This window comes from Lysinibacillus capsici (assembly GCF_020217405.1).
Classification (GTDB): domain Bacteria; phylum Bacillota; class Bacilli; order Bacillales_A; family Planococcaceae; genus Lysinibacillus; species Lysinibacillus capsici.
Genome location: NZ_CP084108.1, coordinates 3,460,293 through 3,575,635 on the forward strand (window position 1 = coordinate 3,460,293; position 115,343 = coordinate 3,575,635).

The 115,343-nt window shown below is 37.6% G+C and carries 101 protein-coding genes, 1 riboswitch and 1 other annotated feature; of the genes, 23 read left to right on the forward strand and 78 right to left on the reverse strand.

Annotated features, from left to right (window positions below; all coding sequences use genetic code 11):
• Positions 1-79: 79 nt before the first annotated feature.
• Complete coding sequence (locus LCP48_RS17045; protein ID WP_004226340.1) at positions 80-1,168, reverse strand: M42 family metallopeptidase; 1,089 nt, start codon at positions 1,166-1,168, stop codon at positions 80-82.
• 94 nt (positions 1,169-1,262) lie between these two features.
• The gene (locus LCP48_RS17050) at positions 1,263-1,748 is read right to left on the reverse strand and encodes a dUTP diphosphatase (protein ID WP_004226337.1); all 486 of its coding nucleotides are present in this window, start codon (positions 1,746-1,748) and stop codon (positions 1,263-1,265) included.
• A 105-nt stretch (positions 1,749-1,853) separates the two neighbouring features.
• On the opposite strand from LCP48_RS17050, the gene LCP48_RS17055 reads away from it, so the two are divergent.
• Positions 1,854-2,249, forward strand: coding sequence for a hypothetical protein (locus LCP48_RS17055; RefSeq protein ID WP_004226335.1), 396 nt, complete (start codon positions 1,854-1,856; stop codon positions 2,247-2,249).
• A gap of 23 nt (positions 2,250-2,272) precedes the next feature.
• Here LCP48_RS17055 and LCP48_RS17060 read toward each other — a convergent pair whose 3' ends face one another.
• The 24 genes from LCP48_RS17060 to citZ form a co-directional block, all read right to left on the reverse strand.
• A complete protein-coding gene (locus LCP48_RS17060) occupies positions 2,273-2,536 on the reverse strand; it encodes a DUF1294 domain-containing protein (RefSeq protein WP_004226333.1) in 264 nt (87 codons plus the stop codon).
• Between the two features lie 431 nt (positions 2,537-2,967).
• Positions 2,968-3,327 carry a 50S ribosomal protein L20 gene (gene rplT, locus LCP48_RS17065; RefSeq protein WP_004226314.1) on the reverse strand — a complete coding sequence of 120 codons (360 nt, stop codon included), beginning with the start codon at positions 3,325-3,327 and terminating at the stop codon, positions 2,968-2,970.
• 57 nt (positions 3,328-3,384) lie between these two features.
• A complete protein-coding gene (rpmI, locus tag LCP48_RS17070) occupies positions 3,385-3,585 on the reverse strand; it encodes a 50S ribosomal protein L35 (RefSeq protein WP_004226312.1) in 201 nt (66 codons plus the stop codon).
• A gap of 31 nt (positions 3,586-3,616) precedes the next feature.
• Positions 3,617-4,120 carry a translation initiation factor IF-3 gene (gene infC / locus LCP48_RS17075; protein ID WP_004226290.1) on the reverse strand — a complete coding sequence of 168 codons (504 nt, stop codon included), beginning with the start codon at positions 4,118-4,120 and terminating at the stop codon, positions 3,617-3,619.
• Positions 4,121-4,535: 415 nt separating this feature from the next.
• The gene (gene thrS / locus LCP48_RS17080; protein WP_216486103.1) at positions 4,536-6,467 is read right to left on the reverse strand and encodes a threonine--tRNA ligase; all 1,932 of its coding nucleotides are present in this window, start codon (positions 6,465-6,467) and stop codon (positions 4,536-4,538) included.
• Positions 6,468-7,020: 553 nt separating this feature from the next.
• Positions 7,021-7,926: a primosomal protein DnaI gene (dnaI, locus tag LCP48_RS17085; protein ID WP_232735597.1), complete on the reverse strand. Its 906-nt coding sequence runs from the start codon at positions 7,924-7,926 to the stop codon at positions 7,021-7,023.
• A 51-nt stretch (positions 7,927-7,977) separates the two neighbouring features.
• Positions 7,978-9,342 carry a replication initiation and membrane attachment family protein gene (locus tag LCP48_RS17090; RefSeq protein WP_036219198.1) on the reverse strand — a complete coding sequence of 455 codons (1,365 nt, stop codon included), beginning with the start codon at positions 9,340-9,342 and terminating at the stop codon, positions 7,978-7,980.
• Between the two features lie 16 nt (positions 9,343-9,358).
• Positions 9,359-9,829 carry a transcriptional regulator NrdR gene (gene nrdR, locus LCP48_RS17095; RefSeq protein WP_004226277.1) on the reverse strand — a complete coding sequence of 157 codons (471 nt, stop codon included), beginning with the start codon at positions 9,827-9,829 and terminating at the stop codon, positions 9,359-9,361.
• A 187-nt stretch (positions 9,830-10,016) separates the two neighbouring features.
• A complete protein-coding gene (locus tag LCP48_RS17100) occupies positions 10,017-11,039 on the reverse strand; it encodes a glyceraldehyde-3-phosphate dehydrogenase (protein WP_004226274.1) in 1,023 nt (340 codons plus the stop codon).
• 206 nt (positions 11,040-11,245) lie between these two features.
• Positions 11,246-11,839: a dephospho-CoA kinase gene (coaE, locus tag LCP48_RS17105; RefSeq protein WP_004226271.1), complete on the reverse strand. Its 594-nt coding sequence runs from the start codon at positions 11,837-11,839 to the stop codon at positions 11,246-11,248.
• Between the two features lie 13 nt (positions 11,840-11,852).
• Positions 11,853-12,725 carry a bifunctional DNA-formamidopyrimidine glycosylase/DNA-(apurinic or apyrimidinic site) lyase gene (gene mutM, locus LCP48_RS17110; RefSeq protein WP_004226269.1) on the reverse strand — a complete coding sequence of 291 codons (873 nt, stop codon included), beginning with the start codon at positions 12,723-12,725 and terminating at the stop codon, positions 11,853-11,855.
• 12 nt (positions 12,726-12,737) lie between these two features.
• A complete protein-coding gene (gene polA, locus LCP48_RS17115) occupies positions 12,738-15,365 on the reverse strand; it encodes a DNA polymerase I (RefSeq protein WP_009371387.1) in 2,628 nt (875 codons plus the stop codon).
• A 214-nt stretch (positions 15,366-15,579) separates the two neighbouring features.
• Positions 15,580-15,963 (reverse strand): hypothetical protein, encoded by a 384-nt coding sequence (locus tag LCP48_RS17120; protein WP_004226262.1) that lies wholly within the window; start codon positions 15,961-15,963, stop codon positions 15,580-15,582.
• A 264-nt stretch (positions 15,964-16,227) separates the two neighbouring features.
• Positions 16,228-16,644: a hypothetical protein gene (locus LCP48_RS17125; RefSeq protein WP_004226260.1), complete on the reverse strand. Its 417-nt coding sequence runs from the start codon at positions 16,642-16,644 to the stop codon at positions 16,228-16,230.
• A 185-nt stretch (positions 16,645-16,829) separates the two neighbouring features.
• Entirely contained in the window at positions 16,830-17,840 is a 1,011-nt protein-coding gene (gene hflC / locus LCP48_RS17130; protein ID WP_004226258.1) for a protease modulator HflC, read from the reverse strand.
• Complete coding sequence (gene hflK, locus LCP48_RS17135) at positions 17,840-18,802, reverse strand: FtsH protease activity modulator HflK (protein WP_004226256.1); 963 nt, start codon at positions 18,800-18,802, stop codon at positions 17,840-17,842. The genes hflC and hflK overlap by 1 nt, the downstream gene beginning before the upstream one ends.
• Before the next feature lie 151 nt (positions 18,803-18,953).
• Complete coding sequence (locus LCP48_RS17140; RefSeq protein ID WP_004226253.1) at positions 18,954-19,667, reverse strand: LrgB family protein; 714 nt, start codon at positions 19,665-19,667, stop codon at positions 18,954-18,956.
• Positions 19,664-20,032, reverse strand: coding sequence for a CidA/LrgA family holin-like protein (locus tag LCP48_RS17145; RefSeq protein ID WP_004226251.1), 369 nt, complete (start codon positions 20,030-20,032; stop codon positions 19,664-19,666). The genes LCP48_RS17140 and LCP48_RS17145 overlap by 4 nt, the downstream gene beginning before the upstream one ends.
• Before the next feature lie 350 nt (positions 20,033-20,382).
• Positions 20,383-21,918 (reverse strand): two-component system histidine kinase PnpS, encoded by a 1,536-nt coding sequence (gene pnpS, locus LCP48_RS17150; protein WP_004226249.1) that lies wholly within the window; start codon positions 21,916-21,918, stop codon positions 20,383-20,385.
• Complete coding sequence (locus tag LCP48_RS17155) at positions 21,915-22,631, reverse strand: response regulator transcription factor (protein WP_004226247.1); 717 nt, start codon at positions 22,629-22,631, stop codon at positions 21,915-21,917. Before LCP48_RS17155 ends, pnpS begins: the two co-directional genes overlap by 4 nt.
• Positions 22,632-22,683: 52 nt before the next feature.
• Positions 22,684-23,124, reverse strand: coding sequence for a MaoC/PaaZ C-terminal domain-containing protein (locus LCP48_RS17160; protein WP_004226245.1), 441 nt, complete (start codon positions 23,122-23,124; stop codon positions 22,684-22,686).
• 158 nt (positions 23,125-23,282) lie between these two features.
• Positions 23,283-24,221, reverse strand: a complete 939-nt coding sequence (mdh, locus tag LCP48_RS17165) for a malate dehydrogenase (protein ID WP_004226243.1) — start codon at positions 24,219-24,221, stop codon at positions 23,283-23,285.
• Positions 24,222-24,399: 178 nt separating this feature from the next.
• Positions 24,400-25,662: an NADP-dependent isocitrate dehydrogenase gene (gene icd / locus LCP48_RS17170; RefSeq protein WP_004226242.1), complete on the reverse strand. Its 1,263-nt coding sequence runs from the start codon at positions 25,660-25,662 to the stop codon at positions 24,400-24,402.
• Between the two features lie 79 nt (positions 25,663-25,741).
• A complete protein-coding gene (citZ, locus tag LCP48_RS17175; RefSeq protein WP_004226238.1) occupies positions 25,742-26,857 on the reverse strand; it encodes a citrate synthase in 1,116 nt (371 codons plus the stop codon).
• A 250-nt stretch (positions 26,858-27,107) separates the two neighbouring features.
• Between citZ and LCP48_RS17180 the strand changes: the two genes are divergently transcribed.
• The gene (locus LCP48_RS17180) at positions 27,108-28,073 is read left to right on the forward strand and encodes an AI-2E family transporter (RefSeq protein ID WP_192807135.1); all 966 of its coding nucleotides are present in this window, start codon (positions 27,108-27,110) and stop codon (positions 28,071-28,073) included.
• On the opposite strand, the gene LCP48_RS17185 is transcribed toward LCP48_RS17180, so the two are convergent.
• The 8 genes from LCP48_RS17185 to LCP48_RS17220 all read right to left on the reverse strand — a co-directional run bounded on the left by LCP48_RS17185 (position 28,057) and on the right by LCP48_RS17220 (position 38,372).
• Complete coding sequence (locus tag LCP48_RS17185) at positions 28,057-28,446, reverse strand: FxsA family protein (protein WP_004226232.1); 390 nt, start codon at positions 28,444-28,446, stop codon at positions 28,057-28,059. The two genes, LCP48_RS17180 and LCP48_RS17185, sit on opposite strands and share 17 nt — an antisense overlap.
• A gap of 202 nt (positions 28,447-28,648) precedes the next feature.
• A complete protein-coding gene (gene pyk, locus LCP48_RS17190; protein ID WP_004226229.1) occupies positions 28,649-30,409 on the reverse strand; it encodes a pyruvate kinase in 1,761 nt (586 codons plus the stop codon).
• Positions 30,410-30,435: 26 nt separating this feature from the next.
• Positions 30,436-31,395 carry a 6-phosphofructokinase gene (gene pfkA / locus LCP48_RS17195; protein WP_004226228.1) on the reverse strand — a complete coding sequence of 320 codons (960 nt, stop codon included), beginning with the start codon at positions 31,393-31,395 and terminating at the stop codon, positions 30,436-30,438.
• A gap of 321 nt (positions 31,396-31,716) precedes the next feature.
• Positions 31,717-32,673 (reverse strand): acetyl-CoA carboxylase carboxyltransferase subunit alpha, encoded by a 957-nt coding sequence (locus tag LCP48_RS17200; protein WP_004226227.1) that lies wholly within the window; start codon positions 32,671-32,673, stop codon positions 31,717-31,719.
• Positions 32,666-33,523 (reverse strand): acetyl-CoA carboxylase, carboxyltransferase subunit beta, encoded by an 858-nt coding sequence (gene accD, locus LCP48_RS17205; protein WP_225340394.1) that lies wholly within the window; start codon positions 33,521-33,523, stop codon positions 32,666-32,668. Before accD ends, LCP48_RS17200 begins: the two co-directional genes overlap by 8 nt.
• A gap of 24 nt (positions 33,524-33,547) precedes the next feature.
• Positions 33,548-34,189 carry a FadR/GntR family transcriptional regulator gene (locus LCP48_RS17210; protein WP_004226221.1) on the reverse strand — a complete coding sequence of 214 codons (642 nt, stop codon included), beginning with the start codon at positions 34,187-34,189 and terminating at the stop codon, positions 33,548-33,550.
• Positions 34,190-34,321: 132 nt separating this feature from the next.
• Complete coding sequence (dnaE, locus tag LCP48_RS17215; RefSeq protein WP_225340395.1) at positions 34,322-37,405, reverse strand: DNA polymerase III subunit alpha; 3,084 nt, start codon at positions 37,403-37,405, stop codon at positions 34,322-34,324.
• A 22-nt stretch (positions 37,406-37,427) separates the two neighbouring features.
• Entirely contained in the window at positions 37,428-38,372 is a 945-nt protein-coding gene (locus tag LCP48_RS17220; protein WP_004226214.1) for a DHH family phosphoesterase, read from the reverse strand.
• 90 nt (positions 38,373-38,462) lie between these two features.
• Here LCP48_RS17220 and LCP48_RS17225 point away from each other — a divergent pair, with 90 nt between their 5' ends.
• Positions 38,463-38,768 (forward strand): YtpI family protein, encoded by a 306-nt coding sequence (locus LCP48_RS17225; protein WP_004226211.1) that lies wholly within the window; start codon positions 38,463-38,465, stop codon positions 38,766-38,768.
• A 55-nt stretch (positions 38,769-38,823) separates the two neighbouring features.
• On the opposite strand, the gene LCP48_RS17230 is transcribed toward LCP48_RS17225, so the two are convergent.
• On the reverse strand, positions 38,824-40,131 hold the full coding sequence (locus LCP48_RS17230; RefSeq protein ID WP_009371401.1) for a DRTGG domain-containing protein: 1,308 nt from the start codon (positions 40,129-40,131) through the stop codon (positions 38,824-38,826).
• 152 nt (positions 40,132-40,283) lie between these two features.
• Complete coding sequence (locus tag LCP48_RS17235) at positions 40,284-40,967, reverse strand: metal-dependent hydrolase (RefSeq protein ID WP_004226201.1); 684 nt, start codon at positions 40,965-40,967, stop codon at positions 40,284-40,286.
• A gap of 232 nt (positions 40,968-41,199) precedes the next feature.
• On the opposite strand from LCP48_RS17235, the gene LCP48_RS17240 reads away from it, so the two are divergent.
• Positions 41,200-42,288: a M24 family metallopeptidase gene (locus tag LCP48_RS17240; RefSeq protein WP_004226198.1), complete on the forward strand. Its 1,089-nt coding sequence runs from the start codon at positions 41,200-41,202 to the stop codon at positions 42,286-42,288.
• A gap of 51 nt (positions 42,289-42,339) precedes the next feature.
• On the opposite strand, the gene ald is transcribed toward LCP48_RS17240, so the two are convergent.
• On the reverse strand, positions 42,340-43,455 hold the full coding sequence (gene ald / locus LCP48_RS17245; protein ID WP_004226195.1) for an alanine dehydrogenase: 1,116 nt from the start codon (positions 43,453-43,455) through the stop codon (positions 42,340-42,342).
• Between the two features lie 421 nt (positions 43,456-43,876).
• Between ald and LCP48_RS17250 the strand changes: the two genes are divergently transcribed.
• Positions 43,877-44,326 carry a universal stress protein gene (locus tag LCP48_RS17250; RefSeq protein ID WP_004226191.1) on the forward strand — a complete coding sequence of 150 codons (450 nt, stop codon included), beginning with the start codon at positions 43,877-43,879 and terminating at the stop codon, positions 44,324-44,326.
• A 61-nt stretch (positions 44,327-44,387) separates the two neighbouring features.
• Here LCP48_RS17250 and LCP48_RS17255 read toward each other — a convergent pair whose 3' ends face one another.
• From LCP48_RS17255 to mbcS, 5 genes are all read right to left on the reverse strand, one after another.
• Positions 44,388-45,317, reverse strand: a complete 930-nt coding sequence (locus tag LCP48_RS17255) for a class I SAM-dependent methyltransferase (protein ID WP_004226189.1) — start codon at positions 45,315-45,317, stop codon at positions 44,388-44,390.
• Positions 45,318-45,406: 89 nt separating this feature from the next.
• Positions 45,407-45,910 (reverse strand): thiol peroxidase, encoded by a 504-nt coding sequence (tpx, locus tag LCP48_RS17260; protein WP_004226187.1) that lies wholly within the window; start codon positions 45,908-45,910, stop codon positions 45,407-45,409.
• Between the two features lie 124 nt (positions 45,911-46,034).
• Positions 46,035-46,661 (reverse strand): RDD family protein, encoded by a 627-nt coding sequence (locus tag LCP48_RS17265; RefSeq protein ID WP_004226185.1) that lies wholly within the window; start codon positions 46,659-46,661, stop codon positions 46,035-46,037.
• Between the two features lie 13 nt (positions 46,662-46,674).
• Entirely contained in the window at positions 46,675-47,688 is a 1,014-nt protein-coding gene (gene sppA / locus LCP48_RS17270; RefSeq protein ID WP_004226182.1) for a signal peptide peptidase SppA, read from the reverse strand.
• A 185-nt stretch (positions 47,689-47,873) separates the two neighbouring features.
• Positions 47,874-49,457, reverse strand: coding sequence for an acyl-CoA synthetase MbcS (gene mbcS, locus LCP48_RS17275; protein WP_004226180.1), 1,584 nt, complete (start codon positions 49,455-49,457; stop codon positions 47,874-47,876).
• A gap of 190 nt (positions 49,458-49,647) precedes the next feature.
• Positions 49,648-49,745, forward strand: a riboswitch (TPP riboswitch).
• An 84-nt stretch (positions 49,746-49,829) separates the two neighbouring features.
• Here mbcS and thiM point away from each other — a divergent pair.
• Genes thiM through thiE form a run of 3 tightly spaced genes read left to right on the forward strand, consistent with a single transcriptional unit; the run spans position 49,830 to position 52,043 of the window.
• Positions 49,830-50,597: a hydroxyethylthiazole kinase gene (thiM, locus tag LCP48_RS17280; protein WP_225340396.1), complete on the forward strand. Its 768-nt coding sequence runs from the start codon at positions 49,830-49,832 to the stop codon at positions 50,595-50,597.
• Positions 50,585-51,409: a bifunctional hydroxymethylpyrimidine kinase/phosphomethylpyrimidine kinase gene (gene thiD, locus LCP48_RS17285; protein WP_009371404.1), complete on the forward strand. Its 825-nt coding sequence runs from the start codon at positions 50,585-50,587 to the stop codon at positions 51,407-51,409. The genes thiM and thiD overlap by 13 nt, the downstream gene beginning before the upstream one ends.
• Entirely contained in the window at positions 51,399-52,043 is a 645-nt protein-coding gene (gene thiE / locus LCP48_RS17290) for a thiamine phosphate synthase (RefSeq protein ID WP_004226167.1), read from the forward strand. Before thiD ends, thiE begins: the two co-directional genes overlap by 11 nt.
• A gap of 71 nt (positions 52,044-52,114) precedes the next feature.
• Here the strand turns inward: thiE and LCP48_RS17295 are convergent, their stop codons facing one another.
• From LCP48_RS17295 to ezrA, 5 genes are all read right to left on the reverse strand, one after another.
• Positions 52,115-52,333 (reverse strand): alpha/beta-type small acid-soluble spore protein, encoded by a 219-nt coding sequence (locus LCP48_RS17295; RefSeq protein ID WP_004226165.1) that lies wholly within the window; start codon positions 52,331-52,333, stop codon positions 52,115-52,117.
• 145 nt (positions 52,334-52,478) lie between these two features.
• On the reverse strand, positions 52,479-53,687 hold the full coding sequence (thiI, locus tag LCP48_RS17300; protein ID WP_004226153.1) for a tRNA uracil 4-sulfurtransferase ThiI: 1,209 nt from the start codon (positions 53,685-53,687) through the stop codon (positions 52,479-52,481).
• A complete protein-coding gene (locus LCP48_RS17305) occupies positions 53,688-54,839 on the reverse strand; it encodes a cysteine desulfurase family protein (RefSeq protein ID WP_004226151.1) in 1,152 nt (383 codons plus the stop codon).
• Positions 54,840-54,945: 106 nt separating this feature from the next.
• Positions 54,946-55,413 (reverse strand): GNAT family N-acetyltransferase, encoded by a 468-nt coding sequence (locus tag LCP48_RS17310; RefSeq protein WP_004226149.1) that lies wholly within the window; start codon positions 55,411-55,413, stop codon positions 54,946-54,948.
• An 89-nt stretch (positions 55,414-55,502) separates the two neighbouring features.
• Entirely contained in the window at positions 55,503-57,203 is a 1,701-nt protein-coding gene (ezrA, locus tag LCP48_RS17315) for a septation ring formation regulator EzrA (RefSeq protein WP_004226147.1), read from the reverse strand.
• Between the two features lie 163 nt (positions 57,204-57,366).
• On the opposite strand from ezrA, the gene hisJ reads away from it, so the two are divergent.
• Positions 57,367-58,161, forward strand: coding sequence for a histidinol-phosphatase HisJ (hisJ, locus tag LCP48_RS17320; protein ID WP_009371408.1), 795 nt, complete (start codon positions 57,367-57,369; stop codon positions 58,159-58,161).
• A 25-nt stretch (positions 58,162-58,186) separates the two neighbouring features.
• Positions 58,187-58,666: a GAF domain-containing protein gene (locus LCP48_RS17325; RefSeq protein ID WP_004226144.1), complete on the forward strand. Its 480-nt coding sequence runs from the start codon at positions 58,187-58,189 to the stop codon at positions 58,664-58,666.
• A gap of 89 nt (positions 58,667-58,755) precedes the next feature.
• On the opposite strand, the gene LCP48_RS17330 is transcribed toward LCP48_RS17325, so the two are convergent.
• Positions 58,756-60,639 (reverse strand): sensor domain-containing diguanylate cyclase, encoded by a 1,884-nt coding sequence (locus LCP48_RS17330; RefSeq protein ID WP_004226143.1) that lies wholly within the window; start codon positions 60,637-60,639, stop codon positions 58,756-58,758.
• A 468-nt stretch (positions 60,640-61,107) separates the two neighbouring features.
• Between LCP48_RS17330 and rpsD the strand changes: the two genes are divergently transcribed.
• From rpsD to LCP48_RS17345, 3 genes are all read left to right on the forward strand, one after another.
• The gene (gene rpsD, locus LCP48_RS17335) at positions 61,108-61,710 is read left to right on the forward strand and encodes a 30S ribosomal protein S4 (RefSeq protein WP_004226141.1); all 603 of its coding nucleotides are present in this window, start codon (positions 61,108-61,110) and stop codon (positions 61,708-61,710) included.
• A gap of 890 nt (positions 61,711-62,600) precedes the next feature.
• Positions 62,601-63,806 (forward strand): iron-containing alcohol dehydrogenase, encoded by a 1,206-nt coding sequence (locus LCP48_RS17340; protein WP_004226138.1) that lies wholly within the window; start codon positions 62,601-62,603, stop codon positions 63,804-63,806.
• 139 nt (positions 63,807-63,945) lie between these two features.
• Complete coding sequence (locus LCP48_RS17345) at positions 63,946-64,749, forward strand: cobalamin-binding protein (protein ID WP_004226135.1); 804 nt, start codon at positions 63,946-63,948, stop codon at positions 64,747-64,749.
• Positions 64,750-64,799: 50 nt separating this feature from the next.
• Here the strand turns inward: LCP48_RS17345 and tyrS are convergent, their stop codons facing one another.
• Positions 64,800-66,068, reverse strand: a complete 1,269-nt coding sequence (tyrS, locus tag LCP48_RS17350) for a tyrosine--tRNA ligase (protein WP_004226134.1) — start codon at positions 66,066-66,068, stop codon at positions 64,800-64,802.
• Between the two features lie 83 nt (positions 66,069-66,151).
• Positions 66,152-66,360 (reverse strand) — a binding site (T-box leader).
• 102 nt (positions 66,361-66,462) lie between these two features.
• Between tyrS and LCP48_RS17355 the strand changes: the two genes are divergently transcribed.
• Entirely contained in the window at positions 66,463-69,495 is a 3,033-nt protein-coding gene (locus LCP48_RS17355) for a transglycosylase domain-containing protein (protein ID WP_225340397.1), read from the forward strand.
• A gap of 133 nt (positions 69,496-69,628) precedes the next feature.
• Positions 69,629-70,510: an NAD-dependent epimerase/dehydratase family protein gene (locus tag LCP48_RS17360; RefSeq protein ID WP_004226130.1), complete on the forward strand. Its 882-nt coding sequence runs from the start codon at positions 69,629-69,631 to the stop codon at positions 70,508-70,510.
• Positions 70,511-70,615: 105 nt separating this feature from the next.
• Here LCP48_RS17360 and LCP48_RS17365 read toward each other — a convergent pair whose 3' ends face one another.
• The 5 genes from LCP48_RS17365 to acsA form a co-directional block, all read right to left on the reverse strand.
• Positions 70,616-71,746: an acetylornithine transaminase gene (locus tag LCP48_RS17365; RefSeq protein ID WP_009371412.1), complete on the reverse strand. Its 1,131-nt coding sequence runs from the start codon at positions 71,744-71,746 to the stop codon at positions 70,616-70,618.
• 73 nt (positions 71,747-71,819) lie between these two features.
• On the reverse strand, positions 71,820-72,605 hold the full coding sequence (gene argB, locus LCP48_RS17370; RefSeq protein ID WP_004226126.1) for an acetylglutamate kinase: 786 nt from the start codon (positions 72,603-72,605) through the stop codon (positions 71,820-71,822).
• Complete coding sequence (gene argJ / locus LCP48_RS17375; RefSeq protein WP_004226124.1) at positions 72,568-73,800, reverse strand: bifunctional glutamate N-acetyltransferase/amino-acid acetyltransferase ArgJ; 1,233 nt, start codon at positions 73,798-73,800, stop codon at positions 72,568-72,570. Before argJ ends, argB begins: the two co-directional genes overlap by 38 nt.
• Positions 73,801-73,856: 56 nt before the next feature.
• Positions 73,857-74,891 (reverse strand): N-acetyl-gamma-glutamyl-phosphate reductase, encoded by a 1,035-nt coding sequence (gene argC / locus LCP48_RS17380; RefSeq protein ID WP_004226121.1) that lies wholly within the window; start codon positions 74,889-74,891, stop codon positions 73,857-73,859.
• Between the two features lie 236 nt (positions 74,892-75,127).
• Positions 75,128-76,855, reverse strand: coding sequence for an acetate--CoA ligase (gene acsA, locus LCP48_RS17385; protein WP_004226119.1), 1,728 nt, complete (start codon positions 76,853-76,855; stop codon positions 75,128-75,130).
• A 322-nt stretch (positions 76,856-77,177) separates the two neighbouring features.
• On the opposite strand from acsA, the gene LCP48_RS17390 reads away from it, so the two are divergent.
• The 3 genes from LCP48_RS17390 to LCP48_RS17400 are packed head-to-tail and all read left to right on the forward strand — an operon-like array spanning position 77,178 to position 79,642.
• Entirely contained in the window at positions 77,178-77,810 is a 633-nt protein-coding gene (locus tag LCP48_RS17390) for a GNAT family N-acetyltransferase (protein WP_004226116.1), read from the forward strand.
• A 24-nt stretch (positions 77,811-77,834) separates the two neighbouring features.
• Positions 77,835-78,482 (forward strand): acetoin utilization AcuB family protein, encoded by a 648-nt coding sequence (locus tag LCP48_RS17395; protein ID WP_004226115.1) that lies wholly within the window; start codon positions 77,835-77,837, stop codon positions 78,480-78,482.
• Complete coding sequence (locus tag LCP48_RS17400; protein ID WP_004226112.1) at positions 78,482-79,642, forward strand: acetoin utilization protein AcuC; 1,161 nt, start codon at positions 78,482-78,484, stop codon at positions 79,640-79,642. Before LCP48_RS17395 ends, LCP48_RS17400 begins: the two co-directional genes overlap by 1 nt.
• Positions 79,643-79,783: 141 nt before the next feature.
• Here LCP48_RS17400 and ccpA read toward each other — a convergent pair whose 3' ends face one another.
• Positions 79,784-80,788: a catabolite control protein A gene (gene ccpA / locus LCP48_RS17405; RefSeq protein ID WP_004226110.1), complete on the reverse strand. Its 1,005-nt coding sequence runs from the start codon at positions 80,786-80,788 to the stop codon at positions 79,784-79,786.
• A 174-nt stretch (positions 80,789-80,962) separates the two neighbouring features.
• A complete protein-coding gene (locus LCP48_RS17410) occupies positions 80,963-82,048 on the reverse strand; it encodes a bifunctional 3-deoxy-7-phosphoheptulonate synthase/chorismate mutase (RefSeq protein WP_004226108.1) in 1,086 nt (361 codons plus the stop codon).
• A gap of 173 nt (positions 82,049-82,221) precedes the next feature.
• Between LCP48_RS17410 and pilM the strand changes: the two genes are divergently transcribed.
• Positions 82,222-84,375, forward strand: a complete 2,154-nt coding sequence (gene pilM, locus LCP48_RS17415) for a pilus assembly protein PilM (RefSeq protein WP_004226106.1) — start codon at positions 82,222-82,224, stop codon at positions 84,373-84,375.
• A 53-nt stretch (positions 84,376-84,428) separates the two neighbouring features.
• Here pilM and LCP48_RS17420 read toward each other — a convergent pair whose 3' ends face one another.
• From LCP48_RS17420 to LCP48_RS17460, 9 genes are all read right to left on the reverse strand, one after another.
• On the reverse strand, positions 84,429-84,929 hold the full coding sequence (locus LCP48_RS17420; RefSeq protein ID WP_004226105.1) for a YtxH domain-containing protein: 501 nt from the start codon (positions 84,927-84,929) through the stop codon (positions 84,429-84,431).
• A 135-nt stretch (positions 84,930-85,064) separates the two neighbouring features.
• Positions 85,065-85,568, reverse strand: a complete 504-nt coding sequence (locus LCP48_RS17425; RefSeq protein ID WP_004226103.1) for a DUF948 domain-containing protein — start codon at positions 85,566-85,568, stop codon at positions 85,065-85,067.
• A 109-nt stretch (positions 85,569-85,677) separates the two neighbouring features.
• Positions 85,678-86,991, reverse strand: coding sequence for a UDP-N-acetylmuramate--L-alanine ligase (murC, locus tag LCP48_RS17430; RefSeq protein WP_004226102.1), 1,314 nt, complete (start codon positions 86,989-86,991; stop codon positions 85,678-85,680).
• Positions 86,992-87,220: 229 nt separating this feature from the next.
• A complete protein-coding gene (locus LCP48_RS17435) occupies positions 87,221-90,352 on the reverse strand; it encodes a DNA translocase FtsK (protein ID WP_004226100.1) in 3,132 nt (1,043 codons plus the stop codon).
• Positions 90,353-90,614: 262 nt separating this feature from the next.
• Positions 90,615-91,229: a YtpR family tRNA-binding protein gene (gene ytpR / locus LCP48_RS17440; protein WP_004226099.1), complete on the reverse strand. Its 615-nt coding sequence runs from the start codon at positions 91,227-91,229 to the stop codon at positions 90,615-90,617.
• 2 nt (positions 91,230-91,231) lie between these two features.
• Positions 91,232-92,050, reverse strand: a complete 819-nt coding sequence (locus tag LCP48_RS17445; RefSeq protein ID WP_009371417.1) for a DUF1444 domain-containing protein — start codon at positions 92,048-92,050, stop codon at positions 91,232-91,234.
• Positions 92,051-92,120: 70 nt separating this feature from the next.
• Positions 92,121-92,639, reverse strand: coding sequence for a hypothetical protein (locus LCP48_RS17450; protein ID WP_004226095.1), 519 nt, complete (start codon positions 92,637-92,639; stop codon positions 92,121-92,123).
• A gap of 94 nt (positions 92,640-92,733) precedes the next feature.
• Entirely contained in the window at positions 92,734-93,255 is a 522-nt protein-coding gene (locus LCP48_RS17455; protein WP_004226093.1) for a DUF84 family protein, read from the reverse strand.
• A 59-nt stretch (positions 93,256-93,314) separates the two neighbouring features.
• Positions 93,315-94,391: a M42 family metallopeptidase gene (locus LCP48_RS17460; protein ID WP_004226091.1), complete on the reverse strand. Its 1,077-nt coding sequence runs from the start codon at positions 94,389-94,391 to the stop codon at positions 93,315-93,317.
• 164 nt (positions 94,392-94,555) lie between these two features.
• Between LCP48_RS17460 and LCP48_RS17465 the strand changes: the two genes are divergently transcribed.
• Entirely contained in the window at positions 94,556-94,870 is a 315-nt protein-coding gene (locus tag LCP48_RS17465) for a hypothetical protein (RefSeq protein ID WP_004226089.1), read from the forward strand.
• 52 nt (positions 94,871-94,922) lie between these two features.
• Here LCP48_RS17465 and LCP48_RS17470 read toward each other — a convergent pair whose 3' ends face one another.
• The 7 genes from LCP48_RS17470 to pepV all read right to left on the reverse strand — a co-directional run bounded on the left by LCP48_RS17470 (position 94,923) and on the right by pepV (position 102,351).
• Entirely contained in the window at positions 94,923-96,149 is a 1,227-nt protein-coding gene (locus LCP48_RS17470) for a carboxylate--amine ligase (protein ID WP_004226087.1), read from the reverse strand.
• A gap of 128 nt (positions 96,150-96,277) precedes the next feature.
• The gene (locus tag LCP48_RS17475; protein ID WP_004226085.1) at positions 96,278-97,141 is read right to left on the reverse strand and encodes a YtnP family quorum-quenching lactonase; all 864 of its coding nucleotides are present in this window, start codon (positions 97,139-97,141) and stop codon (positions 96,278-96,280) included.
• Between the two features lie 11 nt (positions 97,142-97,152).
• A complete protein-coding gene (gene trmB / locus LCP48_RS17480; protein ID WP_016991781.1) occupies positions 97,153-97,803 on the reverse strand; it encodes a tRNA (guanosine(46)-N7)-methyltransferase TrmB in 651 nt (216 codons plus the stop codon).
• Positions 97,804-97,899: 96 nt separating this feature from the next.
• The gene (locus LCP48_RS17485) at positions 97,900-98,829 is read right to left on the reverse strand and encodes a diacylglycerol/lipid kinase family protein (RefSeq protein WP_004226082.1); all 930 of its coding nucleotides are present in this window, start codon (positions 98,827-98,829) and stop codon (positions 97,900-97,902) included.
• A 3-nt stretch (positions 98,830-98,832) separates the two neighbouring features.
• Entirely contained in the window at positions 98,833-99,837 is a 1,005-nt protein-coding gene (locus LCP48_RS17490; protein WP_216485360.1) for an NERD domain-containing protein, read from the reverse strand.
• Between the two features lie 225 nt (positions 99,838-100,062).
• On the reverse strand, positions 100,063-100,917 hold the full coding sequence (gene dat, locus LCP48_RS17495; protein ID WP_004226078.1) for a D-amino-acid transaminase: 855 nt from the start codon (positions 100,915-100,917) through the stop codon (positions 100,063-100,065).
• Positions 100,918-100,944: 27 nt separating this feature from the next.
• Positions 100,945-102,351 carry a dipeptidase PepV gene (gene pepV, locus LCP48_RS17500; protein ID WP_004226076.1) on the reverse strand — a complete coding sequence of 469 codons (1,407 nt, stop codon included), beginning with the start codon at positions 102,349-102,351 and terminating at the stop codon, positions 100,945-100,947.
• 357 nt (positions 102,352-102,708) lie between these two features.
• On the opposite strand from pepV, the gene LCP48_RS17505 reads away from it, so the two are divergent.
• Both LCP48_RS17505 and LCP48_RS17510 read left to right on the forward strand, forming a co-directional pair.
• The gene (locus LCP48_RS17505) at positions 102,709-102,930 is read left to right on the forward strand and encodes a DeoR family transcriptional regulator (RefSeq protein ID WP_004226074.1); all 222 of its coding nucleotides are present in this window, start codon (positions 102,709-102,711) and stop codon (positions 102,928-102,930) included.
• 372 nt (positions 102,931-103,302) lie between these two features.
• Positions 103,303-104,472: an MDR family MFS transporter gene (locus LCP48_RS17510; protein ID WP_004226066.1), complete on the forward strand. Its 1,170-nt coding sequence runs from the start codon at positions 103,303-103,305 to the stop codon at positions 104,470-104,472.
• A gap of 59 nt (positions 104,473-104,531) precedes the next feature.
• Here the strand turns inward: LCP48_RS17510 and LCP48_RS17515 are convergent, their stop codons facing one another.
• The 4 genes from LCP48_RS17515 to asnB form a co-directional block, all read right to left on the reverse strand.
• A complete protein-coding gene (locus tag LCP48_RS17515) occupies positions 104,532-106,049 on the reverse strand; it encodes a GGDEF domain-containing protein (RefSeq protein WP_004226064.1) in 1,518 nt (505 codons plus the stop codon).
• A gap of 166 nt (positions 106,050-106,215) precedes the next feature.
• The gene (locus LCP48_RS17520) at positions 106,216-106,929 is read right to left on the reverse strand and encodes a pseudouridine synthase (RefSeq protein WP_004226062.1); all 714 of its coding nucleotides are present in this window, start codon (positions 106,927-106,929) and stop codon (positions 106,216-106,218) included.
• Between the two features lie 10 nt (positions 106,930-106,939).
• Positions 106,940-108,553 (reverse strand): putative polysaccharide biosynthesis protein, encoded by a 1,614-nt coding sequence (locus tag LCP48_RS17525; RefSeq protein WP_004226060.1) that lies wholly within the window; start codon positions 108,551-108,553, stop codon positions 106,940-106,942.
• A gap of 262 nt (positions 108,554-108,815) precedes the next feature.
• Positions 108,816-110,666, reverse strand: coding sequence for an asparagine synthase (glutamine-hydrolyzing) (gene asnB, locus LCP48_RS17530; RefSeq protein WP_004226058.1), 1,851 nt, complete (start codon positions 110,664-110,666; stop codon positions 108,816-108,818).
• 287 nt (positions 110,667-110,953) lie between these two features.
• Here asnB and LCP48_RS17535 point away from each other — a divergent pair, with 287 nt between their 5' ends.
• Positions 110,954-112,204, forward strand: a complete 1,251-nt coding sequence (locus tag LCP48_RS17535) for a BaiN/RdsA family NAD(P)/FAD-dependent oxidoreductase (RefSeq protein ID WP_004226057.1) — start codon at positions 110,954-110,956, stop codon at positions 112,202-112,204.
• Positions 112,205-112,244: 40 nt separating this feature from the next.
• Here the strand turns inward: LCP48_RS17535 and LCP48_RS17540 are convergent, their stop codons facing one another.
• Positions 112,245-112,937, reverse strand: a complete 693-nt coding sequence (locus LCP48_RS17540) for an AIM24 family protein (RefSeq protein ID WP_004226055.1) — start codon at positions 112,935-112,937, stop codon at positions 112,245-112,247.
• A 269-nt stretch (positions 112,938-113,206) separates the two neighbouring features.
• Positions 113,207-114,475 carry an L-lactate MFS transporter gene (locus LCP48_RS17545; RefSeq protein ID WP_004226054.1) on the reverse strand — a complete coding sequence of 423 codons (1,269 nt, stop codon included), beginning with the start codon at positions 114,473-114,475 and terminating at the stop codon, positions 113,207-113,209.
• Positions 114,476-115,343: the final 868 nt, after the last annotated feature.

A 115,343-nucleotide genomic window follows, 5' to 3' on the forward strand; every position in this document is an offset into this window, starting at 1 on the left:
AGAGGGGTAAAATTCAATACTAAAAATAATGAAAAGCCCCCTAACAATATTTGTTAGAGGGCAAGTCCATTTCTTCTAATTAGTCAAAAGTAATTTTATTGACTGCATCACGATCTAATTTTTTAATGACTTCTACCATTAATTTAACGGCATTCTCATAATCATCACGATGTAGGATACCTGCATGTGAATGGATATAGCGTGTCGCAATACCGATTGATAGTGCTGGTACACCATTTGCTGTTACGTGGATGGAGCCAGCATCTGTACCACCGCCAGCCATCGCTTCAAATTGATATGGAATATTGTGCTCATCTGCTACATCTAATACGAATTCACGTAAGCCACGATGTGAAACCATAGATGCATCATACACAACGATTTGAGGGCCTGCACCCATCTTACTCGTTGATTCTTTTGCTGTAACTCCTGGAGTATCTCCTGCTACACCTACGTCTACTGCAAATCCAATATCTGGTTGGATTTTATGTGTAGCAGTTTTAGCACCGCGAAGTCCAACTTCTTCTTGTACATTCCCTACAGAATAGAGAATATTAGGGTGCTTTTCATTTTGTAACGCTTTCATAACATCAATCGCAATTGCACAGCCGATACGGTTATCCCAAGCTTTAGCTAATAGATACTTATCATTTTTCATTACATTAAACTCAAAGTACGGTGTTACCATATCGCCAGGACGAACGCCCCACTCAAGAACTTCATCTTTAGAAGCTGCACCAATGTCGATAAACATATCTTTAATGTCTACTACTTTATTACGTACATCAGCAGGTAAAATATGAGGTGGCTTTGAACCAATAACCCCAATCACTTCATCGCCCTTACGTGTAGTAATCGTTACACGCTGTGCAAGCATAACTTGGCTCCACCAGCCACCTACTGTTTGGAATTTGATAAAGCCTTTGTCATCAATTTGTGTAACCATGAAGCCTACTTCATCTAAATGTCCTGCTACAACAATTTTAGGACCGTTTTCATCGCCAATTTTTTTAGCAATGACACTACCTAAGTTATCTGTTTCTACAGTATCTGCATATGGTGCAATGTATTTTTTCATGACTTCACGCGGTGCACGTTCATTACCTGCGATACCATTCGCATCTGTTAAATCTTTAAACATTTGTAATGTTGGATCTAGTTGTGTCATCCTTTTGCCTCCTACTTCTTGTATCTATTTTATTATACTTCGTTTACCGAAATATTCCTAGCTTAATCGTCTGAAAATTGGTGTATTTCTTAATTTAATAACCTGAGCGCTGCCGATGATAATTTTCTTGATTTTTTTCAAGATAAGCACTAACCACATCCTCAAATGTAAAACCGAGATTATACGCTAGTAACCCATAGTATTGCCAAATAGCTAAATAACGCTCCTCTGTAGGTTGATGAATAAATGCTAAAATCACACTTTGTGTTTCTAAAAAAGTAGCCGTTAAATCTTTGTTCTCTTCTACGAAAGGCCACATTTCAATCGATGTATAGCCCTTTAATAAGCCAAGAGATAAGATAAAATGAATCGAATCTACATATTCTTCTAAAATGACTTCACGTGCTGATGGTCCCTTTGTGCTCCAAAATTTAAAGCAACGTGTTTCATTAGCAAGCTCAGCTAGCTCCACTAATAAGGCTAAGCCCTTTTCCTGAAACACATCTTGCTGGATATTTTGTGTTTGCTCGATAAAATCGTCAAGCTCTTTTTGCATGGTAAACAATTGTTGTAAATTCATTTTTTTCTCCTAAATTTCTAAAAAATTTTTTATAAAAAGTGAAACTATTTGACCCTTCTAATCGTATAGGAAAGAATAACCTTTCTTCAAGGGGGAAATTTAAACATGTTGCCGTTACTAATTCGACTTGCTGTAATAGCGCTTATTATTTATGTATTTTACAAAGCGATTCGTTATATAACCGATCCTAAACGCAAACTTGATGAAGCCTATGAAAAAGGCCAGTATTATTTCTATGATGACGTTAAAAATGTCCGAAAAAATTTCTTTATTTCCTATAAGGGTGCTCTATTTGAAGGTGAAAAATACCTAGGCACAACAGAGGATGCATTTGAGGTTGTAACCATTTTCGTCGGTGCGCGTGATGCTGCAACATTACAAGGCTTCAGCAAAAGCGACTTTGAATATTTGCAGCAAGAAATATTATTGAACTATCCAAGTGCCAAAATCAATTGGAAGCAACCCATTGAACAGCTTATGCGAAACACATCCCCATCATGAGGATGTGTTTTAATTATTCTCATTTATGTCCACAGCTGCACAATGATAAAAATTTGTATGGCTGCAAGTAGGGGAAAACCAAATGCAAAGCGGTTATGACGTGTTTTGTGGCGGAATAAATACATACCCAATACACCCCCAACTGCCCCTCCTGCTATGGCTAGTGTAAATAATGTACGCTCTGCTATACGCCATTCATGATTCTTTGCGCGCGATTTATCCATCCCCATTAAAATGAGCAATACAATTGATACAATGCTCATATAAGCTAATAATGCTTGTCCCATTTCTTACTCCTTTAAAACCGTGATACTATTAATCTAACACAAAAAAGACTGATGGAAAAACCCATCAGTCTTTTTATCGCACTTGTGTCATTTTGCACCTGTCGCTGCGCTTTCGGTGCAGAAAATTCCTCTTTTGCACCTGTCGCTGCGCTTTCGGTGCAGAAAATTCCTCTTTTGCACCTGTCGCTACGCTTTCAGTGCAGAAAATTCCTCTTTTGCACCTGTCGCTACGCTTTCAGTGCAGAAAATTCCTCTTTTGCACCTGTCGCTACGCTTTCAGTGCAGAAAATTCCTCTTTTGCACCTGTCGCTACGCTTTCAGTGCAGAAAATTCCTCTTTTGCACCTGTCGCTACGCTTTCAGTGCAGAAAATTCCTCTTTTGCACCTGTCGCTACGCTTTCGGTGCAGAAATAAGTTAATGTTGTCAGCTATTATTTAGCTACTGCTTTTTTAGCAGCGTCTGCTAATTGAGTGAATGCTGCAGCATCAGTTACTGCAAGGTCAGCTAACATTTTACGGTTAACTTCGATACCTGCAACTTTTAAACCGTGCATTAAACGGCTATAAGAAAGACCGTTCATACGAGCAGCTGCGTTGATACGCGTGATCCATAATTTACGGAAATCACGTTTTTTCTGACGACGGTCACGGTATGCATATTGACCTGATTTCATTACTGCTTGGTTAGCAACTTTGTATAATGTATGTTTTGAACCATAGTAACCTTTAGCTAATTTCAATACTTTTTTACGACGTTTGCGCGTCACTGTTCCGCCTTTTACGCGTGGCATATGAATTACCTCCTGCTTTTCATTTAAAAATGAATGTTAGTATTTTTTTGTAGTCAATTATTTCATGTATACAAGTAAAGATTTGATGCGTTTGAAGTCACCAGATGATACGATGTTCGCTTTACGTAGGTGACGTTTTTGTTTCGTAGATTTGTTTGCGAATAAGTGGCTTCCATAAGCACGGTCGTATTTTAATTTACCTGAACCCGTTTTTTTGAAACGTTTCGCAGCTCCACGGTGAGTTTTCATTTTTGGCATGTCGAATTCCTCCTAAACTGTTCGTCTAATATTATTTCTCGTTCTTTGGTTGAAGAACTAAGAACATGCTTCGGCCTTCCATCTTCGGTTTTTGTTCTACCGTTGATACTTCAGCACAAGCTTCAGCAAAACGATCTAACACACGTTGACCAATCTCTTTGTGTGTGATCGCACGACCTTTGAAACGTAGGCTACATTTTACTTTATCGCCTTTTTCAAGGAATTTAATCGCATTACGTAACTTCGTTTGGAAATCATGCTCATCGATTGTTGGGCTCAAACGAACCTCTTTCATTACGATGACCTTTTGATTTTTACGAATTTCACGGTCTTTCTTTTGCTGTTCAAACTTAAATTTACCATAGTCCATGATACGAGCGACTGGCGGCTTGGCTTGAGGGGCCACAAGGACAAGATCCAAGTTTACACGAGTGGCGATTTCTAGCGCTTCATTACGTGTCTTTACACCAAGCTGGTCACCATTGTGATCGATTAATCGAAGTTCACGTGCGCGAATGCCTTCGTTTACATACATGTCTTTGCTAATAGTAATCCACCTCCAAGTAGTTGTCGCGAATACATGGTTTGGGCAAAGCCTTGCCCGGTTGAACGGTACATCCTCTTGTCATGTCCATAAAAAAAGGACGGACATTTTTGAAGATGTCCGCCCGCTATATGTGCATGCGCAAGTCTACGCAAAACAATTCAACGTGTCATACCTGTTCACAGCCTTTAAAGCGTTGTATCAGGTGAGAAGCGGGCAGCCTCTACTTCAACCACAAACTTTGTATTCATTAACCTTAATTATATTAGCATGTATATGATAAGCTGTCAAATATTTATTTTCTTATCAGTGCTAACATAACCAAAATGAAACTATTCTATACAAATGCAAGATTTATTTTATACAGAAACCCTCACTTTGGCAAGCAAGGGTTTCTAGTTAAAGCTTATTTTGTAATTTCTGTTTTAATAGTTGATAGGAAATCCTCAAAGCTAATTGTTTCGGAATCTTTCGAGCCATAACGTCGAACATTTACGCCATTAGCCTCAACCTCTTTATCCCCGATAACAAGCATATAAGGAATCTTTTTCATTTGTGCCTCACGGATTTTATAGCCTAATTTCTCTTCACGATCATCCATTTCCACACGTAGACCAGCCGCTGTAAGTTGCTCTTCAATTTGCTTTGCATAGTCGAAGTGAGCTTCATTCGATACTGGAATAACTTCAACTTGTACTGGTGCTAACCAAGTTGGGAATGCGCCTTTGTATTCTTCAATTAAGAAGGCAACAAAACGTTCCATTGTTGATACAACACCACGGTGGATAACAACTGGACGATGAGGCTTACCATCTTCCCCAACATAAGTTAGGTCGAAGCGTTCTGGTAATAAGAAGTCTAATTGAACTGTAGATAAAGTCTCTTCTTTACCAATTGCTGTTTTTACTTGAACGTCAAGTTTAGGACCATAGAATGCAGCCTCACCTTCCGCTTCAAAGTAGTCTAAGCCAAGTTCATCCATTGCTTCTTTTAGCATGCTTTGTGCTTTTTCCCACATTGCATCATCATCGAAGTATTTCTCAGTATCTGCTGGGTCGCGATAAGATAAACGGAATGAATAATCATGAAGATCGAAATCTTTATAAACCTCTAAAATTAACTGTACTACTTTTTGGAATTCCGCTTTAATTTGATCTGGGCGAACAAAAATATGGGCATCATTTAATGTCATCCCACGAACACGTTGTAAGCCTGAAACAGCCCCTGACATTTCGTAACGGTGCATTGTGCCAAGTTCTGCAATACGCAATGGTAGGTTACGATAAGAATGCATGCTGTTTTTGTACACCATCATATGGTGAGGACAGTTCATTGGACGCATAATTAATGTTTCATTATCCATTTCCATTGGTGGAAAAATTGAATCTTGATAATGATCCCAGTGACCAGAAGTTTGATAAAGCTCTTTAGAACCTAATACTGGTGTATAAACGTGCTTATAGCCAAGTGATAATTCTTTATCGACAATATAACGTTCAATAACACGACGAATTGTTGCACCATTTGGTAACCAAAGTGGTAAACCTTGGCCAACTTTTTGAGAAGTTGTGAACAGTTCTAACTCTTTTCCGATTTTACGGTGATCACGTTCTTTTGCTTCTTCTAGCATTTGGAGGTGGTGTTTTAATTCCTCTTTTTTGAAGAACGCTGTACCATAAATACGTTGTAACATTTTGTTATCAGAGTTCCCTCTCCAGTAAGCACCCGCTAATGATAAAAGCTTGAATTCACGAAGTTTACCAGTAGATGGTACGTGGATACCACGGCAAAGATCAAAAAACTCGCCTTGATAATAAATAGATACTTGCTCATCTGCAGGAATGGCTTCAAGTAACTCTAATTTATACTCATCACCAATTTCTTCATAAAGGGCTAGTGCTTCTGCACGGCTTACATTTTTGCGTTCTACCTCAAGGTTTTCAGCAATAATTTTTTTCATTTCTTTTTCAATGGCTGGTAGATCTTCAGCTGTGATTGGTGTTGGTGAGTCGATATCATAGTAGAAACCACCTTCAATTACCGGACCAATACCAAGCTTTGCATCTGGGAATAGACGTTTAATAGCTTGCGCTGTTAAATGGGCAGTTGAATGACGTAAAATTTCAAGTGCTTCCTCATCATCTTGTGTAATGATTGCAATTGTTGCATCCTCTTCAATTGGTGTTTTTAAATCCACTAACACACCGTTAATTTTACCTGCATACGCTTTTTTACGTAAGCCAGGGCTAATAGATAATGCTACGTCATCAGTTGATGTGCCTTTTGCAAATTCCTTTACAGCGCCATCTGGGAAAGTTAATTTAATCATTTCTGACATATTCTTTGCACTCCTTTGTTTTTGATAAATACATAATGTTTGATGATTGGCTGGAGCAATGTTTGTGTACTCTACGGCTTGGTTTGAGCGGAGTCATTGCTTTTTTGAGCATTTCTCAGTGCAATGGGAGCGGCATCTTCATGTTTCTGAGCGGTTTCTTACTCTCTATGAGCGAATTTACCACTTTTGCGAGCGACTTATCTCCCTATATGAGCGGAGCCACCACTATTTCAATGAAATCTGAGAAAAATAAAAAAAGCTCCATCCCTCACAAAAGGGACGAAGCGTATGCTCGTGGTTCCACCCTTCTTCCTTCCGACTTACATAAAGTCAGACGAAGCTCAAGGCTAGCTAACGGGCTAGGGACCGGCGAAAGATTATCCCTTTCGCTGCTCAGTAGGTAGTAAATAATGTGCCCATACTAGGAAGTTTTCAGCCAATGACTTCCCTCTCTAAAAGCTGATACACAAAATTCATGTCCTCATCAATGCATATTGATATTAAGTATATGAGTCAGTATACGCTCGATTGTCGAAAAATGCAACTATCAATGTTACATCCGACGATTTTTGCCTCGCATTTCGATCGGCACTGTTAGGGCTTTAATACGCTCCATAATTCTTCCTGCTTTGACAACCTCAATATCACCTTTTTGTGACTGTGCTAAGTGATGCTCTAATTCTTCATAGTTAAAATTAGACGTAATAAAAGTTGGCAGTTGCTCTGCCATCCGATAATGGAAAATAGTCCCCAAAATTTCATCACGTGTCCAAGCAGTCATCGTCTCCGCACCTAAATCATCTAGCATTAAAACAGGAGCCTTTTTAATATAATCAATTTTCTCATTCAATGTATTATCACCAATGGCATTTTTCATTTCTCGTAAAAACTCTGGAACGAAAACTACCACAGAGCGGATTTTAATAGATGCTAATTCATTGGCCAATGCACCAAGTACAAAGGATTTCCCTACACCAAACTTACCATATAGGTAAAATCCTTTTGCAGGTAATTGACCCGTTTCTTTTGTTATTTTAACAAATTGAGCTGCTTTTTGTGCAATCGCTACACGTGATTCATCATCAATACTTAAATCATGAATTGTTGCTTGTAGCACATCTTTTGGCATATGCATACTTGCAATCATATTCGCAACATCTCGACGTTCTTCTTCCCTAATCTTTTGCTCACAGCGCACATAATCCATTTCAATAGAATTACGAACAACTCTTAATGTAGGGAGGAATCCTTTTAAATAGTTTGTACAATGTTCTGTATTATCACACCCACAGCACTCAGTAGATTGACTAATAAACTCATGCAGTTTAGGTAAATTTCGCTCAACATTGTCATAGCTTAATTCATCTGCATGCTGTGCTAAAAATTCCTGCACATGCGGATGCTCTAAAATTTCACGTCGCATGGCTTCATAGCGTTCTTGAAACGAGGGTACATTAATTGCTCGCTTTAGTGGTCCATTTATAGGTTCGATTACTGCTCACCTTCTTTACTATTCGCTTTTTCCTAGCATCTCTAATATTTTTTGTCGCTCTTTTTCAAAATCTATAGTACTAGAGGTAGATTCCTCTTGATTTTCATTTCGTTTATAGAACCATTCAGGCACTTTTTCTTCACGTTGATATCTTGAACGTCCCTTAGTCTGTTGACTCGTTTTATTGGACGTTTGTGGCTTGTTTTTCCAGGCTGTATATTTATCATGCTCTTGGCGTGCAAGTTCCATTGCTTCCTTAGCTGTTTGGACATTTTTTCGTACCCAATGATCGGCAATCGTTTCCACATATTTTTTAGGGAGCTTCATATCTGTTGTTAGCATAACGTATTCTAACAATGCATTGACCACTCCAATTGGCATGCCATGTTGAACAATTAAATTTTCTGCAAGCTGGACAGAGGTTTGTAATGGTTCTTTACCATTATTTATATCTCTTAAAACTTGGACAGGTGCCGTTGTTTCTAAATAGTGTTGAAGCTCCTGATCCTTGGTTTTTTGTCCCGCTTCTGCTACTGGTAAAGGCTCGGTGACACGCGCAAGTTTTGGCGGCTCCTTGGATACGGTTAATTTATAAAAATCAGCAGCAGCCTTTCGTAAACGTTCTTGAGAAATTCCTAAATCGTCATCTAAAGCAAGTATGACTACTTTTTGCATATCAAGAGCTGTTAAATGATATAAAAATGCCAACTTGGCTATAGCTTCACGCACTTCAAATGTCAATAAATTGGAAGGTACCAATTGCTCAGACAAACCCGCTTGCAATAAATCAAAATCGAATTGCTCCAAATAAAAAGGATATACTTTTTGCTGTTTATCCTTATGACTCGTATCCACTTGTAAATCTGATGGAATATTGGCATGAACAGGCTTATAGACATCAATAAAAGCACGAGATACATCCTTAAACGCCGAGTCCTTTACAGGTGACATAAAGCGCTGACGTAAGTTGCGATAAGCCTGCTCTCCAATCTTACTAAACAAAAACATCGACAGCAGCGGGTCTTTCATAAAGCTATCAGCATCTAATGGGCGCTGTAGCTCATATAAAAAACTACGCTCACCAGCATTTTCTTTTTTCCATGTACGCAGCAAACCAATAGCTTCTAATGCAATACGAGCCTCAAACACTTTACCAATTGGTAGCCCTAGCACATTCATTAAATAATAATGTGTCATTTGCTGCTTTGGCATTTGCTCTGCTTCTGCCCACAATGTTAAATAGAGGCTAACTGGCTCTGATCCCGTTAATGGTTGATAAAATAATGTAACTAATTGACGCTCTTGTGTAGAAAATGCATGAGGTAGACAAATGTCGAAAGGATCGCCAGGCTGCAATTCCTTATATAAATGAATCAACGTCATTCATCCTCTCTGTTTGCTATGATTTCTTCTCCGTTTGACGTTGAATAATGTCCTTTATTTCCTCAATAAAGACATTGATATCTTTAAACTGACGGTAGACCGACGCAAAACGCACATAGGCAACCTCATCAATTTTGGCTAAGCGGTCCATGACCATTTCGCCAACATCTTCTGAGCGTACTTCCGAATTCCCAATACGACGAAGATCTTTTTCAATGGACAGAACAAGTTCCTCCAGCACATCAAGTGCCACTGGACGTTTTTCACAAGCACGAATAAGCCCACGAAGTACCTTCTCACGGCTAAACTCTTCTCGTGAACCTTCCTTTTTCACAACGACTAATGGCGTCTCTTCAATTTTTTCAAACGTTGTAAAACGGAAGCCACATGACTCACATTCACGACGTCTACGTATTTCTTTATTATCATCTACTGGCCTCGAATCCACAACACGCGTTCCGTTAAATTGGCAAGATGGACATCTCATATAATTACTCTCCTGGTTTACAACAATTTAATATATCTATTATAACAAATTTCCTACATGTAAGAAAAGTGCATTCACGTTTGTGGTCTCATGATAAATCTAAAGCACCTGAAGTACAAGATCAGTTTCTGTAAAAAAAGAGCACATTGAAACCTTATCGATTTCAATGTGCTCTCTATAGAAATTATTACGCGTTTACCGTTTCTAAAGCATTTGCCACTTTTTTCACAAGGTCAACAACGCGTGCAGAGTAGCCCCACTCGTTATCATACCAAGCAAGTACTTTTACTTTGCGGTTGCCTAACACCATTGTAGAAAGCCCATCAACTGTTGAAGAATAAGTTGTTGTATTGTAATCAGAAGATACTAATGGCTCAACAGAGAAATTAAGGATCCCCTTCATTGGACCTTCTGTTGCCGCTTTTACAAATGCTGCATTGACTGCATCAACTGTTACATCCGTATTTAAATCTACTACAAGGTCAACTAAAGATACGTTTGGTGTAGGAACACGAAGTGCCATACCATGAATTTTACCTTCTAATTCAGGTAAAACTAATTTTAATGCTTTCGCTGCACCTGTAGATGTCGGGATAATGGATTGGGCGCATCCACGTGCCCGACGTAAATCTTTATGCGGATTGTCTAAGTTCTTTTGGTCATTTGTATAAGCATGAACTGTTGTCATTAAACCATTCTCAATACCAAATGTGTCATTCAATACTTTTGCTACTGGCGCTAAGCAGTTTGTTGTACAAGAAGCATTTGAAATAACATCATGTTTCGCAATATCCAATTTGTCATCATTTACACCTAAAACAATTGTTACATCCTCGTTTTTACCTGGTGCTGTTAAGATTACTTTTTTCGCGCCAGCTGCTAAGTGCATGGCTGCTTTATCACGTTCATTAAATTTTCCTGTAGCTTCAATCACGATATCTACACCCATTGTAGACCAAGGTAATTTTAATGGATCACGTTCACTAATAATTTGAACACGTTTACCATTTACAACTAAAGCATCGCCTGCTGGTTCTACCGTACCTTCAAAAGTTCCGTGATTTGTGTCATACTTAATCAAATGTGCTAACGTTTCTGCAGGATAGCTTGCGTTAATCGCAACGATGTTTAAATCTTGTTGTACGATAGCCTGGCGGAAAACCATACGTCCGATACGCCCGAAACCATTAATAGCAATTGATACTGTCATTTATAATATCCTCCTGTGAGTACATACTCAGATTAATTAATTATATACTTTATGGTGATTAGTATAACACAATTTTAAAAAAGATGAACATTATATATTGAGAATATAAAAGTTCTTATTTTCTGAAAAATTTATTCTTTATTATGGCGTTTCCCCATAAAAAAATGCGTAGCAAGGTGCCTTGCTACGCATCATAAAAGAACGCATTAAATAACATCCCAATAATGCAGGATTTTTTTTAATTGTTCTTCAGTACTTTCTATATTTTCATTATTATAAATAACCGCATGTGCACCCTTTTCTTTGACAGACATCGGCAGTTGAGAGTGCATACGTGCCAAGGCATCTTCTTTAGATAAATTATTTCGTTCCATTAGACGTCGAAGCTGAACTTCTTCACTGACCGATACCACAATGATACGTTCCACAAAATGTTGAAGCTTACTCTCAAATAACAAAGGAATGTCCATCACAACATGTTCATGTCCTGCTTCTAAATAGGCATCACGCTGACGTAACATTTCTTTTCTGATTGCTGGATGCATGATATCATTTAACGTTTTGCGTTTTGCAGGCTCATGGAATATGATATCTCCCAGCATAGTTCGATTTAAATTGCCGTCCTCAAGCAAGATAACTTGTCCGAAGCTTTCAGCAATCAATGCTAATGTCTCTGTTCCAGGTTCTACGACATCTCGTGCTACAACATCTGCATCAACAATCGGTAAACCCAGTTTGCTCATCATTTTAGCTACTGTACTTTTTCCACTTGCAATACTTCCTGTAAGTCCGATAATCATTGCTAAATCCCCTTTAATGTTGACAATTTGGGCAATAGACAGAGGTACGCCCTCCAATTGTCATTTGACTTGTAGCCGTTTCACATGCTGGACATACCTTTTTACCATACATTTTTAATCGATTCTGCATACTCCCGGCTTCCCCATTAATATTCCGATAATCAGAAATAGTTGAACCACCCGCTTCAATGCTTTGACGTAGGACAGCAACAATCTCCTCAAATAATGCTCGCTTCCGCTTTTCACTAAGGCGGCTCATTTTGCGTGCAGGGTGAATTTTCTGAGCAAACAATGCCTCTGTTGCATAAATATTGCCACAACCCGAAATGACTTGCCCATCCATAATTACTTCTTTTACGGCTTTATTTTCATATTTCGGTAGCTTAGATTTTGTTATAAAAAAATCACATGCATGCTCATCAAATGGCTCTGGTGCCATTTTTGTCAATGGCGCATGTTCTTCAATTGTTGTCAGAAAACGTAGTTCACCGAAGCGGCGAATATCTGAATAAATCAAGTATCCCCCATCTGCCATTTCAAATGTCGCATGGATATGCTTTTGAAATTTCGCCTCATTGATTTCTTCGGGTGAATTCACAACAAACCAAGCACCTGTCATACCTAAGTGACTAACAAGTACGTATGGAACATCATCCTTCAGCAAATGAAAGAAAATATATTTGGCTCTTCGTTCAATTCTGGTAATGGTCATCTGGGACAAAGTACTTTCAAAAGCATCAGGCTCTGCTTGTTTGACAATACATTGTTTACCCTCACTAAAAGAGAAATGCACTCGTTCAGAAAGCTTAACCTGTTGAATGGTACGTCCTTCAACTGTTGGCTTCAATGCCTGGACGACACCCTCTACCTCTGGTAATTCAGGCATTTGAATCCCTCCTTATTTTGCCTCGTACCATGTTGAGCCATGATTAAAATCTACTTTAAGCGGTACAGCAAGCTCAATAGCGTTTTCCATGACTTCTGGTACAATTTTTTCTAGTAAGGCAATCTCTTCCTTTGGTGCCTCAAAGATCAGCTCATCATGCACTTGAAGCAGCAGTTTTGCCTGCATCTTTTCTTTTTTCAATCGAGCATCCATATCAATCATTGCCTTTTTAATGATATCAGCTGCACTACCTTGAATTGGCGTATTCATCGCCGTACGCTCAGCAAAGCTTCTTAAATTAAAATTTGAGCTTGTAATGTCCGGTAAATAACGGCGTCTATTTAATATTGTTGTAACATAACCATTAAATTTCGCATTTTGTACAATGTCATCCATGTACTGTTTTACACCAGGGAAACTCGCGAAATACTTTTCAATAAAATTAGCCGCTTCCTTACGCGTAATATCTAAGTTTTGTGATAGACCATAATCACTAATACCGTAAACTATGCCAAAGTTAACAGCTTTCGCTGCGCGACGCATATTACTATCAACCTCATCTTCTGACACATGAAATACATCCATAGCTGTACGTGTATGAACGTCCATTCCTTCACGGAAAGCCTCAACAAGGTTTTGATCTTCTGACATATGCGCAAGAACGCGTAATTCAATTTGCGAATAGTCAGCAGAAAATAATATCCAATCCTCTTTTGAAGGTACAAAGGCTTGACGAATTTTGCGGCCCTCCTCTAAACGAATTGGGATGTTTTGTAAATTCGGGTCTGTTGAGCTTAAACGCCCTGTTGCAGTTAAAGCTTGCTGGAAGCGTGTATGCACTTTACTATCTGATTCATGAATCTCCTTTAGTAAGCCTTCAATATATGTGGATTGTAATTTTCCAAGTTGGCGATACAACAGAATATGTTCGATGATAGCATGCTCTGACTGTAATTTTTCTAGGACATCTGCAGCAGTTGAATAGCCTGTCTTCGTCTTTTTAATCACAGGTAGCCCTAGCTTATCGAATAGAATCACACCTAATTGTTTTGGCGAATTAATATTAAAGGTTTCTCCAGCTTCTGCATAAATTTCTTGCTCAATTACCACAAGCTTATCATTAAGCTCTTGCCCCATTTTCTCTAACGTAGCACGGTTAACCGTAATCCCTTCACTTTCCATTTCACCTAAAATCCCTGCTAATGGTAGCTCTAGGTTTTTATAAAGATCGAATTGTTCATTGTCCTTTAATAAGGCTTCCAGTTTCGGCTGTAATGACCATACTGCAAAAGCTTTACGGCTAACATGCTGTGCAAGTTGATCCAAATCAGGAATTGCACGCTTAGCACCTTTTCCATAAACCGCTTCATCTGCTTGGACATCATAGTAGCCTAATTCCCTTGCAAGTGTTGCGATATCATCGCCACTTAATGCTGGATTATTAATATAAGAGGCAAGTAGCAAATCAAAGTCAACACCAGCTAATTGAATCCCAGCTCGCTTTAATGATGCTTGAGCTGCCTTAGAATCGGACATATATTTTATTTTTGTGGCATCTTCTAGCCAACGACGGAGAGTATCTGATTTTGCTGCATTATCAAATGGAATATATTGCGTCTTTATGCCATCTGATAATGCAATTCCTAGCTGCTGACAAGTATGATAGTGCTCGTTTTCAAGCTCTACATGCACAGCCATCACATCTTGTAAATCCTCAGGTCGAACTTCCTGAACAAGGTCATAATCGAAAGGAGCTTGCTCTTTTTCCTGCACTGTAAAGTCACTTTTATCAAGCAGCGATTTAAAGCCAAGCTCACGCCACACATTGATTAATTCATCTTCTTTTGGCCCATTATAGGCAAGATCAGCCAGTGAAATGGTGATTGGAGCATCCGTATAAATCGTTGCCAGCTTCTTACTCATGATGGCCTGCTCTTCATTAGCTACAAGCTTTTCCTTCATTTTAGAAGCTTTCAACGTATCCATTGCTTCATAAAGTGCTTCAACGGAGCCATGCTCTTTTAATAATTTTACAGCCGTTTTTTCCCCGACGCCTGGTACACCAGGAATATTATCGGAGGAATCCCCCATCAAGCCTTTCATATCAATAATTTGGAGCGGCGTTAACCCGTACTTTTCCGCAATAAAAGCTGGTGTATTTTTCTCTATTTCCGTAATACCCTTTTTCGTTATATAAACGGTTACTTGCTCTGTCGCCAGCTGTGTTAAATCACGGTCTCCAGAAACGATGATAACATCCATATCCTGCGATGAAGCCTCTTTTGCAAGCGTTCCGATAATATCATCTGCTTCATATAATTCCTGCTCATATCGCTTAATGCCATACGCATCAATGAGCTTTCGTAAATATGGAAATTGCTCTGATAATTCTGGTGGTGTCTTTTGACGTCCTCCTTTATATTCTGTAAAGGTTTCATGGCGGAATGTTGTTTTCCCCGCATCAAAAGCAACCAATATTTTCGTTGGCTGTTCTTCCTCTAATATTCTTTGTAGCATTGTTGTAAAGCCGTATACAGCATTAGTATGAATGCCACTATCATTTGTTAGCAATGGCAACGCAAAAAACGCGCGATACGCTAAACTATTACCGTCCAATAATAGTAATTTTTCCTTGGTCATGATTTTATCCTCCTGCGTTGTCTTCTACTTCTACTTTATCATAACAATACATTTCAAGTAAAAAAAGCAGGCGTCCATCCTCAAGGTTATCCATTATTTTTAATGGTTTATCGACCACTTTTAAGGCTCTATCCGCTACTTTAGCATTCCTATTTCATTCAAAAAAGCCAACCGCGCGCACAGCGGTTGACTTGCTTAAAATATTTTAACATCCTTAACGCATATTACCTATAATAGACGAACGACTATCCTGCATTTTTTTCACAAAATTAGTCATTAAATCAAAAGCCTCATTCCGTTTACTATTCATGCTTTGTAAACGGAGCATATCCATTTGCTGAGAATTACTTAAATCCATTTGACCTTGCTGTGCATTCAAATCAGCTAGCTGCTGATTTCGTTGTTGAACACCTTCTAGTTGATCCTTAATCTGATTTTCTAACAGCTGTGCTCGCTGCGATTGAACTGCCTGTAATGCCGATTCTAGATCCATGCCTTGAATATCAATTGGTTGAATTTGGCTATTAGCAGAGGATTGCCCTGCCCCACTAAATAATAATCCCACTGCTAAAGCACTTCCAAACAATACCTTCTTCATCTTGAACCTCCTCCTATTGAAATGAATCTTTGCTTATCATACATACTAAAGGTTAAAACTAGGTTAAAAAATAATTTTCAATATGGTATGTTTGTATCCGCCTATCAAGTTTAGTCATTGACTATTTCCAATATTTTGACTGCCCTACCGATTAAATAAGGGCAATACTGACAAATGTTAATAATTTACGTGTTAACAAGGCATAAAAAGCAAAAACTTTCATTCAAGGACAAGTCTCCTGCGAATGAAAGTTCCTAATAGTTGTTATTGATTTGAAGTACGATAAAAAACTTCTTCATAGATGACAGTTAGTATAAATGCATTCATAAAAGCAATCACAAGGAATAACGGCATGCCGCCTAATTGTAGATGTGTTAGCTCTTGATTAAATACCATTACTGTACTAATTTGTGCTAAAAAGAAGATTAAGCCAATTCCAACCTGCCAAATAGGACGCTTGACCTTTCTTTTTTCATACCAAAATAACTTCTTAAAAAGGTTTCTTACATCATCTGCAATAATGATACTGACTAAAAAGATAAAAACAAAAAATACTGGTATATGATAAACACTCTTCGTCACCCAAGAAAAATCGGATAGACGGAAGATAAGTGTTAATATCGAAGCTATACTACAAGCAATTCCTAAATTTTGGAGCCATTTGCTAATTTGTAATTTCAAAGCCCTTACCCCCAACTATTCTTTTTTAAACATTATCATTCTATCAAATTATAGTTGATTGGGGAATACAAACTTATAAATTTCTATTATTTTCATACTATAATAATTTGATTTCACGGATAGTTATAATTCTAGTGCAACAAAAAAGTCGTCTCCTTCAAGACAGAGACGACTATAAACTGCGTTTATTTTATATAACCAGACAAGATGTTGGCATATGGTGAAGTAGCTGGCAAGATAATAACCGTATCTTCACCAACCGTTTTCTTATAGGATTCTAGTGTGCGGTATAAAGAATAAAATTCAGGATCTTGTGAGAAAGATTTATTGTAAATCTTTGCAGCCTCTGCTTCTCCTTCAGCTTGAATTAAAGCAGCTTCTTTACTTGCTTTAGCAAGCATTTCTTGTACTTGTTGATCCGTTTGTGCCTCAATACGACGTTTCTGTGCATCTCCCTCTGAAAGATACTTTTGTGCAATTGATTCACGATCTGAAATCATATTCGTAAAAACGGATTGTTCATTTTCAGTTGGTAAATCAATGCGACGAATACGTACATCTACTACTTCAATACCGTAGTTATCGTTGGAAAGAAGTTCATTAACACGTTCAGTTACTTGATCGTTGATGCTGCCTCGCGAAGAATCCTCATCATTTATAATCTCAGTATAGTTAATTCGGCCAAGTTCAGAGCGAATAACAGAATAAATGAACTCTTCCATACGTGATTCAACTTTTTCTATCGTACCAGCATTCGAAATTAATAACTTAGGGTCTGTAATACGCCATACAGCATAATTATCAATAATAATTCGTTTTTTATCCTTTGTATTAATCTCTTCTTCCGAAATCTCATATGTCATTTGGTTTTTTGGTAACTTCGTGACACTTTGAATAAAAGGAATTTTCATATTTAAACCTGGTTCACGCTCAAACTTAACAACCTCTCCAAACTGCCGAACAACTGCATACTCTGATTCTTTAACTATATAAATATTCGCTAATAAAGTAATCACTAGAGCGAATATGACCGTTAAGGTTACAGCTAGAGAGATATATTTTTTAGGATTATTCGGTCCTTTCTTCGACATTTTCACTACATTGTCTCCCGAATCACCTTCTGAAGGAGCAGCTTTTTTACTTTTGCCAGATAAGAAATTGAGGAATTTTTCTAGATCCTTATTTTTTTGGTCCATTAGTTACCGCTCCCCTCTTTTTTCTCTGTTTGTGTCTGTTGAGGCTGTAGTTGCTGAAGTGGTAAATACTTCATCGTACTACCATCATCATTCATAATGTAAATTTGGGCTTTTGGTAAGACATTTTCAAGCGTCTCTAATATTAATCGCTCTCTTGTAATTTGCTGATTTCCCTTGTATTGTTCATACATTTTATTAAAGACGGCTACATCTCCTTGAGCTTGCTCGATACGGGCTGTTTTAGTACCTTTAGCCTTGGACATAATAGCATCGCGTTCACCCTGAGCCTCATTAATGCGTTGGTTTTCATATTTTTCAGCTTCATTTATTTTTGTATTTTTCATTTCACGTGCATCTGTTACAGCAGTGAATGCTGCACGCACATCTTTATTTGGCAATTCTACATCTTGCAATTTCACACCTAAAACGCTTATTCCAATATCGTATTTTTCAATAAGAGAAACTAATAATTGGCGAGTATTTGCTTCGATGTCAGCTTTACCTTCCGTTAACGCTGCATCAATAGAAGAGCTTCCGATGATAGAACGAATGGCACTCGATGTCGCGCTATGTAATATTCTTTCTGGATCTTGCGAATTAAATAAAAACTTATTAGGCTCTGTAATTTTCCATTGAACAACAAGGTCTGTTAAGACAATATTTTCATCCCCTGTAATCATTTTTGTTTCGGCGTCGTATGCCTCTAACTCACCTGCTTTATTTTGCTTATAACCAAATTGCAGACTAAATGTTTCTTTTGACAAAATTTCTACGGATTGGACGGGCCAAGGTAATTTAAAATGAAGACCTGGATTTGTTACTGTATCATCGGCACGACCAAATGTAATAACCACAGCTTGCTCTGATTCATCTACCGTGTACCATGAAGTAAAAACTGTAATAAGTGCAATAATTCCAAATATTCCAAGTCCAACAATCATTAGTGTCCTTTTCACACTCATGTCTGTTCCTCCTTTTGCTTAGTACTATTGTTTACGGTGAAGCTTTATAAAAAGTTTCAAAATATTTTCATATAATGCTTGTAAAGGAGAGAAACCTCTGTATCTCATGCTTAACAAAAGCTTATTATTGCAAAAAAAATCCTGTTACCTTTTATGGCAACAGGATATTGATAACCAGATGTTCAAATACTGGGAAAATGGTTGTGGATAATACAATACTAATTAATGCAGCAACGATCATCGCTAGACTAGCAAATGTGCCTTCTAACTCTCCAAATTCAAATGCTTTTGATGTACCCGTTCCATGAGCACCCATACCAAGCATTAATCCTCTAGATGAAGGTCTGTGAAAACGACATACTTTGATAACGATTGGCGCTAACAAGCTCCCTAAAATACCAGTCGTCATAACGAAAACAGCTGTAAGGGTAGGAGAACCACCAATCATATTAGAAATATCCATCGCAATAGGAGTTGTTACAGAACGTGGCACTAAACTATGCACCAACTCATCATTTAAGCCCACCAATAGAGCCATCATAAAGGATGACACAATAGCAACCGCAGAACCAACAGCAATGCTGATGAAAATTTCAAATGCGTGTTTTTTTAATAGGTTGACATTTTTATATATAGGAACGGCAAACGCAACGGTTGCTGGTCCTAGCAAATTTGTTAAGACACTAGCTCCAGAATTGTAGGATTTATAAGAAATTCCTGTCAATAGTAAAATACCTATAATGACTAAAGGTGTAATCAGCATAGGTGTCAGCCATTCTTTTTTATATTTCTTATAAAACATTTTACAAATATAAAAAATAGCAACTGTCCCTAGTAAACTGACAATGGCGATTAATAAAGTCATACCGCATCACCCTTCTTTCGCTGCTCAAGCCATTGTGCTGTATACCCCGTTACAAACATTACCACAATAGCACTCGCAACAATGACCAGCACAACCTTCATTCCTTGCACACCGAATAAGGCATGATAATCAATAACACCGATGGCAGATGGAATAAAGAATAATAAGAGTTCACTTAATAGTACGGCTGCTCCTAATTCAATCCATTCAAGCTTGATTATATGAAACTGTAACAGCAAAAATAATAGGACAAGTCCTATTATACTCCCTGGAATCGGCAAATGAAGTAGGCGTGCAATAGTATTTCCAATTAATAATAGGATATAAAGATAGCCGATTTGCACGATACTTTTGACGATTTTCATGGTCATCCTTCTCTCATTTTTTTCTCTGCCTCAACAGTCAGGAAAACACGATTCGAATGATAAGAAGGTTGATTCACTGACTGTCAAAGCGTTCGTCTAACAGACAATCGCGGATAAGATGGTTGTTAAACTTTATGCTACTATACTTTACACCTATTTACGTTCCCTGTAAAACAGAAAAAGAACCTAGTGTTTAAAAAACACTAAATTCTTTCTGGGCGAATATAAAGCAGTTAAAAATCTTCTATTAGATTTTTATGGTCATCGTCTTAACAATCATATTGGGGGTTTCTAGAGATAAGTATAGTGCCCAAATATGAATGTAACGTGTTGTTCATGTAAAGGATTTGTTAATTTTTCGGAATCATGACAATCATTTTAGTTCCTATGCCGACTTCACTCTCTACTTGAATTCGGCCATGATGCGCCTCTACTAAATGCTTAACAATCGCTAACCCTAAGCCTGTTCCACCAGAATTACGACTTCTCGCTCGATCCACTCGATAAAATCTTTCAAAAACGCGGGCGATTTCATGTTTTTCAATGCCAATCCCTTGATCCTCTATTTCGATAATGCCATGTGTTTCATTTTCCTTTAATCGAATAGAAACAGTCGTGTTTTCAGGAGAATATGTAATCGCATTGGTAATTAAATTCGTCACGATCTGAATGATACGATTGGCATCCCCCATAACCTGGACATCTCGTTCGATATCCACCTGGAAGCTCATATTTTTTTCATCCAATCGTGGAGCTGTCAATTCTGCTCCACGAATTAGAACATCCTGTAGGCCCATTGGCATAATATTGACAGTAAAACCATGCTGCTCAATCTTTGAGAGCTCTAGTAAATCTTGAATCAGCATTTGAAGTCGATTACTTTCTTTATATATAATCTCCAAAAAGGAAATCAGCATTTTTTCGTCTTTATAGGCCCCATCCAATAAAGTTTCTGAAAAGCCTTTAATAGATGTAATAGGTGTGCGTAATTCATGTGATACATTCGCAACAAAGTCTTTCCGAATTTGTTCTAATCGAACTAGTTCCGTGATATCATGCATAACGATAACAACGCCTAGCCATCGTCCATGATCTCCGATGACTGGTGCCCCATAAACTTCTTTGTTATAAAGCTCTTGCTGTACTTCCATTTTAATTTGTTGTCGATAAGGCATTTCTGTCAGAAAGACATGATCGATAAATTGTTCTAATGATTTAGGTAAGCCTATTGTACGAAAAACCTTTCCTTGGACATCATCAAGCTGCATTCCAAAGCGCTCTAGAAATACTCGATTTACAATCGAAATATTTCCCTCACGACCAATCATCATAAGGGAGCTCCCCATATTTTCAATTAAGGTTTTCAGTCTTTCTTCCTCTACTTCACGTATCGTTGTAATATCTTGCAAATTCCGTGCCAATATGTTTATAGAATGACTCAGTGGGATCATCCGTTCATGTTCATTTTCTTGAGCACGCGCACGATAGTTACCCTTTGCAAGCTCAAGGGCAGTGTCTGTCACATTATCAATCGGTGCAGTAAAGTTACGTATCATATAACGACTTATAATTCCTATTAATATCAACGTGATGGTAAAGAGAATAGCCAGTACTCCATAAAGGCGAGCACGCACATAGTTCAATAAGGATTCGTCTCGTTCCATAGCCTGAGCTGCGTACAAGGCTTCCTGATCTTCCTTCGTTAAATCCATTTTGCGTTCATCGATTACTTGGTCCATTGATGTCCTTATCTCAGTGGTTGCTTGCTCGTTATATTGCTTGATATAAACAGGAAAAAGCTGACCTATAACAATCATTAGGACAGCTAGTATCGTTCCAAGTAAAAGCATGAATGTCAAGAATAAGCGGTTGCTCATCGATTTCATGTCGTTTTCGGCTCCTCAAATTTATAACCAAGGCCTCTAATTGTTTTAATAAACATCGGCTTACGGCTATTTTCTTCAATTTTATCGCGAAGGTGGCTAATGTGTACATCCACAATTCGAGTATCGCCAGCAAAATCATATTTCCATACAGCACTTAATAGCTGATCACGTGTTAATACACGATTTTTATTTTCAAGTAAATAGATGAGTAGCTCAAACTCTTTTGGCGTAAATTCCAGTGCCTCATCCTGTAAAAATACTTCAAATCGCTCTGGGTACACGCGCAGTTGTCCAAACTCATACATTTTTTCCTGCGCAACATCCTTATCATCTGCCACAACGTTTTGCGTGAAACGTCTTAATACAGCCTTGACACGCGCTAAAACTTCACGAGGACTAAAAGGCTTTGTCATGTAGTCATCTGCTCCCAACTCAAGACCAAGAACTTTATCAAATTCGTCATCCTTAGCAGTTAGCATAATAATTGGCGTATTCATACGTTGCTGTCGTATTTGTTTACAGACCTCCATGCCATCTAGTTTTGGAAGCATCAAATCTAAAAGAATTAAATTTGGCTGTAAGTCGATTGCTTTTTCAAGCCCTTCCTGACCATCAGCAGCAGTTTCCACTACATAGCCTGCCTGTTCTAAATTATATTTCAATAATGTTGCAATCGAAAATTCATCTTCAATTACTAAAATCGTTTTTGTCATGTCTAATGCCTCCGTTCGTGATTTGAAACCCCCATTTCAAATCTCAAGACGTCTATAGCGCAAGTGGTGGAGTCACAAGCAATAAACCTTCAATTACAAGCTGCTTCTGCTCATTATATGAGTGTACAGATACAGTGATGGTATTGTCATATTTATTGATTGCTGTAACCTCTAATAGCGTATCGAACAATTCATAATGATAGAGAGGTCCTAAATATTTTAAATGTTGCTCAATAATTCGTGCACCTGGTCCCGGAATATACTTTGACACAGCTGATGTAATAATACCATTTAACATAATTGTCGGCACAATTGGCTTTTGAAAAGGTGTCATAGCCGCATAATCATGTTGAATATAAAGCGGATTACTATCGTTTGTCAGCCCTAAATAAAGCAATAAATCCCTATCTTCAATTTTTTCAGTGATATGGATTTTTTCGCCAACTGTAATTTCATCGATTGTGAGACCAAGTTTACTATTTTTTTGAAGCAAAGATACGCCAACCCCTTTTCTATCATACTACCTTCATAGTATCAATTTTATGCTAAAAGTACAATAAAAAGCAGAAGATTCTTACCTTTCTCGACCCTGGAAACATAAAAAAACGAGCAGGAACATTCCCTACTCGTTTTAAGATTTAGACTGATATTTTACACTAAAATTTTCATCACATTACGAACTGCTTCTGCCGATTGATCTAAAGCTGCTTTTTCTTTGTCAGTTAATTCTAGCTCAAAGATTTTTTCAATACCGTTTTCGCCAAGTAATGTTGGAACACCTAAGTATAAATCATGATAGCCGTACTCGCCTTCTAAATAAGCAATAGATGGTAAAATACGTTTTTGATCTTTTACAATAGCTTCAGCCATCTCTATTAGTGCCGCAGCAGGCGCATAATAGGCAGAGCCGTTACCAAGTAAGTTGACAATTTCTGCTCCACCATTACGCGTTCGGTCAACAATTTCTTCTAAACGTTCAGCAGAAATAAGTGTTTCTAACGGAATACCACCAGCAAATGAATAACGTGTTAACGGTACCATTGTGTCACCATGACCACCTAATACAAAACCAGTAATATCTTTCACTGAAATCTTAAGTTCTTCTGCCACAAATGCACAGAAACGGGCCGTATCAAGAACACCCGATTGACCAATAACACGGTTTTTAGGGAAGCCAGTTTCTTTGTATACTGTGTATGTCATGGCATCAACTGGGTTTGTCAGTACAAGGATTGTAGCATTTGGTGAATGCGTAGCAATCTCTTTTGAAACAGTTTTCATAACACTCTGATTGATTTGAACAAGGTCATCACGGCTCATACCTGGTTTACGTGCAACACCAGCGGTAATGATCACTACGTCAGAATTCGCCGTATCTGCATAATTGGAAGTACCTTGCACATAAGAGTCAAACCCTTGTATTGGTGCTGCCTCCCACATATCTAGCGCCTTACCCTTTGTCGGGTTTTCTGCTTGTGGAATATCCACTAATACGACGTCACCAAGTTCTTTCTGAGCTGCTAAAAATGCTGCAGTAGCGCCTGTAAAACCGCCACCGATAACTGAGATTTTTTTTCGTTTCAGAGACATTTGAATACGCTCCTTTAAAATTAGGTTATATATTTTAAAAGAGGGAGGAGACATCCATCTCACTCCCTCAGTTAAACAAGTTTATCGTAAATATTCAATTAAAATTTACTGTCACCCTAATTATATCGGCAGAAAAAAGCATCCGCTTTAGCGATAAATTCTATTGTAGAATAGAAAATTATAGGTTTTTGATTAACTCATTAGCGAATTCTGAACATTTCACTTCTGTAGCGCCGTCCATTAAACGTGCGAAGTCATAAGTAACAACTTTAGAAGAAATTGTTTTCTCAACAGATTGAGTGATCATGTCAGCAGCTTCTTGCCATCCTAAGTGCTCAAGCATTAATACACCTGAAAGTAATACTGAAGATGGGTTTACTTTATCTAAACCAGCATATTTTGGAGCTGTACCGTGAGTAGCTTCGAAGATCGCATGGCCAGTAACATAGTTAATGTTAGCTCCTGGAGCGATACCGATACCACCAACTTGTGCAGCTAAAGCATCAGAAATATAGTCACCATTTAAGTTCATTGTAGCTACTACATCGAACTCAGTTGGACGAGTTAAGATTTGTTGTAAGAAGATATCAGCGATAGAATCTTTCACTAAGATTTTGCCAGCTGCTAAAGCATCAGATTGAGCTTTGTTTGCTGCTTCTTCACCTTGCTCTTCTTTGATTGCATCGTATTGGTTCCAAGTGAAAGTTTGATCAGCAAATTCTTTTTCTGCTAATTCGTAACCCCATTTTTTGAATCCACCTTCAGTGAATTTCATGATGTTACCTTTATGAACTAAAGTAACAGATGGGCGTTTATGTTTAATTGCGTATTCGATAGCAGAACGTACTAAACGCTCAGTACCTTCTTTAGATACAGGTTTAACACCGATACCAGAAGTTTCTGGGAAGCGGATTTGATTTACACCAAATTCAGATTGTAGGAAGTTGATGATTTTTTGAGCTTGTTCTGAACCAGATTCGAATTCAATACCAGCGTAGATGTCTTCTGTGTTCTCGCGGAAGATAACCATATCAACGTCTTCTGGGCGTTTAACTGGAGAAGGCACTCCATCAAAGTGACGTACTGGGCGTAAGCATACATATAAGTCAAGTTGTTGACGTAATGCTACGTTTAGAGAGCGGATACCACCACCGATTGGAGTAGTAAGAGGACCTTTGATTGCAATTAAGTATTCGTTAATTTTGTCTAAAGTTTCTTGTGGTAACCATTCACCAGTTTGGTTAAATGCTTTTTCACCAGCTAAAACTTCTAACCATTCAATTTTCTTTTCACCGTTGTAAGCTTTTTCTACTGCTGCGTCGATTACGCGTGATGCTGCAGCCCAGATATCTGGACCAATTCCATCACCTTCGATAAAAGGAATTACTGGATTGTTTGGTACATTAAGTACGCCATTTTCAACTACAATTTTGTTTGACATTCTGTTGCCTCCTAAATTCATAATCATAGGACTGTGTTAGTGATAACACAGTCCCAAACATTCTAGCATATTTTCCAAATTAGCGCTCGCTGATTGGAACATATTTTTGCATGCCTGGTCCAACATACTCAGCACGTGGACGGATTAGGCGGTTATTAGCATATTGCTCAAGGATATGTGCCACCCAACCTGAAGTACGTGATACTGCGAAAATTGGTGTGAACAGGTCATGATCAATACCTAAAGAATCATACACTGACGCAGAGAAGAAATCTACGTTTGCAGGTAATTTCTTTTGTTCTACGATCATGTCATGGATTTTAACTGACATTTCGTAAAGCTCTGGTTTACCAGTTAGCTCAGTTAATTTTTTAGACATTACGCGTAAATGCGGAGCACGAGGGTCGCCTTTACGATATACACGGTGACCGAAGCCCATGATTTTTTCTTTGTTGTCTAATTTATTTTGAATATAAGATTCAACATTTTCAAGAGAGCCGATTTCAGTTAACATCTTCATAACTTGCTCATTTGCTCCACCATGAAGTGGTCCTTTTAAAGCGCCGATTGCCGCAGTTACACCTGAATAAACGTCAGATAATGTAGCTACACATACACGTGCTGTAAATGTAGATGCATTTAATTCATGGTCAGCGTGTAACACTAATGCTTTGTCAAATGCTTCAATTTCAATAGCTTCTGGCTCTTCACCTTTTAGCATGTATAAGAAGTTTGCCGCATATCCTAATTCTGGTTTTGGCGCAACTGGCTCTAAACCTTTACGAACACGTGCAAATGCAGTTACTACTGTAGCAATTTTAGCTTGTAGACGAATTGCTTTACGGTAGTTTGCTTCTGGATCCATAACATCCGCTTCTTCATCGAATACACCAAGTAAAGATACTGCAGTACGCAACGCAGCCATTGGATGTACAGTTGAAAGTGGGTATGTTTTAAATTGGTCGACAATCGCTTGCGGAATTGACATGTTGTCTGCCAATTGTTGTTTTAGTTCAGCTAGCTCGTCCTCTTTTGGTAAACGAGTATGCCATAACAGGTAAATTACCTCTTCGAATGACGCATTTTCTGCTAAATCATCAATGTTGTAACCAACATATGTAAGTGTGTCATCGATAATTGAACTGATTTTAGATTCCGCTGCTACGATACCTTCTAAACCTTTAGTTGCTGACATAAATTATCGCTCCCTCATACTTATTTTTTTGTTGCAAATGCGTTTTTTATGTTGCATTTACGAATTTTGCTCATATGAACCATTAAGTAAATCGCTTACATTGCTATTATAATCATTTTTGACAGCTTTGTGAATGAAAATCCTCCGAATAAAGAAAAAGACGTCCGAACGACTATATAATTGCCCTAAAGAGATTTTTTTGTATATTTTGACATTAATTTATCAATTGGTTTGGGGTGAATTTGTAAAAATGAGGAATTTAAAGTATTTTTCATACGAAAGAACTACGAGTGTTTTGCTATTTATTTTTTATTTAGTCATACTTTGGTTTGTATTACCTGTGTCACTCGCAATTTTTTTATCATTTTCAACGTATCCTATCATAAATTTTTTACACAGATATTGTAGGATTGCGTATTGGATTGCAGCAATTATTGTGGAGGTTTTAATATTAACCTGTATTTTTCTACTTGTTGTCATATCTATTAACAGTATTATCGTCATTTTCCCAGAAATTCGAGAGACATTACAAAATTTCCCGCTTTTCAGTGAATATGAATCCATATTTGTACAAGTTTTAAAAGAAAAATCACTGTCCATTTTCGATTCCATCATCGTATATACAGCAGATCTTTTCCAATTATTAATGAAGCATGTCATTGAGGTTTTCATCTTTTTGGTTGCTTATTACTTTGCGCTACTAGAAACACGTAAATCACGCTATTGGTTCTTTCAATATGTGCCTAAAAAATATCGTCAAGAATGGCAATCTCATTTTGCAAAAATCATGCAACTTTTTCATTATTTCTTATTTGTGGAGTTTCAATTATTTACGATTACCCTACTCATTCTTTGTGCTGGCTTTATGATCCTTCAATTTGAACAAGCCATTATTAAAGCATTTATTGTAGCATTTGCAGATGTACTACCGTTTTTCGGTATCGGGGTTTTTCTTGTGCCAATGAGCATTTATTTTTATTTCAATGGCAATACCTTTTTATGTGTGGCCATTTTACTACTCTATTTATTTGTACAATTAACAAGGCAGCTAGCCGATTCGATGCTTTGGTCCAATACGCTTCAGCTTCGCACTTTCCATACATTCTTTATCAGCGCTGCCTCTATTCTATTATTTGGCTTTTATGGTATATTACTGAGCCCTATCTTTTTATTTCTAGCTGTAAAACTAAAAGAAAACTCTATCTTTGAACGATGATGAATTGACCATTTTTCATTTTTTTACGCATCCAGTAATAGACAATGGGTTGGAACATTTTTCGAGAAAATGGCATGAGTAGGAATAAGCCTAGGACATCTGTTAAAAATCCAGGTAATGCTAAAAGCAAACCACCACCAAAAGTTAAGAAAGTATCCACTAATGCAGCTCCTGGCGCTTCTCCGCGTGCCAATGTATTTTTCACATTTTGAACAGAGTTCATACCTTTATTTTTCATGACATAAATCCCAATCACACTCGTAGCAATAATGAGCAATAATGTACTTAAAACACCAATATTTTGTCCAATGACTATTAATAACGTCAATTCGGCTAATGTGTAGATAATGAAACCAAGAAAAATTTTTCGCATATTTTTCTCCTTTCTACTTGAAAAGCTATACCTTTTATACGTTATTATAGCCCGTTTAGTTTCATAAAAAAATGAATATACCTATTCTAAGAGAAAGAAACTTCTGTTAAAGGAAGAAATGAATAGTTTCCATAAAGAGTGTGTACAACCTTTATGAAAAAGCTCTAGTACAACAAACCGCACTAGAGCTTTTTGTTAATTATTAAAGAACGCTTGCATGTCCTTTGTAAATTACACCTGTTTCAGCGTCCATTGTAATTTCTTGACCATGACGAATTAATGTAGTTGCTTCTTTTACACCAACGATTACTGGAATACCTAGGCTTAACCCTACAACTGCTGCATGGCTAGTAAGCCCACCTTCTTCAGTAATTAGGCCAATACAATTTTCTAAAGCAGGCATCATATCACGATCTGAACCGACTGTAACAAGGATGCATCCGTCTGTATCGTAGGCAAGTGCCTCAGCAGCATTTTTAGCAACCACTGTTTTACCAACAACTGATGCTTTTCCGATCCCTTGTCCGCGTGCAAGTAAATCTCCAATAATGTGAACTTTCATTAAGTTTGTTGTACCCGCTTCACCTACAGGTACACCTGCTGTAATAACAACAGCGTCTCCATGTGTAACAAAACCATGCTTCAAGCTTTCATCCACAGCTAGTTCTAAAATTTCATCTGTTGTTGTCACGCGTTGACACACAATTGGGTATACGCCCCATACTAGTGTTAATGTATGAGCTGTATTTGTAGAGCCTGTTACGGCAACAATTGGCACTCCTGGTCGATATTTTGCAATCATTCTCGCTGTATTACCACTTTCAGTTGGTGCTAATACGGCTTTCACCCCTAAATTGATAGAAGTATAAGCTACAGCTTGTGAAATTGCCTCCGTCATATTTGCTTCTTTCTCACGACTACGTGTAGAAACAATTGATCGATAATCTAATGAATTTTCAGTGCGTTGTGCAATTTTATTCATCGTTTGTACCGATTCAACTGGATAAAGACCTGCGGCAGTTTCACCAGATAACATGATAGCATCTGTTCCATCAATAATTGCGTTGGCTACATCACTTGCTTCTGCACGTGTTGGTCGTGGGTTACGCTGCATGGAATCTAACATTTGAGTTGCCGTAATGACCGGTTTACCAACTTGGTTACATTTTAGAATTAATTTCTTTTGTACAAGTGGCACTTCTTCTGCTGGAATTTCAACACCAAGATCTCCACGAGCAACCATTAAACCGTCAGATACTAGGATGATTTCATCGATGTTATCGACACCTTCTTGGTTTTCAATTTTTGGGATGATTTGAATATGACTACCACCATTTTGTTCCAGCAATTCTCGAATTTCAAGAACATCTTTTGCACGACGAACGAATGAAGCAGCAATAAAATCAACACCTTGTTCGATACCAAATAAAATATCTTGTGCGTCTTTTTCTGTGATACCTGGTAATTGTACAGAAACACCTGGTACGTTAACACCCTTTTTATTTTTTAGAACGCCAGCATTTTCAACAATTGTATGAATTAATCCTTTTTCCATATCCGTTGCTAATACACGTAGTTGAATTAGACCATCATCAAGTAAAATAATTGAATTTTGCTCAACGTCTTCAATTAAGCGCTCATATGTGACAGAAAAGCTCGTCTCAGTACCTTCTACTTCTGTCATTGAAATATCAATAACTTGACCTGCCGACAAATGAAGCTCGCCATTTTTCATGTTGTGTGTTCGAATTTCTGGTCCCTTTGTATCAAGTAAAACTCCTACTGGTTTATTTAATTTTTGTGCCACTTCACGAATTAAATGAATACGCCCTGCATGTTCCTCATGTGATCCGTGTGAAAAATTCAAGCGGGCTACATTCATACCTGCTTCGATTAATTTTTCTAAAATTTCTGGTGACTCACTTGCAGGTCCAATTGTACATACGATTTTTGTTTTTCTCATTTTTGCCCACTCCGTTTTATAACAAATTATATTGATAGTTCTTTCATTAGTGTATATAGGCTTACATCGGCCTCATGATTCTTTTCAAAAGCCTCTGGCATGTCATAATCAATGACTTGATGATTGCGAATACCTACTGCTCGACCAGCCTTGCCTTCCATAAGTAATTCAACTGCATGTGCGCCAAACTGACTCGCTAATACACGATCTCTTGCTGTAGGTGAGCCACCACGTTGGATATGACCTAATACTGAAACACGCGTTTCTTTTCCTGTTTTTTCTTTTAACAGTTTTGCCAGCTCACTTCCTGACATAACACCCTCTGCAACAATAATAATACTATGCTTTTTACCACGTGCAGCACCACGATCTAAGCGTGCGACAATATCGTCTAAATTATAATCTTCTTCTGGAATTAAAACTGTTTCAGCACCAGCAGCAAGACCTGCCCATAAAGCAATATCTCCTGCATCACGTCCCATGACCTCTACAATGAAAGAATTTTCATGGGATGTAGCAGTATCTCGGATTTTATCAATGGATTCTACAACTGTATTTAGGGCTGTATCAAAGCCGATCGTATATTCAGTTCCTGGAATATCATTGTCAATTGTCCCAGGTACCCCTACAACAGGGAAGCCTTTTTTCACCAAATCCATGGCACCTCGATAAGACCCATCACCACCAATGACAACAAGTCCTTCAATACCAGCAGATTGTAAATTCTCAATACCTCGTTGCTGAACAGCATCCTCTTTAAATTCTGGGCATCTTGCCGAATTCAAATGCGTTCCACCGCGTTGGATAATACCACCAACTGCACCTAAATCAAGTTCTTCCATAAATCCTTTTACTAAGCCTTCATAACCATGCTTAATTCCGACAACATCAATTCCATGGAATGCTGCCTTACGAACGACCGCTCGAATAGCAGCGTTCATTCCAGGCGCATCTCCACCACTAGTTAATACAGCAATTTTTTTCATTGTCGAACCTCCTGCAGTTACTATTATTATTCACATTAACATGAAAAAACAAACTATGTAAGGGTTCTGGGGATACAAAAACATAACTTTTACATAAAAAATGAAAAGAATGCGCTTTCACACACTCTTTCCACCTAAAAACATCCTAAATCTAACATTTTTTCAAGAAGTCTGGCGTTTATTATGCGCTATTATCTTCTTTAATTTTTATAGCTTTTTAATATGTTAAGCTACAAATTGTGTCTCTAAACGAGCAAATTTATAGCTTTTAAATTTTATACCCTGTTAAGCTATACAACATTCATCTTTTTACAAACAGATTTACACTTCTGTATACTGTCCAATTTTTTTAAATTTTTCATAGCGATCTTCTACTAATTGTTCTCCATTTAAAGAATTTAATGCATGAAGTGTGTCACTAATGCATTCTTTAATAGAAAGGGCCTGTTTTGCTACATTGCGATGTGCTCCACCAATAATTTCAGGGATAATGCCATCAATTACACCAAGTTCTTTCAAATCGGGTGCTGTGATACGCATTGCTTCTGCTGCCTGCTTAGCCAGACTACCATCACGCCATAAAATAGATGCCGCTCCTTCTGGCGAAATAACAGAGTAAGTCGAGTTCTCGAGCATAAAGACACGGTTTGCTACACCTAACGCTAGTGCACCACCACTTCCTCCTTCACCAATAACGATACTAATTACAGGCACAGTTAAGCCAGCCATTTCTACAAGATTCCTAGCAATTGCTTCACTTTGACCACGTTCTTCAGCAGCTTTCCCCGGGTAAGCGCCTTTTGTATCAATAAAACAAATAATCGGTCTTTTGAATTTTTCAGCTTGCTTCATCAAACGTAGTGCTTTTCGATAACCCTCTGGATGAGGCATACCAAAATTCCGACGTATATTTTCCTTAGTAGACTTACCACGTTGATGTCCAATAATTGTGACTGGTTGCCCTTCGAAAATGGCAATCCCACCAAGAATAGCTGCATCATCACCAAATGTACGATCACCATGTAATTCAATAAAATCTTCACACATTGCTTCAATATATTGAAGCGTTGTAGGTCTTTCTGGATGTCTTGCCACTTGCACACGATCCCACGGCTTCATATTGGCATAAATCGATTGCTCTAATTGTGATAAACGTGTTTCAAGCTTTTCGATTTCACCCGACATATCAACTTCTGCTTCAGCAGCGATTGTTTTTAATTCATCAATTTTCTCACGTAATTGTACGACTGGTTCTTCAAATGCTAAATTTTTAGACATGTTGTATGCCGCCTTTCGTATGCATTTTTACAAGTAAAGAAACTTGTTTACGTAAATCTTTGCGATGGAAAATGGCATCAAGCTGACCATGCTCTAATAAAAATTCTGCTGTTTGGAAATCACTAGGCAGTTTTTCTCGTACAGTTTCTTCAATTACACGTCGCCCTGCAAAGCCAATCAATGCCTGTGGCTCTGCAATATTTATATCACCAACAGAAGCAAAGCTTGCCGAAACTCCACCTGTTGTTGGATGCGTTAAGATAGATATGAACAATAAGCCTTGATCACTGTGGCGTTTTAATGCGACACTAGTTTTCGCCATTTGCATTAACGATAATACGCCCTCTTGCATACGAGCACCACCACTAGCGGTAAAGATAATAAATGGTACACCTAGTTCTGTTGCCTTCTCTACTGCTCTCGTAATTTTTTCACCGACTACAGAGCCCATAGACCCCATACGGAAGTGCGAATCCATAATCGCTACGACAATTTCCTCACCATCTATTGTACCAACGCCTGTTAGGACAGCCTCATTCAAGCCTGTTTTCTCTTGGTCTGCTGATATTTTTTCAACATATGCTGGGAAATTAAGGGGATTACTTGTTTGTAAATGATCATCCATGGATTCGAATGAACCTTCATCTAAGAAATATTCCACACGCTCTTGTGCTGTCATTTTGAAATGATGACTACATTTTGTACATACTTTATGATTTTTTTCTAATTCTTTTGTTAATTGAATGTGACGACATTCAGGACATTTTGTCATTAACCCTTCTGGAAATGCCTTTTCTTGCCCGTCCTCTTTCTTTTTTCGATTACCACTAAATAAGCTACGTATTGTCATGTTCGACTCCCCCTTTGTTGTTGTCTAAATGCTCTGTACAGTACTCATCCACTGCTCATAAGCTTTTAATGCTTCTTTTTCGTAACCCAGCTGCATCGATTTCAACATCGTTTGAATGATTAATTTTTCATTTTCTGTTGAGTTTCGATTTAAACGGTCGCCATCATAAGCTGCTAATTGAAACCAGATTTTTAATGAAAGACGATTACCTGTCGTAATTAATAGTTCTCTTAAAATATCTCGACAATTAATTGTACCTTCTATTTCTAGTTTCACAAAAAAACTATCCCACACAGGTAGTGTGCGAAGAATCTCTGTACAACTTATTACGCGGATTGCTTCCATTTCATGAATTTGTCGCGTTAATTCGACATCTTTTTTTGATTTTTCATCTTCTAATATAAACATCGACAGTATTTCTACGAGCTGATGCTTATGTGTGGACGCAAGAAAAGTACCACCACCATGTCTTGTTTCAATAAGCCCTAGCAACTCTAAGCTTCGCAAAGCCTCTCTCACAGAGGATCGCCCGACACCTAGACGCTCTGATAGAACTCGTTCAGAAGGTAGCTTCTCACCTGCTTGAATTTTTTCCATTTTAATGAGTTGGCGTAGTTGTTGGACGATTTCTAAAAACACTTTTTTTTGTTCGGTTTTTTTATCCATACGACTAACTCCCCTTATCAAAAAAGTGGTCTGACCACTTTTTAACGTTGACTCTAGCTTACAAAATAACTGTGCAAAAGTAAAGAAAAAACTGCATAAAATTTAATGCAGTTTCTAATTTCTTGTTTCATTTTATATCTTTTTCGTCGTTTGCGCATGTTTTACTTTGATTTGCGGCTTGCCAAAACGTCTTTCTAAAACACCTTCAATCCACAACATTTCCTCCTCTACCAGCAGGTCTTGGACCAATTGGAAGGTTTGTGGGAAAAATGTAATGGAAACTGTTCCAAACTCATCCTGTAGCTGAACAAAAGCCATTTGCTCACCTTTTTTTGTACGGATCTTCTTCACTTCTTCAATCAGACCAATCATTTTTATGGAGGTACCATCACGCTTCTGCCTTAACTCTCGACAGGTACTATTGATATCCGTCCATAAGAGTCTTTCCTGTGCAACAGGATGTGTAGAAATATAAAAGCCCAAGCTCTCTTTTTCATGCATCAATTTTTCCTTCTGGGACATTGCTCCTGCCTGCATATATTTTGGTTTACCAAAACTAAATGCCATTGCTGATGCCAAATCAATATCTTCAGTAGGCCTTAAAAGTTCCGCCTGTTTCAAAGCAGCCTCTACTGTCATGATGAGGACTGCTCTATCTCTTTCTAAATAATCAAGCGCCCCGGCATATATCAATGATTCCAACACTTTTGGCTTAAAATGCTGCGCACTTAAGGCAACAGCTAGATCAAATAGGTTATTTAATACCTCTGGATTTGTTTGACGGAGTCCATGTATTTTTTCTATAAATGTATGAGGCACACCCTTAATTCCTGATAAGCTGTAGCGAATGCCTTCATTTTCCACCGTAAAATATTTCGTACTATTTTTTAATGAAGGTGGATAAAATGGGATGCCCTTATCTTTCGCCTCATGGACAAATTGTTGAATCTTTTCTACATTTCCAGTGGCATTTGATAATAACGCTGCATAAAAGCTTTGAGGGAAGTGCGCTTTTAAATAAGCCATTTGATAGGAAATAACACTATAGGCCACAGCATGACTTTTCGGGAAACCATAATCCGCAAAGCGTACAATCAGTTCGTATACTTCTTCAGCTAAATGCTGTTCAAAGCCTTGGCGTAGCGCCCCCTGAACAAATGCTGTGCGTTGTTCCTCTAAAACTTGTCGATTTTTTTTACTCACTGCGCGGCGAAGCAAATCTGCCTGCCCCATTGTAAAGCCGGCCAGTACGGATGCAATTTTAATAATTTGCTCTTGATAGACGATCACACCAAAGGTCTCTTGTAGAATAGGCTCTAGCACTGGATGTGGCATCGTTACCATTTCTCTACCAGCTTTCCGTTTTGCATAGATAGGAATAAAATCCATTGGACCTGGGCGATAAAGTGCATTTACAGCCACAATATCTAAAAAACTTGTAGGACCGATATCACGCAAGGCTTGCTTCATACCGTCTGATTCTAATTGAAAGATCCCCAGCGTATCCCCTCTTTGTAATAGTTGAAACGTCTTGTCATCATGCATTGGGATTCGCTCGAATTCTATCCAAGGACCACCAGCTTTATAAATTGACCAACGTATTTGCTCTAAAATAGTGAGATTGCGCAAGCCTAAAAAATCCATTTTGACGAGACCACATGCTTCAATATCTCCCATTGGCCATTGCGTACTATAAATACCATCATGCCCTTCTTCAATCGGTACAGTATTCACTAAAGGCGATGGAGCGATGACAATACCAGCTGCATGTATAGACGAGTTTCTTGGTAGTCCCTCCAATTTTAATGCCACCTCGTACCAACGCAAATGCTTATCATTCTCCGCTAGCCAGCCTTGAAAGTCCTGTGACTCAGCTACAGCTCTTTGTAATGTAATTCCTGGCTTATTTGGAATCATCTTCGAAATTTTTTCTAGCATTTCCGCATCAAAGCCAAATACCCGTGCAACATCCCTGGCAACTGCTTTTGCAGACAATGTACCAAATGTAATAATTTGTGCGACATTTGCTTTGCCATACTTTTGAGCAACATACTGAATGACTTGATGCCTTTTACTATCAACAAAATCGATATCAATATCAGGTAAGGTAATTCTTTCAGGATTTAAAAAGCGTTCGAATAATAAACCATAGGCAAGTGGATCTACTTGTGTAATCGAAAGACTATATGCCACAAGCGAACCTGCTGAGGAACCACGTCCAGGTCCCGTCAAAATTCGATTTTCTTTTGCATATCGCATAAAATCCGCCACAATCAAAAAATAGTCAGCAAAACCCATAGAGCAAATAATTTCAAGTTCATACTGTAATCGTTCATGGTAAGCAACGGGTATTGCCAGTTGCTTGAATCGCTCTTCTAATCCAGTAAATGCTTCTTTAACAAGCAAGCTTTCAGCTGTTTCACCTTCAGGTACAGGAAATTTAGGCATTTGCACAGGCATTTTTGGTAAATCAGCTTTACAGCAAGCAAGCATTTTCGTACTGGTATCAAGCCAATCTGGACGATCCGCAAACCAATTTTGCCATTCGAATACTGTTGGGGCAAAATAGCCCTGTACATCAGCTGTTTGCATAGTATTACCAAGCTTTTCTCCTGTATCAATTGCTCTTGCTACTTCATAAGCAAAATGATCTTCTGGACGCAAGAAATAACAGCTTTGAGAGGCTACAAGAGCAATAGCATGTCCTTCACACCAAGAAACGAAATCATCTTCTTGTTCAGCCTTTATCCCTCCAGGTCTAGCAATCCCCATATAGAAATGATGGTTAAACAGTTGGAACAATGCAGAAACCATTGCCTGCCAGTCATCTACATCTGTTAAATCGTCTGAAGAAAGTAGAGCTATACAGCCTGCTGAATATCCCTCAAGCCATTTCCACGGCAGCACATCATCTTGTCTAATTGAAATCGCACTACTAATCTTCAATAAATGTTGATAGCCCTCCTGTGTCCGCGCATACAGGACGAGGGGAAGCTTTTTATCATGCCACTGAACGTTAACCGAAAGCCCTATAACCGCATGGATATTTGCTTGCTGCAATGCTTTACAGAAAGGCAAAAGCCCGTACAATTTCGTATTAACGATTGCACAGGCTTGTGTCTTTTGTTCTTGTAAAAAAGGAATCAATTGCTCAAGCCGAATTGTGCTTTTTAATAAATCCGCGCTCGTATGCATCTTTGTATATACATGTGTCAAATGAATCCCTTCCTTTTCTTTGTTAATGATACGCTTTACAAATCTCTTTTAATCTTGCAATAACGAGGTCTGCTTCTTCCCATGAATAGGCAGTAGCACCAGATGCAAGCGGATGTCCGCCACCGTTAAATTCTTTCGCTAATGTATTGATAACGGGACCCTTCGAACGTAATCGTACACGGATCTGATCCCCTTCTTCAATGAAAACAACCCATGAACATATATTTTTAACACTGCCAAGGCAGCCTACTAATAAAGAAGCCTCAGATGGCACAGTGTCATGCTCTGCCAGTAATTCTTTTGTTAGCTTCACATAGGCAGCTCCATGCTCATCCATTGTAAAGTTTTGATAAATATATCCCTGTAAATTAAGTAATTTTTGCTCCATTTCGTACATGCCATCAAATAGTTGATTTCGATCAAAATCATATGTAATCAGATCCGCAGCAACTTTAAATGTTTTAGCTGTTGTACTTGGGAATTGGAATCTGCCTGTATCGCCCACTATTCCTGCAAATAATAAGCGTGCAGCAGCATCTGAAAGTTTCCAGTTTGCTACTTCCTTGCCTTCTTCATATAATTCATAGATCATTTCACTACAAGAGCTTGCTGTCGTGTCCACCCATAAAAGATCACCATAAGCATCATCATTTGGATGATGATCAATTTTTATCACCATTTTTCCTTTTGTGTAGCGTTGGTCGTCAACACGTTCTGTATTAGCAGTGTCAGTGACAATTACTAAAGCATTCTCATACACTTCATCCGCTATTTCATCAGGCTGTGCCATAAAAGATAAAGAAGCATCATGTTCCCCTACAGCAAAAACCTTTTTCTCAGGATAATTGGCTAAAATAATCTCTTTTAAGCCTTGCTGCGAGCCATAAGCATCAGGATCAGGACGTACATGACGATGGATAATAATGGTTTCATTGGCCTCAATTGTGTCGATGATTTGTCTTTTCACAATAATTTCCCCCAAAATGATAGTAAGAACCGTTAGCATTTTCGCATAATTATCGTTACAATAATGTCTAGTTATGCTAGGAGGTTTACTATGCTCAATTTAATATTTGTGTTTGCGATTATCATATCTTTTGTTTTTTATTTTTATTTTAAAACAAAACAATTCCGTTCTCCATTACCTATTTCTAAAAACTGGTATAAAAGCAAAGCGAACATCGGCTTAGGTTCCTTAATTTTGTCATTTGCTTTAAATCAAGCTTATTTATTCCCGAGCTTATTTACATTTATTATTGTAGCAATTCTTGCCGCGCTCGGCATCTTAGTTATTATAGAAAATATAAAAAAAGCACGTCATTATGGACAATTTGTTGAGGAAGAATTCCGCATTAATCAATAATATATGTAACAAAGGGATGACCAAGCAATTGCGCTAGGCCATCCCTTTTCAATACTTAACGTTCTAATAGTTGGAACATCATCATTGCCTTACCAACAAGCATTTGTTGATTATACACTTCAAAATCCATTTTCACAAACTTACGACTCATATCTAAAATCCGAGGCTTAACAGTTAGCGTACTTTCCATTTGGACTGGTTTAATAAAGTAAATAGTCATATTCTCTGCCACTGCATCTCCACGTTTACGTCGTTTTAATGCGAATGAACCGACCTCAGCCAGTAAAGTTGTAAAAGCACCGTATGAAATTGCTCCATATTGATTGGTCATTTGTGGTGTAACTTTAAATTCAACTATGAGATCTTCATCACCTAATACCTTCATTTCATTTTTCACTAAATCATCAATCGTTTCACCATGCTGTGGCTGTCTTTGTGCTAATTGCAACGCCTTCAGTACATCTTGACGGCTAATAACACCCTGTAGAATATTGTCGTCATCTACAATTGGTAAGAGATCAATTCCCTCCCAAATCATTCGATGCCCTGCAGAAGCGACACTCATTTTCATGGATCCCGCAATCGGGTTTTTCGTCATTACTTTTTCAATAAGCTCGTTTTCTTCACGACCAATGACGTCTTTTACAGTAATCATACCGACCAGTTTATTTTGGTGGGTAACTACAGGAAATGCACCATGGGTAGTTCGTTCATTCAGCTTCTGGAAATGATGAATTGTTTCATCATTTTTTAATGCTGCAGTGTCAGTCATTGGTACATAAATGTCTTCGATAAAAAGAATATCTTTTTTAATCAATTGGTCATAGATTGCCCGATTAATCATTGTTGCTACTGTAAACGTATCGTAGCTTGTTGAAATAATTGGTAAATCCAATGAATCTGCAAGCAACTTATTATCTTCCGTAGTATCAAAACCGCCGGTGATTAAAACAGCTGCACCCGCTCGAAGGGCATTTTCATGTGCTTTAATTCGGTTACCAACAATTAATAAGCTACCTGCATCCGTGTAACGCATCATGTCCTCTAATTGCATGGCACCAATAACAAATTTTGTTAGTGTTTTATGTAGACCTGATTTACCACCTAAAACTTGGCCATCTACAATATTAACAATTTCTGCAAAAGTTAAGCGCTCAATATTTTCTTTCTTTTTTTTCTCAATACGAATTGTTCCAACACGTTCAATAGAACTTACTAAGCGACGATTTTCAGCTTCCTTTATTGCACGGTAAGCCGTTCCTTCACTCACTTGCATTTCCTTTGCTATTTGCCGTACTGAAATTTTATCGCCCACGGGTAGTGATTCGATGTATTGTAAAATTTTCTCATGTTTTGTAGACAAAATATCACCTATTTCCTAAGCTTCAATTCTGCTCTTAGTGTACCATATTTTTTAAGAAAATATTTAATATAAAGTGATGAAATTGTTTAACTTTCCCCATCATTTCAACTACCAGCGTGGTGTCAATTCATATAGTACAGCATTACCAACGATTAGAAACAGTTTACTTTTTCGCCAGCTTTCAAAATTTGAACTTCTGTATTTTGTACTAAATCTGCAAAAAATTGCGGATCTTGCTCGATTGGTGGGAAAGTATTGTAATGAATCGGTACGACAATTTTCGGTTTTAAAAACGAAACTGCACAGGCTGCATCCTCTGGCCCCATTGTAAAATTATCACCAATCGGTAAGAATGCAATATCAATTGGATGTCGTTCACCAATTAGTTTCATATCACCAAAAAGAGCTGTATCGCCCGCATGATAAATCGTTAATCCTTCAATAAATAATAAAATTCCGGCAGGCATGCCCATATAAATAATTTCGTTATTTTCTGTTACATAAGAAGATCCATGAAAGGCTTGTGTAAACTTTACTTTACCGAAGTCAAATTCCTTCGCACCACCTATATGCATTGGATGTGTTTTTACACCTTGCCAAGAAATCCAATTAGCCAGCTCATTTGGCGCAATCACTAGCGCATCTTTTTTCTTCGCTAATTCTACTGTATCTCCAACATGATCATTATGGCCATGTGTAAGTAAAATAATATCTGGCGCTTCATCAGCCACTTTTAAGTCTGTTTGCCCATTGCCATTAATAAAAGGGTCAATTAATATCGTTTTTCCATTTGATTGAATTTTGACAACTGAATGCCCATGATAACTTATTTTCATCTTAACATCCTCCTCGGTTAACAAATACAGTTCAATATTTTAATTCGCTACCCATGCGCTTTTTCCCTTTTTTTGATATGCTTGTACAGAGAATAATGGTAGTTTTCTCTAACAGCCTTATACCCTGTTAGAGCATAATTATTCAGTACTCGATAAGAATCCTCGCTACTTTTTTCGGCAGTCGAAGCTTTCTTACGTAAAATTTTCCATGCAATAAAAGGAGGACATATTGATGTCGAAGGTTGAAGAAATCCAACGTTACTTGCAGCAAAATCATATCGATGCAGCGTTTGTAACAACACCTGACAATGTTTTTTACGTTTCAGGCTTTAAAAGTAATCCACATGAAAGGTTACTAGGAGTCATGATTTTTAAAGATGCGGAGCCTTTTCTAATTTGTCCACAAATGGAGATTCCAGATGCAAAGGCTGCTGGTTGGTCTTATGAGGTAATTGGTCATCAAGATACAGAAAATTCAATGGAAGTTCTTGCTCAAGCGATCGTAGCACGCCAAATCACCCCAGCTACATTTGCTATTGAAAAAGCACAACTCATCGTTGAGCGCTTGGAAGCTTTACAGCAATCTTTCCCTCAAGCTAGCTTTGTGCGTCTTGACGAAAAGATTAATGCGATGCGCGTAATCAAAGATGAAAGTGAATTAGAAAAATTACGTAAAGCTGCTGAATTGGCCGATTATGCAATTGAAATCGGTTGCAAGGAAATTGCTGAAGGTAAAACAGAAATGGAAATCCTAACAGCAATCGAAAGTGCCATTCAAGATAAAGGATGTAAAATGTCTTTTGAAACAATGGTATTGAGTGGTCCAAAAACGGCCTCTCCTCATGGGAAACCAGGTGCACGTAAAATCGAAAAGGGGGATATGGTACTATTTGACCTTGGCGTTATTTACGATGGCTATTGCTCAGATATTACACGTACTGTAGCTTTTGGTGAACCTAGCGAAGCACAAAAAGAAATTTATCAAACTGTTTTAGCTGCCAACACAAATGCTGTCGCAGCAGTAAAACCAGGTGTTCGTGCGATGGACTTAGACAAAATTGCGCGTGATACAATTACAGAGGCTGGCTATGGTGAATATTTCACGCACCGCCTTGGACATGGTCTTGGTATTTCTGTACATGAATTCCCATCTGTTACAGGTGCAAATGAGATGACGATGGAAGAAGGTATGGTCTTTACGATTGAGCCTGGCATTTATAAATCAGATGTAACAGGCGTACGTATTGAGGATGATGTTGTCGTTACAAAAGATGGCGTAGAAGTATTAACAAAATTCCCGAAAGATTTAATCATTCTATAATGCAAAAAAGGAAGCAACTAATGTGCTTCCTTTTTCTCTTTCTAACTAAGTTTATTGAATTAACTCATCCACATTGACAAATGGTAGTCCTTGTGAATCTGCCACTGCTTTATAAACTAGTTGTCCATCTAATGTATTCACACCTTTTTTCAGTGCTGCATTATCAAGGCAAGCTTGTTTGTAGCCTTTGTTGGCAATTTGAAGTGCATATGGAATTGTATTATTTGTTAAAGCAATTGTAGAAGTACGTGGTACCGCACCAGGCATATTTGCAACTGCATAGTGTACAACGCCATGCTTCACATATGTTGGATCATCATGTGTTGTCACACGATCAGATGTTGCAAAAATACCACCTTGGTCAATTGCAATATCAACTACAACAGAGCCGGCTTGCATTGATTGAATCATTTCTTCCGATACAAGTTTCGGTGCTTTTGCGCCTGGAATTAATACAGCACCAATAACTAAATCTGAATCTTTCACTGATTCTGCAATATTATATGGATTAGACATTAATGTTTGAACATCGCGTCCAAACATATCTTCTAATTGACGTAAACGTTCTGGGCTTAAATCGATAACTGTCACATCAGCACCCATGCCAACAGCAATTTTTGCAGCATTTGTACCTGCAATACCACCGCCAATTACTGTCACTTTTCCACGTTGTACACCCGATACACCACCTAGTAAAATGCCTTTACCAGCATGGTTTCTCTCTAAGAACTGTGCACCAATTTGTGTAGCCATTTTACCAGCGACTTCACTCATTGGTGTTAACAATGGTAATGAACCATTTGCTAATTGTACTGTTTCGTAGGCAATTCCTACAACTTTTTTATTTAAAAGTGCCTGAGTTAATTCAACCTCTGGCGCTAAGTGTAAATAAGTGAATAAAATTTGACCCTCGTAGAAGTAATCATACTCAGAAGCTACGGGTTCTTTTACCTTCATAATCATTTCTTGGGACCAAGCTTCTTTAGCTGTTTGAACAATATGAGCACCTGCTGCAATGTAATCAGCATCCGTAAAGCTTGAACCTAGCCCCGCTCCTGTTTCAATGTACACTTCATGCCCTGCATGTGTTAAAGTGACAACTCCTGCTGGTGTCATTGCTACACGGTTTTCATTGTTTTTAATTTCCTTTGGAATACCAATCTTCATTGTTTCCTATCCCCTTCCATAACATAAGAAATAAGCATCATTTATGTAACTAAACTTGATGCACCCCTTGCACTTCCATATTACCAAACAATTGCAAAAAAAGCTTTAACTAATGCAAATACAGATAAAATTTATAAGATTTCCAAAATAACAAATATTCAAACGTTGTATAACATTATAAATTATTATATTTAAAAACTAAAAAGGAGTCTTAGTAGAAGTTATTGGCGTTGATTCATGTGTAGTTGAAACCAATCAAAAAACGTTTACACACTGCAAATAGTGGGAATTAGATATTTATAATTAATTAACATTTCTACATGAAATGCCTTCACATTTTCATAATTTTTCTTGCGGAAAGTATTTCCTTTAGAAAATCATTTGGTATAATCAACATATACAAATCAGGGAGGTTTTTCAAATGGCTAATCATTATAAAAGCATTGTTGTTGCAGTAGACGGTTCAAAAGAAGCTGAATACGCGTTTCGTAAATCAATTGATGTTGCAAAACGAAACGAAGGTGCAGTATTAAATCTAGTAAATGTAATCGATACTCGTTCATTTGCTGCTATCGAAGCTTATGACCGTTCCATTGCAGAGCGTGCTCAAGCATTTTCTGAAGAACTATTAAATGGTTACAAAAAGCAAGCTGAAGATGAAGGTTTAACGAATGTTAATCTTATCATCGAGTATGGCTCTCCAAAAAATATCATAACAAAAGAGCTTTCTAACATCGTAGACGCAGATTTAATCATTTGTGGTGCAACTGGTCTAAATGCAGTAGAACGCTTCCTAATCGGTTCTGTATCTGAGGCTATCGTACGTTCAGCTAAATGTGACGTACTAGTTATCCGTACGCCAGAAAACTAATTTGTAATACATAAAAAGGTATCCTTGTATAGGATACCTTTTTACTTGCACTTAAGAGCAATTACTTGCCCTCTTTCCACATCTTCACTTTTTCAAAGAATAGCGCAAGTGCCTGCTTATTCTGCATATTCGGTACCTTAGCTAATAGGACTTCTTTAGGAGCTTTCAATTCCTTCGATTGTTTTTGTAAAATCACAATGCTCTTCTCTAATGATTTATTCGCAAACATAGAGTCAGGTAATTGAATAATCGCTTGAATCCACGCATGCTTTTGAATGTATTTGTGTAATTGCTTAGACTGCTCTGACTCAAAAAGATGAGCGGGTGCAAGGAAAAATAAATAGCCGCCATCCTTTGTATAATTCATTGATTGCTCGATGAATAAATGATGGGCATAACTCATCCCCTCCGCTGGACATAATTCATAATCGAGAGCCACTTCTTCATTTGGATAATAACCTACAGGTAAATCACAAACAACAGCATCAACTGGATTGACCAATAAATCTTCTAAGGCATCTTGACGGTATAAAGAAATAGGTTGTTCTATTAAGTCAGCAGTTGCCGCAGCAAGGCGAATAAGTAGCTCATCCACCTCTACACCTGTTGCTTCCACTTTTCCATCTAATAAATTCATAACCGTCAGTAATAAATTGCCCGTGCCTACTGCTAGATCCATGATCGAGATCTTTTCATTTTCAAGACGCTCTGCAAAAATCTGCTCCACAAAGTAGCCCACTAATAGCCCTAACGTATCAGGAGTCATTTGATGATTCGGCTGTGAGCCTTTGCGCATCCCTTTTAAAATAGCAATTTGAATAGCTTTACGAATATCCTCTTTTGTTGCATCTTTTTGAGAAAAATCAACTTCGCCATCAAGCCATGCCTCTAACCCATCTAATAATCCTTCTAGTAATGTTATACTGTGTTCTTTTTCGATTTTTTCGGCATGCTCATTTAGCAAACCAAATAACTTTTCGATATTTTCCATATCTAACTTCCTTTCACGCAGAAAAGAGCCGTGACAAACACTTGTCACAGCCCCTTTGTCTAGTATTATCTTAGCCTAAAAGCAGCTTATTATGCTAGTGCTTTGACAGCTGCAATGGCCGCTTCATAATTTGGATGATCTGTAGCTTCAGGTACATATTCAACATATGTTACTTTATTGTTTGCATCCACAACGAATACTGCACGTGTCAGAAGACGTAATTCTTGAATGTATACGCCATATGCCTCACCAAATGAAAGGTCGCGGTGATCTGATACAGTTTGGACTGCATCAATACCTGCTGCACCACACCAACGCTTTTGAGCGAATGGAAGATCCACAGATACTGTATAAATGACTACATTATCACCTAAGTTAGCTGCTTCCTCATTGAATCGACGTGTTTGCGCATCACATACACCAGTATCTAATGATGGTACAACACTAAATAAACGAATTTTTCCTTCTGAATCATTTAATGTTACAGGTGATAGGTCATTCGCTAATACCGTAAAATCTGGAGCTTGATCGCCCACCTTTACTTCATTTCCTACTAGTGTCACTGGACCATTTTTAAATGTTACTTGTGCCATATAAACGCCTCCTAATCATCATATGTACATAATATTACTAAATCAAGGGAATTAATTGCAACTATGATAGCTTACATACTTAGAAATAGATAAGACTGTCTCCTAATTTGAGACAGTCTTATGTTTATTGTTCATTTTTTTCCTCTAGCTTGGCTAAGTCTATTTTTTCTTCTTGTACAGTAATTTCTACATGTTCTTCTTGTTTTGGTAAAGTAGTCGGTGTTGAAGCCTTTTCAATAAAGATTTTTTCGTGTACCACTGTTGTATCGGCAAAATAATCATGTAAGCCTTGATTTTCTGGCAAAATCACTACCAAAATATACAGTGGCATAAAAATATTATTGATGATACGACCAATCCAATCACGGAATAACACATCTGACCAAGTTAGCTGATCGTGCTTTAATGAAATTACACGTAATCCGAACACCATTTTCCCTAGTGTTTGCCCAAAGAACTTGGTCATCAGCACAAAATAGCTATAGTAGAAAATTGCTGTAATAATAGAAATTGGCGCATACCAAACCGAATCAGATAAAGACCAATCCATTAAATAGAAGATAGGATTGACGAGTATTCCACCTACAGCAGAAATGATGAATCCGTCTAATAAAAATGCCCAAAATCGTACCCAAAAACCAGCAGTTTTTAATGCATAGTTTTTTTCATGTGCTGATTTTCCTGAAGTGTTTATATAGAAGCCATTTTCCAATGAGGGTGAACCTTGCATAACAATTTCATCGTTTGTCATTGTGCTCCCCCCCTTAGTATTCCCCATATAGATACATCATTTTCGGAGCGCTATAGTCCGTCATGATTTTCATTAGCATTTTTTCTTCGGCAGAGGGACCGAACATGGAGCCAATTTTCATACCTACGTATGATTGCCAGCCACCCATATCGTATGAATACTCAAATAAAGCCGCATCTTCAAGTCCATAATCTTCACGAAGAGCTGCAATGGCCGCTTCTTCATCACCAATTTCATCAATTAACCCTGCTTCAAGCGCTTTTGTACCACCAAGAATACGACCATCTGCAACCTTTTTCACTTCTGCTTCAGACATATTACGTCCTTGCTCTACAATATCTACAAATTCTTCGTACGTTTCATTAATCATATCTTGCATCATTGCACGTTCCTCAGCTGTCACTTCACGCATTGGACTTAGCATATCTTTATGCTCTCCAGATTTAAACGTCTCAAATTTGACCCCTACTTTTTCAGCAAGCTCTTGATAGTTAATAGATTGCATGATAACACCAATAGAACCTGTGATTGTATCACGATGGGCAAATATTTTATCTGCTGGTGCCGAAATATAATAACCACCTGAAGCTGCCATAGAATCCATTGATACATAAATTGGAATTTGTCGTTCTTCTTTAATTTTTAGTAGCTTTTTATAGATATCTGCAGATTCCTTTACACCACCACCTGGTGAATTAACGCTTAAAACAACACCCTGTATGGACTCATCATATAAAATATTATCTAATTGTTCTAAGAAAAATTGATGATCATAGGCAACTGGTTGCCACAATGTACTTGAGCCGATATCTTGAATCGTTCCATCTACCTTTAAATAAGCAATTCGCTTATCAAAATTTTCACCTTCAATGACATTTTCATATACATCTAAGCTATTACCTGCCATTAAGCTATCAAAATTACCTAGGAAATCCGCTTTAAATAGCGCAAAAATGGTATTAATTCCTAACGAAAATAATAAGAGAATACCTGCCACTACTAAAGCAACCCACCTTTTTACATTCATGTCTTTCCGCCTCCTCAACACGTAATACGTATGACTTGCCAATTTGTTTCATTTTTTTGCAATAATTAAACACAAAAAGCTTTAAGCTATGTATTTCCTCATATTACCTTACCTAAAAAAAATAAAAAAATCAAAGTCCATACCTTTGATGAACTTTGATTTTCGACATTATTTCCTAGGAAATATTATAATTGGAGGTGTTTGATTTCTTGTTGCCGTAATTCGACACGTCTAATTTTCCCAGAAGATGTTTTTGGTAGTTCCTCTACAAATTCAATAGCACGTGGATATTTATAAGGAGCAGTCAATGATTTAACATGACTTTGGAGTGTTTGAATAAGCGCTCCATCACCTTTTTCACCATTGCGCAGAACAATAAATGCTTTGACAATATTTCCTCTTACTTTATCAGGGCTCGCTATAACAGCAGCCTCTTTTACAGTTGGATGTTTCATTAAAGCATCCTCTACTTCAAAAGGGCCAATTGTATAGCCTGAGGAAATAATAACATCGTCTCCTCGTCCGTCAAACCAAAAGTAGCCATCTTCATCTTTATAAGCACGATCTCCTGTAATATACCAATCCCCACGAAATTGTAAATTTGTACGTTCAGGATCATTTAAATATTTTTTAAAGAGTGCTGGCGTTTCGCGATGAACAGCAATATCACCAACTTCTCCGATTGTAACAGGTTTGCCCAAATCATTAATAATTTCAACAGTGTTGCCAGGAGTAGGTTTTCCCATAGAACCAACTCTCGCTTCCATCCCTACCATTGTGCCTACCAATAATGTATTTTCCGTTTGTCCATAGCCATCTCGCACTTGTAATTTGAATGTTTCCAAGAATACTCTAATAACCTCACTATTTAATGGCTCACCAGCTGATACAGCTTGGCGAATTGCACTTAAATCATATTCATGTAAATTTTCAAGCGCTGCCATAAAACGATATTCAGTTGGTGTACAGCATAGTACATTGATTTTGAATCTCTCAAGCAATGCTAAATAAGAAGCTGCTTCAAATTTACCTTTGTAGACAAATGCAGTAGCACCACTGCCTAAAGTAGCTAGAAATGGACTCCAAATCCATTTTTGCCACCCTGGTGCTGCAGTCGCCCAAACAATATCATTTTCTTGTACACCCAACCAATGTGGTGCTGTTGTTCGTAAATGAGCATAGCCCCAACTATGCGTATGCACTGCTGCTTTTGGATTTCCTGTTGTTCCGCTTGTATAGGCTAAAAATGCATTGTCTGTGCTTTTTGTTGGGATAGGATTTATGTAGGTTGTAGGTTGATTATTCATTTTTTCAAGTATGTTCTGCCAAGGTTCATGTGCATTCCCTATGACAAATTGCAGTATGTCTTGTAAATTTCCCACTTTATCGAACTGTTCAATATAGGGTTCAAATGCAATAACTGCTTTAGCATTTGCATGATGAATTCGATACTCAATATCCTTTGTTCTTAACATCTCAGAACTTGGAATAATAGTTAAACCCGCTTTCAAAGCAGCAATATACACAATATATGCTTCAACCGAACGTGGTACCATCACTAAAATGACATCACCTTTCTTTAAACCTTGCTTGGTGAATACATGTGCTGCTTGATTCGCTTTTTCCAATAAATGTGCATATGTAATACATTGGATGTCTTGGTTTTCTTCATAAATGATTAAAGCATTTTTGGTTGCATCCTGAGCATATTTTTCAATTTCCTCTACTATGTTATACCATTCTGGTGCAACTAAATCTTGTCTTTTCATGGCAATTGCCCCCTTTTGTTATGACACATTATAAAACTCTTTTTTCAGCATTTTCAATGGTTTGTGCTTAATTTCGGTAAAGTCATGACAACTATCATACTCTCCTATATGGCATCGGTCACATTTTATCTATAGGAAAACTTGCTATTGAATACAAATGAAAAGTATGGTACATTTTGGTCAACTAAAAGCAAGATTGCAGGGGGACTCATAAGAGTTGAGAAGGTAAAACCTGACCCTTTGAACCTGTTAGTTAATACTGACGTAGGGAGCAATAAACATCGTTTTTCAGATGAAAGGCTCTTTTCGTGCATTTTTACACAAAAAGAGCCTTTTTTGCATGCTTACGTCCATCCCTAAAGGAGGACTACAATGATTTTTCAAACAATTCGTCAACAGCAACCACTTATCCATTGTATAACCAATTATGTAGTGGCAAATTTTCAAGCAAATGGTTTATTAGCGATAGGTGCTTCACCAGTAATGGCTGATGACTGCCAAGAGGTAGAGGAGATGGTGGCCATTGCTCAAGCATTATTAATTAATATTGGAACACTTAATGATCGCACAAAAAGTGCCATGTTATTAGCAGGTGAAAAAGCCAATAAACTTGGTATTCCTGTTATTTTAGATCCTGTCGGAGTTGGAGCCACAACTTATCGTAAGGAAACCGTAAGATACTTACTGGACAACATACACTTTGCCGTGATTCGCTGTAATCTCGGCGAGCTAGCAGCAATAGTTGGTGTAAATTGGCAACAAAAAGGTGTCGATAGTGGTCATGGCACTATCGCTACGGAATTAGAAGCCACATCATTGGCTCAACGCTATCAATGCATTGTTATTGTCACAGGAGAACGCGATTTTATAACTGATGGCAAGCATAGCCAATGGATCGCTGGTGGTCATCCACAAATGACGGAAGTAACGGGTACAGGTTGTTTACTTAGCGCAATTTGTGGCGCAGCCTATAGTGTAAGCCATAATCCTTACCAACAATTAATAGAAACACTTACTTACTATAAAAAAGCAGGTGTACTGGCATCCGCATTTACTGCAGACATTGGTGATTTTCAAATAGCCTTACTCAATGCTATACATCGCTTATCAAAGGATGGTGCAACTTCATGCATATTGTAACAACAATCGCTGGCTCAGATAGTGGTGGTGGAGCGGGTATACAGGCTGATTTAAAAACATTTCAGGAATTAGAAGTGTTTGGTACTTCTGTGATTACTGCTTTAACTGCTCAAAATACTTTGGGTGTAACAGGTGTTTGCCCGATTGACGTTTCCTTTATAAAAAAACAATTCGAGGCCTTGGTAGAAGATTTTCCAATCGCTGCGATTAAAACCGGAATGCTTTATTCCTCAAATATTATCAAAGCAATTGCACACACCATCAGTGAGCTAAACATTCCACTGATTGTTGATCCGGTGATGATTGCAAAAGGTGGAGAAAGCCTACTACAGCAAGAAGCTATCGATACCTTATGCTCAACTTTACTACCACTTGCTACGATTGTTACGCCCAATATACCAGAGGCAGAGGCACTTTCGGGGAGAGCTATACACCATGTTGAAGATATGAAAGAAGTAGCTCAAAGCTTGTTACAGCTAGGTGTACAATGTGTCATCATTAAAGGTGGTCATTTAGCAGATCCACTTTATGCCATTGATTATGTATTTTTTAAAAATGGACGTTCTTTTTCGATGCAGTCTCCACGAATCCAAACAAAAAATACGCATGGTACTGGATGTACATTTTCCGCAGCACTTACTGCTTTTCTTGGACAAGGATTTACTCTGGAAAATGCCATTATAGAAGCTAAAAAATATATCCAATTAGCTATTATGTATAATTTATCGATTGGAAATGGTCATGGACCCACTAATCATTTTGCTTATCAACAGCATAAGGAAGCCTGTGAGGTGATTATTCATGAAACGTGAGGATTTGCAGCTTTATTTTATTATGGGTACGAGCAATGTTCCTCCTCAAGAACAACCACTCTATATCCTAGAAAAAGCCTTGCAAGCAGGCATTACAATGTTTCAATTTCGCGAAAAAGGTCCTCACGCGTTAACTGGACTTGCCTATGAACAATTTGCACGCCAATGTCAAAAACTATGTCATCAATATCATGTGCCCTTTATCATTAATGACGATGTTGATCTAGCGATACGACTCGGAGCTGATGGAGTTCATATCGGACAAGATGATTTACCTGTAGGTGTAGCACGTAAAAGAGTTGGGAACATGATTCTTGGTGTATCTGTCCATTGCGAGGAAGAATTGCAAATAGCTATTAACCATCAAGCTGATTATGTTGGTATCGGTCCAATCTTTCCAACATCCTCTAAAAGCGATGCACAACCACCATGTGGCACATCTTTTTTACAGGAGGCTCATTCTCTTTATCCTGAATTACCAATTGTCGCAATTGGTGGAATAAATTTCACAAATGCACATTCTGTATTTCAAACGGGGGTTGATGGTGTTGCTGTTATTTCAGCTATCTGTCAAAGCAAAGATGTTGATTATACAGTAGCTACATTTAGATCTCTAACTCGTATAAATAAATGAACAAATAAACAAACTAAAACCAGTGCCTTTTACGGTCACTGGTTTTAAGTTTATAAATGCTTAATCAGCATTTATTGGTTGTTGTTTGGCATACCTTTTAATTGAGATTCTGCCATTTGTACAAGACGTTTAGTGATTTCACCACCAACGGAACCGTTGGCACGAGCTGAAGCTTCAGCTCCTAATTGAACACCAAATTCTTGTGCAATTTCGTATTTCATTTGATCTAGTGCTTGTTGTACACCAGGTACTGCAAGCTGGTTTGAACTACGGTTGTTGTTTGAAGCCATGTTTCTCACCTCCTTGTGAATATAGAATGTGCGATATTAGATTTTTAATACAAAAAATTTAGAGGTAAATTGTACCTCTATTGGAATAACAATATCCATACAAAAAAGCCGTCTCAAAATGGGCTTTGAGACGGCTTTTAAATCCTTATAGTAGATCTGCAAATTTATCTTGTTGTTCTTCTTTCTTAGGGAAAATATAGACCTCGCGATTCTTCACTGCTCGCTCGATCAATTTATCAAAGTCAGAAAAGCTTTCATAATGCTCAACCTTTTCAAGCTTCGGTTTTGTTTTTGGACTTGCTGGTGTAAAAATCGTGCAGCAATCTTCAAATGGCTGAATAGATGTTTCGTATGTGCCAATTTTTTCTGCAATATCAATAATTTCTAATTTATCAGTTGAAATCAGCGGACGAAGGATAGGTGTATTTGTTACTGCGTTTATTGCTGTTAAACTTTCAAGCGTTTGACTCGCTACTTGCCCCAGACTTTCACCCGTTACAATAGCAAGTGCACCAATTTCCTCACGCACCTGATCAGCAACCTTCAACATCATTCGGCGTGTTGTCGTCATCGATACGTTAGAAGGTACTTTTTCTTTAATAAGAACTTGTATTTCAGTAAAAGGAATGACATGTAAACGAATACTAGCACCAAATTTTGTTAATTCATTGGCAAGCACTTTAACTTTTTCCAATGAATTTTGGCTTGTATAAGGTGGACTAAAGAAGTGAATTGCCTCTAATCGCACACCACGTTTCATCATTAAATAACCTGCAACAGGGCTATCAATACCGCCAGATAGCATTAATAAAGACTTGCCATTTGATCCTACAGGCATTCCACCTGCACCAGGAATGACTTGTGCCATCATATAAGTTGCATCATGGCGAACTTCTACACGTAGCTCAATATCAGGCTGCTTCACTTTAACGGATAAATTTTGAAATTGTGGTAAAACATAGCCCCCGATCTCACGTTGAATGGCATGAGATTCTAAAGGAAATGTTTTATCAGTACGTTTTACCTCTACTTTAAATGTATGTGGCTCGTCTTTAAATGTCTCCATAATCGTGATAGCGAGCTTTTTCATACTGTCCATATCTTTTTCGCATGCAGCGACAGGGCTAAATGATTGAATACCAAAAATTTTAGGTAAACCTGTAATTAGCATTTGCATTTGTGCTTCGTCTTCTATGGCGATAAACATACGGTCGCGTTCTGTGCGAATATGCAGTTGACCTAAATCTGCAAAGGCATGACGAATATTTTCACGTAAGCGGCGGATAAAATCCATTTTGTTGCGACCTTTTGTAGAAAGCTCACCATATCTAATTAAAATTTCTTTCCAAATCATTTACTTATTTTCTCCTTTGAGTTCCAACATTACTTCTGCTAGTACTTGTTTAAAGTTTTCTATATCTTCTATTGTGTTATGTGCGCCAAAGCTAAGGCGAATCACACCTTTTTTATAATGCTCATCAAGGTGAAGCGCCTCGACTACATGACTTGTTTTCGTTTGCTTGGAAGAACATGCACTTGATGTCGACACAATGACACCACGTTTTTGCATAGCATTAATAATGACTTCCCCTTTTAAATCCCGAACACTAAATGACACAATATGCGCAGCTCCCTGTGGGGTTGATAACACATGGACTGCTTCGCCGTAACTTTCTAGCTGAGTGCGGATTTCATCTTGCCATTGACGGTATTTATTTGTGCGTTCGTTCATTGTTTCAACAGCAAGTCGAGCCGCTTTCGCTAAAGCAACAGCTTGCGAAACTGCTACAGTACCACTACGCATACCAAATTCCTGACCTCCACCAAGAGCAAAGGGCTGCCATCTTATGGGTTTACGGAATGCTAACACTCCTGAGCCTTTAAAGCCATGTATTTTATGGCCAGAGATAGAAATACAGTCAGGTCCTTCTTCTTTAAAGGATATTGCTAATTTCCCAAAGCTTTGCACAGCATCAACATGAAAGGCAGCACGACTCATTTCATGAATCACTTTTGCAGCTTCCTTTATAGGCTGAATCGCACCCATCTCATTATTCACATGCATGATGCTAACTAAAATTGTTTCTTTTCGTATTTTAGTACGAAGCTCATTTAGAGAAATCACACCATTTCGATCTACACGAAGATATTCAACATCATAGCCCTCTTTTTCAAGCTGTTTCATTGTTTCTAGCACTGATGGATGTTCGATTTCAGTCGTTAAAATATGCTTTCCTATATGCGTATTACTACGTGCTATGCCAAAAATAGCTGCATTATTTGATTCTGTACCACCTGAAGTAAATAGCACATTTTTTGCCTCTGTCTGCAAAATATCTGCTACTTGCTCACGCGCACGTATTAATAAATCATTTGCTTCAACACCCATAGCATGAATGGAAGCAGGGTTGGCATAATACTGCTCATTCACAACCATAAATGCCTGCATAACCTCTTTTAAAGGCTTAGTTGTTGCACTATTATCTAAATAAATTGTATTAACCATAACTTTTCACACACTTTCAAAACGTTGATTTAACGGTATTTATCATAACGCAATCTTTGGCGATTGACCACTAACTTTAACGATTCTTTAAATTTTAATTGATATCCTACATTTTTTTCACCATCGTGACAAACTCTGTTGGTGTACTAAATTCAATTGCTTTCACAAAACCAAATTTTTCATAAAGATGAATTGCTCTCTTATTAAATAGGGCAACTGTTAAACGTAATGGTAGATGATGTTCTTCTTGAACTGTTTGAACAATAAACGAAAAAAATGTTGTTCCTAATCCTCGACCTGTTAGATTTGGCTTCAACCCAATTCCAATATCTATACAGTATTCTTCATACGCTCCGATATCTTGCCCTTTTGGCACTTGTGCTGCCGTACCTGTACAATAATAGCCAATTAATTCACTATGATTATTAAAGATCGCAAAGTAAGGATTATCAAGCATTTCTTGTATATTTTCATCCGATAATTCATTATTGTAAAAATTGTAAGGTGCTACATATTGCCATTGTAAAATTTCACTTGCAAAATGTTCATTCATTTCTTTGATCGACAGTTTCATACTGAATCACATCCTAATCTAAGCATAAATAGAAAGCTGTCTAAAAAGTAATCGCTATACTTTTTAGACAGCTCAAAATGTTATTTGAATTATTTTGCTATGAATTCTTCGGCCACCATTTCCTGAATACGCTTTAAGGCACCTGGCTCCATTTCTTCCACTGCTGTACCTGCTTCTTCTAAAGCCTTTGCATAACGGAATTGATGGAAAGCCTCTTCTGCTTCTCTTAAACGTCCGTTCAATTTTGGGTTCGATGCGCGATGGCGATTACCGTACTGAATAATACGTTCAATGAGCATCACATTTTCTATTAACTCATGTGCCTTTACTTTAACATCCTCTACACAGAGTGTTGCTGCATTTAGATTATTATGAACAGTACCCATATTAAGTGGTACTTCTTGCAAGCTTTGCATGACAACATAGATGTGCTCTGCTGCCTCATCAAGTCTTGCATCCATCTCCTCAGGAATTCCTGGAATATTTGCCTTGTTCAATAAACGATCAGTATCCTGTAATATTTTCTTTAAGTTTTCGACTTGAGCGCGTGCCTTATTTTCATCTATTCGAAGTTTCTTCATTGTATTCGATAGATGACCTTGTTCTTCATGAATTCGTTCAAGCTCTTCACTAATTTCGATTAACTCTTCCTGTAAGCTAGAATAAGCTGATTTTTCTTCCCTAACTCGCATAGCTAATAGATCATAGCGACGTTGCAGTGCTTCCAATTGTTTTAAAGCGGCTTTTGGAATTTCGGCATCTTTTTCATTTAAATGATAACTTTGCTGTACATACGTTGCCTCGTCATTCACTAATTTTGTTGAAGAAATGACATTGTTAATAGAACTTAATAAACGATCACAATTTTGATCTACATAGTTTTTAGCAATAACCTCTTTTTCAAGTAAATCATAAAAATGGTCGATTTCTTCATTTATTTCTGTCACACGCGGTTTAACAACTTTTAAATTCAGCTCTGCAAGTTCGAGTTTTAATGCCTCAAATTCTTTTTCATATTTATTCAGTGCATCTGTCAATTCTAAATGCTGTAAATAGTAAGATTGGTCTTCCATTTCACGCTGACCATTACGCAATTCCTGAACCGCACCTGGTAGTTTTACTTGAATTTCCGTTAAGATGGTTGGAACATCATTAATATAATCGAATGTCTGCTGTGATTCTTGATTTAAGCTAATGACAATTTCTCGCGCTTGCAAATAATTACCTTCATTTGTTAGGACATCGAACTCTTCAAATTTTTGAACAAATGTCTCTAGCTTCTTCTCTAATGCAGGTAATGCTACACCGAATGAATGCTGATGAGCCAGCAATGTCTTTCTTGCAGAGCGATAGTATTCTTTTAATTGTTCGATTTCAATTCGATTTTTTTCTTCGCTGCCAATTAATTCATTCAGTTCTTCTAAAATTTTATTTTTATCTTGGTCGCATTTCTCAATGTAATCTTCAATTTCACGTTCTATTAAAGTTGCCCTTTTAAAACGAAGTCGATTAATTTGATCCTCAGCATCAAATAGAAGAGAATCGATTTTAGTCATATGTACGTCGATGACTTCATCCCAAGTATTACGCCATCGTTCAAACATTTCTTCCGTTTCACCGTTCATGTTTAAAGATTTTACTTTTGAAATTTCTTCATTTATAGGATTATGTTGTATTTGTAATTTTTCATTTTCTAGTTTTGCAATAATTGCAACATGTTTTCTTCGCATCATAAATCCTACTATGGCTAAAATTAATAGTAGGATAATCGGAATGATGATATACTCCATCGTAAGCCTCCTATTCTACAATAAACGAATTGGCTAGTTGTATTTATTATATACTATGTTTTCGCCTTTTGTACTAAAATTTAAGTGTTTTTCAGAAAACTGTATTTACGCTATTGAGAAATATTTAAATAGCGTATCTATAGAGCTAAAGGAGTGGTAAATTATGAAACGTGATGGGCATATACATAGTCCTTTTTGTCCACATGGCACTACGGACTCATTCAAGCAATATATTGAAAAAGCAATTTCTCAACATTTCACAGATATAACATTTACAGAACACGCCCCATTGCCCAAAAGTTTTGTCGATCCAACCCCGCAACAAGATAGTGGCATGAATCCTGATGATCTCATGTCTTACATTGAAGAATTGCAACATCTGCAACAACAGTATGCACAAGATATTCGTATCCGCATCGGACTAGAAGTAGACTATATCCAAGGCTACGAACATGAAACTCGTCAATTCCTTGATACCTATGGACATCTTTTAGATGACGCTATTTTATCAGTCCATTTTTTAAAATGGCAAGATACTTTTGTATGTATCGACTTTTCTTCTGGATGCTTTATTGATTTTTCAAAAAAAGTTGGCTCTGTTGAACAGGTTTATGATTTATATTATGATACTGTCCTACAATCGATTAGAGCAGATCTTGGTCCATACAAACCAAAACGGATTGGGCACCCATCACTTATTCATAAATTCCAACTAGCGCACAACGAAAAAATCAATGACATCCCACGTATCAAAGAAGTATTAGACAGCATGAAATTGGCGGGCTATGAATTAGATTTAAATAGTGCTGGTTTAAGTAAACAATATTGTCAGGAGCCTTATCCACCATTTGCCCTTATCAATTATAGTCAAACTATTAAACTACCATATGTATTTGGTTCAGATGCACATAGCGCAGAAGATTTACATCAACACTATAATGTTATATTACCAATATGAATAACTTTTAAACGAGGTGCTTAGTATGTTTACACAAATTAATTACGAAGGATCAATTGCTGACCAGTATCTGACATTATCAAAACAATTAGATGCACTATTAACTGGCGAAACCAATCAAATCGCCAATTTAAGTAATGCCTCCGCTCTGTTAAATCAATTTTTAACGAACATTAACTGGGTTGGGTTTTATCTCTTGCAGGATAATGAGCTTGTGTTAGGACCTTTCCAGGGTCTTCCTGCCTGTGTTAGAATTCCTATTGGGCGTGGTGTTTGTGGTACAGCTGTGGCAACAAGAGAAACAGTTGTTGTAAAAGATGTACATGATTTTCCAGGACATATTGCCTGTGATGCTGCATCGCAGTCTGAAATTGTTATACCGCTAATGAAGCAAGGTGAAATTATTGGTGTGTTAGATATCGATAGTCCTATCGTGAATCGATTTACAGAGGAAGATCGTAGTGGCCTAGAGGAATTTGTTAAAACACTCCTTAACCATTTATAATACAATATTAAAAATTGCCCTGAAATGTTTTATATTGTCATTTCAGGGCGATTTATTTAAACAACCATTTACATTTTGCTCTATCAATTCTATGAATTCGTTTGGAACGATCCATTGTGAGTACAAAAGCGATTTTTCCCGCTGTTTTTCGCTTCATACAAGGCTGTATCTGCATGTAAAAACACAGATTGGAATGCTGGTCGATCTCGCTCATCCCATGTTATAAGACCCGCAGAAATGGTTACTTGTGGATCTGTGGCACTTGGGATGACTTCCACAATGGTTGATGCTAATTCTAAAGCTTCTTTTTCATCGATATTAGGGACATAGACAGACATTTCTTCTCCACCCCATCTTGCACAAATCCCACGACTTCCAATAGTCTCTTTTAATTGAACCGCAATCTGAACAAGAATTTTATCTCCAACTTGGTGACCATACGTATCATTAATGCGTTTAAAATTATCAATATCAATTAACAAAAACATACCCGATTGATCATATTCAAGTGATTTTTCTACAAACTGATCGAGGTAACTGCGAGCATACAATTTGGTTAAATGATCCAAATCGACCATTTCCTGAAGCTGTGTTCGTAAAATCGAGTTTGCAATGGCTAATGATGAATGGTGAATTAAAGATTGCATTAATTTGAAACTATCGAATGAAAAGAAATATGGCTCTTTATGTAAGACAATACTAAAACCATTAATCTTTTCCTCCATAAGTATAGGAATCGCCATAATAGAGCGATACTCAATTTGATTAGGCGTTAGACGGCTGAAATCGGCAACAAATAGTGGATCATTCGTTTGAGCAAAGTGCTGTTCAACATGTTTTATATAACTTTGACCGTTTTCTGAATGGAACAGGGTGGTACTTGCACCTGTTATTTCAAATGTATCGTGTTTTTTAAATGCGAAACATACTTCCATTGGCTGAAAGGATTTCAGTAACTGCTTTTGTAGGAAAAGTAACATTTCATGAATGTCAATTCGCATATTTAAACGATGCGAAGTTTCATTAATGAGTTGTAAGTCACTTACGAGGCGATGCGATTGATGATATAACTTTGCATTTTCAAGAGCATTTCCTGAAGCTTGTGCCAACATCCGTACAAAATCTTTTTCGGTTGTTGAAAAAAGATAAGTGGTGGGAGCACTTACTTGCAAGATGCCATAAATTGCTTGCCTGCCCTTAATCGGTGCATTTAACAACCGACAATTTAAATCGCTCGCTAACTCTGTCGTTAACTCTCCTGATACAAAGGCTTCAATTGTAGCAGGTCTTTCTGATAAATAATCAAAAAGCTTAATATCGATGGTCGTGTGTCGATCTTGATCATTCGATAAAATAAGCTCCACATTAAACTCAGGAAAATTATCCCGTATATTTTTTAATACGTTTTCTAAAATTAAATCAATATCCATTGTTGAATGAAATAAGTCAGTCATGTTATATAGTTTTCTATATTGGTCTTCATTTATTTTGACATCTAAATTGTCTCTAATCATTTGAAGAACCTTTGAAAGTATTTCTATACACTCTTCACCATACTCCGAGGTCATAAAGTCTGTCCAAGACTCTGTTGCCTCCACAAGTAATATACCAATGGGATTTTTGCCCTCTGCTTGGAAAAGCACCATATCTGTCATCATTGAATAGGCCTGTCTTGCTTTCAATATATAAGGAATTTTCACTACTTTTTGTTGATAAAAACTAGCTTCGATCATCAGCCATGACACAGCATTTAGCTTTGTTTCAATTGTTAATGAAGCCATCTCTTCGATTGGGATTAAGGAATTACCTTCAAAACTAAGAAAAGCAGCATTATCAATTTTCAAGCGCTTCTTTAGAAACTGTTTCAATGAACAAAAATACCCATTAAAACTAGTTTGTTCTTCATAAGAACTCACCCAAAAGCTCAAAACATCAGATTTTATATATTTTAGCGTTTGTAAATGGTCTGTCATGAAATCACCTTTTCTATATAACGTCCAAATCAATTACTATTAACTTATAATATATTATACATAATTTGTGTCATTTTGACTATGTAATTATCCCTTACTTTTACAATTTACATAACACAGCGTATCATTAACTATTCCCATATTATTCAAAATAGGTAATGAGGAGTTTCCTACTATGTTCTTTTATATTTTTTTACTAGCTAACAATTGACGTCCTTGTCCTAAGCAGTTACAATGGAAGTTGTGTAAAATAAACGCAGCAGTGGTATAAGCTTATGATTGTATTTTATTCCTCTATTTTCTGATGTACAACTACTTAGATGATCAGTAATGAAAATTAGATGGTGTATTGTGTAACCTAACGGCTGCATAGGCGAAAGTACATGAAAATAAAATGCGTGTAAGAACGGGTACTACTGGTTTTTGTTTTACAACAAAAAAACCAAATTTAAAGGAGGAGACAACAATATGTCTCGTTATACAGGTCCATCTTGGAAATTATCACGTCGTCTTGGTATCTCACTAAGCGGTACAGGTAAAGAAATCGAAAAACGTCCTTACGCACCAGGACAACACGGTCCAAACCAACGTAAAAAATTATCAGAATACGGTTTACAACTTCAAGAAAAACAAAAACTTCGTCATATGTATGGTATGAACGAACGTCAATTCCGTACTCTATTTAACCGCGCTGGTAAAATGAAAGGTGTTCACGGTGAAAACTTCATGATCCTTCTTGAAACTCGCCTTGACAACTTAGTTTACCGTTTAGGTTTAGCTCGTACTCGTCGTGGAGCTCGTCAATTAGTTAACCACGGTCACATCTTAGTAGATGGCAAACGCGTTGATATCCCATCATACAGCGTAAAACCAGGTCAAACGATTTCTCTTCGTGAAAAATCTCAAAACCTTGCTGTAGTAGTAGAAGCAATCGAAGTAAACAACTTCGTACCTGACTACTTAACATTTGATGCTGACAAAAAAGAAGGTACATTCACTCGCCTTCCAGAACGTTCTGAATTATCAGCTGAAATCAACGAAGCATTCATCGTAGAGTACTACTCTCGTTAATCAAATGATGCTAATAAAAGCCCTGAAATCCCTTGTATACCAAGGCTTCAGGGCTTTTTTTCAACGTTTAATCGTCATGATCCTACTTCCTATGAACAATCAATTAGAACCTACGTTTTTTCCGCTTTTAATCATTAGCGCAAAAACTAATCCAGTACCAAGTATTGTAGCAAGTAGGAGGAAGGCTACAGTAAAGCTACCAAATTGTTTGAAATAAACAGATGTAAACGGTGCAACACTTGTTCCAGCAAATAAATATTACTGTGTACATAGAGATTGCAATCCCTCCCATATTCCAACCTAACTGTTTAACAAGCGCCACTATTAAAGGGACAGCAAGTGCAATCCTACCAACAAATAAAATACTAATGATTGTTAAACCAGCCTAACTATAAATTTAAGCGAAAGCAAGAATTTATAGTTCCACTAATTTCTTCAAAATGATGCACTACTTTTTTAGCGCAGACGCATTGCCCAGATTATTATAACCAACAATAATTTTTTCTCTTATATTGTGACATTTTTATGTACTTTAAAATAGCAATTACATAGTTTCAATATAACATAATCACTACCTTTATATTAAAAACAAAATATCAGTTATTTACTATTCATTAGATCATCTAAATAGAACTGTTTTCCAAAAAATATAATTTACTTTCATAGTAAAATATTTTTAAAACCTTATTAAATTCAATATTCTACTACAAAACAACATTCCGGCCCTTCTTTCATCCCCTTAACTTTTTTGTAAAATAATAACACGAAAAAAAATAACAATTTTAATAAAAATACGAGTTGAACTTTTACAAAAAATAGAATACGATGAATTGCGAAAGGTGGTTCACCATCATTCAAGCAATAATAATTTTTTAAAAGGGGTTGGAAATATGTCAGACGTTCTAAAGCAATTTGTTATGCCGAAAACAAACTTATTTGGACCTGGAGCAATTCAAGAAGTTGGTAAACGCTTAAATGATTTAGAAGTGAAAAAGACATTAATCGTAACAGATGAGGGCCTACACAAATTAGGTCTCTCAGAACAAATTGCAAACATCATTACAGCTGCTGGAATTGATGTAGCAATTTTCCCTAAAGCAGAACCAAATCCAACAGATCAAAACATTGAAGATGGTATTTCCGTGTATCATGCGGAAAACTGCGATTCTATTGTTTCTCTTGGAGGAGGCAGCGCACACGATGCAGCAAAAGGTATCGGACTTATTGCTTCGAATGGTGGACGCATTCATGATTATGAAGGCGTTGACAAATCACAAAATCCACTTGTGCCATTAATTGCAATTAATACAACTGCTGGTACTGCCAGTGAAATGACTCGTTTCACTATTATCACGGATACAGCACGCAAAGTAAAAATGGCCATTGTTGATAAGCATGTGACACCGTTACTTTCTATAAACGATCCTGAATTAATGATTGGTTTACCTCCTGCTCTTACGGCAGCTACTGGGGTTGATGCACTAACACATGCTATTGAATCATTCGTTTCTACGAATGCTACACCAATCACGGACGCATGTGCTGAAAAGGTCCTTCAACTAATCCCTGAATATTTACCTCGTGCCTATGCAAATGGAGCTGATATAGAAGCTCGTGAACAAATGGTATATGCACAATTTTTAGCGGGAATGGCCTTTAATAATGCATCACTTGGCTATGTTCATGCAATTGCTCATCAATTGGGTGGTTTCTATAACCTACCGCATGGCGTGTGCAACGCAATTTTATTACCACACGTTTGTCGATTTAATGTCACAGCACGTACAGAGCGCTTTGCTCGTATCGCTGAGTTATTAGGAGAAAATGTAGAAGGTTTAAGTAAGCGCGACGCCGCTGAAAAGGCTATTACAGCTATTGAGAAGTTATCACAAGATTTAAATATTCCTAGCGGCTTCCGTGAATTAGGTGCAAAAGATGAGGATATTGAGATCTTAGCAAAAAATGCATTGTTAGATGTGTGTGCTGAGACGAATCCTCGTAAAGCAACACTAGAGGATATCAAACAAATCATCACAAATGCAATGGGTCCTATTGTGAAAAAAGAAGAGTCACTCGAGGCAGTTGCCCTCTCTTAATCGATGGTTTCCTATAAACCTATACAAAGGGTGGAGAAAACAAATGTTTTCTCCCCTTTTTTATGGGCTCGATACACACACGTTGTCTATCATGGGAACTCTCGCTATACTTTTCTTAAAAAGAATAGGAGAAAACAATATGCGTTTAATTTCAATTTGTCCTAGCAATACAGAATTAGTCGCCTATTTAGGGCTGACAGACCAGCTCGTTGGAGTTGATGATTATTCCGATTGGCCATCATCGGTTAAAGATCTACCACAGCTTGGGCCTGATTTATCAATTAACATGGAGGCATTAGAGGCACTACAGCCTGATCTTGTTCTGGCTTCCTTGAGTGTACCTGGTATGGAAAAAAACATTGAGGCACTAAAAGAAAGAAATATTCCTCATATTATTTTTAATGCAAACTCATTAGAAGAAATTGCGCAAGATCTTCTGACACTAGGGAAAGCTTGTCAAGTAGAGGAACAAGCAAAGACAATTGCTGAAGAGTACATGCATTCCATCGGAAAAATGTATTCCATTGCACAAACAATTCCGAAGAAACCTACCCTCTATTGGGAATGGTGGCCAAACCCTATTTTCACTCCTGGGAAAATAAATTGGCTAACAGAAATTAGCGCTCTTGCTGGTGGCACTAATCTATTTCAAGATGTTGAGCTTGCTAGTGTTCAAACAGATTGGACAGATGTTGTTAAACGCCAGCCTGACTATATCATGATGGCTTGGGTTGGCGTAGCCTTTGAGCGTATCCAACCTGCTAATTTATTAAAACGTCCATATGCCAAAGAGCTACATGCCGTTCAATCGGAACAGCTTCATGTAATGGAAGAATGGCTGTATTGTCGTCCTTCTCCACGACTTATTGAAGGTGCTATAAAGCTTGGAAAAATACTGCATCCTAAAGAATATGAACAAATAAAACTTCCGAGTTTCTTATGATTAAAAAACCACATCCAACTTTTTTGGGGATGTGGTTTTGCAAATAGAAATTAGATAAATTTCACCATATGATATTTTTTCTTACCTCTACGGACAATACTAAATGCATCCTCTAAACGATCCTTCGCATCGACTACATATTCTAAATCCGTTACCTTTTCACCGTTTACACTAATTGCACCATTTGATACATCTTCACGTGCTTGACGTTTGGAAGAGGAAATGCCTGCCTCCACAAGTAGGTCCACAATGTTTTTATCATCTTTAGCCATTTCAATAGAAGGAACATCTTTAAAAGCATCCTTCATTTCTTCAGCTGAAAGTGCTTTTAGATCTCCTGAGAACAAAGCAGCTGTAATACGGATGGCTTGCTCTAATGCCTCTTGACCATGTATTAAACGAGTCATTTCTTCAGCTAGTGCCTTTTGTGCCTTACGTAAATGTGGCTCCTCCTCTACAGATACGGCTAAAGCTTCAATTTCTTCACGAGATAGGAACGTGAAGATTTTTAAGTATTTTATGACATCTGCATCAGCTGCATTGATCCAGAATTGGTAGAACTCATATGGAGATGTTTTCTTACTATCGAGCCAAACAGCACCACCTGCTGTTTTACCAAACTTTGTGCCATCTGCCTTTGTTACTAATGGAATCGTAATTCCAAAGGCTTTCGTTTCTTCTTCGTGTGTTTTACGAATAACCTCTAACCCTGTTGTAATATTACCCCATTGGTCAGAGCCACCTACTTGAATACGGCAATTGTAGTGATTGTATAAATGATTGTAATCAATACCTTGAATTAACGTATAGGCAAACTCTGTAAATGAGATTCCTGTATCAAGACGAGAAGCAATCGTATCTTTTGCTAACATGTAGTTTACGTTAATTAATTTCCCATAATCACGTAAAAATTCAATTGTGTTTATATTACCAATCCAGTCACGATTGTTCACAAGCTGCGCACCATTGCCATCTTCTGCAAATTCGAAAATACGTTCTAATTGACTACGGATTCCTTGAACGTTTTTATCGATTTGCTCTACTGTCTGTAATTGACGCTCTTCTGAACGGCCAGACGGGTCACCGATCATCCCTGTTGCACCACCAACAAGTAAAATTGGACGGTGGCCTGCTTTTTGGAATCGACGAAGTGTTAACAATGGAACAATATGTCCAATATGCATGGAGTCAGCTGTTGGATCTACCCCACAGTATAAAGATACGGATTGTTCATTTAATAATTTTGCCATGCCTTCCGCATCTGTTTGTTGGTATAGCAAACCACGCCATTCTAAATCTTGTAATAATTCGTTTGTCATGTTCATTCCTCCTAAAATGGTTAAATTCGTTACGTGCATGGACATGTTTAAATAAAAAAAGTCCCTACACGCAAACAATTGCATGCAGGGACGTTAAGTTGCAAACTAACGCGGTACCACCCAGCTTGAAGATGTCATCCACCTTCCACTTCATTCAGCCGCCTTTATCGCAGGCGCGCACGTCTAAGCTCCAAGTACGTAATTCGTCTCTACATTATGACCAGTTTTCACCAACCACTGGCTCTCTAAACAGGGAATATAGACACTACTGCAAACTCTTCATCACCAGAAAACTATAAACATAATTTTATACGATTCTTTTTCAAAGTCAATAACTATGTTCGTGCTAAAACAATATGTGCTATAATAGACAAGATTTTAGGAGGTCGATACATTGAAAGATTGGATTGAAAAAATCAATGCAAAGATCGATGAATTACTTGAACAAAAATGGATGAAGAAATTACGTATTTCAGGTAGTGTTACCTGGAACTTATTTTTACTATTTTTAGTCTTTGCATTGGTTGGCACTGTATTTGTCGGTTCAGTTGGAGCTGGTTATTTTGCTTCACTTGTCAAAGAAGAACCATTACGCTCAAAACAAGAGTTAAGGGATCAAATTTTTAGCTATGAAGAAACCAGTGAGATTTATTTTGCCAACGATATTTATATTGGAAAATTAAGGACAGATTTAGATCGACGTGAAACTTCGCTTAGCAATGTTGCACCAGAGGTCGTGAATGCTGTTCTGGCAACAGAAGATGAATATTTCCGAGAGCATAACGGAATTGTTCCTAAAGCGGTTGTTCGTGGGTTATTACAAGATGTTACAAATTCTGCAACGCAGACAGGTGGTTCTACACTTACCCAGCAGCTTATTAAAAACCAAGTACTAACTAATGAAGTATCATACGAGCGTAAAGCTAAGGAAATTTTACTGGCGATGCGTTTAGAACATTTTATGACGAAGGAAGAAATATTAGAGGCTTATTTAAATATCATTCCCTATGGTCGTAACTCTTCAGGACGAAATATTGCAGGTGTTGAAACAGCTGCGGAAGGAATTTTTGGCGTAAAAGCAAAAGAATTGTCTCTTCCTCAAGCTGCGTACATAGCTGGGATTCCACAGGCACCATTTGCTTATACACCATTTACAAATACAGGTGAACTGAAAAGTGAAGAAGCTTTGAAACCAGGTATTGATCGTATGAAAACAGTACTTTATCGTATGAAAGAAGCTGGTTATATTGATGATGCACAGTATAATGAAGCGTTAAACTATGATATTGCTGCAGATTTCCGTGGACCAGAAATGCGCGCGGAGGATCGTTATCCTTGGTTGACTTATGAGCTTGAAGCTCGTGCAAAAGATATTATTGCTGAAAAACTAGCAAAAGATGATGGGATTGACCCAGAGCGCTTAAAGTCAGAAAAGAAATTAAAGGATAAATATACGATTTTAGCAGATCGTGATGTTCGTTCAAAAGGCTATCGTATTTATTCAACCATTAATAAGGATATGTATGATGCGATGCAAAAAGCAGCAAAAGACTTCCAGTATTATGGTCATACGTATACTGGTAAAGGGAAAGACCCTGTTACTGGTGAAGAAATTGATATTGAGATGCCAGTACAAGTAGGTAGTATTTTAATAGAAAATACGACAGGTCGCATTTTAAGCTTTGTTGGTGGTCGAGACTTTAAAACCACTCAAGTAAACCATGCAACACAAGCTTATCGTTCTAACGGTTCTACAATGAAACCATTACTTGTTTATGGACCTGCCATTGAGTATGGCGTAATCGGTGCCGGTAGCCCATTAGTTGACGTGAAATTCTCAGTCGGTTCTTGGAGTCCAAGTAACTATATTACGAGTGATGAGCGAGGTCTTATCCCAGCACGTGAAGCTTTAGCAGATTCTCAAAACATTTCAGCACTACGTTTATATAATGATATTATTAGTAGACGCCCTGCAGATTTGTTAGTAAAAATGGGATTCTCAAAATTACATCCTGATGATTTTACTAACCTAGCAACTGGGATCGGCGCTTTAAGAGAAGGAACTACTGTTGAAGAAAATACAAATGCCTTTGCTACCTTTGCAAATGGTGGCCAATTCATTGACGCTTATATGATTGATCGAATTGAAGACCAAGAAGGAAATATTGTTTACCAACATGAAATAGAACCTGTTCAAGTATTTAGCCCAGAAACATCTTATATCGTGACAGATATGTTACGTGATGTTCTCACTAAAGGAACAGGGACAATGGCACGAAATACATTAAAGTTCTCTTCTGATTTCGCTGCAAAAACAGGGACTTCTCAAGAATATAAAGATGTTTGGTTAGTTGGTTATAACCCTAATGTATCTCTTGGTGTTTGGATGGGTTACGATCAACCTCGTACACTTTATGCATTTAACAACACCTATTTACAGCCAAGCGTTCGGGTGAATAAGCTATGGGGTACTTTAATGAATGCCGTTTACGATGCGGACCCTCAGCTAATTGACCCACCAACAAGTTTTAAGGCGCCTAAAAATGTTGTGACTGCGTCATTCTGTGGCATTTCCGGCATGGCCCCTTCTGCAGCTTGTGCTAGCGCAGGTCTTGTACGCTCAGATTTATTTAATGCGAAAGTATTTTTACCCTCACAACCTGATGATAGCTTAGCCTCTTCAAGTGTTGTGACGATTAAAGGAAAAACTTATAATGCGTTGCCAAATACACCAGCCGAGTTTGTAAAAGCAGGTGGCGCAGGCATTAATCAAGACTTTATTAAACGAATGTTAGGTAGACTTGGCGGGAACCCTGCTAGTCTGTTACCAAAGAATTCTACATTGTCGAATTCATCTGTATCAGCTGTTGATTTCCCAGCAGATGGTAGCCCTCCAGCAGCTGTCTCAGCTTCAGTAAATGGCTCTACATTATCATGGTCAGAGTCATCGAATGATGTTGTTGGTTATCGTATCTACAACGTTACGAATGGCGGTAATACACTTGTAACGTCCGTACTAGAGTCAACACAAAGCATTACGGTTGCTAGTGGACAAGCTTATCTAGTGGTCGCTGTAGATATTACAGGTTTAACATCACCACACTCCAATGTTGTGTCTACTGGCGGTAGTGAAAACGAACCTGACCCAGAGGAAAACGACCAAGAACCAATACCACCTACAACGCCACCTACTAATGGCAATGGGAATGGGTCGGGGAGTAACGGCAATGGCTCCAATAACGGGAACGGCTCTGGTAATAACGGCAATGGCTCCAATAACGGTGATGGTTCTGGTAACAACGGCAATGGATCCAATAATGGAAATGGGTCCGGAAGCAATGGTGATGGTTCTGGTAACCCTGGAGATGACACAAACGGAGGAGACAATGGTAATACCACTACTCCAACTGAAACGTCAAAGCGCTAATCTATTATGCCTTAGCAAGCATTTGTAGTAAATAATCAATTAAACAGACTTACTGCATATTCCTTATGAATTGTAGTAAGTCTGTTTTTTTGTCATTATTAAGAGGACTACTATTTTGAAAGGGTGAAAATATATGAACATATTGATTTTAGGAGGCACGCGTTTTTTTGGAAAAAAGCTAGTTGATCTTTGTATTCAAAATGGACATAATGTAACGATTTTAACACGTGGTCAAAGTGGCAATCCCTTTGGTACACATGTTAAGCAATTAGTAGCAAATCGTAATGATCGTGATGCTTTAGAACAGGCACTAGCCAATACAACATGGGACATTGTCTATGATAATATTTGCTATTCGCCCAACGAGGCACAAGCGATTTGCGAGATATTAAAAGGGAAAACGAAAAAGCTGGTCTTTACTTCTACTCTTTCAACATATGAGGTAGATGGTAAAATGAAAAAGGAAGAAGACTTTGATCCATACCAGTATCCAATTCGCATGGGACATCAAGAGGAATTTTCTTATGGAGAAGGAAAACGACAAGCGGAGGCAGTCTTATTCAAAGAAGCTTCATTCCCAGTCGTAGCTGTACGTTTCCCAATTGTGATGGGTGAAGATGATTATACACGACGTTTACATTTCCACGTTGAACATATTTTACAGAATCAGCCGATTACTTTACCGAACATTGATGCAAAGATGAGTTATATTACAGATGAAGAAGCAGCTGAATTTTTATACTTTGCGGGTGTTACTCCTATTGAGGGACCATACAATGCTACCGCATCAGGGGCAATGTCTCTCAAAGAGCTAATTGCTCTAATCGAAGAAGCGAGTGGTCAGCGCGCAAAAATTTCCCTCATTGGTGGTGATGAGGAATCACAGTCTCCTTATGGGGTGCCTGCTGATTGGTATATGTCCAATGCAAAAGCAGAGAAGGCAGGATTTACGTTTAGTCAGCTTGAAGATTGGCTACCAAAATTAGTGACAACATTAGTAAAACAGCTACAGTAGCATTTATAGCGCAAAGAATCTGCTAGGTATCTAGCAGATTCTTTGTTCATTCCTAATTTCTAGGCATTTTTGCCGCTGATGCCTCACTTTCATTGCTGAAATGTATCACGGTAATATGTTCTTTAAAATAGCTACTGCTTTATCAATCTCTTGCTTTGTGACCGTTAATGGAGGCAAGAGACGAATAACTGTTGGCCCTGCCCCTACTAATAAAAGACCACTTTCTTCCGCTGCCGCGATATAAGGCGCTATTTCCGTGTCCCCACAGCCAATCCCTAACAAGAGACCCTGACCTTGAACAGTATAGCTAGAAGGTAAATGAGCCCTTAGGTGTGCCACAAAATAGGCAGATATTTCACGTACCTGCTGTAAAAAATCCGGCTCAAACACATGATTCAAAACAGCTTGTGCCACATTCATCGCAAGAGGGTTACCACCAAATGTTGTACCATGTGTTCCTGGACTAAATGTAGCATGAAGCTCAGCAGTTCCGAGCATTGCACCAACAGGGAAACCACCACCTAAGCCTTTTGCCAAAGTTATGATATGTGGCTTTAATACCGTTTGTTCAAATGCATAGCGTGTTCCTGTTCGTCCAATGCCCGTTTGCACTTCATCAACAATTAGTAGTATACCTTGCTCCTCACAGACTTTTGCAATAGCTGCTGCAAATTCTGCCGATACACTATTGACGCCACCCTCTCCCTGAATCATTTCTAGCATTATAGCTGCTACAGAATCATCAACGGTTGCTTCAAGTGTAGCAGCATCATTAAAGGGCAAAATCGAAAATTTTTCTACGAGTGGTCCAAAGCCATTATGTACTTTGCCTTGACCTGTTGCAGACATTGCTCCAAAGGTACGACCATGGAATGATTTTTCAAATGTAATAATATGATGTTTGCCTGTATGCTTACGAGCTAATTTAATGGCCGCTTCATTAGCCTCAGCCCCACTATTACAAAAAAAGGCATGTGAAAAGTGTGTATTAGCAATTAATTTTTCTGCCACCTTTTCCTGACCTGGTATTTCAAAAAGATTTGAAATATGCCATAGCTTTTCGCTTTGCTCTTGAAGTGCCTGTACAACTGCTGGATGGGCATGACCAAGACTCACCACAGCAATGCCACTAGTAAAATCCAAGTATTGCTTCCCTGTTGAATCCTCAACAATTGTCCCCTGACCTTTGACAATTTGTGCACGACGCTTGCCGTAATTCTCAAATAAAACACTCATGTTATCATCTCCACTATCATTTAAAATAGTTTCTTTCAACAACTATACTTCTCAAGCTATCCTATTTAGAACATTAGGAAGAAAGAAGTTCACTTGTGGCTACAATTGTTGTACCAACTAAAGTTGCGCCTACGATTTGTACAGAAGGAATCCCTGCCCGTAAACAGTCAATCGCTCCTTGTACTTTCGGAATCATTCCACCATAAATATGGCCCTGCTCTGTCCATTGATCTATAAGACTAGGTGTAGCTATTGCTTGATATTCATCTTCAATACGGATACCATTCACATCCGTCACGAGTAGTAAGCTATCTGCTCCGACGGCTAAAGCAATTTCACTAGCTACCGTATCGCCATTAATATTAAGAGCCTGACCTGCTTCGGTGGCACCTACACAGGCAATAACAGGTACGATCCCTACACCCATTAAAGCTTCCAATAAGGATGTATTGATATCTTTAATAGCTCCGACATAGCCATAAGTCTCTTGATCTAAAAAATCTACGACCATCAACTGACCATCAAAGCCATTTAATCCCATGGCTGCTATACCAGCTGTTGTTAACTCATGAACTAATGCAGTGTTCACTTGCCCTATTAGGGTCGATTGGACAACTTTAATTGCAGCCTCATTCGTGACACGTATTCCATTTAATGTATGTGATTGTATGCCTTGAGCAGCTAATTCTCGATTTATGGCTGGCCCACCTCCGTGGGTAATAATCAGCTCTACCCCACTCTCTTGTAATCTTTTAAAATTATCAAAGAAAGCCTCATTTAAACCTTCCAGTGTACTGCCCCCAAGCTTAATGACCATACGTTTATGAGCGGTATGATGCATTGATTTGGACATAGTCATATGTTAAGTCACATCCCCAAGCATGCCCCTTACCATCACCCACACCAAGAGACACATAAATTTTAACTTCATGCATTTTTAATATTTGAATTAACTCATCCTCAGAAAAAGGAATTGGTTCACCGTTTTCTACCATAGTAGCACCACCGATTTGGATGGTAATTTTATCTGGATCAACTGTTGCGCCACTATACCCTACTGCTGCAATAATACGCCCCCAGTTAGCATCACAGCCGAAAACAGCAGTCTTTACAAGTGGTGAACCAACGACTGTTTTTGCAATTTTACGTGCCTCCTCGTCTGAAATTGCACCAACAACTTCCACTTCGATAAGCTTCGTTGCTCCTTCACCATCTTTGGCAATCATTTTTGCTAAATCTTCCGCTACTGTTTGCAAAGTGTAAAAGAAATTTTGCCAATCTGGATGCTCTGGTGTTAAAGAATGATTCCCTGCCAAGCCATTAGCCAATATTACCACTGTGTCATTAGTGGATGTATCCCCATCAACTGTAATAGCGTTAAATGTTAAATTAGTAATAGTCGATAAAGCTGCTTGCAACACCTCAGATTCAATATTGGCATCTGTTGTAATAAAGCCTAGCATTGTGGCCATATTTGGTTCGATCATACCTGAACCTTTTGCTACACCTGCAATAATAACTTCCTTGCCATCCACAGTTGTACTATAGCTTGTGTTTTTCATGACGGTATCTGTTGTCAAAATAGCCTGTGCAAAGTCAATCGCACTTTCTAAATTGTCCTTTGGCTCCAACTGTAGAATACCGTTTGCTACTGGCTCTAATTTCATCATTTCTCCAATAACACCCGTCGAGCAAACTCCCACCAAATTTGGTGCAATCCCTAATTTTTCCGCAGCTAGCGCTTGCATTGTTTGGGCATCTTTTACACCTTGTTTACCTGTACAAGCATTCGCATTGCCTGAATTGACGATCATCGCTTGCATTTTCTTAGTTGCATAAACAACTTCCTTGGTAACTTTTAATGGTGCTGCTTGCACAGCGTTTGTAGTAAAAACACCCGCAACACTTGCTGGGACTTCACTTACTAAAAGGGCTAAATCCTTTTTCTTATGCTTTAAACCACAGTGTAATCCGGCTGCCTTAAAGCCTTTTGGTGAAACAATATTTTTACTTGATAATTTTTTCATTACATTCGTTGAAGTGGTAACTGTCATCCGAAATTCCTCCTTAGATTAATAAATAAGAGAAGCATACAGTTTCCTGCATGCTGTTAAATAAAGAACGGTACGACATCTAGCCCTGTCGTTTGGGGTAAGTCAAATTGCACATTCATATTTTGGATAGCTTGCCCTGCTGCTCCTTTGACAAGGTTATCAATTACACTAACAATTGTGGCGCGATTTGTACGAGAATCTACTTTCGCTAGAATGTCACAATAATTTGATCCCTTGACACGATTTGTCCCTAAACTAGATGCATCCGTAACGACTCGAACAAAAGGGTGATTCTCATAGGTTGCCTGTAAGCAAGTGATCAACTGCGACTCTGTAATTCCCTGCATTACTGGTGCATAGGATGTCGCCAAAATTCCCCTGGTCATTGGAACCAGATGCGTATTAAAAGTAACCTTTGTATCTGCTTGAGCAAACATAGAAAGTGCCTGTTCAATTTCGGGAATATGTTGATGTGTATTTACTTTATAGATTGAAAAATTCTCATTTGTCTCACTAAAATGGGTAGTTTGTGAGGGCTTATTGCCTGCTCCTGAAATGCCACTCTTTGCATCAATAACTAGAAAACTAGGATCAATTAAACGTTCTTTTACAAGTGGTAGTAAGGATAATAAAACTGCTGTTGGGTAGCAACCTGGATTAGCAACGAGTGTTGCTTGACGTATAAGCTCTGCATTCCATTCTGTTAAACCATATACACTTTGTTGAACACTATGGAAAGGTGCAGCTTTTTTGCCATACCAGGTTTCATAGTTTACTAGATCTTTTAACCGAAAATCACCAGATAAGTCGATTAGCTTTGGTCCTTTCCCAACCAAAGGCGGTAATAGCTCACTTGTCACTCCAGATGGTGTACTCGTAAAAACAACATCGAATTTTTCTAAAGTGTCATACGCTATCTTTTGTAACGGTATATCAGCTATCCTAACAAGATGGCCAAATTTTGAAGAAAATTGGACACCCTCTTCCGAAGAAGTAAATAAATCAATTCGTTCCACAGCTGGATGATTATGTAAAAATCGAATAAGTTCTAGACCACCATATCCAGTTGCTCCAACAATACCTACTTTCACTGCACTCACCTCTGAAATAAGTTAAAAATAGTATACGTCTGCATATTTATTAAGTCAACTGAATTTTTATTTAATTTATTGTTTTTTGAAATAGATAATATTTCACCTACTCTCACTTCTATACTATTGTAAAACCAGAAAAAAGAAGGCAAGAATCCTTTCGCCCACCGAATGAATCCCTGCCTTCTTTTTATGCACATGTTGTATAAATATCAATTGATGTTTTAGATAATTATTTAATCTTCCATTGTTGATAAATCACCAGTTGGTAAATTTAATTCCCAAGCTTTCAAAACACGACGCATAATTTTACCACTACGTGTTTTTGGCAATTTATCTTTAAATTCTATTTCACGTGGTGCTGCATGTGCAGATAAACCATTTTTAACAAAATCACGTATATCTTCAATTAATGCATCAGAAGGTTCAACCCCTTCTCGTAAGGATACAAAGGCTTTAATGATTTCACCTCGTACCGGATCTGGTTTCCCGATAACCCCTGCTTCAATGACATCCGGATGCTCAAGTAGCTTACTTTCTACTTCAAAAGGTCCTACACGTTCACCAGCCGTCATAATGACATCATCCACACGCCCCTGGAACCAGAAGTAACCTTCATCATCCATATAGGCAGAATCTCCAGAAACGTACCATTCTCCTTTCAAGAAATAAGACTCATAACGCTCTGGGTTGCCCCAAATTTGGCGCATCATGGCAGGCCAACCACGACGAATAGCTAGATTCCCCATTGTAAATGGTGGTACCTCATTGCCTGCATCGTCTACAATCGTCGCATGAATACCAGGAAGAGGTTTCCCCATTGAACCTGGCTTAATATCCATCGAAGGATAATTACAGATCATATGTGCTCCCGTCTCTGTCATCCACCATGTATCATGTATACGATGACCTAGTTCCTCTACTCCCCAGCGAATAACTTCTGGATTCAACGGCTCACCAACAGACAGCACATGGCGTAAAGATGCTAGATCATAGCTTTCAAGCAAGCCACTACCTGCCCCCATCAGCATACGGAACGCTGTTGGTGCACTATACCACACTGTCACACTATAATCTTCAATAGCCTGATACCATGCTTGTGGTGAAAATCTTCCTCCAACGATTAGCATTGTTACACCGTTTAACCACGGACCAAAAATACCATAGGCTGTTCCTGTAACCCATCCAGGATCGGCTGTACACCAATAAATATCATCTTCACGTAAATCAAGCACCCATTGCGTTGATTGATATTGCTGAATCATAGCATTATGGACATGCAATACGCCCTTTGGAGCACCTGTTGATCCAGAGGTATAGTGAAGAATCATCCCATCTTCTCTGTCTACCCACTCTATATCAAAATGAGCTGAAGCTTCTTTTAAATGTTTAGTAAAGTCTAGGATTTGAGCTGTTTCCTCAACGCCCTCCCCTACTAAAAAGATATGCTCCAATTTAGGTAATTTAGCTAAAGGTACACGTTCAAGTAAAGCGGGTGTCGTGACTAATACTTTCGCCTCACTATCAGCAAGTCGATCATACACGGCACCTTCCATAAAAGCTTCAAACAATGGCCCAACAATAACCCCCATTTTCAACGCACCTAATAATGAAAAATAAAGCTCAGGTGAACGAGGCATAAAAATAAATAAACGATCACCTTTCTGCAGATTAGTAGTTGTTTTAAAAACGTTTGCTGCTTTGTTTGTTAACCTTTTCATTTCATTAAATGAATATGCCTCTTTCCGTTTACCATCATTAAAATACAATGCTACCTTATTTTTCCGATGTGTTTCGGTATGGCGATCAATAGCCTCATACGCCATATTCACTAAACCTGTTTCGCTCCAACTAAATGCCTTTTCCGTATCTGCCCAATTATGAGATTCTGCCACTTCTTCATAATTCGTTAAATGGTGTTGACCAGGTAAAGCCATTAACTTCTCCTTCATTTTCATCCCCATGAAAATACCCCTTTCTTTGCTTTTGTTTTTTGACTAAATTTCAACAATCCCCCCTGTTGAAAATCAGAGAATTTTTCAAAAGCAAAATTGATATGTAGCATTTGTTATATAACAGTTATCCATAGTATTAATGATCGAATCCCTAATAGTACTACTTTTATCTGTTAAATAACAGAAGCAATATAATCTTATTTTACACGAATTCGGATAGATTGTCTCAATATTTTTATTTTTCCAAAAATACAGGTATATTTTGCAAAAATAAGCGTTTTTACGCAAGAAATCAGCTATAATGGAATTATTAAACTCAGGTGGTGTAATTATGGAACATAAAAAAACTTTTTTTTCTGTCACAAAGGAAACAAAGCATGGTACTGTGTATGTGGAAGGACCTGTGCCTCCAGAAAAATTAGCTACATATTCATTCCATGAAGGCTTGGTTGCCTTCAGACCTCCAAAACAGCAACAGCAGGCCATTATAGAAATTGCTGGACTACCCGAAGGCCGAATTATTATTATTCGAAACGAAGATATTATTGTAGGCTATGTTACCTATCTTTACCCTGATCCACTTGAACGATGGGCAGAAGATCGTATCGATGACATGATTGAATTAGGTGCCATTGAAGTCATTCCAGACTACCGTGGTACAGGTGCTGGGAAGGCACTACTAGCCGTTTCATTTATGGGGGATGAAATGGAAGATTATCTTGTGATTACTACCGAGTACTATTGGCATTGGGATTTAAAAGGAACTGGTTTAAATGTTTGGGATTACCGCAAAATGATGGAGAAAATGATGAGCTCTGTTGGTTTCGAATATTTTGCAACAGATGATCCTGAAATTACATCACATCCAGCCAATTGCCTGATGGCACGCGAAGGAAAACGGGTGCCTCCTGAGACAATGGAAAGATTTGATAGACTTCGTTTTAGAAATCGTTTCATGTATTAAAACTAATACAAAGGGGATGCATATATGATTGTAGAAGAAATTATGAATGATAAGCCTTATACATTAGCTCCTACCAATACAGTGCAGGAGGCACTAAAGTTAATGCGTGAAAAGAAAGTTCGTCATTTACCAGTTGTAGATGATGAACAACACGTTTTAGGAGTAATTACTGAACGAGATATTAAAGAGGTCTTGCCCTCATCTTTGCAGGATGAACCAAACTCTCCTATTTTTAATGCAAAAGTAGAGGATATTATGGTGAAAGACCCCCTTATAGGTCATCCACTAGATTTTGTTGAAGAGGTAGCACTGACGTTTTACGAATCAAAAATAGGCTGTTTACCTATCGTCTCTGGTGGAAAATTGGTAGGCATTGTTACGACAACAGATTTACTCTATACATATATAGAGCTGACTGGTGCTACAGAGCCTGGGTCAAAAATCGAGATTCGGGTATCCGATACACCGGGAGTTTTATTTGAAATTACAAAAATATTTCATCAACATCATGCCAATGTTCAAAGCGTCTTAGTTTATCCTGACTCTGAAAATACACAAAACAAAATTTTAAGCGTCCGAGTAAAAACACTAAATCCTTTAGCAATGATTGAAGATCTACGCAAAGAGGGCTTTGATGTCCTATGGCCAAATTTACCAGGTGTTTCACTATAATGAAAAAGGCTGTATTCGTTTACTCGCCAGAACAACTCGGATATAAATTTTCAGATACACATCCTTTCAATCATAAACGCTTGACGCTAACTATGGATTTACTAAAAAATATTAATGCTCTCGATGATGTAGATATTGTACCAGCACGTGTTGCAACGGAAGAAGAGCTATTGCTTGCACATGATTCAAAATATATAGATATCGTAAAAAAAGCAGGGCATGGTGAATTATCAGAAGCACAATGTGAAAGCTATGGGATTGGTACTGAAGATACCCCCATTTTTGAAAATATGCATGAAGCAAGTGCACAGCTAGTTGGTGGAACTTTAACCGCTGTTGATTATGTAATGGAAGGAAAAGCCGAACACGCCCTTAACCTTGGTGGAGGACTCCATCATGGTTTCCGTGGTCGTGCATCAGGTTTTTGTATTTACAATGATAGCACAGTGGCTATTCGTTACTTACAGGAAAAGTACAACGCTCGTGTACTTTATGTAGATACAGATGCCCATCATGGGGATGGTGTCCAATGGAGCTTTTATGAGGATCCTAATGTTTGTACACTGTCCATACATGAAACTGGTCGTTATCTATTCCCTGGAACCGGAAATATTACTGAGCGTGGCAATGGTCAAGGCTATGGAACCTCCTTTAATTTTCCAATGGATGCATTTACTGAGGATGAAAGTTTTCTAGAGATCTATGAACAGTCAATGCGAGAGATTTTTGAATTTTTCAAGCCAGATGTTGTATTAACGCAAAATGGGGCAGATGCACATTATTTTGATCCATTAACACATTTACATGGAACAATGAATATTTATCGCGAAATTCCTAAGCTAGCTCATCAATTAGCACATGAATATTGTGATGGTCGATGGATTGCAGTGGGTGGCGGTGGCTACGATATTTGGCGAGTGGTGCCCCGTGCCTGGTCCATGTTATGGTTGGAAATGACTGACCAAGTGTTACCAATGGGGCCACTCCCTCAAGCATGGTTGGATCGCTGGCAACCAGAATCCCCTGTTCCTTTTATTCCAACATGGGAGGACCCGATGCCTTTATATGAGCCAATTCCTCGTAAAGCGGAAATAGAGGAAAAGAATGCTCAAATGTTAGCCAAATCGCTACATATTATTCGGAATGAAAGACGGGATTAAATGCTTTTGGTCTTTTGGTTGTTTATCCATCAATTCTTTTGTTCTATCCCTCATTTTTGAAACGCTATCCTCTATTTTTGACGTTCCATCCAGTAAAAAAACACGCAAATCCTTCATAAGCGATTTACGTGTTAGGTATCATTATTTACTTTTGATAGATTGTCGATGCTCAATACGGTGTGGTAAGATAACCGCTTCGTCCTCAACAGTTTCCTTGCTCATTAATTTTGTCAGCAGACGCATTGCAACAGCCCCAATATCGTAAAGCGGTAGCGCGACACTTGTTAACTGTGGGCGAACCATTCGTGCTAACTTTGAGTTCTCAAAGCTAATAACTTCAATATCTTCTGGAACATTTTTGCCCGCATCTTGTGCGCCATGAATTAAACCGATGGCCAGTTCATCACTTCCTGCAAAATAAGCTGTTGGTGGCTGTTCAAGAGCAGATAAAATCTCCCATGCCTCTAAGCCCATATCATAGCTGGACTCTTCTGCAGCAATTAATGCTTCATCTATTGGTAAACCAGCATCCTGTAATGCTTTCTTATAGGCTGCTAGCTTGAATTTTCCGTTAATTGTATACGAAAGTGGACCAGTTACGAAACCAATGCGTGTATGGCCATTTTGAATAAGTAATGAAATCGCTTCATAAGCCGCCTGGAAATAATCGATATTCACAGTTGCAATTGTTTGGGATTCATCCACAGAGCCTGCAAGTACAATTGGTACTGGCGAATGATCCATCGTTTGCTGCATCTTTTCTGTAACCTCATCACTCATCATGACAATACCATCAACCTGTTTTCCAAGCATTGTATCCAGTAGCTGTAACTCTTTATCTTCATGTTGATCTGAGTTGGCTAAAATAATATTGTAGCGATACATGGTGGCAATATCCTCTACACCACGAGCCAGCTCTGCATAAACATTGTTTGCAATATCTGGGATAATCACGCCAACTGTTGTTGTTTTCTTACTTGCTAATCCACGCGCTACTGCGTTTGGACGGTATTCTAATCGTTCAATTACTTCTAGTACTTTTTTTCGTGTTGCTGGTTTTACGTTTTGATTACCATTGACTACACGAGAGACCGTTGCCATAGAAACATTTGCTTCTCTTGCAACATCATAAATTGTAACAGTCATCGTACGTGCCTCCCTTTTTTCCTATTATAGCCTTATCATACGATAATTTTCATATTCTTTTCAAGAAGAACTACGTAAAAACCAAGTACTAATAGTCCTATTCTAGACATTATTTTGTCACGATATAACAAACACCGCCTGCCGAAGTAAGCAAGCGGTGTTCGCTGTTAACAATTAAGCATGAATTTCATGATTTTTCATGAATTTTTGTAGTGTTTCATAGAATGCGTCAAATGTTGGGATGTCCATTTGTTGTTGTGAGTCAGACAATGCCACAGATGGATCTGGATGCACTTCTGCCATGACGCCATCAGCACCGATGGCAATCGCTGCTTTTGCACATGGTAATAATAAATCACGACGCCCTGTTGAATGCGTAACATCTACGAATACTGGCAAATGCGTTTCTTGTTTTAAAACTGGTACGGCTGAAATATCTAATGTATTACGAGTTGCTTTTTCATAAGTACGGATACCACGTTCACAAAGGATAATGTTTTCATTTCCTTTAGACATAATGTATTCTGCAGCATGAATGAATTCATCAATTGTTGCAGCTAAGCCTCGTTTTAATAATACAGGTTTATTTGTTGCACCTGCTGCTTTTAATAATTCAAAGTTTTGCATATTACGTGCACCAATTTGGATGACATCAATATAATCCAATGCTTCCTCTAAATGACCTGGTGTCACGATTTCTGTAATCACACCTAAACCATATTCCTCGGACACACGTTTTAAGATTTTCAGACCTTCTAATCCAAGACCTTGGAAGTCATAAGGAGAAGTACGTGGCTTATAAGCACCACCACGAATTAACTTTTCGCCTTTTGCTTTAATAGAAGCGGCAACTGCTGCTACTTGCTCATACGACTCAACCGCACAAGGACCGAATACGAAAGATGGTTTTCCTTGTCCAATTAATTCACCATTGATATTAATAATTGTATCTTCTGACTTCTTCTTACGAGATACAAGCAACTCTTTCTTTTTATCAGCTTCAAGTTGTTTTAAAGCTGTTTTAAAGATTTGCTTAAATATATAATCAACCGTCATTTGGTTTAATGGACCTTGATTGTGTTCTTTAATAAGATCAAGCATGTGTCTTTCACGCAGTGGATCATAGCGATTCACACCTTGTTTTTCTTTAATTTTACCGATTTCATCAACTACAGCTGCACGTTCATTAATTAGACGAAGAATTTCTAAGTTTAAACCGTCTATTTGACTACGTAAGCTTTCTAAATCTTTTTGGCTCATGCTTTCTTGCTCCTCTCCTCATGACAGACACTTTCAGAACTCTGAAATGTATGTTACATTTTTAGATAATAGCATTATTATAATCAATGTTGTTCAGAATGTCACGCATTTTTAATTTAGCGCTTCAACTCGCTAAATTATTTTCAAGTATGACGCGAAAGGAAGCGATTACATTGAGTTCTAAACTATTCGCACTTGATATTGGCACTCGCTCAGTGGTCGGGATTATTCTCCAAGAAGAAAATGACCATTTTCATGTGGAAGATATTTTAGTAAAAGAGCATAAAGAACGTGCCATGGTAGATGGACAAATACATAATGTCATGTATGTGGCAGAATTAATTAATGAAATAAAACGTGAACTTGAAGAGAAACATGGACCTCTCACAAAGGTAAGTGTCGCTGCAGCAGGTCGATCGTTGAAAACTGAACAAGCTAGTGTGACCATCAATATACGTAATCGACCCATTTTTACTGAAGAAGATATTAGTCGCTTGGAACTTCAGGCTGTTCAACAAGCACAGCAGCAACTCTTGCAACAAAAAGAGGATGCCAAAATTAGCCACTATTATTGTGTAGGTTACTCAGTCCTGTATTATCGCTTGGATGGCGAAGAGATTGGAAGCCTGCTGGATCAACAAGGGGATGAAGCCCAAATCGAAGTGATAGCAACGTTCCTACCTCGGGTGGTGGTGGAATCATTGATTGCCGCTCTTAAACGAGCTGATTTAGAGATGGAAGCATTGACGTTAGAACCGATTGCTGCCATTAATGTGCTGATTCCTCCAACGATGCGTCGCTTAAATGTGGCCCTTGTTGATATAGGGGCAGGGACATCGGATATTGCCATTACGGATAAAAGTACAGTTGTAGCTTATGGCATGGTCCCTACAGCTGGCGATGAAATAACAGAAGCTTTAAGCGACCACTATTTGCTAGACTTCCCTGTAGCTGAAGAGGCTAAACGTCAGCTACAAACCTCTGAAGAGATATTAATTCAAGATATTCTAGGCTTTGATCAGTTTTATCCCAAAGAAGAGGTTTTTTTAGCAATTGAGCCTGCAGTGAAACAGTTGGCGAAGTCTATCGGAGAAGAAATTTTACGACTCAATAACCGAGTAGCTCCCAAAGCCGTTATGCTGGTTGGTGGAGGTAGTTTAACACCCAACCTTACTACAGAACTAGGTCAAGTTCTAAATTTACCAGCTAATCGTATTGCTGTTCGAGGCATTGATGCTATTCAAAACTTAACAAAAGAAGAACATATAAAAGCCTCACCTGAATTAGTCACACCTATTGGTATTGCCATTGCTGCTAAAAAGATGCCGATTCAATATATGAGTTTAACAGTCAATAATCAAGTGGTACGTCTTTTTGAACTAAAAGAAATGACTGTGGCTGATGCCTTTCTAGCTGCAAATATTCGCGCAAAGCAATTATATGGAAAACCAGGACATGGGCTATCTATCAGTGTCAACGGACAGGACATTTTTATACCAGGTGGACATGGTCAGCCTGCTGAAATATTGGTAAACGGGCAACAGGCATCTACAAAAAGCCTGATTAAAACTGGAGATGCCATTCAGTTAATAGAAGGCCAAGATGGGCAACAGGCGACGGCTACAGTAAGAGATCTTATAGATGATGCAGCAATAAAGACAGTGACAATTCAAAACACCAAATATGTGATTGAGCCAAAAATTACTGTCAATAACTCTGATGCATCACTCGATACCGTTTTAAATGATCGTGATATCGTCGTTTTTGATATTGCCGAAACAATTGAGGATGTATTTAAAATTACTAATAATTGGCATTTGTTAAAGCAATTTGAGTCCTATACGATTCAAGTGGATGGACAACCTTTATATTTACCGGAATTTTCCCCACAGCTAATGATTAATGGAAAAATAGCAAAATTGAGCTATGCTGTACAAACTGGAGATGTGATAAGCTTCCAACAACCAGCTCTACCAACAGTACAACATATCGCAGACCAAATGAATCTTTTGCTAGAGGATAAAATCATTATTCATTTCCAACAGGAAGTTTTGGAACTAAAGAAGACTGCAAATGAAGCAATTGTTAATAAAATGGTTGTATCACCACAGTCCACTGTACACAATGGAGCGACTTTAGTATTTAAAGAAAAGGATCGCAGTCGTTGGATTTATCAAGATGTTTTCCGATTCTCTAATTGGCAGCTACCAAGTGCCTTTAAGGGGAATTTTACAATTTTAAGAAATGGCCAGACAGCGAGCTTTGATACAGAGATATTTGGTGGTGATCAATTAGAAATAATATTAGAATCTACACCTATCATTTAAAAAAAGGGATACGTTACAACTTTATCTTGTAACGTATCCCTTTACATTATGCATTATGCACGAACTTCTTCATTTGTTTCTTCTTTTTGATCTGCTTTTTCTGTCGTTTCTTCGGCTTTTGGTTCCTCACTTGGAATGTAATCCTCTAACGGTTCTTCCCCTTCAAAAGAAACCGTACCATCATCAAAAACAGTTGGTGCTTTTGCGGTTTTTAGTGTTTTTACTTTCTCTACTAATTGTGTGGATTGCTCTTGAATTTGTTTAGAAAGTTGAACTGTTTTATCTTTTGCAGTTGTCGAGAAGTCTGCACTCTTATCTTTTAGCTGAACAGCTTGTACAGCCACATCACTGCGTAAATCTTTTCCTGATTTTGGAGCTAACAGTAGACCTGCAGCAGCCCCTACGATTCCACCAACTAATGCGCCAATCACAAAATCCTTCATGTTAACACGCTCCTCTTCATAAATCGAGTCTTGTGGATGATAAAGCTGAGGCAAAGAACTTTCAAGCTGCTGTTCCTTTACTTCGTTAAAATTTGGCTTTTGAGTTGTCATGCAACAATTCCTCCCCATCTAATTATCAAATTTGTCTAGACTGGTTGTCCATCTACTTTCACAGATGCATCTTCAACTTATATGTCTAAGACTTTATTTTTATTCAGCCAGCATAGAATACTCACTGAATAATTATCATTTTTTACGACCCCATTTTCTTTTTGGTGTTTCTTCTACTTGCACAGTTTCAAATGCATAGGCATCTGGTGATACCGATTCCTGCTCGATGATTTTGCGTTTTTTCCATTTATCCGCAATACCCATCGCAACATTACTCCATTGTACAACTTGTGCAATTTTTTCTTCATTTTGTTCTACGCTTTTAGAAACAGAAGAAGTGATCTGCTGAACAGAATTATTTAAACCATTAACGGAGTCACCAATACCTTTAACAGCTTGAACAACTGAATTTAATTGTTCAGATTTATGTTGAATATCCTCTGCTAAGCTATTTGTTTTTGATAATAAAGACGTTGTTTCGCGTGTAATGCCTTCCATTTGGCCTTCAATCCCAGATAATGTCCCAGCTAAGCTGTTTAGGATGGATTTAAGCGAGAATAATGTCATGCCCACGCTCACACATAAAATTAAAAAACCGATTGCAGCAATAATGGCTGCAATATACAAAATCACTTCCATAAGTTGACCTCCTGCTAGTAAATTGTCTTTACTATTACTTTCCCTATCTTCGACAAAAAAAACGGAATTCCTGCTTAAATTTGAGAAAAAACAGCTTAACCCCTACGGACTAAGCTGTTTCATTGTTTTTAAGCACGTCTTCAAAAGCATCTTGGAACTTGTGAACATCACCAGCGCCCATAAATAAGAATACTGCGCCATTATGTTTTGTTAATATATCAATTCCTTCAGTGGTAATCACTGCACTGCCTTCAATAAGTGACGCTAAATCATGAATAGAAAGTGCGCCTTGCGTTTCTCTCGCAGAGCCAAATATATCACATAAATAGGCTGTATCAGCAAGGCTCAAACTATCCGCAAAATCTTGTAAAAAAGCTTGTGTACGTGTAAATGTATGTGGTTGGAAAATCGCAACTAGCTCACGTTCAGGGAATTTTTGTCGTGCTGATTGAATTGTCGCACGAATTTCCGTTGGATGGTGTGCATAGTCATCTATTAAAACATTATCCCCTATATCGGTCTCAGTAAAACGTCTTTTTACACCTTTATACGTGTGTAAACGCTCCTGAATAATATCTGGAGAAATGCCTTCATATTCACATAGCGTAATAACCGCCAATGTATTTAAAACAGCATGATCTCCAAATAATGGGATAAAGAAAGTGCTATAAAATTCATTACGTACAAAAACATCAAATTTTGTACCCTCAGTTGTTTTTTCAACATTACGTGCTTCAAAATCATTTTCAGCACCAAATCCATAATACACAACTGGTACTTTTGCTTGAATACGTTGAAGCTGTTCATCATCACCACATGCGATAATTGCTTTTTTCACTTGTAATGCTAATGATTGAAATGCAGAATATACGTCCTCTATATTAGCGAAGTAGTCTGGATGATCAAAATCGATGTTCGTCATCACAGCATAATCAGGATTATAGGCTAAAAAGTGACGGCGGTATTCACACGCCTCCATCACAAAGAAATCAGCATTTTCATGACCTGCCCCAGTACCATCACCAATTAAATAAGATGTCGGTTTATAGCCACCTACCACATGTGCCATTAAACCAGTCGTAGACGTTTTACCATGTGCACCTGTGATGGCAATGGATGTATAGTTGCCAATATATTCACCTAAAAATTTATGGTAACGAATGACTTCTACACCTATTTCTCGAGCACGTACTAATTCAGGGTGATCATCAGAAAATGCATTACCTGCGATCACTGTCATACCTTCTTTAATATTATCTGCATTAAATGTAAAAATTGGAATATTACGTTCACGTAACGGCTGCTCCGTGAAGAAATATTTATCGACATCTGAGCCCTGTACTTGTTCACCAGCATCAAATAAGATTTGTGCAAGTGAACTCATGCCAGAACCTTTAATGCCTGTGAAATGAAAAACTGTCATTAATTAAACCCCCCGGGAATTTCAATATCCCATCTATCATCTATTAGGTGTATCGTATTATTTCACGAATGGTTAGGTATTAATACCTTCACAAGTGTTAAAAAATACGTACTATTCAACACATCTTGTCTATTATAGCACTTTTTATGCATAAGGATAGATGTGTAACTTTTCTAAAAAAACTAAATTCGACGTAAATTAGATAATCTAGACGAAAACAATGCAATTCTTATTCAAACATAGTAATTAAATCTTCTTCTGTAATGTAACTTTCACGTGGCTTACTTCCTCTTGCTTCCGAAACAAAACCATGTGATTCTAACATGTCAATTAAACGAGCAGCACGATTATAGCCTATATGATACTTTCGTTGAATCAATGAGGTAGAAGCGCCACCTTGCTCATAGACAAATCGGCAAACATCTTCAAATAAATCGTCCTGTTCTGCCGACACCTCTGTTTTCTTTAATAATTCCTCTTGATCGAAAATATAATCAGGCTCACCCTGTTCACGAACATGCTCAATAATCGATTCAATTTCATCATCTGTTACAAAAGTTCCCTGTAAACGCACTGGCGCTGACATACCATTACCTAAATATAGCATATCCCCTCGACCAAGTAACCTTTCTGCCCCCTGCCCATCTAAAATGGTACGAGAATCAATTTGAGAGGAAACTGCAAAGGCAATACGTGTAGGGATATTTGATTTGATTAACCCTGTAATAACATCCACTGAAGGTCTTTGCGTTGCAACAATTAAATGAATACCACATGCACGTGCCTTTTGAGCAATACGGCAAATGGCCTCCTCTACATCTGCTGGAGACATCATCATTAAATCAGCTAGCTCATCAATGACAATTAAAATGTAAGGCAACTTCAGGCTATGTTCATTATTTTTATCTGCTATGGCGTTAAAACGTGTAATATCACGTGCACCTGCATGAGCAAACAGTTGATAGCGGCGCTCCATTTCCTCAACTGCCCATTTTAGTGCTGCCGTTGCCGCCTTTACATCTGTAATGACAGGACTAACTAAATGCGGAATATGGTTAAAAGGCGCCAGTTCTACCATTTTAGGGTCGATCAGCATGAGTTTTAGCTCGTGTGGTGCAGCTTTATATAATAAACTAACCAAAATAGAATTAATACAAACGGATTTACCCGAACCTGTTGCACCAGCGATTAAGCCATGTGGCATTTTACGTAGATCTAACGTAACAGGCTTTCCAGTCAAATCAAGTCCTAATGCTGCCTCTAATGGTGAATCTGACTCAACGAAGGAGGGACTATTTGTTACCTCAGATAAGCGAACAGCTCGTGATACTCGATTTGGGATCTCAATACCGATCGAACTTTTCCCAGGAATTGGTGCTTGAATACGAATGTCTTTTGCTGCTAAGGCAAGTTTTAAATCATCTGCTAAGTTTCGAATTTTACTAACCTTTGTACCATGGCTCACCGTTATTTCAAATTGAGTAACGGCAGGACCTTGCATAATCGATTCAATTTGTGCAGAAACTTGGAAATAAGATAGTGCTTCGACTAATGTGTCGCCCTGTTGCTCCATCCAATCCGTATCTTGTGTTTTTTCCTCTGGTGGCTCTAGGTATTCATCCGTAGGCTTTTGATAGACGTGAGCAGGCTTTGCTGGTAACTCAGCTTCTACTACTTGATTCTCAACAGATTCTACTGAAGCATGCTCTATAATTTTTGAAACGACTTCAGGTTCGATAGCTAGTTCTGGTTCTGACACTTGTTCCCGTTCAGAAGCTAGTTCAAGTTCTGGTTCTAACTCAAGCTTTGGCTCAATAGTTGCAGAAATTTCATCTGCAGCGGTTTTTTCAATTTCTATTTTTTCATTTGTTGAGATACTTGACATTGATGTAACAGGAGCCATTGTAATTACAGCAATAGGCTCTTCAACATTGCTTTTTGTAGTGACACTTTCTACTTCATCTTTTATATCTAGTTGCACTGTACCATCTACTTGCAATTGAATATTCTCTGTCATATGGAAATCGTTGTCATCTTTTGATGGTGAAACGGACATTTCATTTGTTGTCATACTGTCTAAGGACGATGATTTTTCTGGCATCACATCCACTAGTTTGTTTTTCTCTGTTTCCGGCTTGCTCTCTACACGTATAGGCTGATGAGCCATCTTTAATTGCTGTTGGATTCTCCATTTTTCTTTATCTGTTTTTAACATGAGTACATTAAATGGAATTCGACTTTTGTCTTCCTTCGATGCAGTATCAGGAGATTGGTCATCCATTGACGGTTGAACGACAGTAACTTCTCCAATATGGATCGTAGAATTTTCAATTTGTACTTGTTCCACAATCATTTCTTTGACATGGATTTCGGATTGATTTGCTGAAAGTTGTTGAACTGTTTGATCTTGAACAACAGCTTCTTTCTCTTGCCCTTCAAAATCCATAGCAAAAGAAGTCGTTTGAGGCACAGCTACATTTGATGACAAATTTTCCTTATCATCGTTCTCTTCAACTAACAGTTCTTCCTCAAAAATAATTGGTTCACTTACTGTCAAAATTTCTTTCGATTGAATAATCTCATGGTGTTCCGTTACAACCGTTTGGTTTGTGCTAGCCGGCTCTTTTTCTTCTAGTATATTTTCATTTACCTCATTTGTTGTCGCTTCTTTTAAAGGCTTTGCAACAGTTACCTTTTCAACTGCCTGTACATCGGTTTCTTGCTTCTCATATTCCTCTTTTCTTTTATCTAATAATTCTTTGATGGGACTTGGTTTTGCAAAACCATAGACCGGTGAAGGCACATCTGTTGGAACAAATCGTTTGCGATTCTCAGGCATAATACTTTCAACTTTTTGTTCTTTTCGCTGACTCTTTTCTTTCGGTGCAGGTGCAGTCATAGGACTTATAGTAGCTGTTTCATTTTGTGCATCACGAAACACTAAGCTTGCTCTTGAACGAAATTCTTGTTCTGAAGGCTGACTTTTCATCGTTGTTTTTCTACCTGTACGTTTAGAGCGATTTGCTAGTAAATCTCGAATTCCTGAAACCTCTACATCATAAACACTAGAATCGACAATATGATGATTTAAATGTTTTGGTAACGATAAATCCCCAATTTGTCCATAATCATCATCTTCCATTTGATCAAACATTTCTTTTGAGGACGTATAGGATGCCTCACCTTCATCATCGTCAATCAAAGGAAAACGGAAAGTCTTTTGCTTAGAGATTGGTGGTTCTTTTTGTGTATGTAATTGCTCCGACTGAACTTCTCCATAATCCTCATAATATTCTTCATACTCATAGTCTTCATCTTCTTTATTAATAAATTTACTAATTTGTTTTTTAAACCAGTTCACTTCGTTTCACTCATTTCTCTTACACTTCATTTATAGCATTGTCTAGTTTTAAATTCATCAATAGCTCAATGTCTACATCAAAAAGCATACCATAAAAACGGTCTTGAAACTTGCATTTAGAGGCTCATTCTAAACAAAAAAATCGTTATGCTACTAGCATATTAGTAACATAACGATTTAGGGCATTTCACCTTGACACAAGGAATAATATCATGATAAAACATTTAAATTTTAATAATTTCATTTTTAAATAGAGGAATTTTTATTTAGTTGGCGATTCAAAAGAACTACCTACTATAGCATCCTCTGGTAATACTAAAATTCCTTTTTCAGATGGTGCATTAGGAATCGCTAATTCACGTGCTGAACAAAGCATACCGTAAGACTCAACACCACGTAAATTCCCTTCTTTAATAAGCATTCCTGAAGGCATTACGGCACCAATTTTCGCAACAACTACCTTCTGACCTGCTTCTACATTAGGGGCACCACATACAATTTGTAGTATCTCATCTCCTACATTGACTGAACAGATACTTAATTTGTCAGCATTTGGATGCTTGTCCTTTGTTTCTACATAACCAACAACAAATTTTGGTGAAAAATCAACATCAAGATTAATATGAGCTCCATTTTTTTCAATTGCCACTGCTAGCTGTGCTACTAATTCTGGTGTCACTTCTACTAAGCCTTTAGCATCTGTTTGGATGTAACTGCTCGCATTAAATAAATTGAAGGCTTTAATTTCTCCCGTTTGAGCTTCCCTTAAAATAGCGATATCACCAGCACGTTCTACTTCTGTTTTCACTATGGCCTCCGTTGCTAGTTGAACTAGTAAGACATCTCCTACATGCTCTTTGTTGTAAAATACGTTCATTGTTATTCTTGCTCCTTTTTCACTCTGTTTTTTGCTAAGATAAAGATTGGTTCTAGTTCCCCATCTTCATAAATAAAAGATAATGACGTAATCGGTACAGTACCGACTGCAAAGAAATGCATTGTCATCTGTGCTAATACATCATACCCTGTTTCATTACGAATATCACCTATAATTAATACATCTTGATGAGGCACAGATAATGTCATATCGCCCTCCACTTGTGCCTGCATTTCTTTTAAAAAGCTCTCATTTAAAATACGGCTAGCATCATAGCCATCATTCACATTGACAAAATAAAAAATATTACCTGCTACCTCATCTTTTTTATAGGCGGTTGGTAGTTGTTTCACCGAAAAGCGTGCCATTTCTCGAATTTGTTCTACAGTTAATTGTAAGGCTTCTAGCATGGATTCATCAATAAAGCGATAGGTTTTACCTAAATCGAGTGCATAAAAAACGCGCGTTTCAGCTGTATGCTCAGTTGTAATAAAGGCATGCCCTTCTTTTGATGACTGTGGATAAGAAGTGGCACGAATTACGGGATAAATCTGTGTAGTCATTTGGAAACCCTGTTCTTTTTCTTGTACCATCGCATTAAAGGTTTGCTCAATTGTATATAAAACTTCTTCAATCGCTGACTCTTGCTTCTCATTATATTTTGCTAAGATCCCAGGTAAGGAGAGCTCCATCCCTTTTTCAATCATCTTATGATTCAAGCGTAATTTATCGTACTTTTTATCAAAATGAAATTCATATTTCTCTTCAGTTAAATGCTTTTTTAATAGCTCGACTAGTTGTTCAGACTTCATTTGCTTCATCTTTTTCACATCCTAACTTCAAAATGAAACGGCTCACATGTTTGTGAACCGTTCTGTTCATTCCTTCTATTTACTTTATCTTAACCGAATGAACGATTTTCGTCATCTCACGCAAATTATTTTCAATTTGTTTAGCCTTTGAAATGGTTGTCATCTTCACACCACCACTACTTACAATGAGTTCCATTTCATTTTCTTCGTTCGTTTTTAGAACCGCTGTAAAGCCAAAACGACCATCCTTATCAAAAGTCGATTCCTCGATAATTTTGTCCGCTTCATTTTCTTTTAAAAGACTATAATAAAGTTTACTGTCTTGTGCTTCACGATCATTGATAAAAAGAATGTAGCTTTCTTTTCCTTTTGAAATCACAATATTATAAGCATCTGAACTGTCTTCAATTTTAAAGTGTGAGGGTAAGTATAATTTGATATCCCCAATTTCTACTGTATGTTCTTCTGGCTCTTCAGCAAAAACCTTCTCCGTTAATTGGAGCCCATTAGCAATTTGATCATCAATAGATTGATTGCAGCCAGAAAGGACAAGAAGTAAAAGCATTAGGCCAATTGCTCTTAGCCATGAAAATAACATGTCTCTCTTCCTTTCACTACTAACTTTTTTCTATTTTAAAAAAATTATTCATAAGATGCAACCTAACTACCCTCTCACCACTAATTCTTTTTAACTATTTTTGTGAAAATGTGAACAAATATTGACCAACTAAAAGTGAGACAATATGCTCAAACATCATCTGTCTACTCACTAAACCTTGCGTAAAAATACCTACAGCACCTGCACCCTGACGAATATCTCGACGCTTTGTATATTGCTCCATTATCGGTCCAAGTTCTCCACCAGTTCTTATTTCCTGGGCAATTTCTTTTGGCAGAATAATTTGTGCGCCGGCAGCTGTAAACATTGTTCCGTCTGACACAGTTAATGCACCCCAGTTACAAACGTACATTTCATCATCGATTTCGGTTACGCCACCTTCTAAGCCAAATGATAATTCTGCATCCGTTAAAATCAATGCGTTTTTAGCACGATTCATTGCTCCTAATCTAGTTTCTTCATTACTTATCGGTTGATCTGATACTTCAGAAGCAGCTTTGACATGAGTAAAGAGAGGATCCTCAAAGTATTTGCGAACAATTACTTCAACTGCTTCTGTTTTGGCTTTATTGGTTGTGCCAATTGCTATCTTCATTTAATCCCTACTTTCTTTCCATAGAAAAAGATGCCTCTAAAAGGCATCTTCCTAACTTCTTATACATTAGCGTGAATTGTCTCTAATGTCGAACGATCTGCTTTTTTCACTAATTCAACAATTAATGCTTTGGCAGCTGCATAATCATCAATGTGTATAATTGACGCTGATGTATGAATATAACGTGAGCATACACCAATGACTGCACTTGGAACGCCATCGTTTGCCGTATGCACTCGACCAGCATCTGTTCCACCTTGAGAGACAAAGTACTGATAAGGGATATGATTGGATTCGGCCGTATCTAAAATAAATTCACGCATTCCACGATGTGTTACCATTGTACGATCTAAAATACGAAGTAAAGTACCTTTGCCGAGCTGTCCAAATTGACTTTTTTCACCTGACATATCATTGGCAGGAGAAGCATCTAGTGCAAAGAATAAATCTGGTTTAATCATGTTTGCTGATACTTGTGCACCACGCAAGCCAACTTCCTCCATTACATTTGCACCTGAGTATAAATGTGAACCTAATTTTTCGTGCTGTACTTCTTTCATTAATTCAATAGCTAGACCACAGCCGTAGCGGTTATCCCAAGCTTTAGCCATAATTTTCTTCGGATTTGCCATTGGTGTGAATGGACAAATTGGTATAATGGATTGTCCAGGACGAACACCCATAGACATAGCATCTTCTTTATTATCAGCACCAACATCGATAAGCATATTTTTTATATCCATTGGCTTCGCTCGTTCTGCATCTGTTAATAAATGTGGTGGGATGGATGAAACTACACCAGGAATTGCCCCATTTTTCGTATATACTTCTACACGCTGTGCAAGCATAACCTGGTTCCACCAGCCGCCCAATGTTTGAAAGCGGATCATTCCATTATCTGTGATAGAAGTAACCATAAATGCAACCTCATCCATATGACCAGCAACTAATATTTTCGGTGCATCCGTAACATCGCTGTGCTTAACACCAAAAATACCCCCTAAATTATCTTGAACGATTTCATCCGAGTACTTTTCTAACTCAGAACGCATGAACGCACGTACTGCGTGTTCATTACCCGGAGCGCCTGGTAATTCTGTTAATGTTTTAAATAATTGTAATGTTTCCTCATTCATGATGACTCTCTCCCCACGAAGTAGAATATTCTTCCTTGCCTATTGTAACACAATTATTTCCGAATTCGAAATATTGATACATTTCCTAAATCCGCTAATTGTGAACGTGCATTCACTCTATAGGCTATGCTAAAATAAAGGTATAGAAAAAGGAGGAAAAAAGTATGAAATTACGTGATTTTTTAATTGGTGTCGCAACTGGCTTAGCTGCCGCAGTCATTATTAAAGAAGCTAGTGAAAAAGTTTCTCCGTTCGTACCTGCAGGACAAGTACTTGAAAACATAAAAAGAGAATTTAAAAAGGATTCACCGATTGATGGTTCTTGGATTTTTATGAAAACTGAAGATTTCACAAACGGTATTATTACCATCCCAGTATATCGTGGGGGGATCTCGCGTATGCATGAAGGTGAGATGCAGACATTCGAATTTGCTGCCGATGCACGCTCTGGTGTTGTCGTGGAACTAACAGAAGTTTAATTATGTATATACAATAGAAGCCATCTCATAAAATGGAGATGGCTTCTCTATGTTATTCGGATAATCCTTTATTATTAAAGTACTTTTTATACTTACGATAATAATTTAAATTATTGAGTGTTAGTTTCACCCAACGCTTCGCATTCATATCCTCGTTAAAGTAAAGAGAATTTGTGTATTTACCCTCACTAATTAATTTTTTTGCTTCTAGTTTGAGCTTTTCATTCGATGCATATTTGAATAATACACCTTTAGGAATAATCATCCATAAATGCTTATCCTGCACATATGTGACTTCTTGCTCGATATTTAACATATGGTCATCCGCAACATACTTCATTAAATTATGCCCACTTGCTGTTACATAATAGCTAGAACGACCATTACGTAAATTGATTTCAAAAAGTTTATATTGCTTGTCTCGAATATCATATTTCATATCAAAATTCGCAAAACCTGTATAGCCAATGTCTTCTAGGAAGTAACGTACTTGATCCATTAATTCTTTATCATAGGTTGTCACGATGGCTGCATAACTTCCAATTCCCTCAGGAGAATGTTCTTCTAGAATAGGGTTACCTAGACACATCAGCTTCACTTTTCCATCCTTCCCTACATAGGCATTTAACACACGCATATAGGAATCGTCCCCAGGAATAAATTCTTGAATAATCATTGTATCCTGATAAGTAGAGCTATAAATAGCTTTTAATATAGCCGCTTTTTCCGCTTCATCATGTGCAACAAATACTTTTTTCTTTCCAGGGAATTTACAAGCCCAGTACTCTACAGAGTTAGAAGCCTTTAAAATAATAGGGTAAGCAAATGGAGGTGTAAAGTTTTCATAGTTGTCCGCTGTCACCGTTGTTGTACCTGGATATTTAAAATTATATTGATCACACATTTTATAGAAATTTTCTTTCAATAAAATTTCATCCATCAACGATTCATCGATATAGGGTACGGTAAAATGCTCTTGTAACGCTGGTTTATTTTTGATGATCAGCTTGGCATAATCGTCCCCACATGCTAAAAGCAACAGTTTTTTATCAGCATATTTTTTTGCAACTTCTGCAAGTGCAGGTGCAAAAACATCTTGTTCATTTAAACGGTCTATTTCTTGAAATTCTAGGATATGGCTATCTTGTGTTGCTGTTAAATGAGAACGTCCTAAGACAAGTGGTTTAATACCATATGCTTCATAAAACGCACGTGCCATACCATATGCATTCATATCTGATCCAAGTAAAACGGGTAAAAATGGTTGTTCAGTTGCCATGTTTATTTCAACTCTCTTTTGTATTTTAGTATCGTGTTAAGTGTATCATATTTTCTATCCTGTTCACGAACAAAAACGCGAGGTATTGACATTTTATATGCCAAAATACCTCGCCTTTGCTTGCTCTATTAAAATGTAATAACAGCTTGTCTACTACGCTCTAATTTATCCACAATCTCTTTACCTGACTCATCCCATCTAATCATACGGTAATAAGCATCGTGATAGAAAATAAAGCCATAGTTATTTGCAAGGGCTTCCTTCATCAGTCGCTCCTTTGCAAATACACTTGTCATTGGATAATCGTCATAGGCTAATACCCATAATGGATTTTGATGAGCATGAGTCGGCATAATATCTGCCATATGCAATAACACTTCATCATTTTGTGTTAGCTTAATGACAGCATGTCCCTCACTATGACCACCAGTATGAATCATTTCGATTCCAGGTACTACTTCCAATGACTCTTCGTAGGTTTCAACTAAATGTTGAACTGGCTCCCAATTTTCTTTCCAATAAGTATTTTTTGAACGGATATTGGGGTTACGCATTTCATCCCATTCAATTTTCGTTACAAAAATCTTGGCATTTGGGAAAGTTGGTACAAGTACATCCCCTTCCCACTGCGTTAATCCACCAGCATGATCAAAATGTAAATGCGTCATTAACACTGCATCAATATCTGCTGTCGTTAATCCTAACTCTTGTAAACTAGCTGTTAACGAAGATTCTTCTGTTACACCAAAGTTTCGTAGCTGCTTTTCATTTAATTTGTTAAAGCCAACACCCGTATCAATAAGGTAGTTTTTGCCCCCAAATTGAATAAGGATAGGTTCTGTTGGCAATTCAATTTGATTTTTTTCATTGACTGGATATTTGCGGGACCAAAGAGGCTTTGGTACAACACCAAACATCGCACCACCATCTAGGCACGTAACACCCCCGTTTAGCCATGATAATGACATATTGTGAAACTGTAATTGATCCATCCATATTCCCCCTACAATTTAGTGATAAATTGCGATTCTAAGCGATAAATCGGCTGCCCCTTCGCAGAAAACTTCTCTTCATATTCCGTCATCACATTATCCTCTGGCATATTTGCATGCAGGTCGAGAGATACATACTTTAATAACATCCCATATTCAGACATACTGATTAAAGAATACTCGAAAAGACCTCGGTTATCCGTTTTAAAATGGACTTCCCCATTATCCACTAAAATCGACTCATATAATTTCAAAAAATCCCCGTGCGTTAAACGTCTTTTTGCATGTCTTGTTTTTGGCCAAGGATCTGAGAAATTCAGGTATACACGTGATACATCGTTTTTGTCAAAGAATTTATATAAATCTGCGCCATTTACTTTTAGTAAACGTAAATTCGCTGGAGATTTTGCCTCTAGCACTTTTTCTAGTGCACAAACAATCACACTATCGTAAAGTTCAATGCCAATATAATTGATTGTTGGATTTTGCAAAGCCATACCGGTCACAAATTGTCCTTTTCCAGACCCTACTTCAATATGGATAGGGTTATCATTGCCGAAAACAGCCTGCCAATTTCCTTTAAAGTCTTCAGGATTTGGAATAATCACCTCTGGGTGATCTGTAATCATTTCCTCTGCCCAAGGCTTATTTCTTAATCTCAATGTTGTTCCTCATTTCTTTCTTGTGAAATTATTGATTTTTTTATAGTATAACGTATTCCCTTATAATTCGCATGAAATTATTGCACCATGATAGTTTTATGAATCGTTAACAATAACCTGCCAAGCATTTTGTTGTATTGTACAATGGATATTGGTCTCTTGATTGACAATGCCAATATAATTCCCATCCGTATGGCAGTCAACCTTATCTGCTACGATAAGATCAAAGACTTGCCCCTGTAAAAAAGTAACTTCCTTAAATTTTGTATGCTTTTCAAAAAACACCGTGACAAATACAAGTAATAATTTGATACGAGAAATATCATGTACAATCGTGATATCCACTTGCCCATCATCTGCTTTTGCGGCAGGTGATATTTTCATGCCGCCTCCAAAATAAGGTTGATTACTCATCGCCACAAACCACGTCTGCTGAAATTGCCATTCCTGTTCCCCTGAACGTATCGTTATGTCAAAGCGTTCAAAGCGAAATAACCCTCTAATTACAGCGACAGCATACGAAAGTTTCCCTAGTCCAATCTTATTGAGATAAAACTTAAGACGAGAAGTGTTAATTGATTTTGTCACAAAGGCATCGAAGCCTAGGCCAGCATTATTAACAAATATTTCTGTTTGTTGATTACCAATCTGAACGATCCCTGCATCCATTTTTACATTAGCCAAGGTAGTCTTTACATAATCCTCGATTTGCTGGGCATTGGAAAAGGAGTGAAAATAACGTGCAAAGTCATTACCAGAGCCAGCACGAACTACACCAATTATGATGTATTTATTATGTATAACACCACTAACCACTTCATGAATAGTGCCATCACCGCCAACAACGACAAGCAATTTTTTCTCTTGTTGCTGGTGTGCCCATTGTTGAGCGATTTTCTGTCCATGTCCTGCATATTCAGTAAAAGCCACTTGATAGGAAATCGTTAGTTGCTCTCGAAGTTGGAGCCAAACTTTTTTTCCTTTCCCATTCCCAGCAGCCTCATTGACAATAAATAGAACGTTCATAGATCAGTCCTCTGTTGGCTGAGATGCTTGCTGCCATATATCTCGGTTAAAGGAGGTGGTTTGGACCGTATTTAAAATTGTCTGCGCAGCTCGGATTTGCATATGCTTCATAGGAGAGGAAACTTTTCTTAAATGCTCTATCCATTCATGGTAATTTCGACGATCAACAAAGCGAACCCCAAATGGTGAACCAGGATAATCAAAATACCCATTACGAGATAGCACAACCTTACGGATGGGCATATCAATATCCTCTTGTTTAAATAATTGCGACAGTACCGATTCCATCCGCACTAAGTTAATTGTTGGATTCAGGACTTTAGAATCCTTCGTCCCTACTTTTTTAATCCAGAAGCGATCACTGCCACCTACATATACAGCTTGATTTTCAGCCTCTAAGACCGTAATACAAATACACTCTGTCGGCGACATTAACACTACTTCTAGCTCTATAGGTGCTTTTCTAATTTGTAGTATTGGATAATAAAACAATAGATAATTATCTGGCAATGTTTGCAATAGCATACGGAGCAATGAGTCACGCATGAAGCGAGGATCTACATATGATTTTTCCCGTAATGTTGAACTGGCCCATTTCATTTGAAAATGAAAGAACTGATCAATAAACATTCGTTTCAACTCATGGATGGATTGTGGTGCATACACAATTTTAGGTTCAAATGTGAGCGTCGTTTCTTCTTCAGGAATGATATCCTCATCGCTAACAAGCTCATTTGATATTTCTACTTCTTCCACATCCTCTGTTGTTTCCTTTTGACGTCCAGCAAACCATTTTTTTATGAAGGAAAAACGTTCTTTTTCCTCGTAAGCCTCCGCTTCAGCCTCATTGTCGACATGTTGCCACTCGCTAATATCTTCTCCCAATTCCCACTGTCGCTTAATGCGCTCCCATTGGTTTTTCTTCAGGCGCACAAATTGTGTTGGGTATCTCGCTAAATCAATTTGATAGCGTGAAATGTAATCTTGTAATTTCACTAATTGTGCCATGTAAAGGTCACTCCATTCTTACTCACCATATCTATAGTTCTCTTTTTATCTAGATTGCTTTGGTAGAAAAAAGAGGCATTGTATTCAATACATCGACAATTATTCTACAAATTTCAATCTGTAAAATTATTCATTACTATCCTTTTTATTTTACATGACGATACCAAACATTACATCCATAAAAAAGAGAACTACCCTTATCGATAGTTCTCTTAAACGGTTCTTTTATTTTGTATTCAAAGAAATTGGTAATTTCGCCTCAAAAGCTTGTTGCAATTTACGCGTCCATTCACCTGGCACTCCAGTACCGATTTGGTTGCCATCCACATCAATAACAGGAGTAACTTCTGAAGATACAGAGGATACAATGATTTCATCCATTGTTAATAAATCAGCTTTTGTCATTGGTTCTTCAACGACAGGTAAACTAATTTCCTCTGCACATTTTAAAATGACCTGACGAGTAATACCGTTTAAAATGAAGTTATTAGCTGGGTGTGTATAAAGCTTACCGTCTTTAATCCCATAAACATTTGCTGATGAACATTCTGTTACGATATCCCCGCGATGTAAAATTGCTTCGTAGCAGCCCTTTTCAGCTGCCTCTTGTTTTGCTAATACTGCACCAAGTAAATTTAAAGATTTGATATCACAACGCAACCAACGAATATCCTCTACAAACGTAGCCTTAACCCCTTTCTCAAAGTTTTCATATGCACGTTCACCAGCTTTCACATTACCTGTTAATACAGCTGGGACACTTGCATCTGGGAAAACGTGATTACGTGAATTGGCACCACGTGTAATTTGGAAATAAACATGCCCTGTACCAAGATTATTTTTTTCAATCAGCTCATGTAATAATTTGTGTAAAACGTCTTTTGTATAAGGAATAACAAGACGAATTTTTTCGGCGCTTGCATAGAAACGATCAATATGCTCTTGTGCTGTAAACATATTTCCGTTATACACTTTGATTACTTCATAAATGCCGTCACCAAATTGATAGCCTCGATCTTCTGGTGATACTGCAATGGATCCTTCTTCAACAATTTGATCATTCCATAATGAATATGCCATGTTTTGTTCATCCTTTTCGTCTTTGAGTTATTTTTTTCCTGCAAGTTCAACAATTGCTTCAGCATAAATTGCCGCTGCTTTTACGAGGTTTTCAACGACAACAAACTCATCCGCTCGATGCGCTACATCTGGCTCCCCTGGGAACAACATGCCAAATGCCACGCCTTTTTTCATCACACGTGCATACGTCCCACCACCAGTTGATAATAAAGGTGTTTCTGTATCTCCCGTTTGACGTCTATAAATAGCTGCTAATGTCTGGATGAATGGATCATCTTCGCTGACATAATGTGGCTTGGAGTCATCTTGTATGTCTAGAGAAAACCCTTTTTCTACCGTTAAGCGTTGTGCTGCTGTTATTTTTTCATCGAACGGATAGGAAACTGAATAGCGCATACTAATTACTAAACTGCCACCTTTATGGACATCATAGCTTACGATCCCTGGATTTAATGTTGTTGGTCCTGACATTGTATCCTCAAACTGCAGATCGAGCTGACTACCATAATGATCCTGATAAAAAACATCTGCAATAAAGTCGACAAATTGTTTACTTGCTTCTGTCGTCAACTCTTGTTGTAAAAATGCTGCAAGATAAACAGCTGCATTGATACCTTTATCTGGTTCCATTGCATGGGCTGCTTTACCTTTGATAGTTATTATATAGCGAGACTCCTCCATTAATAAAGAGCCTTCTAGCTGATTTTTGCTTAAAAATGTTTGAAAATTCTGTTCGAATGATGCTGTTACATGCTGAATCATTGCTTTTGCAAAATCAGGTACCATATTTGAGCGCTTTCCTGCATTAAATAGTAGTAGTTGTTCTTTCGTTGCATCACCCACTTTATTTTGAGAGAACACAAGCTCTGCAATGCCTTTTTCTGCATTGATGAGCGGGAAATCCGCATCTGGTGCAAAACCAATTGTCGGCATTTCCTCCTGTTTAAAATAGTGGTCGACACAGCGGAATCCTGTTTCTTCGTCTGTACCAATAATCATTCGTACTCTTTTTTCTAACGGAATACCTGCATCTTTCACAAGTTTCATGGCCATCCATGCCGCAATCGTAGGCCCTTTATCGTCAATCGCACCACGTGCAAATAATTTACCATCAGCTACTGTGCCGCTGAAAGGAGGGTAAGTCCAATCTGCTTCTTCTCCAATTGGGACAACATCAACATGACATAAAATACCAAGTAAATCTTCACCAGTTCCCATTTCAATATGTCCAGCATAATTATTAACATTTTTCGTGAGCAGGCCTTCTTTTTGACCTTTTGCTAGTAACCATTCAAGCGCTTGAAGTGGACCATCTCCAAAAGGTACTTCAGTAGTTATTGTATCCTCATCGAGCACACTATTTATTTGCACAAGCTCCTGTAACTCTTGTATTAATTCGTCTTGCCTTTCTTTTGCAGCTTGTAACCAATCCATACCATGTACCTCCTTCAAAGTATTAACATTATTCTACACCTTACAACATATATGACAATCAGCTTTCTGACAACTATTTTCAGTAACTTCTACTGTCACTACCATATATAGCACGTTTTTCACGTATTCCCACAAAATACAGTATAAATTTTATATATTAATTGTAAATTTCTCTTGCATTCACTAGAAAATTAAGTAGTTTTTCTATATAATAAAGTTATCAGAATAATTGTTCTGACTATAAAATTAGAAAAGGGGATGTCTAAGGCAGCTACTTATTAGCCTAAGTGCACTCCGCACATATTGTCGTCCGCTAGTCTTTGCCAAGAGAATTAAGATGAAGGAGTGGTTCATTTAATGAAACCAACTACTGATCGAATGCTTAATCGTATTAAAGACGTGTACATGTTTATTTTAGACAAAGGAACCGTGTCTACACAGGATTTAGTCGAAGAGTTTAGTATCACTCCTCGCACCGTTCAAAGAGATTTGAACGTGTTAGCCTTTAACGATTTGGTGACGAGTCCAAGTCGAGGCAGATGGACAACGACGAAGAAAAAAGTAAAATTAACGTCTTAGTTTTACGTTTTGTACGTAAAGCATTATGTATGGAAAAAGAATGGCCTTTCGTCGGGGTCATTCTTTTTTGTCGTTAGAAGATTATTAGATTTTTTGCCCACTTTGCTTACTGACTTCTCCGTCTTGCTTTCTGTATAAGGTAATTATTTTCACCTCTTTGTCAATCATCGTTTTATGTAAATTGATGATTTATAAAGGGATTATTTACATCGCTCCTTTACCCTTCAATCTGAGCTTCACATTTTAGCATAGCAGCATAAATCTGCACGCCATTAGCTGCTCTGTTCTCTTTCAAGATTATTTTAACTATTTACAGTTGTTTAACAATCCGTTAAACTCGAAACATTCTAAATGTTGAGAGGAGGATTTTATATGACTTTGTCAAAGTTGTTTCATCCATTAGTTTGGATTATTTTAGGTGGGACAATTTTCACACGTATTGCAAGCTTTATGGCAATGCCTTTTTTAGCTATTTATTTACATAATGAAATTCAAGCCTCTCCCTTACAAATTGGATTGACAATTGGTATCGCGCCACTCATTTCCACAGTAGGTGGATTTTTCGGTGGTTATTTAACAGATCGCTTTGGTAGAAAAAGCGTTATTCTATTAACAATTATCGTTTGGAGTCTTGTGTTCTTTGGCTTCGCAACGGTTCATGCTGTTTGGCTTTTTATTCTATTCAATGCTTTAAATGGACTTTGTCGATCATTTTTCGAACCTTCCACACAGGCATTGATGATTGATTTTACACCTGCCGATAAACGAAAAAGACTATTTTCCTTACGTTATACGGCCATAAATATTGCAGCGGTTATTGGTCCTATTATTGGCGTGTATATCTCACAGCTATCCAGTCCAAGTATCCCTTTTATGCTGACAGGGATGATGTATATTATTTACGCAGTGTTTTTATTTTTTGTGTTAAATCGCTATCAAATGCAGCAACCCAAAGCTGTTACACAAACAAAAATCCTCAGTACATTCACGATTCTTTTGACAAATCGTGTGCTGCTTAGCTTCATATTGGGAGCCATTTTAATCAATATTGGGTACTCGCAATTTGACTCAACGCTACCTCAAATTATCGAATTAAAGATTGATGAAGGTGCGAAACTTTATTCGTTATTAATCTCTCTCAATGCAGCAGTTGTGTTATTACTACAATTACCTATTAGTATAGTATCAGAGCGCTTTTCATCTACAGCCACATTATTAGTAGGTGTACTGTTCTTTGCTATTGGATTATGTATGTTTGGATTCTCCAATAATTATACGCTCTATATCATTGCCATGATTATTTTTACCATAGGTGAAATCTTTGCCTTCCCTACAATGAATGTCATGATTGACGAAATTGCACCAGATACTCAAAAGGCAACCTATTTAGGGGCTGCACAATTTAAAAATTTAGGTGGCTTTATTGGCCCAATAATAGGCGGTTGGCTCTTGACTCATTATATGAACGCTATGTTTCCTGTCATCGCTGTTCTTGTTTTATGTAGTTGTATCTTTTATAGAACAAAAATAGCAGCTCATTAATAAACGCCCCATTGCTATCAAAATAGCTAATTATGCTATCGATAGAATGGGGCGTTTTTTTAACTATTATAACCCTCGTCAGCAGCGACCTCTGCATAACTAGAATATTGATCCTTACCAGCATTTTTGGATTGATAAAGCGCTTTATCGGCCCGTTCAAATAAGCTCATTTCTGTATCCTCAGCATGATTATAAATGGCTCCGCCCATGCTCACAGACAACACAGACCATTTCTCGCTCGCTTGGCCATCATATCGAACTGATCTTATTTGAGTCAAAATGTCCTCTGCCATGTGCTGCATCTGTTCCTCTGTTGTATCGTATAAAACAATGGCAAATTCATCCCCACCGAAGCGTACGACAAAGCCACTTTGTTTCACAACATGCTTTAAAATTTTCGCTGTTTCAATGAGGATATGATCTCCTTCTACATGACCAAATTGATCGTTTACTTGTTTAAAGTTATCTAAATCAATTAACAATAAACCTGGCACATTCATTTTTCTTTTTCTTAATAAACTATCAATTTTTCTAATATATGTAGCACGGTTATAAACACCTGTTAACGGATCGAAGGTAGCTAGGTGTATTGTTTTAGATAAAATTTTATTAATAACTAACAGCATAATAAAGGATGTTAGTAGGGCGATAGACAGTAAAATCCAAAATTGTTTCGTATTTTTTTGAAGAGCTTCCATTTTAGTGAAATTGATAAATTTCACATAGACAATTCTTTTGGATGACTCCCCTCTCACTGTCTCTGCTTCATAGGGCAGAAAACGATGTGTTTCTATATAACCATTGTCTAAAGCCTTTTCATATTCAACTGGCTCCATTGTTTTCTTTGCTAGCTCGAAGTATTCTTGAAATTTCTTAGATTGCTCCTGTACAGTGATTCTCTTCGATCTCGAATCATTAAAGAAAACGCCACCTGCATTAATAGCTTGCACATCCACTAAATCAATATATTTACTAATTAAGTACTGTGCAGTTTTCTCAAAATTAAAGGTTTGGAAGACAGGATCATTTAGTAGGTCTATACCTAACTCAAGCAAATATTTCTTATCATGTGTTGCCAGATAGCCAAATTCTCGATATTCTCCTGTTGATGTTGAAATATCAATGCCATCTGTAAAAAATTCGCCACTAGCGCGCCGCTCATCCAATAAAGCAGAAAAACGTTGACAGCAAAGCGAGAAATCCAAGCCAATATCTCTGGCAAAAGTCGTGTAAACCACTGTATTGGATTGATCCACTATGTAAATATCCATACCATGTTTCTTTTTCATTTGCTGCAAATCCCAAGTAGCTACATTGGGGTTTTCATGGTAATAGTTTTTTAACTGTCTAAGCTCCTGTTCCATTTTGTCTGAAATAGTATTATCAAAATAAAAATGGGCATCATCGACAGTTTGCATATCTGTCAAAATATGATTTTCAATTAATATTTTATTCATGCTCACTTGCTTTTCTATCTCTGTTACCAGTATTTGTCGGTTTACATATGAAATAACGGCAACAAGTATGAGTGCAAATGCTATTAAAGATAGTAATAATTTAATACGCAGGTTCTTCATTTAATTGTCCTCTACTTATTTATACCATCGTCTTTTGGGAAACATTTCAAAATATGATACATTCTATGACTATATCACAATAACTCATTTCATATTATACAGTTACAGTCATATTACTGTATATAAAAATCCCCGATGCTATGTGAGGCATCGAGGAATAATATGTTTAATGATTGTTTTGTAGATCGTTTAGCTCTTCAGCAGTGAGCTCACGATATTCACCTAATGCTAGATTTTCATCTAATTTCAGGCTTCCCATGGAAATACGCTTTAAATATGTTACACGTTTTCCTACAGCCTCAAACATTCGCTTTACCTGATGAAACTTGCCTTCTTGAATCGTTAGCTCTATTTCCGATTGCTGTGCAGACTTTAGAATCACAAGCTTTCCAGGCTTTGTAACATAGCCATCATCTAGTTCAATACCATTTGCAAATTTCTCGGCATCTTCTTCTGTCACAACGCCTTCAATCTGTGCGTAATAAACTTTTGGCACATGCTTTTTTGGAGACAATAAATTATGAGCTAAGTGACCATCGTTTGTTAATAAGAGCAACCCTTCTGTATCTTTATCTAATCGACCAACAGGAAACGGTTGAAAATGCTGGTGTAATGGCTCTAATAAATCAATGACTGTTTCATCTCTTAAATCCTCAGTGGCAGAAATAACACCAGGCGGTTTATTCATTATAAAATAAACAAATTCTGTATAAACAACGCGCTCTCCAAACACTGATACAATTTGCTGTTCTGGGTCTACATGTAAAGCTGCATCCTTGACATAAGCACCATCTACTGTGACAGCTTTTTGCTTTAATAACTGCTTCACTTCCTTACGAGAACCGTACCCCATATTTGCTAGTAATTTATCTAAACGCATCGTTCCACTCCTATTTCAATCCCAGTTTACTCATAATACGGGTTAATCGTTCACCTAATAGCTTTTGGGCTAAACCTAGGCGTAATGATAAAAAGCCATAAACAGCCGCACCAACACCCGCACAAATAATGGAGAATAGTAATGCTGAGAATTTACTATCAACTGGTCCCATTAGTAATTCCAATAATTTATGCACCATCAGCACGCTAATGGCCATCGCCATTGTCAATAAAGCAATTAGCATGACACGACGCACAACCATTTCTGATCGATAATTCAACGTTTTTCGTAACACAAGCATATTAATGATAATCGAAACACTATAGCCAATAGCTGTAGCTACTATTGCACCATCTGCCTCTAACCAGCGAATTAAAGGAATATTTAATGCTAGCTTTACGAAAATTCCAGATAATAAGCTGAAAACAATCCACTTTTGAAAATCAATTCCTTGAAGTAGTGCTGCTGTGACTTGAAATAACGCAAATAAAATAGCAACAGGTGCATAATGCGCTAAAATCGTTGCTCCCATTTCGCTTTCTGAATAAAGCATAAAATAAATTTCATTGGCTAATAAAGAAATACCAACCACAGCTGGCAATGTAATAAAGATTAAAATTTGATAGGTCTTATCCATTGCATGGCGGAGCGCTAAATACTCCCCCTGTGTAAAATACTTTGTAATTGTTGGTACAAGCGCCATCGAAAATCCAGTCGCTAGCATAACAGGGATGATAACAACTTTATGTGTCATAAAGTTAATCATCGATAAATAGGTATCTGTTACTTCTGCTAAACCAATGGACGTCATTGCTCCATTAAACGTAAGCATGTCGACTAATTGGAATAATGGATTGGCCACCCCTACAAACACCATTGGGATGGAATAGGTAATCACTTCTTTATAAATATTGGACATTGGTAACTGTGTGGAAGTCACACTTTGGCTACGTAATAAGTTAAATTCAGGCTGATATTTTTTCCAGTAATAATAAAGAACACCTAATCCACCGATTGCCCCGATAAATGCTGCAAACACAGCAAAGGAGATGGCTGTCTCTGGTTTTCCTTTAAACACAATAACCACTAGGAATGATCCACCAAGTAACACAACAATTCGCACAATTTGTTCCACCAATTGTGAAACGGCAGTAGGCTCCATTTTGTCGTAGCCTTGGAAGAAGCCACGCCATAGACTCATAAATGGTACTACGATTAAGGCAAAACTAACCCATCGTATTACTGAAGCAATTTGTTCAACTGTAAAGACTTGTTCCTCACTCTTAATAACTAGCCCTGCTATGGGCATAGCAAGTAGAAAGAGAGCAATAAATGCTGCAAAGCCAGTCACCATCATAATAAGAATGCCAGATTTCATCAGCTTGCGACCCGATTGATAATCCCCCATGGCATTATATTTGGATACAAATTTAGAGACGGCTATTGGCGCACCTGAAATGGCGATTGCCAGCATAATTGAATAGGGAATATATGCATATTGATAAAGCGCAATGTTCTTTTCGCCAACAATTGCATAAAACGGAAAAATATAAATTAATCCGAGTACCTTCGATAAAAACATCCCCATTGTTAATATCGCAGTACCTTTCATTAAATTGGACATCATACCCATCCATTCATTGTAAAATCAATATTATTATCGTAACACTTTAAAGGCTCTTATAAAACATTTTCCTTACTCATACACGACATGCAAACGCTGTCACCTTGTAAATGATTTAAGTAAACCAATTGTAATCTTACCACATTTATAGGAAATGAGACGCATAAAAACACCAAAAAGTTCATTCATAAAGAAACTTGAAGAAAAAAGGCCTTAAAATAATCGGTGAGGAATTGAACATCCCCACCGATTAAGGTATTTCTTATACCATGTCCACAAAGAACTTTTTATACCATACTAGGAATACATAAACTGTCCAAATATAACGACCACGATTTGCTTTCCCTTCGTAGTGCTCATCTAGATAGCCAACTAATTGTTTTGTATCAAAAAATTCATTTGCAAAGTCAGTTGTAAACATTTCTTTTACCATACTGTAATACTTTTCTTCACGTAACCAGTGACGAATTGGCACTGGGAATCCAAGTTTCGGACGCTTTGCCCATTCTTCTGGCAATTCCTGATGTGCAGCTTGACGTAAAACATATTTTGTATCGATATCATTCACACGGTATCTTGAAGGAATATTTTTCGCTAACTCCATTACTTCTTTATCTAAGAATGGTACACGTAATTCAATTGAGTGTGCCATACTCATTTTATCTGCCTTCAATAAAATATCACCAGGCATCCAAAGATTTAGATCTAGATACTGCATTTTTGTCACATCATCATCGCCAGGCACTTCATCATAAATTCGTTTTGTAATCGATTTTACAGATGGGGCATTTTTATAAGCTGGCTTTAAAACATTAATAGCATCTACTTCATCCCAAACTACCGCTTCTCCAATAAAGCGCTCTTCTACTGTTTGAGCACCTTTAATAAGGAAATTCGTGTATTGATTTTTCGGTAGAGCTTCTGCCATCCCACGTAATGTTTTTCGAAGACCTAATGGTAATTTTTCGTATTTTTGCATTCTTCCTGAGTTTTGATACCAAGCATACCCACCAAAAATTTCATCAGCACCTTCACCTGATAGGACAACCGTTACATCCTTTGAAGCAAGCTCCGAAAGGAAGTAAAGTGGCACTGAAGATGGATTGGATTGTGGTTCATCCATATGCCATTGAATTTTAGGTAGCGCTTCAAAACACTCATCTGCTGTAATGTATCTACGTTCATTTTGAATATTCAACGTATCGGATAATTCTTTTGCAAGATTTGTCTCATTGAACATATCTTCATAGTCCGCAAACCCGACTGAGAAGGATTTATCTGGGCGTAATAAGGACGTAATATAACTAGAGTCAATACCACCCGATAAGAATGAACCAACTTTTACATCACTGATTTGATGAGCCTCTACAGATTCTTTAACAGTCGAACGAATTTCTTCAATATATTTTTCGATTGGTGCTTCTTTTGCATGGAATTTTTTATCCCAATATTGCACGATTTGCTTTTGTCCATTTTGAATTAGCATATAGTGTGCTGGTGGTAATTTAAAGACACCTTTAAAGAAAGTTTCATCCATAGATGAATACTGGAATGTTAAATAAGGGCGAAGTGCCTGTTTATTTAACTCTTTAATAAATGATGGGTGTGGTAAAAACGATTTAATCTCAGAACCAAAGATAAACGTACCGTCAGTTGTATGCTCAGAGTAATACAATGGTTTGATTCCAAAGCCATCGCGTGCAATGAATTGTAAATCATTCTTTTTATCCCAAATACAGAAGGCAAACATCCCACGCAGTTTCTTCACAAAATCTACGCCATATTCTACATAGCCATAAATAATGACTTCACTATCTGACTGCGTTTTAAACGTATGACCTTTTTCAATAAGATCTGCACGCAGCTCTTGGAAGTTAAATATTTCTCCATTAAATACAAGCACAATATTGCCATCTGCACTATATAATGGTTGATTTGCTACGTCTGATAAGTCAATAATACTTAATCGACGGAAACCCAACGTCACTTTATCGTCACTATGAATACCACCGCTATCTGGTCCACGGTGAATAATTGTATTCATCATATTTTCTATCGTCTGATGATGATCAATCACATTTGTTCCATTAATATAACCTATAAATCCGCACATTCTATTTTTCACCTCATAATTTAGTGCATAACCTTTACCATAATAGCACGAAAAGACATTCATTTCATGCTGACAATGCTAATAAAGGAAAACTTTCATTCATCCAATTGTACAACAAAGAATATTGTGTTTCATTCTACTGTATAAGCTCTTCATCCCAAAAGAAGAGATACAGAATTATAAAACACTTTTCTATTATTTTCAATGTCAAAGAAAGTCCCTCTCTATATAGACTTCATGTATAATAGGAAAGATTCCTAATTTGAACAGAAAGTGAGTTTCTAACTATGTATGATGTAATCGTGATTGGTGGTGGCCCATCTGGTTTAATGGCGGCAATTGCTGCTGGAGAGCGCAAAAAGAAGGTGTTATTGTTAGAAAAAGGCACAAAACTAGGCAAGAAATTGGCCATTTCTGGCGGAGGACGCTGTAATGTTACAAATCGTTTGCCTGTTGAAGAAATTGTGAAACATATACCCGGCAATGGACGTTTTCTCTATAGTCCATTTACCGTTTATAATAATGAAGATATAATTGCATTTTTTGAAGGGCTTGGTGTCGCCCTAAAGGAAGAGGACCACGGTAGAATGTTCCCTGTATCCAATCGCGCACAAGATGTCGTTGATGCGCTGATTAGACAGCTACAACGTCTTCATATTGAAGTTCGTTTACACACAGCTGTCAGTAAGCTTCTAATGGATGAAGATAAAATTTTGGGTGTACGTCTTGCTGACGGCACCGAAGTCCGTAGTCAAGCAGTCGTTGTAGCCGTTGGTGGCAAGGCGGTTCCACAAACAGGCTCAACAGGTGATGGCTATCCTTGGGCTGAACGTGCGGGTCATACAATCACAACCTTATTCCCAACGGAAGTCCCTGTTATTTCAAAAGAAGATTTTATTCAAGCACGTGAGCTACAAGGACTAGCATTGCGTGATGTTGCTGTCTCCGTGCTAAATAAAAAAGGCAAGACACTCGTCACCCATCAAATGGATATGCTCTTTACCCATTTTGGTTTAAGTGGTCCTGCTATTTTGCGTTGTAGTCAATTCGTTGTGAAAGAATTAATGAAAACAGGCTATGAGCCCGTGACAATGCGTATTCAAACATTAGTACATTATAATGAAGAAACATGTCTACAATATTTAAATAAATTAATAAAAGAAGATCCGAAAAAGGCTGTGAAAAATGTTTGGAAAGGCATAGCACCTGAACGATGGCTCTTGTTCTTATGTGAGCGAGCACATATTGATGTTCAATTGACGGGTGCTGAATTATCCCAAGAGAAAATTCGTCAGCTAGCACGTTTACTAGTAAACTTCACGTTGAAAGTGAGTGGCACACAGTCACTTGATAAGGCATTTGTAACAGGTGGTGGTGTCTCTGTAAAAGAAATCGAGCCAAAAACAATGGCCTCAAAGAAAAAAGAGGGACTGTTTTTTTGTGGAGAAATTCTTGATATTCATGGCTATACAGGCGGCTATAACATCACTTCAGCCCTCGTAACGGGACGTATTGCAGGAATGCATGCGGCATTATAATAGAAGAAAAAGCGTGTCCGTAGAAAACGGACGCGCTTTTTTAGCTTTCACTAGTCATATAGACTTCTTCAAATGGTTGGATAATAACAAAGCCTTCACCAGAAAACGCCATCTGGATGGATTCTCCACTGCCTCGGCCGATAAATGTACGGAAGCTAATATCTGTTTTAAATTCAGGTGTTAAGTTGCCTGACCATGCGACAGTAGCATGTGGATCAGTATATACTGTTTCACCTGGTTTCACTAATAATGTCAGTGGTTCAAAATGAGTTGTAATCGCAACCTTCCCTGTTCCTTGAAGTGTTACATTAAATAAACCACCTGACATGATGCCAGCCATTTTACGCATCAAACGTATATCCCATTCGATGCTAGGCTCAAAGGCAAGTAAATCATTGCCATTGACACAAATACTGTCGTTTTTCAAATCAAAAACAGTTACTTTCTTTCCTTGGTCCGCTAAATAGAGTCTGCCCTTTCCGCTAGCTTTCATCAATTGCGTACCTTCACCCGTTAAAGCCTTTTTAAACATTTTGCCAAGACCATGCTCCAAGACGCGCTCACGTTCAAATTTAATATCACCTGTATAGGAAATCATAGCGCCCATTTTTGACCACACTTCACCGTTTAGATTAACCTCTAATACGCGTTCAGTTTCCAATTCAAAATAATCATTCTCATTATCGTCCTGCTGTGTTTTATGAACAAATTCATCTAAAGAAAATTTCCCCATGATTGATCCCTCCCTAATTACTTTATATACGTTGATCGTTGAGAAAAGATTCAATTTTTAACGGATTGTTCCTCGTTGTGTATTTCGTTACAAAATTTCTCTTTTAATAACGAAATCACTTTATTTCCAGTAATGTTATTGACATCAGACACATGCTGTTATACATTAAACAAAGAAATTGTACTTGTTATATAACAAGTAATTCAAAAAAATAACTATATAAGTGCCATCCTCGAAATGACACCTATATAGTAAATTGAAAGTTCATATTATTGTGTAGCAGATACATCTCCAACATTTTGCGCTGCTTTTAAAGCTGTTTGCTTACGTACATCTGCACGTAACGTTAAGGAAATAATCAACGAAGCTGCGATTAAACCTGCGAATACATAGAATACAGGAATGTAACTTCCATACGCATTTTTGATTGCACTTACTAACAATGGTCCAAAAACTCCACCCAATGACCACGTTGTTAATAAATAACCATGAATCACACCAAGTTGCTTTGTGCCAAATAAATCACTTGCAAATGCAGGTAGATTTGAGAACCCACCACCATAGCAACTAACAACTAAGAAGATAAGTGCTTGGAAAATAATTACGTTAGTTGTATGTGGTAAAACGATAAATGTGATTAGCTGTGCAGTAAAGAAAATAACGAAAACGTTAGAACGACCGATATAATCAGACACAGCGGCCCAGATTAAACGACCACCACCATTAAATAACCCCATAATTCCTACCATTGCGGCAGCACCTGCTACTGATAGACCGACAATTTCCTGTGCCATTGGTGAAGCAACAGAAATCATCATAATCCCTGCTGTTACATTAACTAAATGCATTGACCAAAGCATCCAGAAGTGCTTTGTTTTAACAGCTTCTCGTGCTGACATAACAGCTAAATCTTTTTTCACTACGTCCTTACCATTATTGGCAGCTGCTTTCATATTAGCAGGCATATAACCTGGCTTAGGTGGTGCTATATATGATGCCCCTAAAATCATTAACGTGAAGTAACTTGCCCCTAGAATAAAGTATGTTGTAGAAATGCCAACTGCCTCCATTAAGTTGGCTGCGACTGGTGCTGTAATAAGTGCACCCGATCCAAAACCAAGTACGGCCATACCTGTAGCTAGACCACGACGGTCTGGGAACCATTTTACAAGTGTTGATACAGGTGCAATATAGCCAATCCCCATTCCTAATCCACTAAGAACACCATATGTTAACCAATACATAACAACAGAATCCATTGAAATGGCTACACCAGCACCAGCTTGTCCTGCTCCAAATAAGACAGCTGCTACCATCGCCGATTTACGTGGTCCCATTTTTTCTACTAAACTACCAAATAATGCAGCTGAGAACCCAGCTAATCCCATCATAATGGTAAAGGCAATCGTTACCTTTGTTTCACTCCATCCCATTTCTGTGACAATCGGTAGCTTGTATACACTGTATGCATAGGCTCCACCGATTGAAAGGTGAATAGCGATTGCAGATAATGCAATTAACCATCTATTTTTATTCATAAATTCTCATTTCTCCCCTCTTTTGCTACCTGTGAAAATTCTATGAACGTCCATGTAAAACAATTTACCACTTAGAATTATTCAAATGCAAGATGTTTTTCTAAAAAATATTATTTCTCCAAAAAGTTTTTCATTCTTTTCTTAAAAATTAAAATCAAGCAAACCTTACAGCCTCTAAGAAAAATAAAGTTTCACAAACTAAAAAATCTACATATACTAGATTTTATTATTTTTCTACTCTACTTTATCGTTATATATTAATTATTCTCAAATAATTATTTTTGTGTATATTTTCACATGCTGTTTATGAATAAAATCTTAATTAGAATATTAATTTCTATTATCTATCTAAAGAAAGAACTATTTCTTTAGTTTATTACGCTAGAATTTTTAAGAACAGAAGAGAAATTTGAAACTATTTTCTACAAGATTTTTACTTTTATATGTATGAATAAAAAGCTGGTTTCTGTCTTTTATTTCCATATTTTTATTCTAATTTAAAAAAATTACAATACAATCAATGTATATTTCAAATTATTTATTGAAAGTGAAAAATTTTTTATTATTCAAATATATATATTAGAGTCCAATTTTCTGGCATATGTATGCCATTACAACAATATAAATCATATTTATCATTTGTTTTGTTATACTACACAATAAAAAAAATACTCTTCAACAAATCTTGTATTACAACAGCTTTGTTATTTATGGTAATTTAGTATAAACTAAGAATTTTTAGTATGTTTTAAGGTAAACATGCTTATTTTGTAGAATTGGGGTGATGAATGTATAAAAGAAAGCTAATAGCTATCGCTCTTTTATATGTCTATGAAAAATATATCTTTACGTCTAAAAATGTTTATTT

What these genes read in the sequence shown, in the direction of transcription:
- LCP48_RS17155 (WP_004226247.1), bottom strand. Translation starts at nt 22,631, where the DNA reads ATGACAAAAACGATTTTAGTAATTGAAGATGAATTTTCGATTGCAACA.
- mutM (WP_004226269.1), bottom strand. Translation starts at nt 12,725, where the DNA reads ATGCCTGAATTACCAGAGGTAGAGGGTGTCGTCCAGGCATTGAAGCCA.
- pepV (WP_004226076.1), bottom strand. Translation starts at nt 102,351, where the DNA reads ATGGATTGGTTACAAGCTGCAAAAGAAAGGCAAGACGAATTAATACAA.
- LCP48_RS17525 (WP_004226060.1), bottom strand. Translation starts at nt 108,553, where the DNA reads ATGTCCAATTTAATGAAAGGTACTGCGATATTAACAATGGGGATGTTT.
- LCP48_RS17055 (WP_004226335.1), top strand. Translation starts at nt 1,854, where the DNA reads ATGTTGCCGTTACTAATTCGACTTGCTGTAATAGCGCTTATTATTTAT.
- LCP48_RS17465 (WP_004226089.1), top strand. Translation starts at nt 94,556, where the DNA reads ATGAAATTACGTGATTTTTTAATTGGTGTCGCAACTGGCTTAGCTGCC.
- LCP48_RS17410 (WP_004226108.1), bottom strand. Translation starts at nt 82,048, where the DNA reads ATGAGCCAAAAAGATTTAGAAAGCTTACGTAGTCAAATAGACGGTTTA.
- LCP48_RS17475 (WP_004226085.1), bottom strand. Translation starts at nt 97,141, where the DNA reads ATGGATCAATTACAGTTTCACAATATGTCATTATCATGGCTAAACGGG.
- LCP48_RS17180 (WP_192807135.1), top strand. Translation starts at nt 27,108, where the DNA reads ATGAGGAATTTAAAGTATTTTTCATACGAAAGAACTACGAGTGTTTTG.
- sppA (WP_004226182.1), bottom strand. Translation starts at nt 47,688, where the DNA reads ATGAATGTAAAAAGGTGGGTTGCTTTAGTAGTGGCAGGTATTCTCTTA.
- thrS (WP_216486103.1), bottom strand. Translation starts at nt 6,467, where the DNA reads ATGTCAGAAATGATTAAATTAACTTTCCCAGATGGCGCTGTAAAGGAA.
- LCP48_RS17340 (WP_004226138.1), top strand. Translation starts at nt 62,601, where the DNA reads ATGTCAGACGTTCTAAAGCAATTTGTTATGCCGAAAACAAACTTATTT.
- LCP48_RS17295 (WP_004226165.1), bottom strand. Translation starts at nt 52,333, where the DNA reads ATGGCTTCAAACAACAACCGTAGTTCAAACCAGCTTGCAGTACCTGGT.
- LCP48_RS17420 (WP_004226105.1), bottom strand. Translation starts at nt 84,929, where the DNA reads ATGACAACTCAAAAGCCAAATTTTAACGAAGTAAAGGAACAGCAGCTT.
- LCP48_RS17045 (WP_004226340.1), bottom strand. Translation starts at nt 1,168, where the DNA reads ATGACACAACTAGATCCAACATTACAAATGTTTAAAGATTTAACAGAT.
- asnB (WP_004226058.1), bottom strand. Translation starts at nt 110,666, where the DNA reads ATGTGCGGATTTATAGGTTATATTAATGGAACAAATGTGATTGATCAT.
- ytpR (WP_004226099.1), bottom strand. Translation starts at nt 91,229, where the DNA reads ATGAACGTATTTTACAACAAAGAGCATGTAGGAGATGTCTTACTAGTT.
- LCP48_RS17100 (WP_004226274.1), bottom strand. Translation starts at nt 11,039, where the DNA reads ATGACAGTATCAATTGCTATTAATGGTTTCGGGCGTATCGGACGTATG.
- LCP48_RS17090 (WP_036219198.1), bottom strand. Translation starts at nt 9,342, where the DNA reads ATGACGTTGATTCATTTATATAAGGAATTGCAGCCTGGCGATCCTTTC.
- mbcS (WP_004226180.1), bottom strand. Translation starts at nt 49,457, where the DNA reads ATGAAAAGACAAGATTTAGTTGCACCAGAATGGTATAACATAGTAGAG.
- thiD (WP_009371404.1), top strand. Translation starts at nt 50,585, where the DNA reads ATGCATATTGTAACAACAATCGCTGGCTCAGATAGTGGTGGTGGAGCG.
- LCP48_RS17305 (WP_004226151.1), bottom strand. Translation starts at nt 54,839, where the DNA reads ATGGTTAATACAATTTATTTAGATAATAGTGCAACAACTAAGCCTTTA.
- citZ (WP_004226238.1), bottom strand. Translation starts at nt 26,857, where the DNA reads ATGTCAGCAACTAAAGGTTTAGAAGGTATCGTAGCAGCGGAATCTAAA.
- hflC (WP_004226258.1), bottom strand. Translation starts at nt 17,840, where the DNA reads ATGGACCAAAAAAATAAGGATCTAGAAAAATTCCTCAATTTCTTATCT.
- LCP48_RS17470 (WP_004226087.1), bottom strand. Translation starts at nt 96,149, where the DNA reads ATGGCAACTGAACAACCATTTTTACCCGTTTTACTTGGATCAGATATG.
- LCP48_RS17360 (WP_004226130.1), top strand. Translation starts at nt 69,629, where the DNA reads ATGAACATATTGATTTTAGGAGGCACGCGTTTTTTTGGAAAAAAGCTA.
- LCP48_RS17445 (WP_009371417.1), bottom strand. Translation starts at nt 92,050, where the DNA reads ATGAAGCAAATGAAGTCTGAACAACTAGTCGAGCTATTAAAAAAGCAT.
- LCP48_RS17455 (WP_004226093.1), bottom strand. Translation starts at nt 93,255, where the DNA reads ATGAAGATAGCAATTGGCACAACCAATAAAGCCAAAACAGAAGCAGTT.
- LCP48_RS17240 (WP_004226198.1), top strand. Translation starts at nt 41,200, where the DNA reads ATGTCGAAGGTTGAAGAAATCCAACGTTACTTGCAGCAAAATCATATC.
- hflK (WP_004226256.1), bottom strand. Translation starts at nt 18,802, where the DNA reads ATGAGTGTGAAAAGGACACTAATGATTGTTGGACTTGGAATATTTGGA.
- LCP48_RS17050 (WP_004226337.1), bottom strand. Translation starts at nt 1,748, where the DNA reads ATGAATTTACAACAATTGTTTACCATGCAAAAAGAGCTTGACGATTTT.
- LCP48_RS17515 (WP_004226064.1), bottom strand. Translation starts at nt 106,049, where the DNA reads ATGAAGAACCTGCGTATTAAATTATTACTATCTTTAATAGCATTTGCA.
- pfkA (WP_004226228.1), bottom strand. Translation starts at nt 31,395, where the DNA reads ATGAAAAAAATTGCTGTATTAACTAGTGGTGGAGATGCGCCTGGAATG.
- LCP48_RS17255 (WP_004226189.1), bottom strand. Translation starts at nt 45,317, where the DNA reads ATGGAAAATATCGAAAAGTTATTTGGTTTGCTAAATGAGCATGCCGAA.
- LCP48_RS17265 (WP_004226185.1), bottom strand. Translation starts at nt 46,661, where the DNA reads ATGACAAACGATGAAATTGTTATGCAAGGTTCACCCTCATTGGAAAAT.
- LCP48_RS17400 (WP_004226112.1), top strand. Translation starts at nt 78,482, where the DNA reads ATGAAAAAGGCTGTATTCGTTTACTCGCCAGAACAACTCGGATATAAA.
- LCP48_RS17490 (WP_216485360.1), bottom strand. Translation starts at nt 99,837, where the DNA reads ATGGCACAATTAGTGAAATTACAAGATTACATTTCACGCTATCAAATT.
- infC (WP_004226290.1), bottom strand. Translation starts at nt 4,120, where the DNA reads ATGTATGTAAACGAAGGCATTCGCGCACGTGAACTTCGATTAATCGAT.
- LCP48_RS17545 (WP_004226054.1), bottom strand. Translation starts at nt 114,475, where the DNA reads ATGAATAAAAATAGATGGTTAATTGCATTATCTGCAATCGCTATTCAC.
- rpmI (WP_004226312.1), bottom strand. Translation starts at nt 3,585, where the DNA reads ATGCCAAAAATGAAAACTCACCGTGGAGCTGCGAAACGTTTCAAAAAA.
- pnpS (WP_004226249.1), bottom strand. Translation starts at nt 21,918, where the DNA reads ATGAAATCGATGAGCAACCGCTTATTCTTGACATTCATGCTTTTACTT.
- argJ (WP_004226124.1), bottom strand. Translation starts at nt 73,800, where the DNA reads ATGACAGTTACCACTTCAACGAATGTAATGAAAAAATTATCAAGTAAA.
- LCP48_RS17540 (WP_004226055.1), bottom strand. Translation starts at nt 112,937, where the DNA reads ATGGGGAAATTTTCTTTAGATGAATTTGTTCATAAAACACAGCAGGAC.
- LCP48_RS17120 (WP_004226262.1), bottom strand. Translation starts at nt 15,963, where the DNA reads ATGAAGAAGGTATTGTTTGGAAGTGCTTTAGCAGTGGGATTATTATTT.
- pyk (WP_004226229.1), bottom strand. Translation starts at nt 30,409, where the DNA reads ATGAGAAAAACAAAAATCGTATGTACAATTGGACCTGCAAGTGAGTCA.
- LCP48_RS17505 (WP_004226074.1), top strand. Translation starts at nt 102,709, where the DNA reads ATGAAACCAACTACTGATCGAATGCTTAATCGTATTAAAGACGTGTAC.
- LCP48_RS17390 (WP_004226116.1), top strand. Translation starts at nt 77,178, where the DNA reads ATGGAACATAAAAAAACTTTTTTTTCTGTCACAAAGGAAACAAAGCAT.
- LCP48_RS17235 (WP_004226201.1), bottom strand. Translation starts at nt 40,967, where the DNA reads ATGAAAATAAGTTATCATGGGCATTCAGTTGTCAAAATTCAATCAAAT.
- coaE (WP_004226271.1), bottom strand. Translation starts at nt 11,839, where the DNA reads ATGATTATCGGACTTACAGGAAGTATTGCAAGTGGAAAAAGTACAGTA.
- acsA (WP_004226119.1), bottom strand. Translation starts at nt 76,855, where the DNA reads ATGGGGATGAAAATGAAGGAGAAGTTAATGGCTTTACCTGGTCAACAC.
- LCP48_RS17200 (WP_004226227.1), bottom strand. Translation starts at nt 32,673, where the DNA reads ATGTCTAAAAATTTAGCATTTGAAGAACCAGTCGTACAATTACGTGAG.
- thiM (WP_225340396.1), top strand. Translation starts at nt 49,830, where the DNA reads ATGATTTTTCAAACAATTCGTCAACAGCAACCACTTATCCATTGTATA.
- LCP48_RS17365 (WP_009371412.1), bottom strand. Translation starts at nt 71,746, where the DNA reads ATGAGTGTTTTATTTGAGAATTACGGCAAGCGTCGTGCACAAATTGTC.
- LCP48_RS17185 (WP_004226232.1), bottom strand. Translation starts at nt 28,446, where the DNA reads ATGCGAAAAATTTTTCTTGGTTTCATTATCTACACATTAGCCGAATTG.
- LCP48_RS17395 (WP_004226115.1), top strand. Translation starts at nt 77,835, where the DNA reads ATGATTGTAGAAGAAATTATGAATGATAAGCCTTATACATTAGCTCCT.
- tyrS (WP_004226134.1), bottom strand. Translation starts at nt 66,068, where the DNA reads ATGACAAACGAATTATTACAAGATTTAGAATGGCGTGGTTTGCTATAC.
- LCP48_RS17060 (WP_004226333.1), bottom strand. Translation starts at nt 2,536, where the DNA reads ATGGGACAAGCATTATTAGCTTATATGAGCATTGTATCAATTGTATTG.
- LCP48_RS17345 (WP_004226135.1), top strand. Translation starts at nt 63,946, where the DNA reads ATGCGTTTAATTTCAATTTGTCCTAGCAATACAGAATTAGTCGCCTAT.
- ezrA (WP_004226147.1), bottom strand. Translation starts at nt 57,203, where the DNA reads ATGGAGTATATCATCATTCCGATTATCCTACTATTAATTTTAGCCATA.
- ccpA (WP_004226110.1), bottom strand. Translation starts at nt 80,788, where the DNA reads ATGACTGTTACAATTTATGATGTTGCAAGAGAAGCAAATGTTTCTATG.
- hisJ (WP_009371408.1), top strand. Translation starts at nt 57,367, where the DNA reads ATGAAACGTGATGGGCATATACATAGTCCTTTTTGTCCACATGGCACT.
- LCP48_RS17450 (WP_004226095.1), bottom strand. Translation starts at nt 92,639, where the DNA reads ATGTTATTTTCATGGCTAAGAGCAATTGGCCTAATGCTTTTACTTCTT.
- LCP48_RS17310 (WP_004226149.1), bottom strand. Translation starts at nt 55,413, where the DNA reads ATGAAACTGTCGATCAAAGAAATGAATGAACATTTTGCAAGTGAAATT.
- accD (WP_225340394.1), bottom strand. Translation starts at nt 33,523, where the DNA reads ATGACAATACGTAGCTTATTTAGTGGTAATCGAAAAAAGAAAGAGGAC.
- LCP48_RS17225 (WP_004226211.1), top strand. Translation starts at nt 38,463, where the DNA reads ATGCTCAATTTAATATTTGTGTTTGCGATTATCATATCTTTTGTTTTT.
- LCP48_RS17510 (WP_004226066.1), top strand. Translation starts at nt 103,303, where the DNA reads ATGACTTTGTCAAAGTTGTTTCATCCATTAGTTTGGATTATTTTAGGT.
- LCP48_RS17425 (WP_004226103.1), bottom strand. Translation starts at nt 85,568, where the DNA reads ATGGAAGTGATTTTGTATATTGCAGCCATTATTGCTGCAATCGGTTTT.
- icd (WP_004226242.1), bottom strand. Translation starts at nt 25,662, where the DNA reads ATGTCAAACAAAATTGTAGTTGAAAATGGCGTACTTAATGTACCAAAC.
- LCP48_RS17485 (WP_004226082.1), bottom strand. Translation starts at nt 98,829, where the DNA reads ATGAACGTTCTATTTATTGTCAATGAGGCTGCTGGGAATGGGAAAGGA.
- murC (WP_004226102.1), bottom strand. Translation starts at nt 86,991, where the DNA reads ATGACAGTTTTTCATTTCACAGGCATTAAAGGTTCTGGCATGAGTTCA.
- thiE (WP_004226167.1), top strand. Translation starts at nt 51,399, where the DNA reads ATGAAACGTGAGGATTTGCAGCTTTATTTTATTATGGGTACGAGCAAT.
- tpx (WP_004226187.1), bottom strand. Translation starts at nt 45,910, where the DNA reads ATGGCACAAGTAACATTTAAAAATGGTCCAGTGACACTAGTAGGAAAT.
- LCP48_RS17140 (WP_004226253.1), bottom strand. Translation starts at nt 19,667, where the DNA reads ATGACTTTATTAATCGCCATTGTCAGTTTACTAGGGACAGTTGCTATT.
- LCP48_RS17325 (WP_004226144.1), top strand. Translation starts at nt 58,187, where the DNA reads ATGTTTACACAAATTAATTACGAAGGATCAATTGCTGACCAGTATCTG.
- LCP48_RS17460 (WP_004226091.1), bottom strand. Translation starts at nt 94,391, where the DNA reads ATGAATGAGGAAACATTACAATTATTTAAAACATTAACAGAATTACCA.
- nrdR (WP_004226277.1), bottom strand. Translation starts at nt 9,829, where the DNA reads ATGAGATGTCCATCTTGCCAATTTAACGGAACGCGTGTTGTGGATTCG.
- LCP48_RS17520 (WP_004226062.1), bottom strand. Translation starts at nt 106,929, where the DNA reads ATGCGTTTAGATAAATTACTAGCAAATATGGGGTACGGTTCTCGTAAG.
- thiI (WP_004226153.1), bottom strand. Translation starts at nt 53,687, where the DNA reads ATGATTTGGAAAGAAATTTTAATTAGATATGGTGAGCTTTCTACAAAA.
- LCP48_RS17250 (WP_004226191.1), top strand. Translation starts at nt 43,877, where the DNA reads ATGGCTAATCATTATAAAAGCATTGTTGTTGCAGTAGACGGTTCAAAA.
- ald (WP_004226195.1), bottom strand. Translation starts at nt 43,455, where the DNA reads ATGAAGATTGGTATTCCAAAGGAAATTAAAAACAATGAAAACCGTGTA.
- argB (WP_004226126.1), bottom strand. Translation starts at nt 72,605, where the DNA reads ATGACTATGTCCAAATCAATGCATCATACCGCTCATAAACGTATGGTC.
- LCP48_RS17210 (WP_004226221.1), bottom strand. Translation starts at nt 34,189, where the DNA reads ATGGATAAAAAAACCGAACAAAAAAAAGTGTTTTTAGAAATCGTCCAA.
- rplT (WP_004226314.1), bottom strand. Translation starts at nt 3,327, where the DNA reads ATGCCACGCGTAAAAGGCGGAACAGTGACGCGCAAACGTCGTAAAAAA.
- mdh (WP_004226243.1), bottom strand. Translation starts at nt 24,221, where the DNA reads ATGTCTCTGAAACGAAAAAAAATCTCAGTTATCGGTGGCGGTTTTACA.
- polA (WP_009371387.1), bottom strand. Translation starts at nt 15,365, where the DNA reads ATGACCAAGGAAAAATTACTATTATTGGACGGTAATAGTTTAGCGTAT.
- LCP48_RS17330 (WP_004226143.1), bottom strand. Translation starts at nt 60,639, where the DNA reads ATGACAGACCATTTACAAACGCTAAAATATATAAAATCTGATGTTTTG.
- dat (WP_004226078.1), bottom strand. Translation starts at nt 100,917, where the DNA reads ATGGCATATTCATTATGGAATGATCAAATTGTTGAAGAAGGATCCATT.
- LCP48_RS17535 (WP_004226057.1), top strand. Translation starts at nt 110,954, where the DNA reads ATGTATGATGTAATCGTGATTGGTGGTGGCCCATCTGGTTTAATGGCG.
- rpsD (WP_004226141.1), top strand. Translation starts at nt 61,108, where the DNA reads ATGTCTCGTTATACAGGTCCATCTTGGAAATTATCACGTCGTCTTGGT.
- LCP48_RS17145 (WP_004226251.1), bottom strand. Translation starts at nt 20,032, where the DNA reads ATGAAAATCGTCAAAAGTATCGTGCAAATCGGCTATCTTTATATCCTA.